Consider the following 112,300-nt stretch of genomic DNA (forward strand, 5'->3'; position numbering starts at 1 on the left):
TCGACGACGACTCCTTGCGCGCGAAGCTCGGCGAGGGCCCGCACCGAGGCGAGCCCCAGCGCGCGCATGATGCCGATCTCGTCGATCTCCTGCGAGCTCGCCCAGCCCACGGCGCTCGCCGCGACCCACGACGCGGCGCGGGCGGCGACATCGTGACGCCTCAATTCGGGCACGAGCTTGGAATCGCGCAGCCCCTGCGGGATCCGCTTGCGCGAGCGCGGCGCGTCGACCACCGCCGCGCCCACCGCGACAGGGCCGGCGAGGGCGCCGCGCCCGACCTCGTCGCACGCGATCACGAGCGTGTGCTCGCGAAGCAGGCGGCGTTCGAGCGTGAGCCGCGGCTCGGCGACGGTCATTCGTCGCCGTCGCCTCCGTCGGGCGCCGGGACACCGGCGAAGACGTCGTGGTGGAAGTCGAGCACGCCGAACCGGTCGAAGGGCCACGTGATCAGGAACGCACGCCCCACCACGTTGTCGATCGGAACGAACCCCTTGCCGGGCTGGTCCATGTGGAACCGCGAGTCGGCGGACCGGTTGCGGTTGTCGCCCAGCATCCACAGCGAGCCGTCCGGGACGGTCACGTCGAAGGACTCCTTGGACGCCGGGTCGTCCGCAGCGACGTTGATGTAGGCCCTCTCGTCGATCGGCACGCCGTTGACGCTGATCTGCCCGAGCGCGTTGCAGCACACGACGTGGTCACCGGGGATCCCGATGATGCGCTTGACCAGATGGTCGTCGCTGTCAGGTGCGGCGAGTCCCACGAGCGACAGCACCCATTCGAACGCCTCGACCACGGGCGGGCGCGCGGGGGCGGTGCTGGGCGGAAGCCAGCCGCCGGGGTCGCGGAACACGATGATGTCGCCGCGCTCGTAACCGCCGAAGCGGGGTGTGATCTCGTCGACGAGGATCCTGTCCTGGACGAGGAGGGTGTCTTCCATCGACCCGGACGGGATGTAGAACGACCGGACGAGGAACGTCTTGACCACGAGCGACACGAGCACCGCGATCAGGACGATCACGACCACGTCGCGCAGGAACACGAGCCAGCCGCGCCGCCGCGGCTGGACCGTCGCGGCCGCCGCCTCGGCCCCGTCGGCGGGCGACGGTTCGGCCGGGGCAGACTTCTCAGTCGTCATCGAGATCCTCCGCGGGCGCCGTCGGTCGGCGAGCCCGTCTTCAAGGGTGACACACTCCGGACCCGTTGCCGCACGTTGGCGTGCTCGCGCCGCAGACGACGAAGCCCCGGACCGCAGGTCCGGGGCTTCGCGCGCAAGGCGACGACGTCAGTTGTCGCGCTTCTCCTTGATCTTGGCCTTCTTGCCACGGAGGTTGCGCAGGTAGTAGAGCTTGGCGCGACGCACGTCACCGCGGGTCACGACCTCGATGTGGTCGATGACCGGGGAGTGCACCGGGAACGTGCGCTCGACGCCGACCTGGAAGCTGATCTTGCGGACCGTGAAGGTCTCGCGCACGCCGTCGCCCGAGCGGCCGATGACGACGCCCTGGAAGACCTGGATGCGCGAGCGGTTGCCTTCGGTGATGTTGACGTGCACCTTGACGGTGTCGCCGGCGTTGAAGGCGGGGATGTCGGAGCGGAGCGAAGCCGCGTCGACGGCGTCGAGGATCTGCATGATCGTCTCTCTCTGCGGCCGCCACAGGTCGACCGCGGGAAGTGTTGTGAAGGATTGAGTGTGCCGCAGGCCTCCGGCGTGACGCCGTCCAGCTGGTTCCCCTGAGGCAGAACCGGTCAGGGCACAAACAACTATTCTGCCACGGATGCCCCGTGGCTCCAAAACGCGTCAGCCGGCGGGCGGCGTCTGCTTCTCGGTGATGACGATGACCTCGCGCTCCGCTGATGCGGGGCCGTCCGCCGATCCCTGCGGCGGCGGGATGTAGGCCACTCCCTCGGTGGTGTGCAGCACGACGCGGGACGGCCGGGCCTCGCTCCACAGCTGCCACAGCGCCAGCCAGAACAGCCCGACGCCGGCGACGATCGCGATGACCATGACCGGCGCCCACCAGGACTCGACGAAGAATCCGAGCGAGATCACCAGCCCGTGCCAGACGCTGAAGCCCAGCACGTCCCACCACGAGACCGCACGCTGCGCCCGCACCGTACCGCGTGCCCGCACCAGCAGCGTCAGCAGCAGCTGCCATACGAACACACCGGGGATGGCGAGGAACAGGACCCAGAGGAACGCCCACCCGCCGGCGTTGAAGACCGCCCATCCCACGAGCAGCCACAGCGGAAGCAGGAAGGCTGCGGGAATCAGCCAGCCGAAGAATGCGCGACGCAGCCACATGCCTCTGATGGTACGCCGCCGTCGCACCGGGGTGGGGCCGCTTGTGCGCGCCGCGGAGCATCCTCCCAGCCAGGCCGCCCTGCGCCCGGCAGAATGGAGGAAGGAACGAGAGGACTACCGATGATCGAGTTGCGCACCCCTGCCGAGATCGAGGCGATGAAGCCCGCCGGGCGGTTCGTCGCAGAGACACTGGCGACCCTGCGCGACGAGACCAAGGTGGGTACGAACCTCCTCGCGATCGACCGCCGCGCGCACGACCTCATCCGCCGCGCCGGCGCCGAATCCTGTTACATCGACTACCACCCTTCCTTCGGCGCGAGCCCGTTCGGCAAGGTGATCTGCACATCGGTGAACGATGCCGTGCTGCACGGTCTGCCGTTCGACTACTCGCTGCGCGACGGCGACCTCGTCTCTCTCGACTTCGCCGTCTCGGTGAACGGCTGGGTCGCCGACTCCGCCGTCTCTTTCGTCGTCGGCACTCCCCGTGACGAGGACCTCCAGATCATCGACACCACCGAACGCGCTCTGGATGCCGCCATCCAGGCGGCGATCGTCGGCAACCGCATCGGCGACATCTCCGCCGCGATCGCCGCCGTCGCCCACGGCGACGGCTACTCGATCAACACGGACTTCGGCGGTCACGGCGTCGGTCGCATCATGCACGGAGACCCGCATGTTCCGAACGACGGCAAGGCCGGTCGCGGCTACCCGCTGCGCGACGGTCTCGTCATGGCGCTCGAGCCCTGGTTCCTGCAGACGACCGACGAGCTCATCACCGACCCGGACGGCTGGACGCTGCGTTCCGTGGACGGCTCGCGCGGCGCCCACTCCGAGCACACCGTCGCCATCACCGCCGACGGCCCCATCGTCCTGACCGATCGGTCCTGGCTGGGCGTCGACTGACACCAGGCAGTCGACCCCACCCGGCGTGCGGTTCTGACGCGCGGCTCAGGTCCGCATCTCGGCACGAGGCGCATGAGCCGGCGTCGCCGCACCGGCGAGAGCCGCGAGCGATGCCGCCACCGAATGATCGACCTCCCGCTCGACGCGGGGGTGCTCGCTCAGGACGATCAGCGACTTCGCCGCGAGACGCAGCGTGTCGCCCGGGCTGACGAGCGCCAAGTCGGCCCGCTCCCCCGCGGTGTCGATGACGATCTCCCAGTCCGGACTGTACTCGACGATCGGGATGGAGAAATCGATGATGTCGTCGCCCGCGTTGAAGAGCACGATGAAGTGGCGGTCGCGGATCGGATCGCCCCGACGGTCCTTCTCGCGGATGCCCGCGCCGTTGAGGAACACCCCCACGGCGCGACCGAAGCCCGACTCCCAGTCCTCCGGCTGCATGAGGGTTCCGTCGGGGCGCAGCCAGGCGATGTCCTGGACGGGCGCTCCGACATCCCGGTGCACCGGGCGGCCTTCGAAGAAGCGCCGACGTCTGAACGTGGGGTGATCGCGCCGGAGCCTGCTCACTGCGGCCGTGAACTCCAGCAGCGGCCGGTCGGCGGCATCCCAATCGATCCACGTGATCTCGTTGTCCTGCGCGTAGCCGTTGTTGTTGCCCTGCTGCGTGCGCCCGAGTTCGTCGCCATGCAGCAGCATGGGCACCCCCTGGCTGAGCATGAGGGTTGCGAGGAGGTTGCGCTGCTGCCGCGCCCGCATCGTCAGCACGGCCGGATCGTCCGTCGGGCCCTCGACGCCGAAGTTGTCGGAACGGTTGTCGTCGGCGCCGTCGCGACCGTCCTCGCCGTTGGCGTCGTTGTGCTTCTCTTCGTAAGAGACGAGGTCGCGCAGCGTGAACCCGTCGTGCGCCGTGACGAAGTTGACGGACGCCACCGGCCGGCGCCCGGAGTGCTCGTAGAGGTCGCTCGAGCCGGTGAGCCGTGACGCGAACTCACCGAGGGCCTGCGGCTCGCCGCGCCAGAAGTCCCGCACGGTGTCGCGGTACTTGCCGTTCCACTCGGTCCACTGCGGCGGGAAGTTGCCGACCTGGTAGCCGCCGGGACCGACGTCCCACGGCTCGGCGATGAGCTTGACCTGCGAGACGACCGGATCCTGCTGCACGAGCTCGAAGAACGTCGACAGCCGGTCGACGTCGTAGAACTCCCGTGCGAGCGCCGACGCGAGGTCGAACCGGAAGCCGTCGACGTGCATGTCGATCACCCAGTAGCGCAGGGAGTCCATGATCAGCTGCAGCGAGTGCGGATTGCGCACGTTCAGGCTGTTGCCCGTCCCGGTGTAGTCCGTGTAGTAGCGCTTGTCGTCTTCGAGCTTGTAGTAGGCGGCGTTGTCGATGCCTCGCATCGAGAGGGTGGGGCCGAGGTGATTGCCCTCGGCTGTGTGGTTGTACACGACGTCGAGGATGACCTCGATGCCGGCGGCGTGCAGCGCCCTCACCATGCCCTTGAACTCCTGCACCTGCTCGCCGCGCTGCCCGGTCGCCGCGTAGCGGTTGTGCGGCGCGAAGAACGAGATGGTGTTGTAGCCCCAGTAGTTCGAGAGTCCCTTCTGCTGGAGGATCGCGTCGTCGACGAACTGGTGGACGGGCATCAGCTCGATCGCGGTGACGCCGAGCTTCGTCAGGTGCTCGATGATCGCCGGGTGCGCGACGGCACTGTACGTCCCGCGCATCTCATCGGGAATGGCCGGATGCCGCATCGTCAGACCGCGGACATGAGCTTCGTAGATCAGCGTCTCGGCGTAGGGCGTCCCCGGTCGGCGGTCCCCCGCCCAGTCGAAGAACGGATTGACGACGACGCCCTTCATCATGTCGGGAGCGGAGTCCTCATCGTTCCGCGAATCCGGATCCCCGAACGTGTAGCCGTACACGGACTGCCCCAAGTGCACCGCGCCCTGCACGGCCTTCGCATAGGGGTCCAGCAGCAGCTTGGACGGGTTGAAGCGAAGGCCGTTCGCGGGGTCGTGGGCACCGTGGACCCTGTACCCGTAGCGCTGCCCGGGCTGCACGTTGGGCACGTACGCGTGCCACACGAAAGCGTCGACCTCGACCAGGTCCAGGCGCGTCTCCGCGCCGCGCGTGCCGAACAGGCAGAGCTCCACGCGTTCCGCACCCTCGCTGAACAGGGCGAAGTTGGTGCCGCTCCCGTCGAACGTCGCTCCGAGCGGATACGCCGATCCCGGCCACGTGTGCATCCTCGGTCCCCCATGCCTCGCTGGCCACACATTACCCGGGCGCGGCGCCACCGGCGGCGACGCGGCACGCACCGCGCCTCACATGGCGGACCTCCACCCTGTGAGCGAAACGTTCGCTCGGGGTAACGGCGGACCCCCCGGCGGCGAAACACCGCGCTCCTAACGTCGCCGGTACCGAATCCCACCGGATCAGGAGGAGCCATGGCCCACCGCGATCGTGTCGACAGCCGGAAACATGACGCTGACGCCGATGCAACATCGCCCGCGTACCGTGACGACATGAGCACCACGCCCGCCCTCGGCACGCACGTCGTGGTCGTGGGCGCGGGGATGGTCGCCCACCGGTTCGTCGAGAGCCTTCTGAGCCGCGCCGACGAGCGGTGGCACATCACGCTCATCGGCGAGGAGGACCGCCACCCCTACGACCGTGTCGGCCTGACCGGGTTCTTCGCCGGAGCGTCGGCGGACGACCTGACCCTGGACCGCGGCATCCTCGACGACGAGCGCGTCCGCTTCCTGCGCGGCGACGCCGTCTCGCGCATCGACCGCAGCGCACGGCGCGTGACCACTCGTGGCGGCACCAGCGTCGCGTACGACCGGCTCGTGCTGGCGACGGGCTCCTACGCAGCCCGCCTCGCCGTCGACGGATTCGGCCTGGACGGCTGCTTCGTGTACCGCACCCTGGATGACGTCGAGCGGCTGCGGGCGTTCGTCCGGCGCCGCTCGGCCGAGCTCGGCCGGCCGCTCACCGGCACCGTGATCGGCGGCGGCCTGCTGGGCCTCGAAGCGGCAGGGGCCCTGCAGGGGCTGGATGTCGCCTGCACCGTCGTGCAGTCCTCCGACCGGCTGATGTCGGCTCAGCTGGATCGGCCCGCCGGCGACGCACTGCGGCGGCTCATCGAGTCCCGTGGCATCGCCGTCAAGACCGAGGCCATCACCACCAGGCTCGACCCCGACCGCACCGGACAGGTCACGGGGCTGGAGTTCCGCGACGGCTCTTACGGACGCACGGACGTCGTCGTGTTCACCGTCGGCGTCCGGCCGCGGGACGACCTCGCCCGTGCCTCCGGCATCGACGTGCACCCGCGGGGCGGCGTGCTCATCGACGCGGGCTGCCAGACGTCGGACCCGCGCGTCCTGGCCATCGGCGAGGTCGCGAACTACGACGGGCAGTGCGTCGGTCTCGTCGCTCCCGGCTATGCGATGGCCGAGGTGGCCGCCACACGGCTCCTCGGCGGCGAGGCATCCTTCCCCGGCTACGACCTCTCGACCAAGCTCAAGCTCTCGGGGGTCGACGTGGCGAGCTTCGGCGATGCGTTCGCCGAGACGCCCGGCGCCCTCGACGTCGTGTACGCCGATCCGGTGGCGGGTGTCTACAAGAAGCTCGTGCTGTCGGACGACGCGAAGACGCTGCTCGGCGGCATCCTCGTCGGCGACGCGTCGGCCTACGGCTCGCTGCGGCCGCTCGTGGGCGGCGCGCTGGGCGGCGACCCCGCCGCCTATCTTATGCCCGAGGGCGGTGTGGCGGCGCCGACCGGCGACCTCCCCGACGACGCGCTGGTCTGCTCGTGCAACAGCGTCAGCGCCGGGCGCATCCGCCACGCGGTGCACGAAGAGGGATGCACCGACGTCACCGGCATCAAGGCGTGCACGAAGGCCGGCGCCGCGTGCGGCTCGTGCGTCACCATGGTCAAGAAGCTCGTCGCCACCGAGCTCGCGAAGACCGGAGCCACGGTCAGCAACGCGCTGTGCGAGCACTTCGATCTTTCGCGACGTCAGCTCTTCGATGCTGTGCGCGTGTCCGGTCTCACGACCTTCAGCGCCGTGATCGAGCGGTTCGGCGTCGGCCGCGGCTGCGACATCTGCAAGCCCGCGCTCGCGAGCATCCTCTCGACCCTCGTGGGCGGGCACGTGCTCGACGGTGAGAACGCGACGCTGCAGGACACCAACGACCACGTCATGGCGAACCTGCAGAAGGACGGCAGCTACTCCGTCGTCCCGCGGATCCCCGGCGGCGAGATCACCCCCGAAGGACTGCTGGTCATCGGCCAGGTCGCGCAGGACTTCGGGCTCTACACGAAGATCACCGGCGGTCAGCGCATCGACATGTTCGGTGCGCGCCTGGAGCAGCTGCCCGACATCTGGAAGCGGCTGGTCGACGCCGGCTTCGAGTCCGGCCACGCGTACGGGAAGTCGCTGCGCACGGTGAAGTCGTGCGTCGGCTCGACCTGGTGCCGCTACGGCGTGCAGGATTCGGTCGGCATGGCCGTGCGGCTGGAACTCCGCTACCGCGGGCTGCGGTCTCCGCACAAGCTCAAGCTCGGCGTGTCGGGCTGCGCCCGCGAGTGCGCCGAGGCGCGCGGCAAGGACGTGGGCGTCATCGCGACCGAGGCGGGCTGGAACATGTACGTCGGCGGCAACGGCGGATTCACGCCGCGCCACGCCGTGCTGCTGGCCGAGGGCCTGAGCGACGACGAGCTGCTCACGGCCATCGACCGGTTCCTGATGTACTACATCTTCACCGCTGACCGCCTGCAGCGCACGGCGCCGTGGTTCGAGGAGCTCGACGGCGGCATCGAGGGGCTGCGCGAAGTCATCTTCGACGACAGCCTGGGCATCTGCGCCGACCTCGACGCTGCCATGGCCGCGCACATCGGCTCGTACGAGGACGAGTGGGCGGCGACGCTCCACGACCCCGACAAGCTCCGGCGCTTCGCGTCGTTCGTGAACGCCCCCACCACGCCCGATCCGTCGCTCGCGTACGTCGCCGAGCGTGGTCAGCCCCGCCCCGCCACCGCCCAGGAGCGCGAGGCCGAACGCGGTGACGGTGGCGTCCTCATCGCCGGAACGACCCTGGAGGTGCGCCGATGACCCTGATCGAGCAGCAGACGACCGCAGACGCACCGACACCGGAGCGGCGCGGCTGGGTGCCGGTGTGCGACCTCGCCGACCTCGAGATCGAGCGCGGCCGGGCGGCCCTGCTCGGTGGCACCCAGATCGCCCTCTTCCTCACGCGCGGTGCGGACGGCGGCGACGGCCGCGTCTACGCGGTGTCGAATTTCGACCCCTACAGCCGCGCGAACGTCATCTCGCGCGGGATCGTGGGCACGCGGCAGGATGTGCCGACCGTCGCCTCGCCCATGTTCAAGCAGGTGTTCGACCTGCGCACCGGCATCTGCCTCGACAGCCAGGGCAAGGATCCCGTCGACCTTCACGCGTGGCCGACGGCTGTGGCCGACGGCGTCGTGCTCGTGCGGTGCGACGAGCGCATCGACATCGGCGGCGCATCATGACCGGCCGTGTCCACCTGATCGGCGGCGGCCCGGGGCCGCTCGACCTGCTGACCCTGCGCGCCTGGCGTCTGCTCACCGCGGCCGACGTCGTGGTCATGGACCGGCTGGGTCCGACCGACATCCGCGGCGAGCTGCGGCCCGACGCCGAGGTGATCGATGTCGGCAAGCGCCCTGGGCACCATCCCGTGCCGCAGGACGAGATCAACGCGCTGCTCGTCGCCCGGGCCCGCGACGGGCGAGAGGTGGTGCGTCTCAAGGGCGGCGATCCGTTCGTCTTCGGTCGCGGCGGCGAAGAGGTAGCCGCGTGTCTGGCCGCCGGCATCCCCGTCGACGTCGTTCCGGGCGTGACGAGCGCCGTCGCCGTCCCCCAGGCCGCCGGCATCCCGGTCACCCACCGCGGCGTCGCGACGGCCGTGCACATCGTCCACGGCCAGATCGCGGTCACCGAGTCGACGCTCGCCGCGCTGCGCGACCCCGACGTCACGACTGTCATCCTGATGGGAGTCAGCGCGATCCCGCGCATCGTGGCCGATGCGCTCCGCGCCGGCGTGGACGCCGATCGCCCGGTCGCGATCGTCGAGCGCGGACATCACCTCGATCAGCGCACGACGCGCACTACCCTCGGAAGAGCGGTGCTGGATGCCGGGCGCACCGGCATCCGCAATCCCGCGGTCATCGTCGTCGGCGATGTCGCCCGCGCCGAACTGCTGCTTCCCGCGCACGAGATGACAGGTGACACCGTCCGTTGAGCTCCGCCAACCGCCCCACCCTCTCGGCCGCGCTGGACGGCTGCACCGTCGTCATCGCGGTCGATCGACGATCCTCCGAGCTGGCCGCCGCGCTGGAGCGCCACGGCGCCGTGGTGCGCCATGCCCCCGCGCTCACGATCGTCCCGCACATCGACGACGAGGCCCTGATCGCGGCGACCCGGGCCTTGATCTCGGCGCCGCCGGACATCGTGGTCGCCACGACCGGTGTCGGGTTCCGCGGGTGGATGGAAGCCGCCGACGAGGCGGGCCTCGCCGACGAGCTGCACGAGGCGCTGGCGTCGGCACGGATCGTCGCGCGCGGTCCGAAGGCGCGCGGCGCCATCCAGCAGGCGGGGTTCAGCGCGGACTGGGTCGCGGAGTCCGAGACCTCGGCCGAACTCGGCGAGTACCTGCTGGCGGAGGGCGTGGCGGGGCGACGTGTGGCGGTGCAGCATCACGGGTCGGGCGCGGACGGACTCGACGAGCTGCTCGGGGATGCCGGCGGGGACGTCGTGAGCCTGACGGTCTACCGATGGGGGCCGCCGCCGGACCCTGCGGTGGTCGCACGTTCGGTGCAGGCCACCGCGCAGGGCGAGGTGGATGCGGTGCTCTTCACCTCGGCGCCGGGAGCTGCGGAGTGGATGGCCGCCGCGGCACGCGAGGGCGCGCTCGACGCGATCGTCGACCGTGCCGGACGGGGGCGACTGCTGCTCGCGGCCGTCGGCCCGATCACCGCGGGCCCGCTGCAGCAGGCGGGCGTGGAGCCGCTCATCGCAGAGCGCGGGCGTCTGGGGGCGCTCGTGCGCGCCGTCGTCTCGCACTTCGGCGGCGGTCACGTGGATTCGCTCGACACCGGGGCCGGGCGACTGGAGCTGCGCAGCTCGGGGGTCGTCCTCGACGGCCGTCACATCCCGCTGTCGCGCACCGGCGCAGATCTCATGGCGGCGCTGTTCGACGCGGGTGGAGGGGTCGTGTCGCGCCAGCGTCTGCAGGCGGTGCTGCCCCGCTCGGGCGAGAGCACCCACGCCGTCGAGATGGCGGTGGCGCGCCTGCGCGAGGCACTCGGAACACCCGATCTCGTGAAGACCGTCGTCAAACGCGGCTACCGCATCGACGTGCTCGACCCCGCCTGACAGATCCGCGCCGGGCGTCCCGGCCGCGGCGTCAGTCCGTCGCCGCGGTTCCGTCGAGCAGATCCGGGCGGTGGGTCCGCGTGCGTTCCAGGCTCTGCTCCCGCCGCCACGCGGCGATCGCGCCGTGGTTGCCGCTGAGCAGCACGGGCGGAACCTCCAGCCCGCGCCACTCGGCGGGCTTGGTGTAGCTGGGGTACTCCAGCATCCCGAGCTCGTGGGATTCCTCGACGAGGCTCTCGGGGTTGCCGACGACACCGGGGATCAGGCGCGATACGGCCTCGATGACAGCCATGGCGGCCACCTCGCCGCCGTTGAGCACGTAGTCCCCGAGGCTCACCAGACGAACGCGGCCGCGAGCGGCGTAGTAGTCGACGACGCGCTGGTCGATACCCTCGTAGCGTCCGCAGGCGAACACCAGGTGCTGCTCCTGCGCCAGCTCGCGTGCGAGCGGCTGCGAGAACAGCTCCCCCGCCGGCGAGGGCACCAGCAGCACGGCGTCGTCGCTCAGCACGGCGTCCAGCGCCTCGCCCCACGGCTCGGGCTTCATCACCATTCCCGCGCCGCCGCCGTACGGCGTGTCGTCGACGGTCCGGTGCCGGTCGTGGGTCCAGTCGCGCAGGTCGTGGACGTGCATGTCGAGGATGCCGCGATCGCGGGCCTTGCCGATCAGCGAGACGCCGAGCACGTCGAAGAACGTCGGGAAGATCGTGACGATGTCGACGCGCATGCCTTCGAGTCTAGAAGGAGCGCGTGTTACCGACGTGTGACGGCAGCCCCACCCCGTGGGAGCGGGCGGCGTGATCGAGAAGTGACCGAGAGGTAACCGGCCCGCACGACGGCCCGAAACACCCGCTTCCTAGCGTGGACGCACACTCATCCGCAGTGCCCGCTCACAGGGAGGCGCCATGACCACCACCGTGACCCCGTCGTCGACGGATGCCGCAGCTCTGCCCCTCGCCTCGCCACCGGGTGCGCTCACCCGGCGCGCGGGACGCTGGATCGACGGCTGGAACGCCGAGGACCCCGAGTTCTGGCGCAGCCAGGGCCGTGCGATCGCGCGGCGCAACCTCGGCTGGTCGATCTTCGCCGAGTTCCTCGGGTTCATCATCTGGCAGCTGTGGAGCATCGTCGTCGTGATGCTGCCCGCCGCCGGCTTCGAGCTCACCAGCTCGCAGTCCTTCTGGCTCATCTCGCTGCCGAGCCTCGTGGGTGCGACGCTGCGCTTCCCCTACACGTTCATGGTCGCGATCTTCGGCGGCCGCAACTGGACGATCATCTCGGCCGGACTCCTGCTCATCCCCGCGGTGCTGCTCGGCATCGTCGTCGGCAACCCCGACACGCCGTTCGGCGTGCTGCTGCTGGTCGCGGCGCTGGGCGGCGTCGGCGGCGGCAACTTCGCCAGCTCGATGGCGAACATCACCTACTTCTTCCCGCAGAAGGAGAAGGGCTGGGCGCTCGGCCTCAACGCCGCGGGCGGCAACCTCGGCACGTCGGTCGCGCAGTTCGCGGTGCCGATCGTGGTGACCATCGGCGCCGGTGCGACGCTCAACATCTCGCTCGCGGGCTGGATGTGGATCCCGCTCATCCTCGTCGCGATGTTCGGCGCGTGGCGCTACATGGACAACCTCTCGTCCGCCAAGGCCGACTTCGCCGGCTCGGCGGCGGCCCTGCGCGAGCCGCACCTGTGGATCATGGCCGTGCTCTACATCGGCACCTTCGGCTCGTTCATCGGCTTCGCGAGCGTCTTCCCGAAGCTCATCGCCGACCAGTTCCCCGCATTCTCCACGATCCAGGTCGGGCAGGCGGCCGTGTCTCTGGCGTTCCTCGGGGCGCTCGTCGGCTCGCTCGCCCGTCCGTACGGCGGACGACTGGCCGACCGCTTCGGCGGTGCGCGCGTGACGGTCGGCGCATTCGCGGTGATGGCCCTCGGCGCGCTCACCCTCGTGTGGACGATGCCGCTGCGCAGCTTCGCGGTCTTCCTCGCGTGCTTCCTCGTGCTCTTCGCCGCGACCGGCATGGGCAACGGCTCGACGTACCGGATGATCCCGAGCATCTTCGCCGCCCGATCGCTGGCGCGCGGCATCGAGTCCGGATCGGACGACGCGCTGCGCATGCAGCGCAAGGCGGCAGCGGCTCTCGGCCTCATCTCCGCCATCGGCGCGTACGGCGGCTTCCTCGTGCCCCAGGTGCTCAACGCGTCGCAGCTCGCCACCGGCGGCTACACGGCGGCCTTCCTCGGCTTCGTCGCGGCGTACGTCGCCCTCCTGCTCGTGACGCTGCTGGTGTACGTCATCCCGCGCGCATCGCTCGCGAAGCAGCGCATCTGACCCACGACCAAGGACGGAGTGGATGCCTCGGCCCGAGGCATCCACTCCGTCCTTCTGTCTGCACCGGCGGCCATCACAGCCCCGTTCGAATCGCGCACATTGCGCCGAATCCACCCCCGAACCCGCAAAGTGCGCGATTCGAAGCGAAGAACGGCGACCGCAGGCAGCGGTGTCAGTAGACGTCGCGCACGTAGCGGGCGTCCGAGGCGAGGGTGCGCAGGTACTCCCCCGCGGCCTCCTCGCCCAGGCCGCCGTGCTGCTGCGCGATGGTCGCGAGCGTCGCCTCGACGTCCTTCGCCATGCGGGCGGCGTCGCCGCACACGTACACGTGCGCGCCCTCCTCCAGCCAGCGCCACAGCCGCGCGCCGTGCTCGAGCATGCGATCCTGCACGTAGATCTTCTGACGCTGGTCGCGCGAGAACGCGAGATCGAGGCGCGTCAGGAAGCCGTCGTCGTGCATCGCGACGAGCTCATCGCGGTAATAGAAGTCGCTCACCGCGTGCTGCTCGCCGAAGAACAGCCAGTTGCGCCCGGTGTGGCCGTCGGCGCGGCGGTCGTGCAGGAACGCCCGGAAGGGGGCGACACCGGTGCCGGGGCCGATCATGATCATGGGGGTGTCTGCCGCTGTCGGCGGCCGAAAGGCGGGTGTCCGCTGCAGGTACACCGGCGCGGCCGGCGCCTCGCCGTCAGCGAGGAAGGTGGAGCAGACACCGCCGCGGGTGCGCCCCGACTCGGTCTCGAAGCGCACGACCGAGACGGTGAGCTCCACCGTGTCGGGGTCCACCTTGGGACTCGACGAGATGGAGTACTGGCGCGGCTGCAGACGCTTCAGCACGCTCGCCCACTCCTCGGCCGACGCACTCACCGGATAGTCCCGCACGAGGTCGATCGCCTGCTGGCTCCACAGGAACTGGTCCAGGCGGCTCTTGTTCTCACGTCGGAGCAGCGTCGACAGCCCGCTGTCCCCGCTGCGATCGGCGACGAAGCGCACCAGATCCGGCGGTGTCTTCGTGATGTCGAGCCGCGTGCGCAGGGCGTCGGCGAACGTGCGCTCCTCGCCGTCGATCTCGACGACCGCGCTCGGCGCGATCCCGGTCGCATCCAGCCACTCGGCGACGACCGCGCCGGAGTTCGCGCACACGACGCCCAGCGAATCTCCTGCCTCGTAGGCGGCACCGGTGTCGGACAGGTCGAACGCGAACCGGCGCACCTCTTTCTGCGATCCGGGTCCGCTCAGCAGGTCGTTGCGCACGAGCGTGGCGTGCACCGGGTTGGCGCGCGTGAACAGGCGCTTGGCGGGCGCCGGCGCCGAGCCGGCGACCGCGGGACCCACCGGCGCCTCGGCCCCCACGTCAGCAAGCGTCGCGAGGATCTGGCTGAGCCACGCCTCGCGCGGGGCGTCGGCGTCCGGCTCGAGGTCGACGCGATCCAGGAGCGCGGTCGCGCCCAGCTGGCCCAGGCGCTCGTCGAGACGGCGGCCGTGACCGCAGAAGTCGTCGTAGTTCGAGTCCCCCATCGCGAGCACCGCATACTGCAGGCCCGACAGCTCCGGTGCGCCCTCGGCGTTGAGGTCGTGCCACAGCGACGCGGCGTTGTCGGGCGGGCCGCCGTCGCCGAACGTCGAGGTCACCACGAGCAGTCGGCGCACCTCGGTCAGATCCGCCGCCCGCAGCTCGGCCATGCTGCGCGCCCGCGCGGGAATGCCGCGCGCGCCGAGAGCCGCGGTCGCGACGGCCGCGAACTCCTCGGCGTTGCCGGTCTGCGATCCCCACAGCACGACGACCTCTTCGGGCGTGCCGGCGGCACCGGCCGCCGGCATCCCACCCGCGGAAGGACCGCGCGAGAACGCGCCCGCGAGAACGCCGTCGAACCAGCCGCGCACGAGCGCGCCGAGCGGAGCCTCGGGCGGCAGCACGGGCACCTGCCCGGGAGCGAGGGCGACCGAGCGCACCATCGACAGGAAGCCGGCGAGGTAGGCCCCCTCGACGTCGGTCAGTGCGGGCGGCGTGATCGCGACGCCCGCGCCCACCAGTGCCGCCTCGACCTCGCCACCGTCGTCGGCCGTGGCAGAGGCGGGGCCGACGCGGCGCAGCGACACCGCGGCGTACTTGAACTCCGGCTGCGCCGACAGCGCGTCGACCGCATCGCTGGTGACGGCGTTCACCGTGACGTACTCGCCGTGCTCGTCGTTCCAGTGGAAGGGTGCGAACAGCCCGCCCTGCTGCACCCGGTCGGTCAGCACCGCAGGCACCACGATGCGCCCGCGGCGGGACGCGACCTCGACCTGGTCGCCGTCGGCGATGCCGTGCAGCTCGGCGTCGATCGGGTGCACCTCGACGAACGGGCCGGGGTGCAGCCTCGCGAGCTTGGCGACCCGGCCGGTCTTCGTCATCGTGTGCCAGTGGTGGGGCAGACGGCCGGTGTTGAGCACCCACGGATAGTCGTCGTCGGGCAGCTCTGCCGGATCCAGGTGCGGTCGGGCGAGGAACTGCGCGCGCCGCGACGGCGTCGCGAACGCCAGCCGCGGCACGGTGCCGTCGGCCTCGACGTGAAGCGTCTGGCTCACACCGTCGTTGAGATACCGGATCGGATGCCGGGCCCCGGCGTCGTCCGGCGGCGCCGGCCACTGCACCGGCGCCTGCCGCAGACGCTCGTAGGACACCCCGCGCAGATCCCAGCCGGTGCGCGGGTTCCAGAATCCGCGGATCTCGTCGAAGACCTCCTCGCTGGAGGCGAAGTCGAAGCCGTCGAAGCCCATCGCGCGGGCGATCTGGCAGATCGTCAGCCAGTCCGGCTGCGCTTCACCGGGCGCGGGCAGCACCTCCTGCACGAGGGTCATGGTGCGATCGCTGCTGACGCTGACCCCGTCGGACTCCACCCACAGCGTCGCCGGCAGCACCACGTCGGCGTATGCCGAGGTCGCCGTGTCGCCGTACACGTCCTGGACGATGACGAGCTCGGCGGCCTCAAGCGCTTCGATCACCGTGCGACGGTTCGCCACCGAGGCGACCGGGTTGCTGCAGATGATCCAGACGGCCTTGATCTCGCCGGCCGCCGCGCGGCGGAACAGGTCGATCGTGCCGGCGCCGGATTCGGCCCGGATGGACCCGGGTGCGATGCCCCAGCGCTCCTCGACGAACGCGCGGTCGTCGGCGTCGAACACGGCGCGCTGGCCGGGCAGGCCCGGACCCATGTACCCCATCTCGCGCCCGCCCATCGCATTCGGCTGGCCGGTGAGCGAGAAGGGGCCGCTGCCCGGCCGGCAGATCGCCCCGGTGGCCAGGTGCAGGTTGCAGATCGCGTTGGTCGACCACGTGCCGTGCGTGGACTGGTTGAGTCCCATGGTCCACAGGGTCATCCATTCGCCGGCCTCGCCGATCCAGCGTGCGGCGGTGCGGATGTCGTCCTCGGCGAGCCCGGTGAGCTCGGCAACGCGCTCGGGCGGATAGCCGGCGAGGAGCTCCGGCATGCGCTCCCAGCCCTCGGTGTGCGCGGCGATGAACTCCTCGTCGATGTGCCCCGCCTCGACGATCAGGTGCAGCAGCCCGTTCAGCAGTGCGAGGTCCGTCCCCGGCCGGATCTGCAGGAACAGGTCGGCGCGGTCGGCGGTGGCGGTGCGGCGCGGGTCGACGACGATGAGGCGCGCGCCCTGCTTGAGGCGGTCGGCCATCCGCAGGAACAGGATCGGGTGGCAGTCGGCGGCGTTCGAGCCGATCACGAAGAAGAGGTCGGCGCGGTCGAAGTCCTCATACGATCCGGGTGGTCCGTCGGCGCCGAGCGACTGCTTGTAGCCGGTGCCGGCCGACGCCATGCACAGGCGCGAGTTGGACTCGATGTGGATCCCCCGCAGGTACCCCTTCACGAGCTTGTTCGAGAGGTACTGCGCCTCCATGCTCATCTGCCCCGACACGTACAGCGCGACGGCATCGGGCCCGTGCTCGTCGACGATCGCGCGCAGGCGTGCGGCGGCCCTCGTCACGGCATCCGCGACGGGGGCCGGCACGGCCGGCTCTCCGCGTGCGGGGCGCAGGAGCGCCGTGGTGAGGCGGCCGGGGGCCTGCATCAGATCGGCGTGCGTGGCGCCCTTGGTGCACAGCCTGCCCGCGTTGGTAGGGTGCTCGCGGTCGCCGGCGACCTTGGTGAGGACGAATGGATGCCCCGTCCCAGGGTGGGAGGCGGTCACAGCGATGCCGCAGCCGACACCGCAGTACGAGCACACGGTTCTCACCGCAGTGCGCTCCCGGTCCACGGCATCACCCATGCCATCCAGGCTCGGGCACCGAGGTTCCAGGGCGTTTCCCGCCGTGTTTCCCGCAGATCACATCTGCTGCACGGCGGGGCGCGAGGGCGTGTGAGAGGGGATCAGTCCTCGGTCGCGGCGGGCTCCGCCGCGGCGGTCTCGCCGCCGTCGCTCTGGTCGGCGCGCTCTTCGGGCAGGTCTTCGAACAGACCAGCGGGCGGCGTCACGACGACACGACCGCCGGCGATGTCGACCTCGGGGACGATGGCCTTGACGAACGGAACCAGCACCTCGTCGTCGCCGACGCGCACGATCAGCAGATCCTGAGCGGGCAGGTGCTCGACGCGTGCCACACGGCCGACGACAGCGCCGTCACGCACGACCTCGAGGCCGACGAGCTGATGGTCGAACCAGGCGTCCTCTTCGACGGTCGCCGACTGGGCGTCCTCGTCGATCCACAGGATCGCGCGGATCAGTTCCTCCGCCGTGTCGCGATCCTCGACACCCTCGAAGAACGCGACAGGGTGGCTGTTCATCCAGCGGAAGTCGCGGACCGTCAGCGGCTTGCCGTGCCACGGAGAGGACTCCGGCACCTGCAGGGTGAAGGTCGCGCCAGGGACGAACCGGCCGTCGGGATCGTCGGTGTACAGCTCCAGCTTGATGGCGCCCTTGAGTCCGTGCGCCTTCACGAGGCGGCCGACTCGCAGCTGCGTCTTGCCGGTGGGGGGAACTGCGTTCACGGGCTTGCGGGCGTCCTCGCCCGATCCCGTGGTGTCTTCGCCTGCCACCTCAGTCGTCCGCCACGTCGACGCGCACGCGGCGGCCGTCGGCGAGGGCAGTGATGAGAGTGCGCAGGGCTTTGGCCGTGCGGCCGCCGCGCCCGATCACGCGACCCCGGTCGTCGGGGTGGACGTGCACCTCGAGCACGTCGCCGCGAGGCGACGTGGACGAGTCGATGCGGACGTCGTCGGGGTGATCGACGATCCCCTTGACGACGTGTTCGAGCGCGGCGGCGAGCAACGGATTACTCGGCGGACTCGGCGGCCTCGTCGGCCGCGTCGGTCGCCTCGTCGGCGGGAGCCTCGACGGGCTCGGCCTTCTTCTCAGCCTTGGGCTTGATGACCGACTTCTTCGAGGCGTCGGCCTCGAACGCGGCCTTGTCCTCGCGGGTCTTCACCGTCGAGACGGCGTTCTTGTCGCCCTTGAACTTGCCCCAATCGCCGGTCAGCTTGAGGATGGCGAGCACCTGCTCGGTCGGCTGCGCGCCGACACCCAGCCAGTACTGGGCACGCTCGGAGTCGACCTCGATGAACGAGGGCTCCTCGGTGGGGTGGTACTTGCCGATCTCTTCGATGACACGACCGTCGCGCTTGGTGCGCGAGTCGGCGACGACGATGCGGTAGTAAGGCGCGCGGATCTTGCCCAGGCGCTTGAGACGAATCTTGACAGCCACGATTCTCCTGAATGTGTGGAAGGGAACGAACCGGTCGCCTGGAGCGTGGGGTGCACACCCGGCGGGAGCTCAGAGGAGGAACAGCACGCTGGATAGAGGGTCGAGCGCATGTTCCGACCCTCTATTGTGCCAGATGACGCGCCGTGTGACGAACCGTCGGGCTCGCGGCATCCGCGTGCCAAACTGTGCGCATGACGGAGCCTTTCGCGACATCGGCCCGCTCCTCAGTGGGTCTCGAGTGGGAGCTCATGCTCGCCGACCGTGAGACGGGCGACCTCGTCTCGGAGGCCCCGGGGCTGCTCACCGCGCTCGAAGACGACTCCTCACTGGAGCGGTACACGGTCACGGGCGAACTCCTGACGAACACAGTCGAGGTCACGAGCGGGATCGGCGACACCGTGGCCGCCGCCGTCGACGACATCGCCGACGCGATCGCCGCCGTGCGCACCTACACCGACCCGCACGGCGTGGACCTGCTGTGCGCGGGAAGCCACCCCTTCGCGCAGTGGTACGACCAGAGCGTGACCGACAAGACGCGGTACCACAAGCTCATCGAGCGCACCCAGTGGTGGGGACGCAACATGATGATCTGGGGCATCCACGTGCACGTCGGCGTCGAGGACGTCAACAAGGTGTTCCCGATCATCAACGCCCTCGCGGTGTACCTCCCGCACCTGCAGGCGCTGTCGGCGTCGAGTCCGTTCTGGGCCGGCGAGCGCACCGGGTACGCGTCGAACCGGGCGCTGGTGTTCCAGCAGCTGCCGACCGCGGGCCTCCCGTGGCCGCTCCACGACTGGAGCGAGTTCGAGGGCTACCTCGACGACATGATCCGCACCGGCGTCATGGCAGACGCGACCGAGGTGCGCTGGGACATCCGCCCGGCCCCCCGCTGGGGCACCATCGAGGTGCGCGCGTGCGACGGCATGTCGACGCTCCCCGAGCTCGCAGCCGTCGCCGCCCTCGTGCAGGTGCTGGTCGAGCACTTCTCGCGCCGGCTCGACGAGGGACTGCCGCTGGAGACGATCCAGCCGTGGTTCATCCGCGAGAACAAGTGGCGAGCCGCCCGCTACGGGCTCGACGCCCGCGTCATCGTCGACCACCTGGGCACGCAGCGGCCGGTCACCGAGCATCTGCGCGAGACGCTGGACGAACTCGGCGACATCGCCGTCGAGCTGAAGTGCGCGCGCGAACTCGCCGGCATCCAGACGATCCTCACGGACGGCGCGAGCTACGCACGCCAGCTGGCAGTCGCCGACGCCGCCGACGGCGACCTGCGCGAGGTCGTGCGACACCTCGTGGGCGAGTTCCGCTCCGGGCCGACCCTGCGGGAACACCTCGCGACCCTCGGGCACTGAGATCGTGGATGCCGGGCGCCCGGCATCCCTTCACCTCAGCGCCGTCAGCCGCGGCCGAGCATCTTCTGCAGCTCGGCGAGGTCGGCCTCGGAGGGCGCGCCCTTCGCCCCGCCGCCGAGGCCGAAGCCCGAACCGGTCGGCGTCTGCGGCGCCTGCGCGGCGATGCCGGCGTTCTCGGCGGCGCGCTTGGCGGGGTTGCCGGATCGTGAGCCCTTGGCCTTCTGCTGCTTGCCGCGCTTGGAGGAGGCGCCCGGGCGTCCGGCGCCGGGGATCGGCCCCATGCCGGGGATGTTGGGCACGCCGCCGCGCGCGACGGTCTTCATCATCTTGGCAGCCTGGTCGAAGCGCTGCACGAGCTGGTTGACGTCGGTGACGGTCATGCCCGAACCGCGCGCGATGCGCAGGCGGCGCGAGCCGTTGAGCAGCTTGGTGTTGCGGCGCTCGGCGGGCGTCATGGAGCGGATGATGGCCTCGGTGCGGTCGATCTCGCGCTCATCGAAGTCGTCGAGCTGCTGCTTCATCGAGCCCATGCCGGGCAGCATCCCGAGCATCTTCTTCATCGAGCCCATCTTGCGCATCTGCTGCATCTGGGCGAGGAAGTCCTCGAGCGTGAACTGCTCGGTCGCGAGCTTCTCCGCGACCTTGAGCGCCTCTTCCTCGTCGAAGGCCTGCTGGGCCTGCTCGATGAGGGTGAGGATGTCGCCGAGGTCGAGGATGCGCGAGGCCATGCGGTCGGGGTGGAACGCCTCGAGGTCGTCGAGGCCCTCACCGGTGGACGCGTAGATGATCGGGCGGCCGGTGACCGACGCGACCGACAGCGCCGCACCACCGCGGGCGTCGCCGTCGAGCTTCGAGAGCACCACGCCGGTGAAGTCGACGCCGTCCTGGAAGGCCTTCGCCGTGTTGACGGCATCCTGTCCGATCATCGCGTCGATGACGAACAGGACCTCGTCGGGGTCCGTCGCCTTGCGGATGTTCGCGGCCTGCTTCATGAGCTCCGCGTCGACGCCGAGGCGGCCCGCCGTGTCGATGATGACGATGTCGTGCTGCTTCTGCTTGGCGTACTCGACGCCGTCGCGTGACACCTTGACCGGGTCGCCGACGCCGTTGCCGGGCTCGGGTGCGTAGATCGCGGCGCCTGCGCGCTCGGCGACGACCTGCAGCTGGTTGACGGCGTTCGGGCGCTGGAGGTCGGCGGCGATGAGGAGCGGGGTGTGGCCGTCCTTCGCGAGCTGACGCGACAGCTTTCCGGCGAACGTCGTCTTGCCCGAGCCCTGGAGCCCGGCGAGCATGATGACGGTCGGCGGGTTCTTGGCGAACTGCAGGCGCCGCTGCTCGCCGCCGAGGATCGCAATGAGCTCCTCGTTGACGATCTGCACGACCTGCTGGGCCGGGTTCAGCGCCCGGTTGACCTCGTCGCCCAGGGCGCGCTCGCGCACCTTGGCGGTGAACTCCTTGACGACGGGCAGCGCCACGTCGGCGTCGAGCAGCGCGCGCCGGATCTCGCGGACCGTGCCGTCGACGTCCGCGGGCGTGAGCTTGCCCTTGGTGCGGAGGTTGCGGAAGGTCTCGGTGAGCCGGTCGGAGAGAGTGCCGAAAGTCGCCATGATGCCCTGATTCTACGCGAGCGGATGCCCCACCCCGGCGTCACCCCGATACCGCAGCCCCCAACGCCGCCCGCAGCGCCTCCTTGGCCTTCGCGTACCGTCCGCGGGCGGTGGATGCCGGGATCCCCAGCACCTCGGCGGCCTCGGCGACCGTGAACCGTTCCCAGTGCACGAGCCGCACGAGCTCGGCGAGGTCCGGCTCCAGCCGGGCGATGGCGTCGCGCACCTCGGCACCCTCGTCCGCAGCGGGAGACGCGGCGTCCTTCCCGAAGTGGAGGCGGATGCGGTCGGCCAGCGCCCACCGCCGCCGCTCTCCTCGGGCGTGGTTGAGCACGGTGCCCCGCGCGATGCCGAACAGCCACATGCGCGCCCGTTCGGGGTCGCCCGGCAGTTCGCGCACCCGCCGCCAGGCGACCACCATCGTCTCGCCCAGCAGGTCGGGTGCGTCGTCGAGGCCCACGCGTCGCTGCAGGTAGGCGAGCAGATCGGTGGATGCCTCGCCCAGCGCCGCGGTGAGACGCGCGTCGTCGCGGCTCACCGATCGCCGCCTTCGCCGCCCCAGTCCTCGCCCTCGCAGTGCACCTGGCTGTGCGCAGTCGATCCCGCGAGTGCGCCAGGTTCGTAGCCGTGTGCCTGGAGCTCGTCACCCAGCGCCTCGTACAACGCCTGCTCGTGCGCCGTCCAGGCGTTCAGGTCCGCGAGGCGCGGGTCGGTGATCTCGTCCCCGGACGAGGCCTGGGAGTCTTCGATCACCGCCAGGTACTTGTCCACATACGGGTCTGCGGCTGCTTCGACGTCGGCGCTCGCGAACCACTCATCGACGACGCGATCCACGTCCGCCTGGATGAACAGGTTGTGGGTGTCGTACCCGCTGAAGCGGATCTCGCACTGCCCCCAGGTGGGCGCCGTGTAGGTGTAGCTGCGATCCGGATTCTCCAGGCCGGGACCCCACAGCCAGTCCCCTGACGCGGCGGCGACGCCGGCTCCTCCGAGCAGCAGCACTGTCAGCGCGCCCGCGGCGAGTCCGATGCGCCGGCGGCGCGGCTTCGCGGTCCGAGAAGCGTCGCCGATCATCGCGCGCAGTCCGGCAGGGTCAGCCGCGCGTGTCGCCGGGGCCGAGCGGTCCAGCAGCTCGTCGAGCAGGTCGGGGGTCATGGTGCCTCCAGTGTCGGGGGTGTTCTACCCCTTACCTGTCCGGCACGTCGCAGAACGTCCGCGCGATCCCCATCTGTTCCGCAGCCGCTTTTCGCGCCCCACAACACCGCCAGGCGCAACTTCTGACTGCGGAGCGGGTCTGTCTGGCTGCTCCGCAGTCAGAACCTGCGCATACAGCGCCCGACACCCGCGAGAAGTGACTGCGGAGCAACAGGGCACTGACACACCCGTGCTCCGCAGTCGGAAGTCGCGCCGGCGGGGAGGTTGGACGCGCAGAAGGTGACTGCGGAGCAGCAGTCAGAAACGACGCGGACTCAGGCGTCGCCGAGCTCCTGGAACAGCGTCAGCTGCAACCCGGCCGGGCCGCGCAGGCGCGCGTTGAGCGAACGCCACGGCGTTTCGCGAGGGGATGCCTCCAGCACGGCTCCCCCGTCGACAGCGCGAGACACGACCGACGCCGTGTCGTCGACCTCGAATGCCACGCGGATCGCATCGCTCGGCGCGTCGCCGTCGGTCTCGACGCGGTCGATGAACGCCACCTGTGCGGGATTGGCCAGCTCGAGCGTCGCGCGACCGGCATCGAGGATCGCCACCCGGGCACCGCCCTCCGCCTCGTATGCCTCGGCCTGCGGCATCCCGACGACGTCACGATAGAACGCGAGCGCCTCGTCGAAGTCGGCCGCTCCGGCCACCACCCGCAGCTGGCGGACCTCGCCCGCCGGCCGCGTGCGCACCGCCGACGCGGCCTCCGCCGCCCGCGCGAGGAACCGCGACAGCGACGTGCGTCCGGCGCCGTCGTGTGCCCACGCCTCGACCGCCGCCAGCACGGCGCCGCCCCACGCGGCGCCGGCGACCTCTGCGCTGACGCGGTCGGCGCCACCACGGGTGAATCGTGCGGCGGCCGCGCGAGCGATACGGGCTCGCCTGAGCGCAGCGTCGCGCTCGTACTCGGCCTCGATGCCCATGGCTGCCGCGTTGACGATCCCGAGCGCCAGGCTGTCGGGCGCGAACCCTGCGGCGATGGCCTCTGCTTCGCGCCGGACAGCGGTGGCGGCATCCATCCCGTCGTCGGAAGCCAGGCCGTCCTCGAACCCCGCGAGACGCTCGTCGAGCCCCGCCCACAGCACGTCCGATTTCGATCCGAAGTAGTTGAAGAAGCTCGACCGGCTCACACCCGCCCGGTTGGCGATGTCGACGATCGACGTCTGCTCGTACCCCTGCTCGAGGAACAGCTCGCACGCGGCCTCGGCGATGTTCTCTCGGGACGACGCCTTGGGGCGTCCGGCGCGCGGCTCGGTGGACATGAGGCCACCCTATGACCCGCGCGCGATGCGCTCCCGCTCCCACTGCGCGCAGATCGCTTCGGCGGCCGGACGATCGGCATCGGGCACCACGAGGATGAGCCGGTGGTCGTGGTCGCTGTACTGGACCAGGATGCGGATGCCGGCGTCGCCGAGGCGCCGGGCGAACGCGCCGAGCTGCCCGGGCACGTCCTGCGCGAGCCGAACGCTGACCACGGGACTGGCCACGACCGGGCCGAGGCCCGCGGCCGCGAGCGCTGCCCTCGCCCCGTCGACGTCGGTGACGAGGAAGTGGGCGAGTCCCACGCCCTCGTGCACCCACACGCCGCCGCCCTCGACACTGACGCCGGCACGGCCGAGAGCGTCGCCGAAGTCCGCGAGTGCACCCGCACGATCGGGAAGGGCCAGTGAGATGTCGGCTTCGACGCCGAGGGCGACAGTCATGGCGGAACGCTATCCCCGGCGTCCGACATGCACCCACGGATGTATTGTTGGACGCGATCCATCAATCGCCACGAGCGAACGCGTCACAGCGAAGGAGCACGATGCTCGAGATCCAGACCGTCGGCCTCTCCCCCGATTACGTCCCCTACCTGGACGGCTGGGAGATGCAGCGCCGCATCCACGCGGAAGTCGTGGAGGGCACCCGGCCCGACACCCTGCTCCTCCTCGAGCACGAACCGGTGTACACCGCCGGCGCTCGCACCGCGAAGCATGAGCGCCCCACCGATGGCACGCCCGTCGTGGACGTCGACCGCGGCGGCAAGATCACGTGGCACGGCCCGGGTCAGCTCGTCGGCTACCCGATCGTGCGCCTGCACGAGCCCGTCGACGTCGTCGCGCACGTGCGGCGCCTGGAGAGCCTGCTGATCGACGCCCTCGCCGAGCACGGCGTCACCGGCTACCGCGTCGAGGGCCGCAGCGGGGTATGGGTGCGCCGCCCCCTCGGTGAAGACAAGGTCGCGGCCATCGGCGTGCGCGTGCAGCGCGGCGTCACGATGCACGGCTTCGCCCTCAACTGCGACAACACGCTCGCCGGATTCCGCGGCATCATCCCGTGCGGGATCACGGATGCCGGCGTCACGACGATCAGCGAGATCCTCGGCGCCGACGTCGCGCCGAAGGACGTCATCGGCACCGTGAGCCGCGTGTTCGAGGCCGAGTACGCGGGCGTGACCGCGTGAGCGCCTGCAGCACCGGCGGCACCGGCGTGACGGCATCCGGTCCCTCCGCAGCTCCAGAAGGACGCAAGCTGCTCCGGCTCGAGGTGCGCAACGCGCAGACCCCGATCGAGCGCAAGCCGGAGTGGATCAAGACGAAGGCGAAGATGGGGCCGGAGTACCAGGCCCTGCACTCGCTCGTGAAGACCGAAGAGCTGCACACCGTCTGCCAGGAGGCCGGCTGCCCCAACATCTACGAGTGCTGGGAAGACCGCGAGGCGACCTTCCTCATCGGCGGCTCGCAGTGCACGCGGCGCTGCGACTTCTGTCAGATCGACACCGGCAAGCCGGCGGACTACGACACCGACGAGCCGCGGCGGGTCGCCGAGAGCGTCGTGCGCATGAACCTCCGCTACGCCACCGTCACCGGTGTCGCGCGTGACGACCTGCCCGACGGCGGGGCGTGGCTGCACGCCGAGACCGTCCGGCAGATCCACGCGATGAACCCGAACACCGGCGTCGAGATCCTCGCGACCGACTTCAACGGCGACCCGGCGCTGCTCGCCGAGGTGTTCGACAGCCGCCCCGAAGTCTTCGCGCACAACGTCGAGACCGTCCCGCGCATCTTCAAGCGCATCCGTCCCGCGTTCCGCTACGAGCGGTCGCTGGACGTGCTCACGCAGGCGCGCGACGCGGGGCTCATCACGAAGTCGAACCTCATCCTGGGCATGGGCGAGGAGCCGGAAGAGGTCGTGCAGGCGCTGCAGGACCTGCACGACGCCGGCACCGACATCATCACCATCACGCAGTACCTGCGGCCCTCGCCGCGTCACCTGCCCGTGGCGCGCTGGGTGAAGCCGCAGGAGTTCGTCGAGTTCAAAGAAGAGGCCGAGCGCATCGGCTTCCTCGGCGTGCTCGCCGGGCCGCTCGTGCGCTCGTCGTACCGTGCCGGGCGCCTCTGGGCGCAGTCGATGCTGTCGAAGGGGCGCGAGATCCCCGCGCACCTCGCACACATCGCCGAGGACGTGCACGTCGACCGCGGCTTCGCGCAGGCGGTCTGAACCCGGGTCCCCCCGACCGGATGGCGGGTCGGTTCAGTCGGCGCTCGTGACCGACTGGACCGCCCCGTCGGAGTCCAGGTTCACCAGCAGCACGTCGTCGGTGGCGTCGGGGTCGAGTGCGTACTCGAGCACCGCGAACGGGTCGGAGCCGCCGTGCTCGTCGGCGAGGATCGTCATGCTCATGAGCTGCAGCGACCGGATGACGTCCATGTGCACATCGCCCGAGATGTCGACGAGCACATCCTCCAGCGCCTCGCCGAGCGCTTCCTGCTGCTGAAGGATGTACTCCGTCACCTCGCTGGTGCGGTCGTTGAGCTCGTTCACCATCGCGTTGCGCGCGCTCAGATCGATGGCCTCCAGCGACGAGATGAGCGCGGCGGCGACGTCGAGCGCCGCCGGCGAGACGTCGTCCTGATCGGGCGCGGTCAGATCGACCGTGACCGACTGATCGCCCAGGTCGACGTTCTCGGACCAGAAGATCGATCCGTCGGGCCCCGACTCGAGGAGGCCGAAATAGTCGTGCTCGATCGCCATGCCCCCATGAAACCGCACCGACGGCGTCGGCGAAAGTCCGGACACGGTGAACACGGCCAACGATACTCGTCCGGTACTCGCCCACCGCAGCACGATTGCCCGCGGCCCCCGCCCGCGAGGATCATGTCGCTCGGGGCGTGACGCGCCCCGCCGACGACGCACGAAGGAGGGGACATGAAGCACATCGCCGCCGTCGCGATCGCAATGGCCTTGGTCCTGATGGGAGGCCCGGCAACGGCGAGTCCGCCACACACGGTGGACCCAGCGACCATGACCCCGACGCTGAATCCGAACTATGCGCCGTGGACCTGCGTGCTCACCGGCGCCCAGATCACCTGCAACGGGTACGAGGGACTCGCCTACACGAACGAGCCGATCGGGTTGCAGTGCGCCGGACAGGACGTGTACGTCACTGGAACGCAGCAATCGACGTTCATCCGATGGCACGACCTCGACGGCCGCGCCCTGAAGACGTCGATCCAGACGAACTTCACGTCGGACCGCCTGACTCTGTCGGCCACGGGTCAGGGACCCGCGGTCTACCTCTCGGGCGGCTGGCACAAGCACTACGTCTACGTCGTACCAGGAGACCTCACCCAGCGTGTCCTCACCGAGACGGGGTCGGCCCTGAAGCTCCGGGTGCCCGGCGATGGTGTCACGTTCCGCGACGCCGGCACAGTGACGTACGTGCCTGATGAAGAGTACGAGACGCCGGCGGTCGCACACGGCATCCACGACCGTTACTCCGGCGCGGACCTCGACGCGCTGATCTGCGACGGCCTCACCTGAGGCGCGTTTCGCAGATCAATCGACGAGGGATGCCGCGAACACGTGCGGCGTGAAGCCGGTGAGGTCGCCGATCCCCTCGCCCTGCCCGAGGAGCTTCACCGGGATGCCGGTGCGCTCCTGCACCGCGAGGACGAAACCGCCCTTGGCAGATCCGTCGAGCTTCGTGATCACGAGCCCGGTGACGCCCGCGTGCTCCAGGAACGCCTGCGCCTGCATGACGCCGTTCTGACCGGTCGTGGCATCCAGCACCAGCAGCACCTCGCTGATGGGCGCCTGCTTCTCGATCACGCGGCGGATCTTGCTGAGCTCGTCCATGAGCCCGCCCTTGGTGTGCAACCGGCCGGCGGTGTCGACGAGCACGATCTCGGTGCCGGTGCTCTTGGCGTACTCGATCGTCTGGAAGGCGACGGATGCCGGATCCTGGCCCTCCTGCTGCGGCCGGACGATCGCCGCGCCGCCCCGTTCGGCCCACGTGGCGAGCTGGTCGACGGCGGCCGCGCGGAACGTGTCGGCCGCTCCGACGACGACCGAGCGCCCGTAGCGCTGCAGGAACTTGGCGAACTTGCCGATGGTCGTGGTCTTGCCGACGCCGTTGACACCGACCACGAGCACGACCGCCGGACGCTCGGTGAGACGCAGCGTCGTGTCGAACTTGGCGAAATGCTCCTCGAGGGTCTCTCTCAGCATGCGCTGCAGGTCCTTCGGGTCGGTCGTGCGGAACCGCTCGACCTTTTCGCGCAGCTCGTCGACGATCCGCTCGGTGATGTCCGGCCCGAAGTCGGCGGTCAGCAGCGCCGTCTCGAGGTCCTCCCAGGTGTTCTCGTCGATCGTGGGCTTGACGAACATGCCGCGCAGCGCGCGACCGAGCGACCAGGAGCTCTCTGCCATGCCTCCAGCCTAGAGGCGCGGGAGCTGTCGGACCCGCCGCGCCGCAGCCCGCGGGAGGGCCGTCACGGGATCGGGACGACCGCCGCCGCGAGACCATCCGAGAGCAGCGTGCCGTACTGCACGGTGGCGTCCTGCCCGGACGGGCACGTGACGCCCAGGTAGATCCCTCCGCCGACGGATCCGATCATGCGCGCGGTGTCGAGCCACGTCGTGCCGTCGGCACCGGCGCTGGTGACGGTGCGTGTGTCGACGACGCCCGCAGTGCTCAGCGGCAGCACGTCGTCATGTGCCCAGCCCGCGACGTCATCGGCTGTCGCCTGCTCGCCGCTGTCGTCGGTGAGCACCAGCGCGAGCATCTCGTCCGTCAGCGCACTGTCGCCCTCTGACGCTTCGAGTCCGGTGACCGTCCCCTGATAGAAGGCAGCGACGCAGCCGGTCCGGTTGTCGACGTACGACCAGCTGCCGTTGCCGTCGTCGGCGGTGTCGACGGTGTAGTCCGCGTCGGTCATGAAGGGGTCCGTCCACTGCAGCGTCCGCGTCGCACCGTCGAACTCACCGTCGAAGGGCAGGTCCGCCGCCGTCTCGTCATCGACCGGTTCGTCGTCGACCGTGGGTCCGCCCTCCGTCGAGCCAGACGACTCGGCGGGGCCCGCGATCTGCGGCAGGGCGATCGCGCATCCCTGCAGGGTGAGCGCGCCGACGATGAGCAGCGCCGCGATGCCGGCGGGGCGGAGGAGCTGACGCATGCGTCGAACCTAGCGTGTCGCGGAACGGGGGCGTGGTCACGTCAGAGCATGGCCGGCCTGGCGTCGCCGGAGGATGCCGTCACGCCACGCGTTCGCCGACGCGCTGGCCCACCACCGCCGAGACGCCGTCCTGCCGCATCGAGACGCCGTACAGCGCGTCGGCGATCTCCATCGTGCGCTTCTGGTGCGTGATGACGATCAGCTGACTCGAGACGCGCAGTTGCTCGAAGACTCCGAGCAGGCGTCCGAGGTTGGCGTCGTCGAGCGCGGCCTCGACCTCGTCGAGGATGTAGAACGGGCTCGGCCGCGCCTTGAAGATCGCGGTGAGCAGCGCCACCGCCGCCAGCGACCGCTCTCCGCCCGACAGCAGCGAGAGCCGCTCGATCTTCTTGCCGACGGGACGGACGGCGACTTCGATGCCCGTGGTGAGCGGGGAGTCCGGATCCGTCAGCGAGATCGACCCGGTGCCGCCGGGGAACAGGATCGGGAACACCTCGCCGAAGGCGACCTGCGTGTCCTCGAATGCTGCGAGGAAGATCGTCTGCATGCGCTCGTCGAGCTCTTCGATGATCGTCAGCAGATCCTTGCGCGTCTGCGTCAGATCGGCCAGCTGCTCGGTTATGAACTTGTGGCGCTGCTCGAGCGCCGCGAACTCCTCCAGGGCCAGCGGATTGACGCGTCCGAGCTGGGCGAGCTTGCGCTCCGCCTCCTGCAGGCGTCGCCGCTGCTGCGCACGATCGTAGGGACGGGATGCCGCGTCGTCCTGCGGCTCGTCCGCCTCCGCGTCTTCGTCGGAAGCGTCGCCCGTGAGCGCATCATCGTCCGGAACCGGCTGATCCGGACCATATTCCGAAACAAGAATGTCTTCCTCTAGACCGAGTTCGGACTGCACCCGCTCGAGCAGCCCTGTCACATGGAGCCGCTTCTCGTGGATCTGCAGCTCGAGACTGTGGACGCTCTCGGTGAGCCCTGCGAGACGCTCGCGCACGGAGCTCTCCTGCGCACGCAGCTCGGCGAGTTCGGCGGTGAGTGCCGTCCGCTCGGACTCCGCGGCCGCGAGCTCGGCGCGCGCCTGCGCGAGCGAGCGATCGACCGAGTCGATCACCGCGGGAAGCTGTCCGGCGACCCCGGCGGCGATCTCGCGCTGCGCGCGGCGGACGACGGCACGCCGTGCCGCCTCGGCCGCGGCCTCCTTCTCGCGCTCGCGCTGACGCTCCAGCGCGACGACCCGGGACTCGCCCGCCCGGATGCGTTCGCGAAGAGTCTCGACGTCCAGGCGGGCGCGCATCTCGCCGTCGCGGGCCTGATCGAGTGCGGCGAGCATCCCCTCGCGCGCCGACGCGTCCAGGATCGGGCGCGGCGCCTCGAGCGCGGCGGTCAGCTGGTCGTCGGCCGAGCGTGCCGACGCCTCGGCATCCTCGACCGCGGAAGCAGCCTGCGCCAGTCCTGCGGCGAGGCGGTCGCACTCCGCGACCGCGGCCTCGTGCCGCACCGTCGCGCGATTGAGCTGCTCGGCTTGCGCCGCCAGCGCCGCGTCATGCTCTCGCAGCGTGGTGAGCGCGGTCCTGGTCCGCTGACGGGCCGACTCCAGAGCGCCCGTCGCCCCGGCGAGTTCGTCGCGCAGCGTGTCGGCGACCACCGCGACCTCGTCGCGGCGTTCGGCGGCGGCATCCCTCTCGGCAGCCAGTTCGAGCCGCGACCGCGACGCTCCCGCACCCGCGCGCAGCGAGTACTCGGTGTACACCTCGCCACGCCGCGTGACGACCGTGATCGGCCCGCCGAGCTCCGCGTGGGCGAGAGCGGGGCCGACCGCCTGTGCGGCGTCGAGGTCGTCCGCGATCACGACGTACGACAGCATCCCGAGCACGCCTGCCGGCGCCGTCACGACCTCACGCGCGGGCACCACGCCGTCCAGGACCGGGAAAGCCGGTGTCATCGCCCCCGCGTCCGAGATCACGATGTCGACCACGCCCGCATCGGCGTCGCGCACCGCCGCGGCGATGGCGAACGCACCCGCGCGGTCTTCGACCAGCACGCCCTCTGCGACGGGACCCAGCACCGCCGCGATGGCGGCCTCGTAGCCCGGACGCACCTGCACCGCGTCGCCGACGAGGCCCCGCACGCCGTCGAGGCCCTGCGCGATCAGCGACGACGCGCCGTTCTGGACGTCCAGTGCACGGCTGAGAGCCGCCGTCTGCGCGGTGAGCGCCTCGCGCTCGCGCTCGGCCGCGTGCAGCCGCTCGCGCAGCGACGCGACAGCGGCCTCGGCCTCCGTCGCATCGCGCTGGGCCGTCTCGTACGCGACGGCGTGGTCGGCGGAATCCGCCTCGGGCATCAGGTCGGGGTCCACCCCGGCGAGGATCTGCTCCGCCTCGGCGCGCCGCGCCAGCGCGGCATCGAGCGCCTTCTGCTGCCGCTCGACGGCGGCGCGCACCGCCGCGAGAGCCGATGCCGCGGCCTCCGCCGAACCGCGCAGCGCGGTGATCCGCATGTCATGCTCCGACACCAGGGCGCTCTGCGCCGCGATGTCGACATCGAGCGCATCGAGTTCGGCCCGCGCGCGCATGACCTCACGGGCGGCCTCGGCTGCGGCATCCTGAGCCGTCCCGAGTCCGTCGGACACCCCGTCGATCTCGCTGCGGGCCTCGTCGATCATCGCCTGCGAGACGGTCGTCAGCTCGATGCGGTCCTCGTCCTCGGCATCGCCGAGCAGGGCCAGCCGCTGTCCGGCGAGTGCATAGAGACCGCGGAGCCGCTCCTGCACCCGCTCCAGGCCGAAGGCGACACGGCGAGCCTGGTCGACCGCTTCGGAGCGCTGGTCGTTCTCGAGCTGCTCGATGCGCACGCGGGCGTTGTCGAGACGCTCCTGCAGAACGAGACGCTCGGCGTGCCGTTCGTGCTCGTTCCGTGTGTGCGATGCCAGCTCTTCGCGCCGCCCGACCAGCTCATCGGCGAAGAGACGCGCCTTGGCGTCGCGCACGACGGCGGCGATCGTCGCGGCCTCGCGCGCGATCTCGGCCTGGCGCCCCAGCGGCTTGAGCTGACGGCGCAACTCGCCGGCGAGGTCGCTCAGGCGTGTGAGGTTGGCCTCCATCGCGTCGAGCTTGCGCAGGGTCTTCTCTTTGCGTCGGCGGTGCTTGAGGATGCCCGCGGCCTCTTCGATGAAGCCGCGGCGATCCTCGGGTGTCGCCTGCAGCACGCTGTCGAGGCGGCCTTGCCCCACGATCACGTGCATCTCGCGGCCGAGACCCGAGTCGCTCAGGAGCTCCTGCACGTCCAGCAGCCGGCAGGACTCGCCGTTGATCGCGTACTCGCTGGTGCCGTTGCGGAACAGGGTCCGGCTGATCGTCACCTCGGAGTACTCGATCGGCAGCGCGCCGTCGCTGTTGTCGATCGTGAGCTGCACCTCCGCGCGGCCGAGCGGGCCGCGCGTGGCAGTGCCGGCGAAGATGACGTCCTCCATCTTGCCGCCGCGCAGGGTCTTGGCCCCCTGCTCGCCCATCACCCACGCGAGGGCGTCGACGACGTTGGACTTGCCGGAGCCGTTGGGGCCGACGATGCACGTCACCCCGGGTTCGAGGTCGAATCTCGTCGGCTGGGCGAACGACTTGAACCCTTTGAGCGTCACGCTCTTCAGGTGCATGGCTGCGCCCTCCGCCCCCGGTCGATTACCCGCCTACGCTACCGGAGCCCGGCGCGGATTCCGCGAGCCCGGCCGGGGTTCCGCCCAGCCCGCGACACGCCATGCGAGAAGCGAATCTGCGAAAAGGCTTGACGTGGCGGACGGATCCGCGCTAGCGTCACTCTCCGCGTCTGAAGTTGAGAAAGGAGGTCCACCGATGATGATCGACAACACCACTGGAATCGCCGCCCGTGATGGCGGAGCGATTCGTGCGTTCGCGTCGGGGACCCTCTCCTTCGGCGCTGTGCTGAGCGGCCGGTTCCCCGCCGCCATCTGATCCCCGCAGGGGACGAGTCTGCCCGTCACCGGGCCGGTACCGTCTGCTGCGCCGCATCCGGTCACGGATGCTGAGCGCGCTCCCCCTGCCGCCATCCCGCCGTGCTGCGGCACGGCATCTCCGCCTCCGGCCGCCTTGGCCCAGGCATCCCTCTCCGATCGGAAGAAGAACCATCATGAGTACACGTCTCGCGCCGCAGCGCTCTTCGGGTGAGCCCGATTCGCTGCGACTTCCGAGTCCCGACCGCGTATCGATCGTGGATCGCGTCGCCATGCACCTCGCGGTGCGCCTGCTGCTGTGGAGCACGCGCGCACCTCGGCTGGCGGACGACCGCGGGCGCCACGCCGACGCCTACCGGCGACAGGAGGACGCCGCAGAGCGCGAACGCGCGTATCTGCGCGGCATCATCCTCGCTCACGGCCTGTGATCGCCACCGGGTCCGCCGCCCGCTCCGGGCGGCGGACCCCATACCCCGCTTACTCACCTCACTCGCAAGGAAACGACATGACCACCATCACGGGGCTGGAGATCCGCCCCCTCGTCATCCCGGCATCGATCGAGGACCCCGACGCCGGCGACTTCGTCGAGATGGTCCGGGTCCGCAACGAGATCTACCGAGAGATCTCCGGCCACGGAGACGAGGCGATCTCTCCCGCAGAGCTGCTCCCCCACTACCGCCCGAACGAGTACGAGACCCGCTGCTCCTGGATCGTCCTCGACGAGGGCGAGGTGATCGGCCGTGTGGGCGTCGACATCCCGCACGACGAGGGGTCGAGCGCGGCCTTCTGGCTGATCGAGCTGCTCCGTCGCACCTGGGGCCGGGGAATCGGCTCGGCCGCGTACGAGCTCGTCGAGCGCACCGCACGCGAGAACGGACGCACGGTGCTGCAGTCCTGGGCGGAGCACCCGGCGGCGGACGGCCCGCGGCTGGCACCGCCGACCGGCTTCGGCAGCATCCCCGAAGACCACGTCGCGCGGTTCTATCTCGGCCACGGGTACACGCTCGAGCAGGTCGAGCGCAGCAGCGCCTTCGACTTGACCGGGCCGTTCGACGAGGTGCGGCGCCTGCTGGCCCTCGCCGAGGCGGCCTCGGGCGACTACCGCGTCGTGCAGTGGTTCGCACCGACACCCGCCGAGCATGTGGACGGCTACGCCTGGATGAAGTCCCGGATGTCGACCGACACTCCCACCGGCGCGATGGAGTTCGCCGAAGAGACCTGGGACGCCGCCCGGATCGCCGAGCATGACGCGAAGTACACCGACTCCGGACGCACGCTGCTCGTGACCGCCGCGCAGCACATCCAGACCGGCGAACTCTGTGCGTTCAACGAGCTGGTCGTCGGCAAGGACCGGACCGAGGCATCCCATCAGGAGGACACCCTGGTGCTCAAGGAGCACCGCGGCCACAAGCTCGGCACCCTCGTGAAGTGCGCCGGACTGCTCACCTGGCGCGACGTCGCACCCGCGTCGCCGCGCGTCATCACCTACAACGCAGAGGAGAACCGTCCCATGCTGGATATCAACGAGGCGATCGGATTCCTGCCCATCGCCTACGACGGCGCGTGGAAGAAGGTGCTCGATGTCTGAGCTCGCCATCGACGTCGTCACGATCAGTCCCGTCGTCGTCCCGAAGACCGTCGACGCACCCGATGCCAGGGTGTTCGTCGAGATGGTCCGCATCGCCAACGCCGTCTGCCTGAACGACGCCGGGCACGACTACCTCCACGAAGAGCCTGCCGAGATGCTGGGGTCCTGGCACGACCAGACCGACTGGGTGCAGCTCGGCTTCGCGGCCCAGCGGGGTGACGACGTGCTGGGCGTCGTGAAGATGCTCATCGCGAACCAGCCGGACGTCAGCTCTCTCGAGTTCGACCTGATGGTCGACCCGCCGCACCGTGGCCGGGGCACCGAGGAGCTTCTGCTCGCGGAGGTGGAGCGCGAGGCACGGGAACGCGGCATCGCCACGATCCAGACCTGGACCCTCCACCGCCCCGACGACGGCGGCGAACGTCTCCCGTCGCCGACCGGCTGGGGCTCCGTTCCGGCCGACACGGAGGCGCGGCTGCAACAGGCGAACGGCTTCACGCTCGAGCAGGTGGAGCGCAACAGCGTGTTCGACCTCACGGGCGATCTGTCGCCCGTCGAACGCATGCTCCACGATGCGGAGGCCGCCGCGGGCGACGACTACCGGTCGGTCGCGTGGACGTCCCCGACGCCGCCCGAGTACATCGACGGCTTCGCCTACGCCTTGTCGCGCATGTCGACCGACGCGCCGCAGGGCGGGCTCGTCATCGATGAGCAGCACTGGGACGCCGCGCGCGTGAGACGGCGCGACGCCCGGCTGAAGGCGCAGGGACTGACGGTCTCGGTCGCCGCGGTGCTGCACGTGCCCACCGGTCGCGTCGCCGCGTACAACGAGCTGGCGATCGCGGACGACCCCACGGGCGCCACGCAGCAGTTCGGCACGCTGGTCGTGAAGGAGCATCGCGGGCACCGCCTCGGAACCATCGTCAAGTGCGCCAACCTGCTGAGGTGGCGCACGATCGCGTCGCAGTCGCCGCGGGTGTCGACGTTCAACGCTGAGGAGAACCGCCACATGCTCGACATCAACGAGGCGATCGGCTTCGTCCCCGCCTCGTACGCGGGCGCGTGGAAGAAGGTGCTCGAGCTCTGAGCCGTGGGCAGCGTCAGCCGAGCGACCGCCGCCGCTGGCAGTGGGCGCAGAAGTGACTCGACCGGTTGGTGAACGGCACCCGCACGATCGGACGGCCGCACCGGGGACACGGCTCCCCGGTGCGGCCGTACGCGTTGAGCGAGTGCGCGAAGTAGCCCGCCTGGCCGTTCACGTTGACATACTGCGCGTCGAAACTCGTGCCGCCCTCGGCCAGCGCCTTGTCGAGCACATGGCGCACTTCGCCGAGCAGTCGGTTCACGGCGCGGGTCGACAGTGCTCGCGCCGGCGTCTCGGGATGGATGCGGGCGGCCCAGAGCGACTCGTCCGCATAGATGTTTCCGACGCCGCTGATGACGGTCTGATCCAGGAGCACGCGCTTGATCGCTGAGTCCTTGCGGACCAGCGCGGTGCGGAACCGAGCGTCCGAGAAGGCGGGGTCCAGCGGATCCCGCGCGATGTGCGCCACCTGGCGCGGGATCGATGCCTCCTCGCCGCCGCAGCCGCCCGGGGCGGCGTCGGGCGTCGGGACGAGCTCGTCGATCGCCAGCGATCCGAACGTGCGCTGGTCCGCGAAGACGACCGCGACCTCACCGTGAACGGGGTGGGCCAGATCGAGGCGGACGCGCTCGTGCCGCTCCGGCGCCGCGCCCGGCGTGCGCAGCAGCAGCTGTCCGCTCATGCCGAGATGGCCGACGACGGCATGCTCGGCGGGATCAGCCGGATCCTCGGGCTCGAGCGGGAGCCACAAGAACTTGCCCCGCCGAACCGACGCGCGGATCCGGCGCCCGGTGAGCGCTGCCTCGAAGTCCAGCGCGCTGCCGGGATGACGGGTCAGCGCACGCTCGTCGAACACCGTGACGCCCAGGACCGTCGCGCCCGTCACCGCGGGTGCGAGGCCCGCTCTGACGACCTCGACCTCGGGAAGCTCAGGCACGCCCGCTGAGTTCTCGCCACGCGGTGAGCGCGGCGGCCATCTCGGCGTGCTTCTTGCTGGTGCCCGCTCCCTCGGCGACGAGGTCGCCGACCGTCACCGTCGCGGTGAACTGGCGGTCGTGATCGGGGCCGGTCGAGGTCACCGCGTACGAGGGCGGGAGCATGCCGCCGTGGGCGGCCAGCTCCTGCAGCGCGGTCTTCGGATCCATCGCCGCCCCGTAGCGCTCGGGGTCGGCGAGCAGCGGCTCCACGAGGCGCAGCACCAGGGCTGTTGCGGCATCCGATCCCGCCGACAGGTGGGTGGCGCCGAAGATGGCCTCCATCGTGTCGGCGAGGATCGAGTCCTTGTCACGGCCGCCGGTGAGGTCTTCGCCGCGGCCCAGCAGCAGGTACTGCCCGAGACCGATGCCGCGCGCGATCTCGGCGAGGGCCACGGTCGACACGACGCTCGCCCGCCGTTTGGCGAGGGCGCCCTCTTCGAGCTCGGGATGCCCGGTGTACAGGCGCATCGTCACGGCCAGTCCGAGCACCGAATCACCCAGGAACTCCAGGCGTTCGTTGTGCGGGACCTGCCCGTTCTCATACGCCCACGAACGATGCGTGAGCGCCAGCGACAGAAGCTCGGGGTCGATGTCGACCCCGAGCTTCTGTGTGAGTTCTGCGAGCGCGAGGCGCTCGGCAGTGACGTCGGTCACGTCAGTGCGACGATCAGACGTCGGCGACCTTGCGGCCCTTGTACTCGAGGAACAGCTCGGTGCCCTGCGAGTCGGTGACGACCTTCGCCTGGTGCGGGCGGCTGTAGACCGTCTTGCCGTTCTCGACGGTCTTGACGAGCGTGGGGGCCTCGGCCTTCCACTGCGCGCGACGCGAGCGGGTGTTCGAACGGGAAACCTTGCGCTTCGGGGGGTTACCTGCCATGGCTAACTCTCTTCTGTCGGATCATCCCCGCGTGAGCGGGGAACGTCTGGGGTGAAGTCCTGGAGCGCGGCCCATCGTGGATCGGCCGGCTGGCTCAGCTCTGCACCGGCATTCTCGGTCAGTCGCTCACCCGTGACCGGATCAAGGCCGGGGCAATCCGGCTGACATACCGGCTGAAATGGAAGCGACAGGACGACCGCTTCCCTGACCAGAGTTTCAAGATCCACGTGGTCGTCTTGAACCTCGAAGTCAGCTTCGTCCTCTCCAGGATACGCGAAAAGCTCCTGGAACTCGACTTGGAGCCCCTGGGTGATGTCGGTGAGGCAGCGACCGCACACTCCGGTGTACTCCGTGTCGACCTCGCCCGACACGAGGATGCCCTCGTGCACGGACTCCAGTCGCACGTCGACAGCGACCTGCTCGCCCTCGGCGACCGAGACGAGACCCTCGCCCCATTTCTCGGGCGCCGGTACCTCGAAGGAGTGCTCGCGCATCTCGCCGGCACGATGCACGAGATCGCGGACCGGGATCGCGAACGGACCCGTCACATGCTTTCTGACCACGGAACAAGCCTAGCCGCGGGCGGGCGATCAGATGCCGCGCGCCCCCGTGTCGAGGAACCGTGCGACGGCCGCCGGCACGTACGGCGACACGTCTCCACCGAGGGAGGCGACCTGGCGCACCAGCGAGCTGGAGACCAGCGCGTGGGCGGGATCCGGCAGCAGGAAAACCGTCTCGACGTGCGCGAGATGACGGTTCACGATCGCCATCGGAGTCTCATAGGCCACGTCGACCTGCGATCGGATGCCCTTCACGAGCACGCCGGCGCCCACGTCGGTCGCGTAGTCGACGAGCAGACCCATGCTCCACGACGCCACCACCACATCGCCTTCGATGGCGCTCTCGGCGATCGACTGCTCCAGCAGCGACTGCCGCTGTGCGATCGGGAGCATCGCCTCTTTGCCCGGGTTGTGCACCACCAGCACGTGCAGCTGGTCGTACAGCGACGCCGCCCGGCGGATGACATCGAGATGACCGAGGGTCGGCGGATCGAACGATCCCGGGACGACGGCGATCCGGCTGCTCATACCGACCAGCCTACTGGCCGCGCTGGTGTGCTCCGACGCGTCAGTTCTTCGCGAGGGCGGCGCGTTCGGCCATGCCCACGCTGTGCTCCAGCGCGGCGGCGAGACCCGGGTGACGGTCCAGCGCAGGATCGTCGGCAAGCACGTGCTCGGCCGCGATACGCGCCTCTGCGATGATGTCGGCGTCCTTCACGACGCGCAGCAGGCGCAGCGACGAACGGGCTCCGGACTGCGCGTCACCCAGCACATCGCCCTCACCGCGCAGCTCGAGATCGACCTCGGCCAGAGCGAAGCCGTCGAGTGTCGAGGCGACGGCATCGACGCGGTCGCGCGCCGGCGAGCCCTGCGGCGCCTCGGTGACGAGCAGGCACAGCCCCGGGAGGCCCCCGCGACCGACACGTCCGCGCAGCTGATGCAGCTGCGAGACGCCGAACCGGTCGGCTTCGAGGATCGCCATCGTCGACGCGTTGGGAACATCCACGCCCACCTCGACGACCGTGGTGGCCACCAGCACGTCGACGTCGCCGCGGGCGAACGCCTGCATGACGGCATCCTTCTCATCCGACGGCATCTTGCCGTGCAGGATCTGCACGCGGATGTCTGAGAAAGAGGGATGTCGCGACAGCAGGTCGGCGACCTGCACGACACCCCAGCGGGTGCGAGGGGCCTCTCCTGCCGTATCGCCCGCGGGCTCGTCGGCGGTGTCGTCCTTGGTGAGCGCTTCGGCGTCGATGGCAGCGCAGACCACGAACGCCTGCCGGCCCTGCGCCACCTCTTCGGCGATGCGCTCCCAGACGCGGCCGAACCACCCGGGCTTCTCGGCGAGCGGCGCGACGAACGTCTCGATCGCGGCACGGCCCGCCGGCATGGTGCGGATCGTCGACACATCGAGATCACCGAACACCGTCATCGCGACGGTGCGCGGGATCGGCGTCGCGGTGAGCACGAGAGCGTGCGGCGCAGACCCTTTCGCGCGCAGCGACTCGCGCTGCTCGACCCCGAAGCGGTGCTGCTCGTCGACCACCACCAGCCCGAGGTCGGCGAACGTCGTGCTCTCGCTCAACAGCGCGTGGGTGCCCACCACGATGCGCGCCTGGCCCGACGCCGCGCGCAGCGCCGCTTTGCGTCGCTCCGCGGCCGGCAGCTGGCCGGTGAGCAGGGTCGGCATGAGCTCCGGCGCGAGCTGCGGGCCGAGCATGCGGTCGATGGAGCGCACGTGCTGCGCCGCGAGCACCTCGGTCGGCGCGATCAGCGCGGACTGCCCGCCGTCCTGCGCGACCTGCAGCATGGCGCGCAGCGCGACGAGCGTCTTGCCCGAACCGACCTCGCCCTGCACCAGCCGGTTCATGGGCCAGTCGCCCTGCAGGTCCCGCCGGATCTGGTCGCCGACGTCCACCTGGTCCGGAGTGAGCGGAAAGGGCAGCGCGGCGTCGAACCGCTCCAGGAGCGTGCCCGGGATGCGACGGGTGGCCGACATCGCGCGGACGAAGGCGCGCTGCTGCAGCAGCGCGACCTGCAGCACGAAGGCCTCTTGCATGCGCAGCGTCGCCCGCGCCTGGTCGATCTCTTCGAAGTGCTGGGGGCGGTGGATCCGCTCCAGCGCGGTCCGGGCATCGAGAAGGTCGTGCCGTGCCCGCACCTCCGGCGGGAGGGGCTCGGGGATCTCTCCCAGACCGTCCAGCACGAGCTCGACCGTCTTCTGCAGCTGCCAGCTCGCGACGGTGCTCGTGGCAGGATAGATCGGGATCGGCAGATGCACGTTCTCGGCCGCTTTGAGCCGTGCCGCGTCTTCGTCCTCGAACAGCTCGTAGTCGGGATGCGTGAGCTGCTGGGCACCGCGATACACCCCGACCTTGCCCGCGAAGATGCCCTGCCGGCCGGGTCTCAGATCGCGCACGCGCCAGGACTGGTTGAAGAACGTCAGGGACATCTCGCCGTTGCCGTCGCTGATGACGACTTCGAGCAGCGAGCCGTTGCGGTTCTTCATGCGTCGCTCGTTGACCCGACGGACCTCGGCGACGATCGTGACGGGCTCGCCGATCGGCAGCGTCGAGATCGGTGTCAGCTCGCCGCGGCGCGCGTACCGGCGAGGGTAGTGGACGAGCAGGTCGCCCACCGTGGTCATGCCGAAAGCCCGCTCCAGTGCGGCCGCCGTCTTGCCGCCGATCGCGCCGCCCAGACGCGTATCGAGGCTGAAGGACGTCATTCCCCGAGGCTATCGCGGGGTTCCGACCTGCGGCGACGCGGACCCCGCCCGCGTCGCCCGCGAACGCGGTGCCCGGCTATCGTGAGGGGGTGACGCGCATCATCGCGGGCCGCGCCGGCTCGCTCGGCCTCGACGTTCCCGATGCGGGCACGCGCCCCACCAGCGACCGGGTGCGGGAGTCACTGTTCGGTGCGCTGGAGTCGGCCGATGCGATACGGGGAGCAGCGGTCCTGGACCTGTACGCCGGCTCGGGTGCGCTCGGTCTGGAGGCCGCCAGCCGCGGTGCGGCATCCGTCGACCTGGTCGAGAAGGCGCCGCGCGCGGCGACCGTCGCCCAGCGCAACGCGGGCCGGGTCGCCAAGGCGATCGGCGCCGGCGTCGTCGTCCGCGTGCACCGATCGAGCGCCGACGCGTATCTGCGCACGGCGCCCGGACCGTTCGACCTGGTGTTCCTGGACCCGCCGTACGACGTGGGCGAGACCGAGCTCGCGGCGACGCTCGCCCTGGTCGCGCCGCTCGTCGCCGACGGCGGCCACGTCGTCATCGAGCGCGCCTCGCGCTCGCCCCAGCCTGTCCTGCCCGACGGGCTCGTGGCCTCACGGTCGAAGCGCTACGGAGACACCACGCTCTGGTGGGCGACCACGGCCTGAGTCGCGTCGCCTGCCCACACGTCGGTGCCATCGAAGCCGACATCCTGCGTGATCGTGAGCCGCCCGGTGCTCTCCAGCACCAGCCGGAGCGTGGCGGCGTCGCCCAGCAGACGCAGCTCGGCTGCGAACTCGTCGCCGTTCCAGCCCCCGCCGACGGCGACGCGGTCGCCGTACCAGAACCGGTCTGCCGACGGGTCGGCCGGGAACACCGCGACCGTCCACTCCCCCGGCACGAAGGGCAGCTCGTGATCGTCGACCTCGAGCACTCCGCCCGAGATGCGCAGCCGCCGCAGCGGACCGCCCTCGTACGCGTACTCGACCGCCTCGTCGCGGATCTCGCCGCCGGGTGCAGCGATCGGCACGGTCGGGACGATGAGCGCGGTTCCGCCACCGACGGCGTCCGCCGGCGCCACACCTGACGACGACACCGCGTCGAAGGCCGGGAGCAGCTCGGCCCAGAGCGCGTCCAGCGGCAGCTGCATGTCGGGCAGGCCCCCGGTGATCGCCACGACGGCGTCGTGCTCGGGCATCACCACGACGTACTGCCCGAATGCGCCGTCGCCACGGTAGGCCCCGTGCCGGCACTGCCAGAACTGGAAGCCGTAGCCCTGGTTCCAGTCCGATTCGCCAGGATCGTTGGCGACCTGCCACGCCGTCGCCTCGTCGATCCATCCCGCGGGCACCAGCTGCCGGCCCTTCCAGCTGCCGCGCTGCAGCAGCAGCTGGCCGAACGCCGCCAGCTCCTCGGGCCTGATCGACAGGCCGAAGCCGCCGGCATCCACTCCCGACGGGCTCTGCAGCCACGCCGGATCGACGAAGCCGAGCGGTTCGAACAGCCGCGGACGCAGGTAGTCGAGCAGCCGCTCGCCGGTGCGCGTCTGGACGATGAGCGACAGCAGATAGGTCGCGGGCGTGTTGTACATCCAGTGCGTGCCGGGTGCGTGGACGAGCTCGGCGGCGAGCGTGTCGCGCGCCCAGTCCCCCTGCCACAGCTCGACCTCGGAGGTATGACCCGTGGTCATCGTGAGCAGGTGCCGCACGCGCAGCTGCGCGAGATGCTCCGACGGCTCTGTCGGGGCGGCATCGGGCACCAGATCGATCACCCTGTCGTCGAGCCCGAACCGCCCCTCGTCGATCGCGAGCCCCACCGCCAGCGAGGTGAAGCTCTTGCTGACCGAGTACATCGCCGTCGGCTCGTCGCGCTCGTACGGTGCCCACGTCGCCTCGGCGACGACGTGCCCGTGCCGCACGACGGTCAGGGTGTGGAGGTGAGAGATGCCGCCGAGCGCGGCCACGAGGCGCTCGATCGCCGCCGTCGGGATGCCCTGCTGCTCCGGCGCGGATCGAGGAAGAAGTTCGGTCACTCCGTCACCGTAGCGGGCGAGGGCGACATCGGTGGCGCAGCCGATCCTCCGGCGCCGGGACTCAGCCGGTGCGCGCGTCCCAATCGCGGTAGGGGTCCCAGCCGGCGCGGCCCTCGTAGCGCGCGCCGTCGACGAGCACCGGGTCGGGGCCTTGCGCCCGCACACGGCCGATCCGGCGGAATCCCGCAGGCAGCGGCCGGTCGTGCGGGAAGGTCGCCAGCAGAGCGTGGTCCTCGCCGCCCGTCAGCGCAGAGCGCGGGTCGTCGCCGAGCGCAGCGGTCTCCAGCGCGATGCAGACGCCGGATGCCGCAGCCATCCGCGACGCGTCCAGCAGAAGCCCGTCCGACACGTCCATCATCGCCGTCGCGCCCTCGTCGCACGCGACCGGGCCGAGCGCCACCGGGGGCGCCGGACGCAGCTGCGCGGCGAGGTCGTCGCGCTCGGCCGGGGCCAGGACGCTCTCGTCGACGGGGACCGGCAAGTGGGCGGCATCCGTGAACCGTTCGAACAGCACACGCAGACCGCGCGCCGCCCGTCCCAGCTCTCCCGCGACCGCGACGACGTCGCCGGGGCGCGCACCCGAGCGCAGCACGGGCGTGCGACCGGCGAGCGCACCCAGCGCCGTCACCGCCACGGTGAGCGTGTCCGAGACGGTGAGGTCGCCGCCCTCCACCCGACAGCCGGGTGCGAGCTCGCGGCACGCGGCGCGCAGGCCGTCGGCGATGCCGGTCACGAACGAGAGCCGTGTGGAGTCGGGCATCGCCAGCGCGACGAGCAGCGCCGTGGGCGTGGCACCCATGGCGGCGACGTCGGCGAGGTTCACAGCCGCGGCCTTGTAGCCGAGGTCGTACGCGCTCGTCCACGCGAGGCGGAAGTCCGGTCCGTGCACGAGCGTGTCCACGGTGGCGACCACGCGCCCGTCGGCGGCGGCGATGACGGCTGCGTCGTCTCCGGGGCCGACCAGTGCGTTCGACGCGCCCAGCCTGTCGAGGATGCTCCGAAGAATCGCCCCCTCGCTGAGCTCCCCCACCGTCGGATCCGCGTGCTCGTCGACCATCCGTCCACGGTACCGTCGTGGGTCCGGGATGCCGTCACGCCGGGGTTAGCCTGGAACAGTGCGTCTGATCCCCTCCCTGGCCGCCGCCGGACTCGTCGTCGTCGCGACGGTCGGCCTCGCGGGCTGCTCGACGACCGTCGACATGGTTCCGGCGGAGGACGCCAACGACCCGGCGTGCGCCGAAGTGAGCGTGCGACTGCCCGGCTCGGTCGACGGGCAGTCCCGGATCTGGACCGACGCCCAGGCGACTGGCGCGTGGGGCAACGACGGGTCGGCCATCCTGCTGCGCTGCGGTGTCGCGGCACCCGGGCCGACCGAGGCGAAGTGCATCACCCTCGGCGGCGTCGACTGGGTCGTCGACGAGACGCAGGCGCCGAAGTATCTCGTCACCACGTACGGGCGTGAACCCGCCGTCGAGGTGTTCATCGACAACGAGGCGGTCTCGCCCAACGAGGCACTCACCCAGCTGGGCGAACGAGTCGTGCAGAACGCCACGACCAGCGTCTCGGCCTGCACCAACACCGAGACGCTGCTCGAGGACGCGACCGCCGACAACGGCTGACGCGTCCCCCGCGGCCGTCAGGCGGCGCGCTCCAGCGCCGTGTCGATGAGCTCCGTGATCAGCTCGGGGTAGGTCATGCCCGACGCGAGCCAGCACTTCGGGAACATCGAGATCGGCGTGAAGCCGGGCATCGTGTTCAGCTCGTTGACGTACAGGCCGTCGGCCGTGAGGAAGAAGTCGACGCGCGCGAGCCCGCGGCCGTCCACCGCGTCGAACGCGCGGACGCCGAGGTCCTGGATCGCCGCGATCTCGGCGGCCGTCAGATCGGCCGGGCACACGACGTCCGCCCCGTCGCCCCCGAGGTACTTGCCCTCGAAGTCGTAGAACTCCCGCGTCGTGAGCACGATCTCACCGGGGAGCGATGCCCGTGCGCCGGCGCCGCCGCGCCCTTCGAGCACGGCCACCTCGACCTCGCGGCCGACGATGGCGGACTCGATGAGCACCTTGTCGTCCTCGGCGAACGCCAGCGCGAGTGCGCCGTCCAGCTCGGACGCCTCGTGGACCTTCGAGACGCCCACGCTCGACCCCGCGCGCGCGGGCTTGACGAACGTCGGCTCACCCAGGGCCGCGGCATCCACCCGCACTCCCTCGGGATCGCTCTCCCAGCGGGCGCGCGTGACCGTCACCCACGGCGACACCGGCACGCCGGCGGCCGCGAGGACGATCTTCATGAAGTGCTTGTCCATGCACAGCGCCGAGTCGAGCACCCCGCCGCCCGCGTACGGGATGCCCAGCGTGTCGAAGAAGCCCTGGACGGTGCCGTCCTCGCCGTGCAGGCCGTGCAGGATCGGCAGCACGACGTCGAGACGGCCGAGGTCGTCGACCGTGCCGTCGGCGCGGCGCACGCGCAGCGTGCGATCCGCGCCGCCCTCGGGCCACACGACCCGCGAGCCGTTGTCGATCACCTCGGGAAGGCGGTCGGCGTCGAGCGCGAACTTGTCGGGATCGTCGTCCTCGAGGACGAACACGCCGTCGCGGGTGATGCCGATCGGGATCACCCGGTAGCGGTCACGGTCGATCGCCCGCAGCACCCCGCCCGCCGTTGCGGAACTGATCGAGTGCTCGCTGGATCGACCGCCAAAGAGCACCGCCACCGCCGGCTTGTCCATTCTGCGTCCTCTCCCCCTGAGGGGTGTCGTCGTCTGTCGTCAGGTGGGGCGCGATGTCCCGAGGGTTCATGGTGCCGTCGAGCACCATCTTGACCTGCTCGACGATCGGCATCTGCACGCCGACCTCGCGCGCCAGCTGCAGGATGGGCGCGACCGATGCGAGCCCCTCCGCCGTCTGGTTCATCTGCTTGACCACGTCGTCGAAGCGGTAGCCCTGGCCGAGCAGGCGCCCGGCGGTGTTGTTGCGGCTGAGGGGCGACTGGCACGTCGCGATGAGGTCGCCCAGGCCCGCGAGGCCCTGCAGCGTCTCGGGCTGCGCGCCGAACGCGACGGCGAAGTCGGTCATCTCGACGAGGCCGCGGGTGATGATCGACGCCTTGGTGTTCTCGCCGTAGCCCACGCCGTCGACGATGCCGATCGCGACGGCGATGAGATTCTTGAGCACGCCGCCGAACTCCGTGCCGATGACATCGGTGTTGACGAACGTGCGGAAGTAGCCGTTGCGCGCGCGGCGGGCGACCGCATCAGCCGTCTCTTGACTCGTCGAGGCGATCACCGCAGCGGTCGGCTGTTCGCGGGCGATCTCGAGCGCGAGGTTGGGGCCGGAGGCCACCGCGATGCGCGCCGGGTCGCAGCCGAGCTCCTGTTCGATGACCTGACTCATGCGCAGGCCCGTCCGCCGCTCGACGCCCTTCATGAGCGACACGATCGGCACGTCCGTCTTGGCGATCAGGGGGCGCACGGCCTTGAGGTTCTGCCGCACCGCCTGGCTCGGGATCGACAGGTAGACCTGCTCCGCACCCTCGAGAGCTTCGGACAGGTGGTGCGTCGCGTGCATGTCGCGGGGCAGGTTGATGCCGGGAAGGTACTCGCTGTTGCGCTTGCCCTCCTGGATCTCGGTCGCGAGCTCCGGACGGCGCGCCCACATGGTGACATGCGCGCCACCGTCGGCAAGGATCTTGCCGAACGTCGTGCCCCAGCTTCCGGCGCCGACGACGGCGACCCGCGGGCGCGTGGAATCCTGCCTACGACTCAAGGCGACCCGTCTCCTTCTGCCCGTGGTCGGCGGGATTCCAGCGGGTCGCGGGCGCAGGCTCGCCACGCAGCCGTGACAGCAGCCCTGCGATGTCGGCCATGACGACGTCGGTGGCTGCGACGAGCGCCGTCTGCGACGCGGCCGCATCGGTGTACGCCGACAGATCGACGGGATCGCCCACGATCACACGCACCCGGCGGCGCAACGGCCACAGCTTGAGCTTGCCGTAGCGCGGCAGGACCTGCTGCGCGCCCCACTGCGCCATCGGGATGACGGGGATGCCGCCGGCCAGCGCGAGGCGGACCGCACCGGTCTTGCCGCGCATGGGCCACAGCTCAGGCTCGCGCGTGAGCGAGCCTTCGGGGTACACGATGACGCCGCGCCCGTGGCGCACCAGCGTCTCGGACGACTCGAGCGTGGCACGGGCGGCCGCAGTGGAGGTCGCCCGCGACACGGGCACCATCCCCGTGCGACGCAGCACCCAGCCGAGGACGGGGACGCGGAAGAGGCTCTCCTTCGCCATGAACCGGGGAGCGCGGCCCAGGCGCCACACGGCGACGGCGACCACGAGCGGGTCGATCTCGCTCACGTGGTTGGGCGCCAGCACGAAGGCGCCGTCGCGGGGCAGCTTCTCGCCGCCCTCGATCTCGATCTTGAAGATCAGACCCACGAGCGGCACGACGATGGCGGCAAGCGGCCAGAAGATGCTCGGACGCGTCTTCTCGCGGGAAGCGCGCGGTCGACGGGGGCTCAACGCGTCACCCGATGACGTCGAAGTCGGCACCGAGCATCTCGAGCTTGGTGAGGAACTTCTCGTACCCGCGGCGGATGATGCCGATGTTGCGCACCACCGACTCGCCTTCGGCGGCAAGGGCCGCGATCACGTAGCTGTACCCGCCCCGCAGGTCGGGCACGACGACGTCCGCACCGTGCAGCGGCGTCGGGCCGTTGATGACGGCAGCCTGCTCGAGCGCGCGGCGCGGCACGCGGCGGCCCGGTGCGTCGATGCCGTCAGGGTGCACGACGATGTCGGCGCCCATGAGGTTCAGCGCCTCGGTGAAGCCGAGGCGGTTCTCATAGACCGTCTCGTGGACGGTGGACTGGCCCTCGGCCTGCGTGAGGGCGACGATGAGCGGCTGCTGCCAGTCGGTCATGAACCCCGGGTGCACGTCGGTCTCGACCACGACCGGCTTGAGCGCGCCGCCGCGGCGGAACTGGATGCCGTCCTCGCGCACGTCGAACCAGCCGCCGGCCTTGCGGAACACGTTGAGGAACGTCAGCATCTCCTGCTGCCGGGCGCCGCCCACGAAGATGTCGCCGTCCGTCGCCAGCGCCGCGCACGCCCACGAGGCCGCCTCGTTGCGATCGAAGATCGCGCGGTGGTCGTAGCCCCGCAGCGAGTCGACGCCCTCGATGAAGATGACGCGGTTGGGCTCGTACGAGATGATCGCGCCCATCTTCTGCAGCACCGCGATGAGATCCATGATCTCGGGCTCGATGGCGGCGTTGCGCAGCTCGGTGACGCCCTTGGCGCGCACCGCGGTGAGCAGCACCTGCTCGGTCGCGCCGACGCTCGGGTAGGGCAGCTCGATGTTGGCGCCGTGCAGGCCGTTCGGGGCCGTGATGCGGATGCCCTCGTAGCTCTTGTCGACGACCGCGCCGAACGCGCGCAGCGCGTCCATGTGGAAGTTGATGGGGCGGTCGCCGATGCGGCAGCCGCCGAGGTCGGGGATGAGCGCCTCGCCGAGCAGGTGCAGGAGCGGACCGCAGAACAGGATCGGGATGCGGGAGGCACCCGCGTGCGCGTCGATCTCTTCGAAGTGGGCCGCAACCGCGCCGCTCGGGTCGAGGTGGATCGTCCCCTCTTCTTCACCGTCCCAGACGCGGACGCCGTGGACCTCGAGCAGAGAGCGCACGACCTGGACGTCGCTGATGTCGGGGACGTCGCGGAGGACGCTCGTGGTCTCGCCGAGAAGGGCCGCGACCATCGCCTTCGTGACGAGGTTCTTGGCACCCTTCACCTCGACCCGACCGGTCAGGGGGCGTCCGCCGCGGATGGCGAGGACTTCACCGTTCACGTGCTTCTCTCCCGACTTCGCGACCGTCTCTGCGCCCGCGGCGACATTCAGAAGCGACTTCATCCGGTGGACCTCACTGTATCGGTCGGGGGCTGTCGCCCGAGGGTTGCTCGGGGTTCTGCCCGACGGCGGCTTGCGGCGGAGCGGGCGCCCGGTTGGGGCGCCCGACCCGGCTCACGGAACAGGAAGCGTCCGCGGCCGCCACGCCTCTCGGCGAGCCTCGAACTGCGCGATCCTGTCTGCCTCGCGCAGCGTGAGCCCGATGTCGTCGAGCCCTTCGAGAAGCCGCCACCTAGTGTAATCATCGATGTCGAAACCGAGCTCCAGCTCGCCGATCGAGGCCGTCCGGGCCTGCAGATCGACGGTCATCCGGGCGCCCGGATCGGCGTCGATGGCCGCCCACGCCGCGTCGAGATCCTGCTCCGAGATCACGCCCGTGACCAGGCCCTGCTTGCCCGCGTTCCCGCGGAAGATGTCGGCGAACCGAGGGCTGAGCACGACCTTGAAGCCGAAGTCGCGCAGCGCCCACACGGCGTGCTCACGACTCGATCCGGTGCCGAAGTCGGGACCTGCGACGAGGATGCTGGCACCCTGGTAGGCGGGCTGGTTCAGGACGAACTCCGGGTCCTGGCGCCAGCTGGCGAACAGCGCGTCGTCGAAGCCCGTCTTGGTGACGCGCTTGAGGTAGACCGCGGGGATGATCTGGTCGGTGTCGACGGCCGAGCGCTTCAGCGGTGCGGCGATGCCGGTGTGGGTGGTGAACTTCTCCATGTCAGGCTCCCTGTCCGTCCGCAGCCGATCCGACGAGCTCGCCCAGGTCGCTCGGGCTCGAGAGCGTGCCGCGCACCGCGGTGGCGGCCGCGACGAGCGGCGAGACCAGGTGGGTGCGGCCGCCCTTGCCCTGGCGTCCTTCGAAGTTGCGGTTGCTCGTGGAGGCGCAGCGCTCCCCCGGCGCGAGCTGGTCGGGGTTCATGCCGAGGCACATCGAGCAGCCCGCGAAGCGCCACTCGGCACCGAACTCCTCGAAGATCTTGTCGAGGCCCTCGGCCTCGGCCTCCAGGCGCACGCGCGCCGAACCGGGGACGACCATGACGCGCACGCCGTCGGCCTTCTTGCGTCCCTTCACCACGGATGCGAAGGCCCGCAGGTCCTCGATGCGGCTGTTGGTGCACGAGCCCATGAAGACCGCGTCGACCGGGACCTCTTTCAGCGCCGTTCCCGGCTTCAGGTCCATGTACTCCAGCGCGCGCTCCGCGGCAGCGCGCTCGTTGGGGTCGGCGATGTCGGACGGCGTGGGCACCACGCCGGACAGCGACACGCCCTGGCCGGGGTTCGTGCCCCACGTGACGAACGGCTCCAGCTCGCCGGCGTCGAGGAAGACCTCGGCGTCGTACACCGCGCCCTCGTCGCTGGGGAGCGTCCGCCAGTAGGCGACCGCGTCCTCCCAATCCTGCCCCTGCGGCGCGTGTGGACGCCCCTGCACGTAGTCGAAGGTGGTCTGGTCCGGGGCGACCATGCCCGCGCGCGCACCGGCCTCGATCGACATGTTGCAGATCGTCATCCGGCCCTCCATCGAGAGCGACCGGATCGCACTGCCGCGGAACTCGAGCACGTAGCCCTGTCCGCCGTTGGCGCCGATCTTCGCGATGATCGCGAGCACGATATCCTTCGCGGTCACGCCCGGCTTCAGCTCGCCCTCGACGGTGATGGCCATCGTCTTGAAGGGCTTCAGCGGCAGTGTCTGGGTCGCCAGCACGTGCTCGACCTCGCTCGTGCCGATGCCGAACGCCATCGCGCCGAAGGCGCCGTGGGTCGACGTGTGCGAATCGCCGCAGACGACCGTGATGCCCGGCATCGTGAGGCCGAGCTGCGGGCCCACGACGTGGACGATGCCCTGCTCCTTGTCGCCCAGGGAGTGCAGTCGCACCCCGAACTCGTCGGCGTTGCGACGCAGCGTCTCGATCTGCGTGCGGCTGGTGAGGTCGGCGATCGGCTTGTCGATGTCGAGAGTGGGGGTGTTGTGGTCCTCGGTCGCGATGGTCAGGTCCAGACGCCGCACGGGGCGGCCCTCGGCGCGCAGTCCGTCGAACGCCTGCGGGCTCGTGACCTCGTGCACCAGGTGCAGGTCGATGTAGATCAGGTCGGGCTGGCCGTCCTCGCCTCGGACGACGACGTGGTCGTCCCAGACCTTCTCGGCCAGCGTGCGGGGGCGGTCCGGGATGCCGGATGCGTCGATCGTGCTCATTGCTCTGTCGTTCTCCTCGGATGGGACGGCGCCCGCGACAAACCGGGGCCGTGAGGGGGGTGGGGGCCCGCGACGAACTCCGCGACGAGGGAGGCCTGGGAACTAGGACTCGTCGCGGCCGCTAAGGAGAAGGCGAGCGATCCGCACGAGCCCAGGTTACCACCGGCACGGGTGGGCTCGACTCGCGCGGATCGCGTTCAGTGCGCGTCGTGCCCGGCCGATCCGTCCGCGGCGGATGCGGCATCCACACCGTTCCGCCTGTCGCGAGCCGACGCGACGAGGCTCGCGATCGTCGCCACCGCCATCGACACGACGATGACGCCGAGCGACATCCAGGTCGAGATCTCGGGCGCCCAGTCGATCGGCTCGCCGCCGTTGATGAAGGGCAGCTCGTTGACGTGCATGGCGTGGAACACGAGCTTCAGACCGATGAAGGCGAGGATGAACGCGATGCCGTAGTGGAGGTAGCGCAGGCGGTCGAGCAGATCGCCGAGCAGGAAGTACAGCTGGCGCAGGCCCATCAGCGCGAAGATGTTCGCGGTGAACACGATGAACGGGCTCTGCGTGATGCCGAAGATCGCGGGGATCGAGTCGATCGCGAACAGCAGGTCTGTCACGCCGATCGCGACGAACACGATGATCATCGGCGTCCACATCTTCTTGCCGTCCACGACGGTGCGGATCCTCGCGCCGTCGTAGTGGTCGCTGATGTCGATGGTGCGGCGGAGGACACGCACGATGAAGTTCTCGCGCTGCACGTCCTCGTCGTGGTCGCCGCCGGGGAACGCCTGCCGCCACGCGGTCCACACCAGGAACGCCCCGAAGATGTAGAACACCCAGCTGAACTGCTCGATGATCGCCGAGCCCAGCATGATGAAGATCCCGCGCAGCACGAGCGCGATGATGATGCCGACCATCAGGACCTCCTGCTGGTACCGGCGCGGTACCGCGAACTGGGTCATGATCAGCACGAAGACGAAGAGGTTGTCGATCGACAGGCTGTACTCGGTGAGCCAGCCGGCGACGAACTGCCCGGCGTACTCGCCGCCGGCGAAGATCCACATGAGCCCCGCGAAGATGAGGGCGAGCACGACGTAGAAGATGACCCACAGGGTCGACTCCTTGGTCGACGGGATGTGCGGGCGCTTGAGGATGAGCAGCAGATCGGCGAGGAGGATCAGCGTCAGGATCACCAGGGATCCGATTTCGAACCACAGCGGGAGATCGAGGTCCATTGAGGGCCTTTCGAGAATGCGGAGAGGGGTCGGTCGAATCCGAAAGTCTCTCCCCCGCAGGCCTGCGGCCTGCGTCGCACACCCGGGGTCGCACTGTCGGGACCCGTGATGACGGATGCGCGGTTGCGGGATACTCCCTCTCGCTCGCAACAGACTACAGGCTCGGGATGCCGCACCTCGCGTGTCGCGACGGATCCGTCTGAGACGATCCGCCCTGTGCCGACACCGGCTGAGTGAGAGATGATTCGAGGGTTCGGAGGACAGCGATGGCAGAGGACGGTCCGCACGACGCCCCGCAGGGCGACGCCGCGCTGGCGGCGCTGGCCGCTGGCGGAAGCGAACGCGCCTTCCGCGCCATCTACCGCGCCTACGTGCGGCCGGTGTACTGGCTCGCGCACGGGCTGGTCGGCAATCCGGCGGATGCGGAGGAGGTCGCACAGGAGACCTTCCTGGTCGCGTGGCGCAAGCTCCCCGGGTTTGAGCTCGCCGGCGACTCGCTTCTGCCTTGGCTGGCGACGATCTGCCGCTACCAGTCCGCGAACCGCATCCGCCGGCAGCGTCGCGACCGCGATCACACGGCGGCCCCGGCCGACGAGAGCCTGCCCGACACGGTGGACGTCGAGCAGCAGGTCGTGGACGCCGAGCTCGCCGAGGCGATCCTGCGCGAGGTGGCCGGGCTCGGCGAGCTCGACCGCGAGATCTTCCGGCTGTGCGCGACCGAGGGGTACGCCTATCAGGCGGCCGCCGAGCAGCTGGGCGTCGCGCACGGCGTCGTCCGCAATCGTCTCTCCCGCATCCGCACCCGCCTGCGGACCGTCGTGAAGGAGAGCACATGAACACGCAGCCACGGGATCCGCAGGGTGCGGCATCCCTTCCCGAACTGAGCCCGCAGCGCATCGACGAGATCGAGGACGCGCTGTTCGCCGACATCGCCCGGGAACGCGTGCGCGACACCGCACGGCGGCGCCGTCGCGGGCGCCTGTGGATCGCGGGCGGCGCGGCCGCCGCGGTGATCGTGGTCGCCGCCGTGATCGCGCCGACCGTGGGCGCCCTGGTGACGCCGACCGGCGCGGGCGACAGCGCTGCGGTCGCGCCGGCCGACAGCGGTGCCTTCGAGTCCAACAGCGGCTCCCGCGACGGCTCCGCTCCGCCGGCGGAGGCATCCGACCAGGCGAGTGGGATCGCAGCCGACACCGGCGGGGCGACGGCGGGCCGAGACATCGTCACGACGGCGTCCGCATCCGTCACCGTGGAGGATGTGGATGCCGCGGCCCGCACCATCGCCGACACCGCCGCTCAGCACGGCGGCTATGTCGAGTCGATGAGCGTCGGCACAGACGGCTCCCCCGTCGACCCCGCGCAGAGCGGCGTCACCGACGGCGTCATCGCACCCGATGCCATGCCGTACCCCTCACCGACCGACGGCGGCTGGATCACCGTGCGCGTGCCGGCCGACGAACTGACGGCGGTGCTCGGCACGCTCGACGACCTCGGCACCGTCACGGCGACGAACGTCGATCGGCAGGACGTCACATCGCAGACGGTCGATCTGCAGGCGCGCATCGATGCCGCGCAGGCATCGATGGACCGGCTGACCGCCTTGATGGGGCAGGCCGGGAGCGTATCCGACCTCATCGCCGCCGAGTCGGCGCTGTCGGAACGACAGGCGCTGCTGGAGTCGTATCAGCAGCAGCTCAAGCTGATCGACGACCAGGTGGCGATGTCGACGCTGTCGGTCACGCTGACGCCCGAGTCGGCTCCCGTCTCGGCCGACCCCGCAGGCTTCACTGACGGACTCGCCGCCGGATGGAACGGCCTCGTGGCGACGCTCAACGGCATCGTCGTCGCCCTCGGGTTCCTGATCCCCTGGATCGCCGTGGCTGCCGTGGCCGCACTCATCGTCTGGCTCATCGTGCGCGGCCGGCGCCGGCGCCGGCGCGCCTCGGACGCCGCGACGGCGGAGGGCACGGCATCCCGCGACGACGCGGCCTGAGTCCCGGCGTCGGGGACGCCGATCCCGGACAAGCGAAGAGCCCCGGTCCGCAGTGGACCGGGGCTCTTCGTCGTGGTGACCCCAGCGGGATTCGAACCCGCGTTACCGCCGTGAGAGGGCGGCGTACTAGGCCGCTATACGATGGGGCCGTACAGCGCGCCGCAGCCGGAGCTGCGACGTTGTTGCCTGACTGGTGACCCCAGCGGGATTCGAACCCGCGTTACCGCCGTGAGAGGGCGGCGTACTAGGCCGCTATACGATGGGGCCGTTCAGGCAACCGTTCGATTATGCCACGCCCCGCATCGTCGCTCCAAATCGAGGCGGCGGCGCGCCGCCCGGCTTGCCGCCCGTCGCGCGGAGCGCTTGACTCATCGTCATGCGAGTCACCAAGTTCGAGCACGCGACGCTCACCCTCACCGACAGCGGCCGGACCATCGTCATCGACCCGGGCTCGTTCACGGCCCCCCTCGACCTCGAAGGCGTCGTGGCGATCGTCGTCACCCACGAGCACGCAGACCACTGGACGGCCGACCACCTCCAGCGCATCCTCGATCAGTTCCCCGGCACCCCGATCTACGCTCCCGAGGGAGTCGCGAAGGCCGCCGCGGACTTCGACATCACCGTCGTCCACCCGGGCGATGTCGTCGAGGTCGAGCCGTTCCGCCTGGAGTTCTTCGGCGGCACGCACGCCGTGATCCACCGGTCGATCCCGGTGGTGGACAACGTCGGCGTGCTCGTCAACGACGAGTTCTACTACCCCGGCGACTCGTATGCCGAGCCCGGACGGCCCGTGAAGCTGCTTGCGGCGCCGGTCGGCGCTCCGTGGCTGAAGATCGGCGAGGCCATGGACTTCGTGCTCGCCGTCGCGCCCCGCCAGGTGTTCGGCACGCACGACCTGACGCTGTCGGTCGCCGGACGAGACATGGGCCGAGGTCGCCTCGGGTGGGCAGCCCAGCAGGACGGCGGCGAACTCGTGCTGCTCGATCCGGGCGACTCGGTCGACATCTGACACCCCTCCTCACACGCACGAGACGACGGATGCTGCGGCGGCTTCGACCCGCGGCATCCGTCGTCTCGTCTTCTCTCACCCGTGCCGGAGCAGGGTGAAGACCCTCACTGTGCGTCGAGATCGGTCTCCAGGAGCGCGACCAGCTCGTCCAGAGCCTGGTCGGCACCCTCTCCTTCGGCCTTGAGCGTCACGACCGTCCCCTGCGACGCGCCGAGTCCCATGAGCGACAGGATGCTGCCGGCATTCAGGTCGGCACCGCCCTCGACGGCGATCGTCACCGGGACTGGCTGGGCCTGCACGGCCTGCACGAACAGCTTCGCGGGACGCGCGTGCAGACCCGAGCTGCTCGCGATGGTGGCCTGACGTTCTGCCATGGTTCTCTCCTGTCTGGTCCGATCCGCCGTCGGAACGGTGGTGGGCGGATCGACGATTCCGATTCTGTCTGACGATCAGGTCACGCCGCCACGGGTACGCCCGATTCGGCCTGCTCGAGTTCCTTGCGCCCGACCCAGCGCTTGAGGGCGACCACCGCGAAGGCCGAGACGACGGTGCCCGCCGCGATCGCCACCAGGAACCCCCACCACGGGTCGATGGCGAAGAGCACGAACACGCCGCCGTGGGGCGCGAGGGACTGCACGCCGAACGCCATCGACAGGGCACCGGTCACCGCGCCGCCGATCATCGAGGCGGGGATGACCCGCAGCGGGTCGGCCGCGGCGAACGGGATCGCGCCCTCGCTGATGAACGAGGCGCCCAGCAGCCACGCGGCCTTGCCGTTCTCGCGCTCGACGGGCGGGAACAGGTTGCGCGCCAGCACGGTCGAGGCCAGCGCCATCGCCAGCGGCGGCACCATGCCCGCCGCCATCACGGCCGCCATGATCAGGTACGGGGTGGGGTTCTCGGCCGACCCCGCGCCGAGGCCCGCGACCGCGAAGGCGTACGCGACCTTGTTGACGGGGCCGCCCAGGTCGAAGCACATCATGAGGCCGAGGATGACGCCGACGAGGATGATCGCGTCGGTCGCCGCCAGGTCGGTCAGCCACGAGTTGAGGCCCTCCATGAGCGTGGCGATGGGTCGTCCCAGGAAGAGGATCATGAGACCCGACGCGACGATCGAGGCCAGCAGCGGGATGATCACGACGGGCATGAGACCGCGCAGCCAGCGGGGCGCGCGCCACGTGCCGATCCACCACGCGACGACACCGGCGAGCAGCCCGCCGATGAAGCCGGCGTTCATGAGCACCGCGACCGCACCCGCCACGAATCCGGGGGCGATCCCGGGACGGTCGGCGATCGCGAACGCGATGTAGCCGGCGAGGGCGGACACCAGGAACCCCATGGAGGTCACGCCGATCATGAAGGCGACCGAACCGAGGTACTGCCCCAGGCCGCCTGCCGGCAGATCCCACAGCGCGTTGTCGATGATCACGGTCGCGGCGTCCTTGTTGACGTCGTAGCCGCCCAGCAGGAACCCGAGCGCGATCAGCAGGCCGCCGCCGGCGACGAACGGGATCATGTAGCTCACGCCGGTGAGCAGGATCCGCTGGATCCGCGCACCCCAGCCGATGCTCTCGGCGGGCGCGGCGGCGACCGCCGCGGTCTCGCCGCCGACGCGTGCGGCCGACGGGTCGTGCGCCGCCGCCACCGCCTCGGCGATGAGCTGCGCGGGCTGCTCGATGCCGCGCTTGACGCCCGAGCGCACCACAGGCTTGCCCGCGAAGCGCTGCGGCTCGCGCACGTCGACGTCGGTCGCGAAGATCACCGCGTCGGCGCCGTCGATGACCTCGCGGGGCAGCGCCTGGTAGCCGCTGGAGCCCTGCGGCTCGACGACCAGATCGATGCCGGCCTTCTTGCCGGCCGCTGTCAGGGCATCGGCCGCCATGAAGGTGTGCGCGATTCCGGTGGCGCACGCCGTCACCGCGACCACGCGTGCGGGGCGCCCGTCGATGGTCAGGGCATCCGCGGCCGGACCGGCCGGTGGAGCGGCTGCGGTCGACGAAGGCGCCGCGGGCGCCGCATCCCCCTCACCGATCGCGGCGCGCACGAGGGCGACCACGTCGTCGTCGGAGCCTGCGGCGCGCAGGCCCGCCGTGAAGTCCTCCTGCATGAGACTGCGGGCGAGCTTCGACAGCACCGCGAGGTGAGCCTCGGCCGCGTCGGCCGGCGCCGCGATCAGGAACACCAGGTCTGCGGCGCCGTCCGGGGCGCCGAAGTCGACGCCCGGCTTCAGGCGCGCGAAGGCGAGCGACGGCGTCGTGACGGCGGCGCTCTTCGCATGCGGAATGGCGATCCCGCCGGGAAGCCCCGTCTCGTCCTTCTGCTCGCGCGCCCATGCGTCGGCGTACAGCGCTTCGGCGTCGGTCGCGCGACCCTGCGCGACGACGCGCTGGGCGAGCGAGCGGATGACGGCGGACTTGTCGACGCCGAGATCGGCGTCCAGGCTCACGAGGCCCGGAGTGATGGTGTCGGCCACGATGACCTCCAATGGTCGTTTGGGTCGTGCGGGTGGGTGGGTTCAGGACAGGCGGGTGACGCGCACGTCGCCGTCGGGAAGGTCACCGAGTGCCGGCGCCTGGGTTCCGGGGAGGGATGCCGCGGCCGCCCCGTAGCGGATGGCCAGGCGCAGCCTCTCGTCGGGCTCGTCGCCCCGCGTCTGCGCGAGGACGTATCCGGCGAGCGAGCTGTCTCCGGCGCCGACGGTGCTGACGACGCGGATCGGCGGCGGCACGGCGGCCCAGGCGCCGTCCGGCTCGACCAGAAGCGCCCCCCGGGCGCCCAGGGTGACCAGCGCCGCTCCGACGCGTTCGGGCACCAGGGCACGCGCGACATCGAGCGCCGTCTGCGCATCGGCACCGTCGAGCGAGGTGCCGACCAGCTCGCCGAGCTCTTCGTCGTTCGGCTTGATGAGGTCGGGACGGCCGTGGGCGACGACCGCGGCCAGCGCGGGACCCGCGGCATCGACCGCGATGCGCGGCGCCTCCGCGCCGTACACCGCGCGGACCGCCCCGATCACGCGGACGTAGAAGTCGTCGGGCACGCCGGGAGGCAGGGAGCCGGCGAGCACCAGCCAGTCCGCACCGGCCGACGCGGTGACAGTGGCATCGACGACGGCCGAGATCTCATCGGGCGAGAGCCGGGCGCCCGGAAGATTCAGCTTCGTCGTGATCCCGGCCGGGTCGGTGATCGCGAGGTTGGCGCGCACATGACCGGCGACCGGCACGCGGTGAGCGTCCAGGCCGCTCCCCCGCAGCGCCGTGTCGAAGGGGTCATCGGCTGCCAGCGGCAGCACGGCCGTGCACGCCGCTCCGGCCGCGACGATCGCGCGGGCGACGTTGATGCCCTTGCCGCCGGCATCCTCCCGCGCCGACTGCGCAGCCTGCACCTCGCCGGGCTGCAAGGGTGCGGGCAGCGTCACGGTGCGATCGAGCGACGGATTGGCGGTGAGTGTCACGATCATGAGAGCCAGACCTCCACATCGGCATCTGAGAGCGCAGCGGCCAGCTCGGCGTCGGGTGCGGCGTCGGTCACGAGCACGTCGATCTCGTGCAGCGGCGCGAAGCCGACGAGCAGCTCGGAGCCGAACTTCTCGGCGTCGGCGACGACCACGACACGGCGGGCGGCCGCGACGATCGCACGCTTGACCGCCGCCTCGTCGGGATCGGGCGTGCTGAGTCCGAAGGCGGAGAGCCCGTTCGTGCCGACGAAGGCGATGTCGGGCCGCAGGGCGCCGATCGCACGAACGGTGTCGGCGCCCACCGCCGCGGCGGTGAGCCCACGCACGCGACCGCCGATGAGTGACAGCGACGCTCCGGGAACGGCCGCCAGCGCGTGGCCGAGAGTGAGCGAGTGCGTCACGACCTCGATGCGCTCGGTCGACAGCCGCGGCGCGAGTGCGGACGCCACGGCGGCCGTCGTCGTGCCGGCATCGAGGAACACCGACCCCGTGAAGTCACCGCCCAGCGCGTCGAGCGCGCGAAGGCCGATGGCGGCCTTCGCGCCGCCATGGCGTTCCCGCCGTTCGGCGAGCGACGGTTCGCGAGTGCTCGCACGTTCGCGGCCCACTGCGCCGCCGTGCACGCGTCGCAGCGCACCGATCGACTCGAGGTGGTCGAGGTCACGGCGGATCGTCTCGGTCGTGACGGCGAATCGGTCGGCGAGCTCGACCACGCTGACGCGCCCCTGCGCGGCCAGCAGGAGCTCGATCTGCTCATGGCGCTCCGTTGCGTACATCTGCGGGTCCTTCCGTGGATTCCCACACATTACAACAGATTCCCACATAAACACAAGTGTCAACAGATTCTGGACCCGAGTAGGTTCGAACGATGCCCGACAAGCCCGCCGCCGAGGTCGACATCGATGCCGCGCTCGTGCGCCGACTGGTGACGGAGCAGGCTCAGACGATCGCCGACGTCGACACGCTCACCCTCGGCAAGTTCTCCGAAGGATGGGACAGCGAGGTCTGGCGACTCGGCGAGGCGCACGCCGTGCGCCTCCCCCGCCGCGCACTCGCGGCGCCGCTCGTCCTCAACGAGCAGCGCGTGCTCCCGCTGATCCGCGACCGGCTCGCCCCGCTCGGGGTCCTCGTTCCGGCGCCGCTGGTCTGCGGTGTGCCCTCCGCCGGCTATCCGTGGGCGTGGTCTGTCGTGCCGTGGATCGACGGGGAGCGAGGACTGGATGTTCCGCGCGCCGCCCGCCGAGACTGGGCCGAGCCGCTCGCGGCGGCGCTCGGCGCCCTGCACGTCGAGGCGCCCGCGGACTTCCCCGTCAACCCCGTGCGCGGACGCCCCCTGGCGACCCGCGACCAGGCGTTCCAGGATCGTCTCGCGACCGTGCAGGCGGCCGGAGCGCTCGACGCCGCCGCGACGGATTCCCTCACGACGGTCTGGCACCGCGGACTGCACTCCAGCGACTGGGGTGCACCCCCGGTGTGGATCCATGGCGATCTGCACCCCGGCAATCTCGTCTCATCCGATGGCGCCCTCGCCGGCATCATCGACTTCGGCGACGTGACGGCCGGTGATCCCGCCTACGACCTCGCTGTCGCATGGCTCGCCTTCGACACGGGGGGCCGCGCGCGCTTCATCGCCGCGACCGGCGACCGTTACGACGTCGCCACCTGGCGACGCGCGCACGCATGGGCGGCAGCCGTTGCACTGATGCTGGTCGTGCACAGCGACGACAACCCCGACTACTTCACGCTCGGGACGGATGCCGTCACGCAGGTGCTCGCCGACGCGCCGGCGTGACGGCATCCATCCGTCGACGTCGACAGCCCGACGTAGCCCTTGCCCCGACGAGGAACGCTTGACGTACTACGTCAGGCGTACTACGTTTCGTGAAGAGCAGGGAGAGGAGGCGCCCATGATCAGTGCCGACGCCATCCGCGGCTACATCGATCTGATGGTGCTGTCGCTGCTGCGCGAGCGATCGTCGTACGCGTACGAGCTCGCTCAGCAGATCAGCACCACGAGCGGGGCGGAGTACACCATCAAGCAGACGACGCTGTACTCCGCGGTCAAGCGCCTCGAGGCCACGGGTCTGGTCACGTCGTACGCAGGGGCCTCCGATTCCGGCAAGCCCCGCACCTACTACCGGATCACGCCCAGCGGGTCCGCACATCTCATGCAGAAGGTCGCCGAGTGGCGCGACACCAAGTCCGTCGTCGACCGTTTCGTGGAAGGGATCGAATCATGAACGTCATCACCGCCTATCTCGACACGATGTTCGCCGCCTATCCGGCGTCACCGCGCCTGGCCGAGGCGAAGGCCGAGCTGCAGGCCATGATGGAGGACGCGTACACCTCGTATCGCGAGCAGGGCATGTCCGAGAACGAGGCGGTGGGCCGCGTGATCACCGAGTTCGGCAACCTCGACGAGCTCGCGCCGCAGCTCGGCATCTCGGCCGAGATCGCGCCCGTGCCCGCCGCGCAGATCGCCTCCGCGCCCGTCGCTGGGCGAGAACCGCTCGCGCCCGCGCCGATCACCCTCGACGAGGCCGAGGCCTACACGGCCGCACGACGGCGGACGCAGACCCGGTTCGCCACGGCACAGGCGCTGTTCGTGCTGTCGCCCGCGGTGCTCATCGTGCTGTCGACTCTCGCTGCCGCGGGAGTGATCGGACTCGGCGCCAACGAGAGCGCGCTGATCGGCGTGCTCGTGCTGCTGGGGTGCGTGGCCGCCGCCGTGCTCATCCTCGTGCAGCGCCGGCAGCTGCTCACCCCGTTCGCCCGCATCACCGCCGGCGACTTCACTCGCAGCGGCGAGGTGGACCGCTGGGCCGGCGCGCTCGCCTCGCAATCGGCGCACCGACGGACGACGGCGTTGCAGGTCGCGGTCGGGCTGTGGATCCTCGCGATCGTTCCCGTCCTCACTCTCAGCATGCTGACTCCGCCCGAGGTGTCGCGGACGTGGATCGGCGTCGCGCTCGCCGCGATGCTGCTGATGATCGCCGGCGGCCTCTTCCTCCTGCTGAAGAACAGCGGGGATGCCGCCACCGCCGCCACCCTGATGCAGAGCCGTCGTGCGGTCGGCCCCGGTGCGCGCGAAGACCGGCGGAGCCTCGTGGGCGTCGTGGCCTCGATCTACGGCCCGCTGCTGCTCGTCGTCTATCTCGCCTGGAGCCTCATCGGCGGGTGGGAGAGGTCCTGGATCGTCTGGCCCGTCGGCGCGGTCCTGTTCGGCGCCATCGTCGCCGGCATCCGCTCCTGGGAGCGGTATCGCGCGCAGGCGTGAGCCGAAACGACAAAACCCCCGGTTCACCGGGGGTTTTCGTCTTGCTGGGGTACCTGGACTCGAACCAAGAACAACTGAACCAGAATCAGCCGTGTTGCCAATTACACCATACCCCAAGGCGTTTCCGCCGAAGCGGTGCCGAGGATAGAGTCTACGTCACCCCGGCACCTGCTCCAAACCGGGGCGCTACCCGCGCGCGTCGGACCGGTGCTCGACCAGTGCGCCGAGGCGTCTGATCGTCTCGGTCTTGCCGAGCAGCTCCATCGACTCGAACAGCGGCGGCGACACGCGTCGGCCGCTGAGCGCGACGCGCAGCGGACCGTAGGCGACGCGGGGCTTGAGGCCCAGGCCGCCCTCGTCGACCGGTGTGATCAAGGCGCCGGCGAGCGCGTCCTGCACAGCGGCGGCCGAGAAATCCGTCTCGGGCACGAGCTCGAGTGCACCGACCGATGCGACCAGCACCTCATCCGCGTTCGCGGGGAGCGAGGCGAGCGCGTCCTCCTGGTAGGCGAGCTCATCGCTGAACAGGAAGCCCAGCAGGCCCGGCGCGTCCCCGAGCAGTTGCATGCGCTCCTGCACGAGCGGCGCCGACGCCGCGAGCATCGCCTGCTGCGCCGGGGTGGGGGTCTCGTCGATGACGCCGGCAGCAGCCAGGTACGGCACCAGGCGCGCCGCGAAGTCCTCGGGCGCGAGCATCCGGATGTGGTCGCCGTTGATCGACTCGGCCTTCTTCTGGTCGAAGCGGGCCGGGTTGGGGTTGACGTCCACGATGTCGAACGCGGCGACGAGCTCTTCGAGCGAGAAGACGTCGCGGTCGGGCCCGATCGACCAGCCGAGCAGCGCCAGGTAGTTGAGCAGCCCCTCGTGGATGAAGCCCTTGTCGCGCTGCAGGAACAGGTCGGCCTTGGGGTCGCGCTTGGAGAGCTTCTTGTTGCCCTCTTCGCCGAGCACCAGCGGCATGTGCGCGAAGCGCGGGATGAACGTCGTGACGCCGGCATCCACCAGCGCGCCGTACAGCGCGAGCTGACGCGCCGTCGACGGCATGAGGTCCTCGCCGCGGATGACGTGAGTGATGCCCATCAGCGCGTCGTCGACAGGGTTCACGAACGGGTACAGCGGAACGCCGCCGGCACGCACGAGCACGAAGTCCGGGAACGAGCCCGCCGGGAAGGTGACCTCGCCGCGGATCAGGTCGACGTACGTGAGGTCCTCATCGGGCACGCGCAGACGCCACGCGGGCTCGCGGCCCTCGGCACGGAACGCGGCCTTCTGCTCGTCGGTGAGGTGGCGGTCGAAGTTGTCGTAGCCGAGCTGCTTGGCGCGCCCGTTGGCCTCGTTGCGGGCGTCGATCTCTTCTGTCGTCGAGTAGCTCTCGTACACGGCGCCGGCCGCGATGAGCTTGTCGAGCACCTCACGGTAGATGTCGTGACGCTGCGACTGGCGGTACGGCGCGTGCGGGCCGCCGACTTCGACGCCCTCGTCCCAGTCGATCTTGAGCCACCGCAGCGCGTCGAGCAGCTGCAGGTAGCTCTCTTCGCTGTCGCGCGCCGCGTCGGTGTCTTCGATGCGGAACACGAGCTTGCCGCCGTTATGGCGGGCGTACGCCCAGTTGAACAGCACGGTGCGGATGAGTCCGACGTGCGGAAGGCCGGTCGGCGACGGGCAGAACCGGACGCGGACGTCGGCCCCGGTGGCGGTCGTGGTGCGAGGATCAGGCGAAGAAGACATCACCATGGATTCTAGTTCGCGGATGCCGTCACGCCGGGGCCGCGGCCGGCTCCGCCACGAGCCGTGTCAGCGCCGCGAGGGTCGCCCGCACCGCCGGCACGCGGTCGGCGCCGCGCGCGGTGACGGTGTGGAGCGTGCGCTGCTCCCCCGCCGGCAGCGGCACGATGTGCAGGCCCGGCAGCTGCGGGAACGACTCCACCGCCATGCGCGGCAGCGTGGCCACACCGATCCCCTGCGCCACGAGCCCTTCGACCGCGACGAAGTTGTCGGTCTCGAACGCGATGCGCGGCGCGAAGCCGGCCCTGCCGCACAGCTCCAGCAGGTGCCCGCGGCAGCGCGGGCAGCCGGCGATCCAGGCGTCGCCGGCGAGGCTCGCGACGTCGACCACGGGTCCGCCGGCGCCGGCGTGCCCGGCCGGCAGCACCGCGAGCATCTCGTCGACGCCGATCGAGCGCACGTCGAGCCCGCGCGCACTCGTGCCGTGCGGGTCGTCGCGGTCGCCCGGATAGCTGAAGGTGAGCGCGATGTCGGTGCGGTCCTCGCGAACCGCATCCACGGCCTCGGGCGGTTCGGCTTCGACGTAGGTGAGCGAGATGCCGGGATGCCGCACCGCCAGCTCTGCCAGCAGCCGCGGCACGACCGTGGGCGAGGCCGACGGGAACGCCATGAGCCGCACGCGTGCGGCCCGCAGGCCCTGCAGCTCGGCGAGCTCGCCGGCCGCCGCATCCAGCGCGGTCGTGACAGCGGGCGCGTGACGGGCGAGGATGCGTCCGGCATCGGTGAGGCGCACGCTGCGCCCGACGCGCTCCACGATCGCGACGCCGAGGCGCTGCTCGAGGCGCTTGAGCTGCTGGCTCACCGCGGGCTGGCTGTAGCCGAGTTCGAGCGCGGCCCCGGTGATCGAGCCCGCGTCCGCCACAGCCTTCACCAGGCGCAGCTCGCGCGCGTCGAACCCGGGATCGTCGTCGAGCACGTCCGTCATGAGGCGAGCATAAGCGTTCGTTATGAGTTTCATGGAATACCTGTCCTAGACGTGAGCAATGGTCGGACCCCAGGCTGGAGGCATGTCCGCACTGGTCGACTCCTCCCCCGCGATCCGCGCCGCGCAGCGCGAGTTCCCGGGCGCACGCGACTACCTCGCGGCGTGCACGACAGGCCTTCCCGCGCGCGCCACCCGCGCTGCCGTCATCGCCGATCTCGACGCGGCCTCGGCCGGGCGCGTGGACCTCGCGTCGTACTGCGCCGCCGTCGAACGCTCACGGGCGCTGTTCGGAACGCTCGTCGGCGTCGGCGCGGAGCGCGTCGCGATCGGATCCCAGACCTCCGTCGCCGCCGGGCTCATCGCCGCGTCGCTGCCCGACGGCGCCGAAGTGCTCGCACCCGAAGGCGAGTTCTCGTCGGTCGTCCTGCCGTTCGTCCACGCCGGGCGCGGCATCCGCGTCCGCACAGCGGCACTCGCCGACCTCGCCGCGGCAGTGCGTCCCGAGACCGCGCTGGTCGCCTTCTCGATCGTGCAGTCCGCGACGGGAGAGGTGGCGGATGCCGCAGCCGTCGTCTCTGCGGCCGCCCGCCATGATGCGCTCACACTGTGCGATGCCACCCAGGCCGTCGGGTGGCTGCCGGTCGCGGCCTCCGACTTCGACGCCGTGGTGTGTCACGCGTACAAATGGCTGTGCGCGCCGCGCGGTGTCGCGTTCCTCGCACTGTCGGAGCGCCTCACCGCCGCGCTGACTCCCGTGCATGCGGGATGGTACGCCGGCGACGACCCGTGGTCGTCCTGCTACGGCGTCGGGGTCGAGCTCGCCGACGACGCCCGCAGGTTCGACGTCTCGCCCGCGTGGCAGGCCTTCGTCGGCGCCGCGCCCGCCCTCGAGCTGTTCGCCTCGATCGACCCGGGCGAGCTGTACCGGCACGCCACGGGTCTCGCCGCCGCGTTCCGCGCCGGACTCGGTCTGCCCGAGCCCGCCCGCGCCTCCGCGATCGTGACCTGGGACGACCCGGACGGGTGCGATCTCGCCCGTCTGAGCGCGGCGGGCATCACCGCCTCCGGTCGCGCCGGACGCGCCCGCGTCGCGTTCCACGTCTTCAACGACGGCGAGGACGTCGACCTCGCCCTGGCCGCCCTCGGCCGCTGAGGCCCCCGAGCCCGAACCCCGGCATCCACGCGCACCCGACTGCGTAGACTGCTGACGCGGGTCAGCCGGCCCTCGCAGCGACGGAGGCCCGATGACCCCCCACCCCGACCGCGCGGTGCTGCGAGGCGGCGTCGTGATCGACGGGACGGGCAGACCTCGTCGCACCGCCGATGTCGGGATCGTCGACGGTCGCATCGCCACGATCGGTGAGGTCGAGGAGCGTCCGGGCGACGCCGTCGTGGACTGTCGCGGCCGGTTCGTGCTGCCGGGGTTCATCGACGCCCACGCGCACGCGGACGGCCGGATCTTCGACCCCCAGGTGCAGCTGGCCCTGCTGCGGCAGGGTGTGACCACGGTCATCGGCGGGCAGGACGGCGTGTCGTACGCCCCCGGTGACGGGGTGTGGGCGAGCCGGTACTTCGCCGCGATCAACGGCCCGCACCCGAGCTACGCCGGCGGCGGTGTGGCTGCGCTGCTGGCGTCGTACGACGGCGCGACCCCGCTCAACGCCGGCTATCTGGTGCCGGCGGGGACGGTCCGTCACGAGGTGATGGGCATGCGGCGCGGGCGAGCGGACGCCGTCGAACTGGCCGAGATGCGACGGCTCGTCGCCGAAGGGCTCGAGGCCGGCGCACTCGGGCTGTCGACCGGACTGGACTACGTGCCGGGCCTCTTCGCGGATGCCGACGAGCTCGCGCAGCTGTGCGCGCCGGTCGCCGAGGCCGGCGCCCTGTACGTCACTCACATGCGCGGCGGTTACGAGGCGAACACCGCCGCCGGCCTCGCCGAGGTCATCGCGATCTGCGCCGCCGGTTCGGCGCACGACGGCCTGCGCGGTCACGTCTCGCACCTGCACGTCGATGCGGACGACGCCGAACGGCTGCTGGCCGCGGCCGCCGCTGCGGGCGCCGACCTGTCCTTCGACATGTACCCGTACACACGCGGCTGCACCCTCGTCGCGATGGCCGTGCTTCCGCCGGAATACAGCGCGCTGGAGGTCGGCGACGCCGTCGCGCGCCTCATCGACCCCGACGAACGCGCGCGCCTGCGGGACGAGTGGTTTCCGGCCGTCGCCGACAAGCCGAGCCTCGGCCCGGACTGGCCGTCGATGATCCGCATCGGGCACACCCCGTCGGCGGAATGGGCGTGGGCACCCGGGCTCACGCTCGCCGAGATCGCGCACCGGCGCGGCGCCTCGGTCGTCGACGCCACGCTCGACCTGCTCGTGGCCGGACGCCTCGAAGTGAACGCGGTGATGGCCGTGCGCGACGAGCGTCCGGTCGAGAACCTGGCCCGCCTGTTCGCGCTCGACGGGCACACCGGAGGCTCCGACGGCATCTTCGTCGGCGCCGTCCCGCACCCCCGCGCTGCCGGAGCCTTCGCGCGGCTTCTCCGCACCTACGTCGGCCGGTCGTTCGAATGGGAGGGCGCGGCCGTACACCTCGCCGCCCGCACCGCGGAGCGCTTCGGCCTCGAGGGTCGCGGCATCCTTCGGCCCGGTGCCGCTGCCGACGTCGCGATCGTCGACCCGCTTCTCGTCACCGACTCCGCCACCTACGACGACCCTCGCGCGCTCGCCCGCGGCATCGACGATGTGTTCGTGAACGGCGCGCACGTGCTGCGCAACGGTGCGCTCACCGGTGCCCTCGCCGGGCAGGGGCTGCGCCGCGCGGGCTCGGCCGCCGGCATCCACTCCTCCGCACAGTCCTCCACGAAAGGAACGCCATGACCAAAGAAGCCGTCATGATCCAGAACGCCCCCAAGCCCGCGGGGCCGTACAGTCACGGCGTCGCCGCCAACGGGCTGCTCTTCACCGCCGGCTTCGGCCCGCAGGACCCCGCCACCGGTGAGGTCGTGACCGGGGGCGTGTACGAGCAGACGCAGCAGGTGCTGCGCAACGTGCGCAGCGTGCTCGAGGCCAAAGGCGCGTCGTTCGACGACGTCGTGAAGGTAACCGCCCACCTGCAGCACCTCAAGCGCGACTTCGCCGAGTACAACCGCGCGTACGGCGAGTTCTTCACCGAGCCCTACCCGGTGCGCACCACCGTCGGCTCCGATCTCTACGACATCCTCGTCGAGATCGACGTCGTCGCGGTCCTGCCGGGGGCGTGATGCCGAGCGAGCGCGTCCTCGGCCCGGACGACCTGCTGATCGGGAACCACAAGGGACTGCCCGCGGCTGCCGCCGGGCTGACCGTCGCGGAGTTCCTGGCCCGCGAACCTCGCCTCGCGGAGCTGTGGACCCCGCTGCTCGTCCTCGACCGGGGCGCGCTCGACGACAACATCGCGTTCCTCGCCGGCTGGGTCGCCGCGCGAGGCCTCGAGCTCATGCCCCACGGCAAGACCACGATGGCCCCGGCGCTCTGGCAGCGGCAGCTGGACGCCGGCGCCACCGGGATCACGGTGGCCACACCGTGGCAGCTGCGGGTGGCGGTGGATGCCGGCGTCCCGGCCGTCATGCTGGCGAACCAGTTCGCGCAGACCGAGGCGATCCGCTGGGCGGCCGAGGCCGCCGCATCGGGCACCCGGATCTGGAGCTGGGTCGACGGCCCGGCGACGATCGATCTCATCGAGCATGCGCTCGGCGACGCCCCCGCGCGGCCCCTCGAGGTCCTCGTCGACCTCGGGCGTCCCGGCGGACGCACCGGCGTGCGGTCCCTCGGGGCTGCGGTCGCCCTCGCCGAGCGGATCGCCGCCTCGCCCGCGGTGCGGCTCGCCGGTGTGGCCGGCTACGAGGGTGCGATCGCGCACGGCCGGGGACCGGAGGGTCTTGCGGCGGCCCGGGCGTTCGTCGACGAGATCCTCGCCGCCCACGACGCGTTCCGTCCGCTCTACGACGACGGCGATGTGCTGGTGACCGCGGGCGGCAGCGCCTACCCCGATGTCGTCGGTGCGGCCTTCGCCGCTGCTGTCGCGGGCGGCGACTCCGCCCGGTTCGTGCTGCGCTCGGGCGCCTACATCGTGCACGATCACGGGTACTACCGGCAGAACTCCCCGTTCGAGGGGGCGGGTCTGCGCCCCGCGGCGCGCGGGATCGCGCGCGTGATCTCGCGCCCAGAGTCGGGCCTCGTGCTGATCGACGCCGGCAAGCGCGACTTCCCCTACGACGAAGGGCTGCCCGTCCCGCTGTATGCGATCGCCTCGGACGGAGGACGGATGCCGCTCCCCGGCGCCGAACTCACGAAGCTCAACGACCAGCACGGCTTTCTGCGTGTCACGCCGGCCTCTCCTCTCGCCCTCGGCGACCTGGTGGTGTTCGGCCTCTCGCACCCCTGCACGATGTTCGACAAGTGGCGGCTCGTGCCCGTCGTCGACACCCTCGATGACGAGTCGTTCGACCCTGCCGGCGCCACGCTCGTCGATCTCGTCGAGACCCGGTTCTGAGTTCCGGAGCACCGGTCACGGGGTGAGAAGGTGCCGGTGAGGGGACGGATCAGGAGGGGCGGCCCGAGACCAGCACAGCCCGGTGCGGCACGGTCACCCGTCCGCCGGAACCGGCCAGCTCGTCTGTGACCCGGCGGTAGGCGGCAGCCATCCGACCCCGCGTGGCGGCATCCTGCGCGCGATAGATGCCGCCCACGGTGGCGACCCCGCCCTCGACTCCGATCCACAGCTCGTCGGGGGTGAACGCGAAGTCCCACGCGACGATCCGAGCCCGCACGTCGGCGAGACCCGCGTCGCGGAACATCGCCGCGACGCCGTCGGCGTCGCGCCCGAAGTCCTTGTCGGGCGGCAAGGTCTTGTCGGCGGGGCGGTCGAGCCCGGCGGCGTCCAGCACGGCGTCCCATATCGGCCGGAGCGGACTCACGACCCCGTGCCAGATCGTGGCCACGACCACGCCGCCCGGCTTCGCCACGCGGGCGAGCTCGCCGGCCGACTCTCGGGCATCCGGAACATGGTTCAGGACGAAGTTCGCCGTGACGGCATCCGCGGTCTCGTCCTCGAGGCCCAGACGCGGCAGCGCACGGACGAAGAAGGGCAGGCCGGGATGGCGGCTGCGCGCGGTGGCGATCATGGACTCGGCAGCGTCCACGCCGGCGGCATCCCATCCTCGCGCGACAGCGGCCGCCACAACGGTGCCGGGTCCCGTGCCGACGTCCAGCAGCACCCGCCCGCCGGTGCGCGCCGCGGCCTCGTCGAGCACGGCGTCGACCGACCCGGCGCACAGCACCGCGAACGAGGCCGCGTAGGCCTCGCCGACGTCCGACCAGTCAGCCATCGGTCCCCACCTTCTCCGCCGACGCGGACGCGGACCGCCGCGACGCCCGCCACCCCAGCGGGGCCATCACGACCGAGGCCGCGACCAGCACCATCACGACCAGCGCGAGGCCGCCGTAGCCGATCCCGCCCAGCACCGCGCCCGCGGCGATGGCCCCGACGCCGCCGACGACGCTCATGGTGAAGTCGCTGATGCCCTGACGCCGGGTGCGCTGCTCTTCGGATGAGGACTCGACGAGGAGCGTCGCCCCGGCGACCGTCGAGGCGCTCCACCCGAGGCCGAGGAGCACGAGCGCGACGGTGACGGCGACCGTGGAGCTCTGCCCGAATGACGCCGTGAGCAGCGCCGCGGCGAGCAGCACCTGGCCGACGAGGATGGTGGGCACCCGCCCGACCCTGTCGGACAGGATGCCGAACACGGGCGACAGCGCGTACATGCCCGCGATGTGCAGGCTTATCGTCAGGCCGATGATCGACAGGGTCGCCGCATCGGAATCGCCGTGGGTGAGGTGCGTGAGATGCACCGGCGTCATCGCCATGATCGACACCATCGTGCCGTGCGCGGCCGAGACCGCGAAGATCGCGTAACGCGCGGCCACGGGTCGGTCTGCGCGGGCGATCCCCCGAGCCGCGGCCGGCGTGCTCGCTGTGACGCGCTGTGCGAGCAGCAGGGGGTCTGGCCGCATCGACGTCGCGTAGAGCACGATGGCCAGCAGCTGCGCCACCACCGTGAACAGGTACGGACCGGTCATCGCGGGCATGCCGATCGCGTCGCCGAGCACCTCGCCCGGACCGACCAGGTTGGGCCCCAGCACCGCGCCCACGGTGGTCGCCCACACCACGATCGACAGATCCCGTCCGCGGGAGGCATCCGTCGCCAGGTCCGCCGCCGCGAAGCGCGACTGCAGGTTGGCGGCCTGACCCGCGCCGATGATCGCGAAGCCGATCAGCAGCAGCGGGAACGCCTGCACGGCGACCGCCAGGATCACCAGTCCGACGCCGACGAGTGCGACGGCCATGCCCGCCGTGAGCGACAGTCGCCGGCCCCGGCGGCGGGCGATCGCGGCGAGCGGGACGGCCGTCAGCGCCGTCCCGAGGGTGATGGATGCCGCGGCCAGCCCCGACAGGGAGTCGCTGCCCGACAGCTCGGCAGCGAGCACCGCGCCCAGCGACAGCGTCGCACCGAACGCGAGGCCGCCGAGCACCTGTCCGAGCGAGAGCACCCAGACGGTGCGCCGCTGGATGCGCGCGACCTCGTCGGCCGACGGGACCGCGGCGGCTGCTGCAGCGTCAGGCATCACGCGCGCTGTTGCGCAGCGTCCCGAGGCCGGTGATCTCGACCTCGACGGTGTCACCCGCGACGATCTGGCCGACACCGGCCGGGGTGCCCGTCAGGATGACGTCGCCCGGCAGCAGCGTGAACGCCGCGGACGCGTACGCGATGACGTCGGCCAGCGAGAAGATCATGTCGCTGATCGGACCCTGCTGGCGCACCTCGCCGTTGAGCCGGGTGGTGATGACGGCGTCGCCGGCGGGATCGAACTCGGTCTCGATGGCCGGGCCGAGCGGGCAGGAGGTGTCGAACCCCTTGGCGCGGGCCCACTGGCCGTCGCTCTTCTGCCAGTCGCGCGCCGTCAGGTCGTTCGCGATCGTGTACCCGAAGACGTACTCGAGCGCACGGTCGGCGGGCACGTTCTTGGCGATGCGGCCGATGACCGCCGCCAGCTCGCCCTCGAAGCTGACGAAGTCCGAGCCCGCCGGCAGCGCCACGACGTCACCCGGCCCGATGACCGAGGTGTTGGGCTTGAAGAACAGCATCGGCGCCGTCGGGACGTCGTTGCCGAGCTCCGCCGCGTGATCGCGGTAGTTGCGGCCCACAGCGACGACCTTCGAGCGGGGGATCACGGGAGCCAGCAGTGCCACGTCGGCCAGCGGCACGCGCTCGCCCGTCGTGTCGTAGCCCGCGAACATCGGGTCGCCCTCGAGGACGACCAGCTCACCCTCGTCGACGATCCCGTATCTGATGGCGTCGTTGTGGCTGAAGCGCGCGATCCTCACGCAATCACCCTAGCCTGGAGCGCGCTCCCGCGCGCCTCGGGCCCGACGCCGCACTCGTGCACGGCCCGCCGCGCTTCGTCGACCGCGGTGCGGCGTCTCACTCCGGAGTACGGCGCCTCGCCTACAGTGACCGCGACGGATGCCGGCGGCCGAGGATGCACGAAGCCCCCGCGGGTGCGACCCGCGGGGGCTTCGTGCGATCCGGCGTTCAGCCGTCGAGGCGCACCATCCAGCCGTGGCGGTCCTCGACGCGGCCGTACTGGATCCCGGTCAGCTCCTCGCGCAGCGAGAGCGCCAGTTCCGAGGACGCGTCGCCCTCGTGCACGATCTCGTAGTCGTCGGCGATCAGCTTGCCGATCGGCACGACCACCGCGGCCGTGCCGCACGCGAACGCGCCGACGATGGTGCCGGCGGCTGCGCCCTCGCGCCATTCGTCGATCGTGACCTTGCGCTGCTCGACCGTGAGGCCGCGGTCCTCGGCGAGCTGCAGGATCGACGCGAGCGTGATGCCCTCGAGGATCGAGTCGGACTCGGGGGTGATCAGCCGGCCGTCGTTCGTCACCAGCACGAGATTCATGCCGCCGAGCTCTTCGATGTAGCCGTCATCGAGGAAGAGCACCTGCTGGCAGCCCTTCTCGTACGCCTCGGCCTGCGGCAGCAGGCTCGACGCGTAGTTGCCGCCGGTCTTCGCCGCACCGGTGCCGCCGTGCCCGGCGCGCGAGTAGCGGGTCGACAGCGCGATGTTCACCGGCTGCACGCCGCCGGTGAAATACGCGCCCGCGGGTGAGGCGATCAGGTAGTACGCGACCTTCTTGGCAGCGCGGACACCGAGGAACGCCTCCTTGGCGAACATGAACGGACGCAGGTACAGGCTCGTCTCGGGAGCGGTCGGCACCCACGCGCCGTCCACCGCGATGAGCTCGCGCAGCGACTCGAGGAAGTACTCCGCCGGCAGCTCCGGCAGGGCGAGTCGGCGTGCCGAGCGCTGCAGGCGGGCGGCATTGCGGTCGGGGCGGAAGGTCCAGATCGAGCCGTCGGCGTGACGGTAGGCCTTCAGACCCTCGAAGATCTCCTGCGAGTAGTGCAGCACAGCGGCTGCCGGGTCGAGCGGGATGGGACCGTAGGGCTGCACGCGCGGACGGTGCCAGCCGCCCTTCTCCGACCAGCAGATGTCGACCATGTGGTCGGTGAAGTGCTGACCGAAGCCGGGGTCGGCCAGGATCGCCTCGCGCTCGGCGTCGGGTGTGGGCTCGGCGTCGGGGACGACGTTCCAGACGAGGCCCGAGGCCGAGGGCGCCTGAAGGTGGAGTTCGGTGGTCATGGGTGCATCCTCCGTCGGTGCGGCGACGTATACAGGTTAAGCCGAGACGCGGGCGGCGATGGCGTCGCCGATCTCGGTCGTCGTTCGGGGTGCAGTGCCGCGGTTCGCGATGTCGTCCTCGACGGCGGCGGTGACGCGCTGAGCCTCGTCGTGCAGCCCGAGGTGGTCGAGCAGCAGCGAGACCGAGAGGATCGCGGCCGTGGGATCGGCCTTCTGCTGGCCCGCGATGTCAGGCGCCGAACCGTGCACGGGCTCGAACATCGAGGGGAACGCGCCGTCGGGGTTGATGTTGCCCGAAGCGGCGAGGCCGATGCCACCGGTGACGGCGCCGGCCAGGTCCGTGAGGATGTCGCCGAAGAGGTTGTCGGTGACGATCACATCGAAGCGGCCCGGGTTCGTGACCAGGAAGATGGTTGCCGCGTCGACGTGCAGATAGTCTACGGCGACGTCGGGGTGCTCCAGTGCCACCTCGTCGACCAGACGCTTCCAGATCCCGCCGGCATGGACGAGGACGTTCGTCTTGTGCACGAGGGTGAGCTTCTTGCTGCGGCGCTCGGCGAGCTCGAACGCGTAGCGCACCACGCGCTCGACTCCGAACGCCGTGTTGACCGATGTCTCGTTGGCGACCTCATGCGGCGTGCCGGTGCGGATCGATCCGCCGTTGCCGACGTACGGGCCCTCGGTGCCCTCGCGCACCACGACGAAGTCGATGTCGCCGGGTGCCGCAAGCGGTCCGGGCACGCCGGGGTACAGCTTCGAGGGTCGCAGGTTCACGTAGTGGTCGAGCTCGAACCGCAGCTTGAGCAGGAGCCCGCGCTCGATGTTCGCGTCCTTCAGTCGCGGGTCGCCGGGCACTCCCCCGACGGCGCCGAGCAGGATCGCGTCGTGTGAGCGGATCGCGTCGAGGTCGGTGTCGGTCAGCGTCTCGCCCGTCTCGAGGAAGCGCGCCGCCCCCAGCGAGAACCGCGTCCGCTCGAACCGGACGTCGCCGCCGGAGGTGGCGGCATCCAGCACCTTCTCGGCTTCCGTGATGACCTCGGGACCGATGCCGTCACCCGGGATGACGGCAAGCTTCACGACACGCGACATGGTGCTCCTACGACTTCTGGCGGGACTCTCCCAGGGTAGTGGCCGCGATGACCCCCGCGATCACGACGAGCGCCGCTCCGATGAGCGCCGTCACGGTGACCCCGGCGTCGAACGCGCTCGCCGCCGCGTCGAACAGTGCGGTGCCCGTCGACCCGCCGATCGCCTCCGAAGCGTGCACGGCGCCTGCGAGGGTCTCTGAGGCGGCATCGGCCGCGGCATCCGGGACTCCGGCCGGGATCACGAGGTTGGTGCGGTACAGCGCGGTGAGGATGCCGCCGAGCACGGTCGTGCCGAGCACGGCGCCCAGCTCGTACGCGGTCTCGGAGACCGCGCTGGCGGCACCGGCCTTCGCCGGCGGAGCGCTGGCGAGCACGAGCTCGTTCGACACGGTCTCGGCGGCGCCGATGCCGATGCCGAGCGACACGAACGCCGCCACGAGCGCCGCGATGCTGTCGGGCCCCGTCGCGAACGCGACGGTGACGTAGCCGGCGACCGAGAAGATCAGCGCCACCGGGATCACCGCACGGGCAGGCCACTTCTTCGAAATCGGCACGACCGCCAGGCCCGACACGATCATCATCACAAGGCCAGGCACGAGCGCGAGACCGGCCTGCAGCGGCGTGAGCCCCACGATGAGCTGCAGGTGCTGCGCGACGAAGAACAGGAAGCCTACGAGCGCGATCACGCTCAGCAGGTTCACCAGCAGCGCGCCGGTGAACGTGCCGAGCCCGAACAGACGCATGTCGAGCATGGGACTCTGCGCCCGCAGCTGACGGCGCACGAACAGCACGCCGAATCCGAAGCCGACCAGCACCGGGAGCCAGGCGCTCACCCCGAAGCCGTGCGCGGCGAGCTCCTTGATGCCGTAGACGATCGGGATCATCGTCGCCATCGACAGCACGATGCTGAGCGGGTCGATCCGGCCGGGTCGCGGGTCGCGGCTCTCGGGCACGAGCAGCGGCGCGAGGATCAGCAGCGGGATGAGCACGGGCACCGACAGCAGGAACACCGAGCCCCACGAGAAGTGCTCGAGCAGCAGCCCGCCGACGATCGGGCCGAGCGCGGCGCCGGCCGAGAACATGGCGGCCCACACCGCGATCGCGAGACGCCGCTGGTCGCGGTCGGTGAAGATGCTGCGCAGCAGCGACAGCGTGGACGGCATCAGCATGGCTCCGAACACGCCCATGCCGGCGCGCGCCGCGATGAGCAGCGCCGCGGTGGGTGCGAACGCGGCGAGCACGGACACCGCCGCGAAGCCGGTCGCGCCGATGAGCAGCATCCGGCGGCGTCCGAACCGGTCGCCGAGCGTCCCCATCGTCACGAGCAGACCTGCGAGCACGAGCGGATAGGCATCGATGATCCACAGCTGCTGCGTGCTCGACGGCTCGAGGTCGAGTGCGATCTCGGGCAGCGCGAAGCTCAGCACCGTGTTGTCGACCGAGACGAGCAGCACCGGCAGCATGAGCACGATCAGCGCCGCCCAGCCGCGCCAGCCGACCTTCCGCCCCTGGGCGTCGGCGAGCGAGAGTTCCTGAGTGAGAGTCATCATTTCTATACCGTCCAGCCGGTATAGTAACAGGATGCCGCACCGCCTGTCGATACCATCGAGGCCATGAGCCGCCCTCCCCTCGCCCGCGAGAAGGTGCTCGACGCCTTCGAGCGCATCCTCATCGAGGACGGCGAACGTGCGGCGACGATGGATGCCGCGGCCCGCGCCGCCGGCGTCTCGAAAGGCGGTCTGCTGTATCACTTCGGCACGAAGGAGGCCATGGAGGCAGCGCTCATCGCCCGTCTGTCGGATCTCGTCGACGCCGACCTCGCGGCGATCGCCGCAGCCCCCGAGGGCCCCGTCGCCTACTTCCTGCGGTCGTCGGTGATGGACGACGAGCCGCTCGATCGCGCGATCATCGCGGCATCACGGCTGGCGCAGTCCGGCAACGCCCCGGCGATCGCGGCCCTGCATGACATGCGCTCCCGCTGGGAGGACGCGCTGCGACCCCACACGCGCGATGCAGCGGCGCTCGACCTCGTCATGCTCGTGAGCGACGGGCTCTACTTCAACAACGCCCTGGGCGGCGACGCGCCGCTCACCGTCGTGCCGAACGGCGCGGCGCTCGACGCGCTCGTCGCCCTGGTCGAACGCACCGTGCGCGACTGATCCGATCCGATACGACGGATGCCTCGTCCCTCGGCCTTGCGAAGGCGGAAGGACGAGGCATCCACTCGGATCAGGACTCGGTGATCTCGATCTGACGGAACAGGTCGGCGTCGATCGCCGCGCGGACCTCGTCGAGCAGACCATCCGGCACGGGAGAGTCGACCGTGAGCACGGACAGCGCCTGGCCGCCTGCGGCCTGACGCGCGATCTGCATGCCGGCGATGTTGATGCCCGCGTCGCCGAAGCGCTGACCGTAGACCGCGACGATGCCGGGACGGTCGGTGTACAGCATGACGATGTGGTTCGTCTCGATCGGCAGCTCGATCGCGTAGCCGTTGATGGCGACCAGCTTCTCGACCTGCTTGGTGCCGGTGAGCGTGCCCGAGACCGACAGCTGCGAGCCGTCCGACAGCGCCCCGCTCAGCGTGATGACGTTGCGGTACTCGGGGCTGTCGTCGTCGACGAGCAGGCGCACGTCCACGCCTCGCTGCTCGGCCAGCAGCGGAGCGTTCACGTACGAGACCGTCTCACTGACGATGTTCGTGAAGACGCCCTTGAGCGCTGCGAGCTTGAGGACACTCACGTCGTAGGCCTGCAGTTCGCCGTGCACCTCGACGTCCAGGCTCGTCAGGGGCGAGTGCGCGAGCGCGGCGAAGATCTGGCCGAGCTTCTCGACCAGCGGGATGCCGGGCCGCACGTACGGGTCGATGACGCCGCCGGCGACGTTCACCGCGTCGGGCACGAGTTCGCCGCCGAGCGCGAGGCGCACCGACTTGGCGACCGAGACGCCCGCCTTCTCCTGCGCTTCTTCGGTGGAGGCGCCCAGGTGCGGGGTGACGACGACGTTCGGCAGGCTCAGCAGCGCCGCAGCGGTGCCGCCCTCGGCCGGCGGCTCCGAGGTGAAGACGTCGAGGCCTGCGCCGGCGATCTCGCCCGTCGTGAGCGCGGTGTGCAGCGCCGCCTCGTCGATGAGGCCGCCGCGCGCGACGTTCACGACATAGGCGGTCGGCTTCATGATCTTGAACTGCGCGGCGCCGATCATGCCCGTCGTCTCGGGCGTCTTGGGCATGTGGATCGTGACGAAGTCGCTCTGCTCGAGCAGCTCTTCGAGCGAGAGCAGCTGCACGCCGAGCTGCTGCGCCCGCGCGCTCGTGACGTACGGATCGTAGGCGACCACGCGCATGTCGAACGCCTGCAGGCGCGCCGCGATGAGGGCGCCGATGCGGCCGAGGCCGATGATGCCGACCGTCTTCTCGAACAGCTCGGTGCCGGTGTAGGAGCTGCGCTTCCATGCGCCGCCCGACAGCGACGCGTGCGCGGCGGGGATGCGGCGCGCGAGGCTCAGGATGTGGCCGACCGTGAGCTCGGCGGCCGAGATGATGTTCGACGTCGGAGCGTTGACGACCATGACGCCGGCGGTCGTCGCGGTCTTGATGTCGACGTTGTCGAGACCGACGCCGGCGCGGGCCACGACCTTCAGCACGGGGGCCGCGGCGATCGCCTCGGCGTCGATCTTCGTCGCCGAGCGGATCAGCACGGCGTTCGCCTCGGCGAGAGCCGACAGCAGCGCCGGCCGGTCGGTGCCGTCGACGTTGCGCACGTCGAAGTCCGGACCCAGGGCGTCGATCGTGGCGGGAGAGAGTTCTTCGGCGATCAGAACGACAGGCTTCGTCACGGTGTTCCTTCGGTGACAGCGCGCGAGCACGCGGCATTGCTCGGATGGGATCGTTGCCGCGCCGCACGCCGTCGGGGGCGAGGCCTCACCGGCCAGCCTATCGCGGGTGTCTGTGCACCTCTGACCGTGTGACGGCCGTCAGCCCGCGTCAGCCGACGAGCGATGTGCTGTAACCCACCGTGTACGCGATGACGTTCAGCCAGAACACTGCGACGAGAGCGAGCCCCGTGAGCATGATGAGCAGCAATTCGTGCGCCGGTCGCCGATATCCGAGTGCGAACGCGGCCGCCCAAACGAGCAGCGGAAACAGTGCCGCGAAGATCCACACGAACCAGCCGAGGAGATTCAGCGATACCCCAAGTCGACCGAAGTCCGCAAGAGTAAGCACCAGGTTGCCGATCGCGTTCCACACCGCGTACGCGTAGAAGAGGCCGATGAGGCCCGAGATCGTGGCCACGAGCCAGGTCGGCGCCGAACGACGCGCGGTCGCGGGCGTGACGGCATCCACGTGTTCGTCGGTCATTGCCCCACCGCCCCGATCAGCACGAACGGCCACGGCACCAGCAGCACCACGCCCGCCGCGAGCCAGGCGAACCGCACCCACGCGCGCGACGCACGTGTGAGCAGGAACACCGTCGCGAACCACAGCACCGGCGCCAGCACGGCCAGCCACAGGCTCCCCTGGTACATCGCGTCGGTGACGAGGAACGGGCGCCAGTCCTGCACGCGCAGTCCGCCGATGATCCAGCCGATCGCGAAGAGCGCGTACACCCCGCCGAGGATGCCGACGCCGATGAGCTCGCCGTTGCCCATGGGCCCCCGGCCTGCACGGGCGACCGCCGGCGCCGCTTCGGCACCGACCGTCTCGCTGCCCTTGCCGACGGCCGTGAAGCCCTCCGGAAGCTCGGGCGCCGTCGCGGGCTCGGAAGCCGGTTCGGTCTCGTCGGCCTCGACGTCGTGGGACGCGCCGACGTCGAGCGTGGGGTCGTCGTCGCCGTCCCAGGACAGGGCGTCGTCGTCGCGGCCGTTCGTCACCTCCCCAGCGTACTGCCGGGGGACGGATGGATGCCGCAGCCGGGCCGCGGGGAACGCCCGGGGCCCGGCATCCCTTCGTCAGTCGAACAGCCGCACCATGAGACCGTGCCAGGTCTGCGGTCCGGCGATGCCGTCCGGAGGCGGGAAGAACACCTGCTGGAACGACCGGACGGCGGCGTCGGTCAGCGGTCCGAAGTCCCCGTCGACGACGAGGCCCCCGGGGAGCAGCGTCTGCAGAGCCCGGACGGCGTCGCCGTGGTCGCCCTGTCGCACGGTCACGATGAGGTGCGGCCAGTCGAGCTGCCCGAGCGTCGTGGACACCTCCACGGCACGCAGGGTCTGCTGGTAGGTGCGGACCGCCTCGCCGCTGAGCGGGCCGAACACGCCGTCGGCGGCGATGGTCGCGCCGTGCGCGCGCAGCAGGTGCTGCGCCGCGAGGACGCGCCAGTTGGTGTCCTGCGTGGCTCCGACTTTGACGAGCGCCCACGGCTGCGGCCCGGGAGTGAAGGTGCTGAAGAACGACCAGGTCTCGCGACCCGCGACACCGTCCTGCGTGAGCCCCCACGACTCCTGGAAGAAGCGCACGTACTCGGCGGTGACGGGCCCGTACGAGCCGTCCACGACGAGGGGCGCATCGCCGGGCCACCTGACGAGCCCGAACTGCTGTACGGCGCGCACGGCGTCGCCCGACGACCCCTGCTGGACCGTCACCACCAGTCGCGGCCAGGTCACCGGCCCCACGACACCGTCGGCGGGGACGCCCTGCGCGGTCTGGAACGCCGTCACGGCGGCGGCGGTCAGCGGACCATAGTCCCCGTCCGCGGCGACGGCGTGGCCGTGCGCGCGCAGCAGGTACTGGATCCCTGGCACGATGGGCGCGGTCGACCCGACGCCGATCGTGCTCCACGGTTCGATGTTCATGGCGGCTCCTCACGTCACCTTCTCGGCGGGAGCGAGCGCCCCTGAGTGCGGAGGCGCCGCGGCGTGCGCCTGATACCTCGTCAGCCCGCGGCGGCCACCGCGTCGGCGACCGTCGCCGCATCGGTGACGTCGTGGCCCGCCGATCCGCCGCCGGGGCCGGACGGGGCGTCGTGGCCGGCGCGGGAACGGGCCGAGAGGTGCACGGCGTCGACGCCGGCCGCGAACAGGGCCGCGATGTCGGCGGGCTGCACGCCGCCGCCCGCCATCACCTCGACGTCGCCCGACCGTGCGGCGAACGCCGCGAGCATGTCAAGTCCGTCGATCGAGCGGGGGGCTCCGCCCGACGTCAGCACCCGGTCCACGCCCTCGGCGACGAGCGCGTCGAACACAGCCGACGGATCGGCGGACGCGTCGATCGCCCGGTGGAAGACGAGTGTCGCCGGGCCGGCGGCATCCCGCCACCGACGCAGCGTGTCGACGTCGAGTCCTCCGGACGCGTCGAGCGTGCCGACCACGACACCGCCCGCTCCGCGGTCGACGCACGCGCGGATGTCGGCGGACACGATCGCGACCTCGTCGGCGTCGTAGACGAAGCCGCCGCCGCGCGGGCGCACCAGCACGTTCACGGCCGCGGGATCGACGGCGGTCAGCACGGCTTCCAGCAGGCCGAGGGAGGGCGTCAGCCCACCCGCCTCGAGTGCCTGGCACAGCTCCAGGCGGGTCGCGCCGCCCGCCATCGCGATGCGGGCGCCTGCGGGGTCCTGGACGGCGATCTCGACGGGGTGGAGTGCAGACATGCGGTGAAGCCTACCGGCCGGGACCGCGCGGCGGTCGTCCGTCGGCGGGCATGGCGAGGCCCGCCGCTCCCCGTGTGCGGCGGGCCTCGAATCAGGCGTAGCGCGGGCGCTGCGGTGTCGCGAAGTGCTCCCGCAGCCAGAGTCCGATGCCGGTGTGCGCGGGTGCGCCGGGGCGCTCGGGCGTGAGCTGCGGGCCGCGGTCGGCGATGCTGCGCCGGATCTGTTGTTCTCGGATCAGGGCCGCCGTGCGCTCGCGGTGCAGTCGGTCGGCCAGGATCGGTGTGGTGGCGTCCATGGCCTTTCCTCTCCTTCGGGGTTCGCCGGGTTCGGCGTTGTGCTTATTGGTGAGCGGGGACAGGCCCGCGCTGATACGTGCGGGTCGCCCGTCACCGGGTGGCACTCCCCCGGCCGTTCTCCGGACGCGCGACGGCCCGGCCCCTTCACCAGGACCGGGCCGCGCGAGCTGGATCAGAACACCGGCGTGCCTGCGCGCACCAGCTGCCAGTTGACGACGTGGAAGTCGGCCGGATCGATCTCGCCCGCGGTCGAGGCGAACGCGACGATCGCCTCGCGGATCGCGACCTGGGCGTTGTAGACGACGGGAGCGGTGGCGATGTGCGGGAAGCCGCCGCCGCCGGACTGGCGGTAGTTGTTGACCGCCACGACGAACCGCTGGTCGGCCGCGACCGGCAGTCCGTCGTACGCGAGGTTCAGGATGCGCGCACCCTGGTCCTGCGAGATGTCGATGTCGTAGGTCACACCTGAGAACTGGTCGTAGTTGTAGTCGGGCGTGCCGGACGCGTTCGTCCATGCCTCGGGGGTCACCGGTGCGTCCGGAGCCACCGTGGCGAAGTACTTCGCGGAGTACTCGAGGTAGTCCTTGATCTGCGCGCCCGTAAACACCGAGGCCATGAGCGTGTTGTCGTAGATGTAGAGCCCCGCGACGTCCTTGATGGTCACCTGCCCCGCGGGGAAGGTCGCCGCGCGGTTGAACGGCGCCGCGATCGACACGATCGGGAGGGATGCCTCAGCCGTGCCCGCGATCGCCTTCGTGACGGTCTCGACCTGGACATGGTTCACGTAATCGAGGATCGCCGTGTCCTTCCAGCACGACTCCGCCGCCGACAGCACGTCGGTCGACGTCGCCACCGCCGTGTTGACGTACGCGACGACCGCGTCGTGCTGCGCCTTCACGACCGCGACGAGCGCCGGATCGTCCTCGACGGTGTTGGAGTTGAGCGTCTTCGCGGACGCCCTCACGATGCTCCACCTGCCGGCGGTGAGCGCCAGGTCCAGGTCGAAGCGGCTCACGCGCTGTCCCCACTTGCCCGGCTCGCTCATGACGACCTTGTCGCCCGTCGTGCTGTTCGCGACGATCCGCTGCGGGACGTCGTTGTGAGCGTGGCCGAACAGGATCACGTCGATGCCGGGCACCTGCTCTGCCAGCAGCGCCGACGCGTTCTCCACCGGCAGATCCGAGCCGTACGAAGACAGGCCGCTGTCGCCCGCGTGCACGCTCACGACGACCACATCCACGCCGCGGCGCCGCATCACGGGCACCCACCGAGCCGCCGATTCGATGACGTCGAGAACGTCGACACGCCCGCTCACGTTGGCCTTGTCCCAGATCACGACACCCGGGTTCGTGAGCCCGAGCACACCGACCCGGATGGCGGGCAGCCCCCGGCCCGCGTGCATGTTCTTGATGACGAAGGGCTCGAATCGCGGCACCGCGGTCCCCGCATGGACCGCGTTGGCCGCAAGAGCCGGGGCGTCGAGCTGCGAGATCCAGTTGTCGAGGTAGCCCAGACCGTAGTTGAACTCGTGATTGCCCAGCGCGACGGCGTCGTAGCCGATCGCGTTGAACTGAGCGGCCATCGGGTGGATCGCACCCGACGTCGTCACCGGGTCGACCGTGGCGTAGTAGAACCCGAGCGGCGTGCCCTGGATCGTGTCACCGGCGTCGAACAGCAGCGTGCGGTCCGCGCCGACCTCGGCACGGACCTGGTTCACCAGCGTCGACACGCGCGCCAGACCGATCGCATTCTTGGCGCTGTCCGCGTAGGCCGCGTCCTTGTAGTAGTCCCAGTTCAGCGCGTTCGAGTGGAGGTCGGAGGTGCCGAGGATGGCGATCCTGACGGACTTCGCGGGCGGCGCGGCTGTCGCCTTGGGGGCGCCTGCCCACCCCGCCGCCAGCAGCACGCTCGCGGCGGACGCGCTGGTGAGGAGCGTGCGACGGCTGAAGCCCGACCGCGGCGGATCCTCCGTTCCGGGGGTGAGATCGTCGGACGCGTGGTCAGGCATGTGTTCTCCCATGGCGAGGATCACACCACGCGCGCGAGCCCCGCGACAAGAGCCGGATGATGAGGAAACTCTCAGCAACCGGAGAACGGCAGGTGACACGCAGAAGACCCGGCCCCCGCGAACGGGAGCCGGGCCTTCAGCGGAGCGGATCGGGTCAGCGCGCGGCCGAGCCCTCGACGTAGTCCTCGTCCTGCTGCTTCCACGCGAACAGGGCGCGCAGGTCCTTGCCGGTCTTCTCGATCGGGTGCTGCGCCTCCTTCTCGCGCAGCGCGAGGAACTCCGGCGCACCGGCGTCCTGGTCGTCGATGAAGCGCTTGGCGAACGCGCCCGACTGGATGTCGGCGAGCACGGCCTTCATGTTCTCCTTCACCGAGGGGTCGATGACGCGGGGGCCGGACACGTAGTCGCCGTACTCGGCCGTGTCGGAGATCGACCAGCGCTGCTTGGCGATGCCGCCCTCCCACATGAGGTCGACGATCAGCTTCAGCTCGTGGAGCACCTCGAAGTAGGCGATCTCGGGCTGGTAGCCCGCCTCGGTCAGGGTCTCGAAGCCGTACTCGACGAGGTGCGACATGCCGCCGCAGAGCACGGACTGCTCACCGAACAGGTCGGTCTCGGTCTCTTCGGTGAACGTCGTCTTGATGACGCCGGCGCGGGTGCCGCCGATCGCCTTCGCATACGACAGCGCGGTCGCCCACGCGGTGCCCGAGGCGTCCTGCTCGACGGCGATGATGTCGGGGATGCCGCGACCGGCGACGTACTCGCGACGAACCGTGTGTCCGGGGGCCTTCGGCGCGACGAGGATCACGTCGACGCCCTCGGGCACCTGGATGTAGCCGAAGCGGATGTTGAAGCCGTGCGCGAACGCGAGCGTCTTGCCGGGCGTCAGCTTGTCTTTGATCGACTCGGCGTAGATCGCGCGCTGGTGCTGGTCGGGTGCCAGGATCATGATGAGGTCGGCCCACTCGGCCGCATCGGCGACCGACTTGACCTCGAAGCCCTCGTCCTGGGCCTTCTCGGTGGACTTCGAGCCCTCCTTGAGGGCGATGACGACCTCGACACCCGAGTCGCGAAGGTTCTGGGCGTGCGCGTGGCCCTGCGAGCCGTAGCCCACGATCGCCACCTTCTTGCCCTGGATGATGCTCAGGTCGGCATCGGCGTCGTAGAAGATCTCAGCCATCTTCGTTGTTTCTCCTTGATTGATTTCGGTCTTTGTCGGTGGTCGGTCAGCCGCGCAGCACGCGCTCGGTGATGCTCTTGCCGCCGCGACCGATCGCGACGAGGCCGGACTGGGCGAGCTCCTTGATGCCGAACGGCTCGAGGGCGCGCAGGAAGGCCTCGACCTTGCCCTTGTCGCCGGTCACCTCGACGACGACGGCATCGGGCGCGTAGTCGACGATCTGCGCACGGAAGAGGTTGACGACCTCCAGCACGTTGGAGCGTGTCTGGTTGTCGGCGCGCACCTTGATGAGCATGTGCTCGCGCTGGACCGACGCGGCGGGGTCGAGCTCGACGATCTTGATCACGTTGATCAGCTTGTTCAGCTGCTTCGTGACCTGCTCCAGCGGCAGCTCGTCGACGTCCACGACCACCGTGATGCGCGAGAGTCCCGGCACCTCGGTGACGCCCACGGCGAGAGACTCGATGTTGAACCCGCGACGGGCGAACAGTCCGGCGACGCGCGTCAGCAGACCCGGCTTGTCCTCGACGAGGAGGCTCAGCACGTGACTCGTCATGTCTCAGTCCTCCATCTCGGCAAAGGCGGGCGAGTGGTCCAGCGCGTACTGGACGTAGCTGTTGCTCACACCCTGCGGCACCATCGGCCAGACCATGGCGTCCGCGCTCACGACGAAGTCGATCACGACGGGACGGTCGTTCGTCTCCAGCGCGGTCTTGATCGCGGCATCCACGTCCTCCTCCTTCTCGACGCGCAGCGCGAGGCACCCGTACGCCTCGGCCAGCTTCACGAAGTCGGGGATGCGGACCGTGCCGTGGCCGGTGTTGAGGTCGGTGTTGGAGTGGCGACCGTCGTAGAAGAGGGTCTGCCACTGGCGCACCATGCCCAGCGACGAGTTGTTGATGATCGCGACCTTGATCGGGATGTTGTTGATCGCGCAGGTCGCGAGCTCCTGATTGGTCATCTGGAAGCATCCGTCGCCGTCGATCGCCCACACCACGCGATCGGGCTCGGCGACCTTCGCACCCATCGCCGCGGGAACGGCGTACCCCATCGTGCCGGCGCCTCCCGAGTTGAGCCAGGCGTTGGGGCGCTCGTACTTGATGAACTGCGCCGCCCACATCTGGTGCTGCCCGACGCCGGCGGCGTAGATGCCCTCGGGTCCGGTCAGCTCGCCGATGCGCTGGATCACGTACTGCGGCGCCATCAATCCGTCGGTGGGCTGCGCGTACCCCAGCGGAAACTCGTCACGCAGCCCGTCGAGGAACGACCACCACTCGGAGATGTCGGCGGACTCCCCCGCTGCCGCGGTGCGGTACGCCGCTTCCAAGTCCACCAGCACGTCCTTCAGGTCGCCCACGATCGGCACATCGGCGGTGCGGATCTTCGAGATCTCGGCCGGGTCGATGTCGACGTGGACGATCTGCGCGTGCGGCGCGAACTGCGACGCCTTGCCGGTGACGCGGTCGTCGAAGCGGGCGCCGAGCGCGACGATGAGGTCGGACTCCTGCAGGGCGAGCACCGCCGGCACCGTGCCGTGCATGCCCGGCATGCCGAGGTGCTGCGCATGCGAGTCCGGGAACGCGCCGCGCGCCATGAGCGTCGTCACGACGGGCGCTCCGGTCGCCTCGGCGAGCGTGCGCAGCTCGTCCGACGCCTGCGCGCGGATGACGCCGCCGCCGACGTACAGCACCGGCTTCTTGGCCTCGGCGATCAGCTGCGCCGCCGCCTGGATCTGCTTGCCGTGCGCCTTCGTCACCGGCCGGTAGCCCGGCAGGTCGATCTTCGGCGGCCACACGAACGGCACCTCGGTCTGCTGCGCGTCCTTCGTGATGTCGACGAGCACCGGCCCGGGGCGGCCCGTCGACGCGATCTCGAAGGCGGCGGCGATCGCGCCGGGGATGTCCTCTGCGCGCTTCACCAAGAACGAGTGCTTGGTGATCGGCATGGTGATGCCGACGATGTCGGCCTCTTGGAAGGCATCCGTCCCCATGAGGGTCGAGAAGACCTGACCGGTGATGCACACGATCGGCACCGAGTCCATGTACGCGTCGGCGATGGCGGTCACGAGGTTGGTCGCACCGGGACCGGACGTCGCGATCGCCACGCCGGTCTTGTTGGACGACGACGCGTAGCCCTGGGCGGCGTGGCCCGCGCCCTGCTCGTGGCGCACCAGGATGTGGCGCACGGCCTCGGCGTCCATGAGCGGGTCGTACACGGGCATGATGGCGCCGCCCGGCAGCCCGAAGACGTCAGTGACGCCCAGGAGCTCGAGCGAGCGGACGACCGCTTCTGCGCCCGTGAGCACGGGCGCAGAAGCGGTGCGGGCTGGCGGCCGGGGAACGGCGGCGGTGTCGGCTGACATGAAGGGATCCTCTGATTCCTGTCGGAGGGATGTCGGACGCCAGGAGCTCAACCGGTCGTCGCGCCCTCCGCAGCGGAGCGCACGAGACGGGAGTACTTGGCAAGGACGCCACGGGTATAGCGCGGGGGAAGCGGCTCCCAGCCAGAGTGGCGGGAGCTCAGCTCGGTCTCATCGACGAGTAGGTCGAGAGTGCGAGCCGCGATATCGACCCGTATCAGATCACCATCGCGCACGAAGGCGATGGGACCAGCGTCCACCGCTTCGGGTGCTATGTGGCCGATGCACAGGCCGGTTGTGCCGCCTGAGAATCGTCCGTCCGTCAAGAGTAGTACATCTTTTCCGAGCCCTGCGCCCTTGATGGCCGCGGTGATCGCGAGCATCTCGCGCATGCCGGGGCCGCCCTTGGGGCCCTCGTAACGGATGACCACGACGTCGCCCGCGGTGATCTCGCCGGCTTCGAGTGCGTCCATCGCGGCGCGCTCGCGCTCGAACACGCGGGCGGGTCCTTCGAACACGGTGGCGTCGAAGCCGGCCGTCTTGACCACCGCGCCCTCGGGGGCGAGCGAGCCGTGGAGGATCGTCAGGCCGCCGGTGGCGTGGATCGGGTCGTCGAAGCGGTGGATGACCTTGCCGTCGACCGGCTGCGGGTCGAGCTCGGCGAGGTTCTCGGCGAGCGTCTTGCCGGTCACGGTGAGGGCATCCCCGTGCAGCAGGCCCTCGTCGAGCATCGCCTTCATGATGACCGGGATGCCGCCGTGGCGGTCGACGTCGTTCATGACGTACTTGCCGAACGGCTTCATGTCGGCCACGTGGGGCACCTTGTCGCCGATGCGGTTGAAGTCGTGCAGGCTCAGCTCGACCTCGGCCTCGCGCGCGATCGCGAGCAGGTGGAGCACGACGTTCGTCGAGCCGCCGAGCGCCATCGCGAGGGCGATCGCGTTCTCGAACGCCTCCTTCGTGAGGATGTCGCGCGTCGTGATGCCCTGACGCAGCAGGTTCACGACCGCCTCGCCCGAGCGGTGGGCGAAGTAGTCGCGGCGGCGGTCCGCCGAGGGCGGCGCTGCCGAGCCCGGCAGGCTGAGACCGAGCGCCTCGGCCACCGACGCCATGGTGTTGGCGGTGTACATGCCGCCGCACGCGCCCTCACCCGGGGCGATGGCGCACTCGATGCGCTTGAGGTCGGCCTCGCTCATCTTGCCCGCGAGACACGCGCCGACGGCCTCGAACGAGTCGATGATCGTGACGTCCTTCTCGGTGCCGTCCGAGAGCTTGACCCAGCCCGGTGCGATCGAACCGGCATAGAGGAACACGCTCGACAGGTCGAGGCGGGCCGACGCCATGAGCATGCCGGGGATCGACTTGTCGCAGCCGGCGAGCAGCACCGAGCCGTCGAGGCGCTCGGCCATGATGACGGTCTCGACCGAGTCGGCGATGACCTCGCGCGAGACGAGCGAGAAGTGCATGCCCTCGTGACCCATCGAGATGCCGTCCGATACCGAGATGGTGCCGAACTGCAGCGGGTAGCCGCCGCCGGCGTGCACGCCCTCTTTGGCGCCCTGCGCGAGGCGGTCCAGGCTCAGGTTGCACGGGGTGATCTCGTTCCAGCTGGACGCGATGCCGATCTGGGGCTTGTCCCAGTCCTCGTCGCCCATCCCGACGGCGCGGAGCATTCCGCGCGAGGTCGTCGCTTCGATGCCGTCGGTGACGACGCGACTGCGAGGCTTGATGTCGATGGAGTTATCAGCTGCGGGTGAATCGGGCTGGGCCATTGTTGAAGTCTATTCCCGGTCAGACACCCGCTCGTCCGGCATGACGACTCAGTCGAGGGCGCGCGTTCGGTCCTCGGCGAGTCGGTTCAGAAGCGCCGCGAGCGCCGCGATGTCGGGCACCCGTACCGCGGCCGCGGACGGCCCGTCGCCCACGCGCACGCCGAGGTCGTCGGGGCCGAGGCTCGCGATCGCGTCCTCGTCGGTGACGTCGTCGCCCGCGAACAGCACGGCCGTCGCCCCGACGCGTTCCCGCAGCTCGGCGACGGCGGAGTCCTTGCCCTCGTGGCGGAACGCGAACTCGACGATGTTGTGGCCGGTGCGGCGGCGCCAGTGCGGCGCCTCGGACGCCACCAGCTCGTCGACGACCCGGTTCGCCTCGGCCGCGTCGGCGGCGTTCGCCCGTCGCGTGTGGACGCCGAAGCCGAAGGTCTTCGGCTCGATCCAGACGCCGTCCAGATGCGAGGTGGCGCGCTCGGCGTGCGCGCGCAGCGTGTCGCGCACGCGCACGTCCGCCTCGGCCTCGCCGTGGCTGACCAGCCCTTCCCCGGGGGTCCAGAACTCCGCCCCGTGCGAGCCCGCCAGCAGCACGCGGGCATCGTCACCGTGCTCGGCGATGACTCGCAGGTCGACCAGGCTCCTCCCCGACACGAACGCGACCACCGTCTCGGGGGCCGCGACCAGGGCGTCGACGGCGACGCGCGCGGCCGGCAGCATCCGCGCGTCCATCGGCTCGTCCTCCAAAGGCGAGAGCGTGCCGTCGAAGTCCAGCGCGACGAGCAGGCGATCGGATGCCGCCAGCCGGCCGATCGCGTCCTCCGGCGCCGTCACGCGCGGCCGCTGTTCTTCTTCGCCCGGCGCGCTTCGTCGAGCGCGTCGAGGAACGAGCGGGACCATCGGTCGACGTCGTGCTCGAGCACCTTCTTGCGCAGCGCCCGCATGCGGCGGCCCTGCTCGCCGGCCGGCATCTCGATCGCCCGCATGATGGCCTCCTTCATGCCGCCGATGTCGTGCGGATTGATGCGGATCGCGCTGGAGAGCTCGTCGGCGGCGCCGGCGAACTCGCTCAGCACGAGCACGCCGCGGTTGTCGGTGCGGGTGGCGACGTACTCCTTCGCCACGAGGTTCATGCCGTCGCGCAGCGCGGTGACGAGCATCACGTCTGCGGCGAGGAAGAGGGCGACCATCTCTTCGCGCGGGTACGCCTGGTGCAGATAGCGGATCGCGGTGTGGCCCATGGTGTCGTAGTCGCCGTTGATGCGCCCCACCGTGAGCTCGATCTCGTCGCGCAGCTGCATGTACGCGTCGACGCGCTCCCGGCTGGGGCTCGCGACCTGCACGAGGGTCACGTCCTCGACGTTCACGCGGCCGTCCTCGAGCAGCTCGCCGAAGGCCTTGAGCCGGTGCCGGATGCCCTTCGTGTAGTCGAGGCGGTCGACCCCGAGCAGGATCTTCTTCGGGTTGCCGAGGCTCTCGCGGATCTCGGCCGCGCGCGCCTTGATGTCGGGGCGTCCGGCGAGTTCGATGTACGACGACGTGTCGATCGAGATCGGGAACGCCTTGGCGAGCGCGTTGCGCGTGGTGCCGTCGGCCTGCGGGACGGTGATGCCCGTGGCCTTCGTCTGGTACCGCAGCTGGCGCCGGACGGCGCGTGCGAAGTTGCCGGCATCCGCCACCCGCTGAAAGCCGATGACGTCGGCGCCGAGCAGTCCCTCGAGCACCTGGCGCCGCCACGGCAGCTGGGAGTACAAGCCGTATGCCGGGAAGGGAATGTGGTGGAAGTACCCGATCGTCAGGTCGGGTCGAGCCTCGCGGAGCATGGCGGGGACGAGCTGCAGCTGATAGTCCTGCACCCAGACCGTCGCGCCCTCTGCCGCCACCGACGCGGCCGCCTCGGCGAATCGGCGGTTGACGCGGACGTAGGCGTCCCACCACACGCGGCGATACCGGGGCGGCGAGATGACGTCGTGGTACAGCGGCCAGAACGTGTCGTTCGACATGCCCTCGTAGTAGTTCTCGATCTCGTCGGCGGTGAGCGAGACCGGCACGAGGTACGTGCCCTCGAACTCGAAGGGGTCCACCTCGATGTCGGGCTGACCGGGCCACCCCACCCAGGCCCCGTCGGCGCGACGCATGACCGGCTCGAGCGCGGTGACCAGCCCGCCCGGCGAACGCCGCCACTCCGAGTCGCTGTCCGGCTCGACCACGCGGTCCACCGGCAGGCGGTTGGCCACGACCACGAGATCCGCCCGGCGATCGCTCTCGGAGGCCTCGCCCTCGGGGGTGGAGCCGGCGCGCGGCCCGTTCGATCCGGACGGGTTCGGCTCGGCTGCTCTGGGCGGTGTCACGGCACTCCTGACGGTTCGTGGACGGCATGCTCAGGCTAACAGCGAGGCTCCGCGGCCCATCGTCCCTTGACGCGCGGGGTCTCACGTGTCAAGGGCAGACCGGCCACCGTGGCTCGCGCTAACGTTGCGGCATGCGCAAGTACCTCTTCGGCACCGGCATCATCACGGCGTTCACGGGAGGCCTCACGCTGCTGCGCGCGCTGCGCGAGAACGAGCCGTTCACGTGGCGCACCGCACTGGCGTGGGCGAGCTGGGGCATCTCGCTGGCGCTCGCGATCGGGGCGATCGTCGACGTCCGCCGCGCGTCGCGCGGGTACCTCGTCGCGGGCGACTCCCCCGTTCACGGCCACGAGAAGAAGCTGCTGAAGCGGCGCCTCGACGGCTGAGGTCGTCACACAGCGAGAGAGTGGATGCCGTGGCGTGACGGCATCCACTCTCCCTGTCTCTGTGCCCCGCGTCAGCGCGTGAGGATGAGCGCGTCGCCCTGACCGCCGCCGCCGCACAGCGCGATCGCCGCGATGCCGCCGCCGCGGCGGACGAGCTCATGGACCGCGTGGACCACCAGCCGGTTGCCCGACGCCCCGATCGGGTGCCCGATGGCGATGCCGCCGCCGTGCGGGTTGACGACATCGTCGGCCAGTCCCAGCTCGCGCTGCGATCGCGCGACGACAGCGCCGAACGCCTCGTTGATCTCGACGAGGTCGAGGTCGGCCGGGCTGATCCCCTGCTTCGCGCACGCCTTCTCGATCGCGCGCGCCGGCTGGGCGTGCAGCGAGTTGTCGGGGCCGGCGACCTGACCCGACGCGCCGACGACGGCCAGCACGGGCCAGCCGTTCGCGTCGGCGTGCGAGCGCGTCGTGAGCACGACCGCCGAGGCGCCGTCCGAGATCTGCGACGAGTTGCCCGCGGTGATCGAGCCGCCGGAGGCGAACGCGGGGCGCAGTCCCGCCAGGGTGTCGACGGTGGTCTCGGGGCGGATGCCCTCGTCTTTCGTGACGATCACCGGGTCCCCCTTGCGCTGCGGGATCTCGACCGCCACGATCTCGGCGTCGAAGATCCCCGCCTGCTGCGCGGCGGCCGCGCGCTGGTGCGAGCGGGCGGCGACGGCGTCCTGATCCTCACGCGTGACCTCGAACCGCTCGTTGTGCCGCTCGGTCGAGGCACCCATGCTCTCGGCGTCGTACGCGTCGGTGAGCCCGTCGTACGCCATGTGGTCGAGCACCTCGACCGACCCGTACGCCCAGCCCTCGCGTGAGCCCATCAGCAGGTGCGGTGAGCGGGTCATCGACTCCATGCCGGCCGCCACGACGACGGTCGCGTCGCCGACGGCGATCATGCGGGCACCGTCGATGATGGCGGTCAGGCCGGAGAGGCACACCTTGTTCACCGAACCGGAATGGACGTCCCACGGGATGCCGGCGCCCACGGCCGCCTGACGGGCGGGGTTCTGGCCGGCCCCGGCGGCGAGCACCTGGCCGACCAGCACGGCGTCCACGGCGTCGGCGGGGATCCCGCCCTGCTCGAGCGCGCCGCGGATGGCGGCGCTGCCGAGCTGCACGGCGGTGAGCGGCGCGAGCTGGCCCTTGAGCCGCCCCTGTGGGGTGCGGGCGGCGGCGACGATGACGATGTCGTCGTGGTTCATGATTCCTCCTTGACGGTCGCAGTGAGCGCCTCCGCGACGCGCAGCTCGGGTTCGGTCGCGGCGATGACCTCTTCCACCGTGACCCCGGGGGCGGTCTCGACCAGCACGAGTCCGTCATCCGTCACGTCGATGACCGCGAGGTCGGTGATGATGCGGTCCACGACGCCACGGCCGGTGAGCGGCAGCGAGCACTCGTTCACGATCTTCGCCGAGCCGTCCTTGGCGACGTGCTCCATGAGCACGATGACCTTCGCGGCGCCGTGGACGAGGTCCATCGCGCCGCCCGGGCCCTTGACCATCTTGCCGGGGATCATCCAGTTCGCGAGGTCGCCGTTCGCAGACACCTGCATGGCGCCGAGGATCGCCGCGTCGATCTTGCCGCCGCGGATCATGCCGAAGCTCGTCGCCGAGTCGAAGAACGCCGCACCCGGCAGCGTCGTGACCGTCTCTTTGCCGGCGTTGATGAGGTCGGGGTCGACGTTCTGCTCGGTCGGGTACGGGCCGACCCCCAGGATGCCGTTCTCGGACTGCAGCACAACGGTGACGCCGTCCGGCACGTAGTTCGGCACGAGCGTCGGCAGACCGATGCCGAGGTTGACATAGGCGCCGTCGGCGAGCTCACGGGCCGCACGGGCGGCCATCTCTGTGCGGGTGAGTGCCATCTCAGGCTCCTTCCGTGGTCGCGGGGGCCGCGATGGTGCGTCGCTCGATGCGCTTCTCGATGCCCGTGCCGACCTCGACGATGCGGTGCACGTAGATGCCGGGAAGGTGGATGCTGTCAGGGTCGAGTTCGCCGGGCTCCACGAGCTCCTCCACCTGCGCGATGCACACGCGCCCCGCCATCGCCGCGAGCGGGTTGAAGTTGCGCGCGGCCTTGTTGAAGACGAGATTGCCGTGCCGATCCCCACGCAGCGCGTGGACGAGAGAGAAGTCGGTGACGATCGCCTCTTCGAGCACGAAGTCCCGCGGCGTGCCGCCGACCTCGAACGTGCGCACGTCCTTGACCGGCGACGCGACGGCGATGCTGCCGTCCGCCGCGTACTTGCGCGGCAGACCGCCCTCGGCGACCTGCGTGCCGACCCCCGTCTGCGTGTAGAACGCGGCGATGCCCGAGCCGCCGGCGCGGAGCTTCTCGGCGAGGGTGCCCTGCGGAGTCAGCTCGAGCTCCAGCTCGCCCGACAGGAACTGCCGCTCGAACTCCTTGTTCTCGCCCACGTACGACGACGTCATCTTGCTGATGCGCTTGGCGTTCAGCAGCACGCCGAGCCCCCAGTCGTCCACGCCGCAGTTGTTGCTGACGATGCGCAGCTCGCCGGTGCCCTGCGCGAGCAGCGCCTCGATGAGGGCGATGGGGTTGCCCGACAGACCGAACCCTCCCACCGCAAGAGACGCCCCGTCGGGGATGTCGGCGACGGCCTCGGCCGCCGAGCCCCACGTCTTGTCGATCACATGCACTCCTTCGTTCCGGATCCCCCTCATCCTCATCCCGGGGCCCCGCCGGACGCGAGTCACCGCTTGCCATATGGATGAGCCATCGCCTACCGTCCATATCGTGGACACGACGAAGCGCAGCATTCCCGGGGCGCAGTCCGTCGCGCGCGCAGCGCAGCTGCTGCGACTGGTGACATCCGCCGGTGACGACGGGATGCCGGTCGCCGAGCTCGCGCGGCGCGCCGAGCTGACGCGCCCCACGGCGCATCGGCTGCTCGCCGCGCTCCGTCACGAGGGGCTCGTCGACCAGGACGACCGGACGGGGCGGTGGATGCCGGGGCCCGAGCTCTTCCTGATGGGCACGGTCGCGGCATCCCGCTACGACATCACGGCCATCGCGCGCGACATCGTCCGCTCGCTCGCCGTGCGCACCGAAGAGAGCGCATTCCTCTCGGTGCGCCGTGGCGACGAGACCGTCTGCCTGCTGCGCGAGGAGGGCAGCTTTCCGATCCGCTCGTTCGTGCTGTCGGAGGGAGTGCGGTTCCCGCTCGGCGTGGCCTCGGCGGGCCTCGCGATCCTGGCGTTCCTGCCTCCTCACGATGTGGACGCCTACTTCGAGCGGCACCCGGACCTCGCCGATGACTGGGGCGTCGCGCACGGCGAACCGCGGCTGCGCACCCGCCTGCGCGACACGCAGGAGCGCGGCTACGCCGTGAACCCCGGGCTGATCGTGGAGGGGTCGTACGGCCTGGGCGCCGCGGTGTTCACGAAGGAGGGCCACCCCCAGTGGGCGCTGAGCCTCACGGGCGTCGAGTTCCGGTTCGGAGCCGACCGCCTGCCCGAGCTCGGCCGCACGCTCCTCGCGCACGCGCACCAGCTCACCACGCGTATCGCGAGCGCCGGTCGCTGATCGTCGGCGCGGTGAGGGGTCCGTCGCCCCGCGGCGTCCTCATCCTCCCTGCCGTTCCTCTCAGCTCGCCCCTCCCTCCGTTCATCCGTCACAGATGTACGCGCAGCATCCGTTGACGTGTACATCTGTGACGGATGAACCTCTGGGGTGGCGCGAGGTCAGGAGGACGCCGCAAGCTCCTCGCGCACCACGCCGGCCACGATCTCGGCCCCGGCAGGCGACATCACGATCGTGTAGTGGTTGAAGCCGTCGATGCGCTCGTGGCGCACGTCGGGGTACTCCCTCAGCATCCGCTCGAGGTGCTCAGGCGCGTACAGTCCCGGCGGCTCGTCCTGCAGGCCGCGCGGCACGGTCAGCAGGCGAGCGGGATGCCGCAGACCGGCCAGCGCGGACGGCAGCGCTGTCCCGGTGTTCATGTCGACGGTGTCGTCGGCGGTCGTCGCGTAGCTCGTCGCGGGGCGGAAGGCGCCCTCGCCGTCGGGCACGAGGTCGTAGGCGAGATAGCGCTCGAGCTCGGGGGTCCACGCCTGCGCGAATGCGGGGTGCGCACGCCAGAAGTCGAGGTACGCGGCGGGGCCGTCGAACCTCATCGACAGGCGCGCGGCGGTCGGCCCGAGGATGCCCGCGACGAGCTCGTCGGTGCTGAGCCCGGCGGGCACGTCGAGGGGAAGTCCGCCGTCGACCAGCACCAGACGCGTGACCCGCTCCGGGTACAGGTGCGCGAACACCACCGAGACGAACCCGCCCATGGAGTGCCCGACGACGATCGTGCGCTCGATGCCGAGCGCGTCCAGGAGCGCCGCCAGGTCGGCCGCGTGCGCCGCCATCCCCGCAGAGCCTTCGATGCCGTTGCTGCGACCGCGGCCGCGCAGATCCGGGGCGACCAGCCGCACGCCGGGCAGCCGGTCGACCACGAACGGCCATGCCAGGTGCGAGGCCGTGACCCCGTGCACCAGCAGCACGGTCGGCGCCGCGGGACCGGCATCCACATCCCACACCCCGACATGCAGCGCTCCCCCGTCGACCGGCACGTCGAGTTCCGAGTACTCGTGCGTCACCGGGCGGTCCATCCACCGTCGATCGTGTACGACGCGCCGGTGGCCATTCCGGCCTTGTCCGAGACCAGCCAGCCGGCGAGCGAGGCGACCTCGTCGGCCTCGACCAGGCGCTTCACGGCGCTCTCGGTGAGCATGATCTTCTCGACGACCTCGCTCTCGGGGATGCCGTGCACCTTCGCCTGGTCGGCGATCTGCTTCTCGACGAGAGGCGTGCGCACGTACGCGGGGTTGATGCAGTTGCTGGTCACCCCGTGCGGCGCGCCTTCGAGGGCTGTGACCTTCGAAAGCCCTTCGAGCCCGTGCTTGGCAGACACGTAGGCCGACTTGAACGCGCTCGCACGCAGCCCGTGCGCGCTGGAGATGTTGATGACACGGCCCCAGCCGCGCTCGTACATCGCGGGAAGCGCCGCGCGGATCAGCAGGAACGGCGACTCGAGCATCAGTCTCAGCAGCAGCCGGAACGTCTCTGGGTCGAACTCGGTGATGGGCGACACCCGCTGGATGCCGGCGTTGTTGACCAGGATGTCGACGTCCAGTGTCAGCTCGTCGAGCTCGCGCGTGTCGGAGAGGTCGACGACCCAGGGCTCGCCGCCGACGGCGGCGGCGGCCTCCGCCGCGGCGTCGGCATTCAGATCCGCGATGATGACGTGCGCGCCTCGCCCGGCGAACTCGTGAGCGCACGCGAGGCCGATGCCGCTCGCGCCGCCCGTCACAAGGGCGCGTCTGCCGGCCAGGTCCTGGACTGTCATCGGTCTTGCTCCTTGGGTCGTGAGGGCGTCGAGGGGCGCGGTGCGAGCGCGTTGTCGATGAACCGCGTCATGCCCGCGAACACGCGGGGATCGAGCTCGGCGGGCGGCTTGCCATCGGCGTCGCGCTCCCACAGCAGGAACCGCATGCCGATGAGCTCGCCCATGCCCATGAGCGCCCAGGCGGTCGTCTCGGGGTCGAGGGCGCGATCGACGTCGCCGGTCGCCTGCGCGGCCCGCAGCCCTGCCTCATAGCCCTCGACGATGCGGGTGTAGTGCAGGCGCAGCACCTCGGGCGAGACGAACTCCGCCTCGCGCACCACCCGGTACAGCGCCGGGTGCTCGGCGGTGAAGCGGAAGAACCCCGCGAACCCGGCGCGCTCTGCCTCCAGACGCCCCGAGGCTCCCGACATCGCCTCCGACATCGAGTGCCGCACCCGACGGTTGAGGTCGAGCACGAGCGCCTCGAAGATTGCCTGCTTGCTGTCGAAGTACAGGTAGAACGTGCCCAGCCCGATGCCCGCGCGCTCGGTGATCTTGACGATGGATGCCTCGTGATAGCCCTGCTCGGCGAACACGAGCTCTGCCGCCTCGAGCAGGCGATGGCGGGTCGCCTCGCCCCGCTTGGTCAGCGGGCGGCCGGTCGCCGACGACACCAGCTCCTCGTGGTGGTCGACGAGTTCGTCGGACATGCTCATCAGGATTCCCCCCTGCTCGGCGAACGGGTCTCGACCGGTTCGCGTCCGTCGGCGTGTGCGCGCAGCGCCTGCGCACGTTCGCGCAGCCGTGAGCGCGCGAGCTTCTCGATCGTCGATCGCGGCAGTTCGTCGACGAACTCGACGTGCACCGGGATCTTGAACGCCGCGAGATTGCGGCGCGCGTGGGCCAGCACCTCATCGGCAGACAGCGCGGCTCCCGCGACGGGGACCACGAACGCGACTCCCCGTTCGCCCCACACGTCGTCAGGCACCCCCACGACGGCGGCCGCCTCCACCAGCGGGTGCAGGCACAGCGCGTACTCGACCTCGGCCGGTGCGACGTTCTCGCCGCCCGAGATGTAGATGTCCTTGAGGCGATCGACCACGCGGAACACGCCCCGGGCGTCGCGAAAGACGAGATCGCCGCTGCGCAGCCAGTGGCCGCTCATCGCGCGTGCGGTGGCGGCGTCGTCGCCGAGGAATCCTGCGAACACGCTGGGCCCGCGCACCCACAGCTCTCCTGTCGCCTCTCCGTCGAGGGTCAGCCCCGTCGCCGGATCGACGACGCGCACCGACACGTGGGGGTACGGACGCCCGACCGCGCCGGGCGCGTCGGTGGCCTCGTCGGCCGGGAGGTGCAGCACATTCGGCCCCGCCTCGGTCAGGCCGTAGCCCTGCGTGAGCGGCAGGCCCCGGGTCGCCCACGTCTGCTGCAGCTCGACCGGCATCGTCGCCCCGCCGACGAGCGCGAGGCGCAGCGACGAGGTGTCGGCCGACGCCGCGTCGCGCTCGGCCGCGAGCATGGCGTACTGCGTCGGGACGCCCATCATCGCGGTGACACCGCGGTCGGCGATCAGCTGCAGCACGCGTGCCGGCTGGAACGACCGCTCCAGTACGACGGTCGCGCCGACCCACCACGCCAGCAGCGGCTGGCAGTTCCACGCGGCGACGTGGAACTGCGGCAGCATCGCCAGCACGACGTCGTCCTGCGTGAGGGGCAGCGCCTGCGCGAGCGCCAGGTTGTTCCAGAAGCAGTTCGCGTGGGTGAGCACCACGCCCTTGGGCGCCGCCTCGCTCCCCGACGTGAAGATGATCAGCAGCGGGTCGTCGTCGCGCACCGGGCGGCGCATGCGGGGCCTCGGGCTGCGGGGCAGGGTTCCCGCCTCCACCCCGGTGGTCCCGAGCACCGCGGTCGGCGGCATCCGGTCGGCGATCCGCAGTGCGGCACCCGCGAGCGACTCGTACTCGTCCTCGACGAGCACGAGTGCCGGGTCGGAGCGCGAGAGCACGTCCGCCAGCTCGCGCGGCGTGAGCCGCCACGAGAGCGGCACGAACGCGATGCCCGCGACCGCGCACGCGAAGAACGCGACGACGTGGTCGGTCGAGTTGCCCGAGACCGTCGCGATGCGGTCGCCCGGGCCGTACCCGGCGTCGCGCAGCGCGCCAGCGAACGCCGCGGACCGCGCGGCCAGCGTGGCGTAGTCGGTCGTGACGCCGCGGTCGTCGATCGCGATGCGCTCGGGCGAGTGCGCGGCACGATCGATCAGCCACCGGCCGATCGTGTGCGGGCCGTCGTCGAGCTCGGGGTCGGCGGTCCAGGTCATGTCCGCACCTCGATCGGCACCTCGGCGGCGTCGTCCGCGTCGTCGAGCTGCCGCAGCGCACCGCGGCTCCTCTCGCCGCGCCGACGGCGCACGGCGGCGTCGATGGTGCCGGCGATGCCACCGGGCAGGAACATCACGACGACGATGAACAGCACGCCGAGCAGGAACAGCGGCTCCGACAGCGGCACGCGCAGCCAGTCCGGAAGGCCCGCGATCGCGTCCGATCCGGCGAGGACGGTGAGTCGCTGATCGAGCAGCGTGTAGAGCACACCGCCAACGATGGCACCCCAGCGGAATCCGACGCCACCCAGCACCACCATGACGAGCACGGTGATCGTGAGGTCGGCCGACACCGACCGCGGCACGGTTCCGGACTGCAGCAGCATGTAGGCCACCCCCGCGAGGCTCGCGAGCCCCGCGGCGATCACGAACACGATGAGCTTCACGCGGTACGGCGAGAGACCCAGGACGCGCACGCGCTGCTCGTTCTCGCGCGTCGCGCGGGCGAGGTGGCCCAGGCGCGAGGTGTCGACCCACAGCGTCACGAGATAGACGATCACGAGCACCGCGAGGGTGAACCAGTACAGGTTGCGCGTGTTGATCACGCCGATGAGGAAGTCGGGCACCTGCTCGGTGTTCAGGCTCAGCCCTTCCTCGCCCCCAGTGACCTGCGAATTGCGTCGAACGAGCACCGAGCCGGCCTGCGCGAACGCGAGGGTCACCATCGCGAACGGGATGCCTGACACGCGCATCGACACCGCCCCGGTGGCCAGGGCGATGACCATGCCTCCGACGAGCGCGATGAACACGCCCGGCCACAGCGGCACGCCGAAGTGCTCGAGGGCGATGCCGAGCCCGTACGCGCCGGCCCCGAAGTACAGGGCGTGGCCGAACGACAGCATCCCGCCCGATCCGAGCAGCAGGTTGTACGACAGCGCGAGTGCGGCGAACACCATGCACAGCGACAGCAGGGCGAGCGTGCCCGGCATGTAGGTGGGAGTGGGGAGGATGCCGGGAAGCGACAGGTTCAGCAGCGGCAGCACCGCCATGAACACGACGAGCACGGCGCCCACGACGGCGGGGACGTACCTGCGCATCACGCCTTCTTTCCGAGGAGTCCGGTCGGCCGCACCAGCAGCACGAGGGCGAGCAGGATCACGACGATGAAGTCGCCGGTGCCGCCGAGGTAGAAGTTCGCGAACTGCTGCAGCACCGCCACGAGGACCGATGCCACGGCCGCACCGGTGAGCGAGCCGAGACCGCCGACGACGGTGACGATGAACGCGAAGATGAGGAGCGTCTGCCCGAGGTGAGCCGACACGAACGTCGAGTAGTGCATCGCGAGCACTCCCCCGATGCCGGCCGCCGCCCCGCCGATCGCGAAGACCAGCGTGAACGACCGGCGCACATCGATCCCGAGCGCCGTGACCATCGAGCGGTTCTCCACGCCGGCCCGGATGATCATGCCGTACCGCGTCTTCTGCAGGAACAGCACGAGTGCCGCGAGCACCAGCACCGCCGCGATCATGAGCACCCAGTAGGTGTTGGGGATCCGGGCGCCGAGCACCTCGGTCGTCTGCTTGAGCCACGACGGTCCCGAGATGTGCACGGGGTCGGTGCCCCAGATGCCTTCGAACAGTGCCACCGCCGCGAACGAGAGACCGACCGTGACGAGCACCTGTTCGATGTGCCGCTCGTAGAGCGGGCGGATGAGCACGAGCTCGGTCAGCGTCGCGAACACGGCACCGACGGCCGCGCCGACAAGGATCGACAGCAGGAACGATCCCCACGAATCGGTGCCCAGCGCCTGCGCGACCATCCAGCCGATGAAGGCGCTCAGGGTGAGGAACGCACCGTGCGCGAAGTTCAGCACGTGCATGAGCCCGTAGATGAGGCTCAGCCCGCTCGCGACGAGGAAGTACAGGGCGCCGAGTCCGACGCCGGTGATGAGGGTGAGGACGAGGGTGCTCACGATGCGTGCTCCACGTGGACGCCCAGCAGGCGCCGGGTCAGGTCTTCGTCGTCGAGGATCTCGCGCGCCTTGCCGACGTGCGCGACGCGGCCGCCGGCGATGACGACGGCATCCTCGGCGAGGCGGCGGACGACCTCGAGGTTCTGCTCGACGAGGAGGATGGGAACGGTCTTCGACGCCTCCTCGAGCGCGTCGGCGACCTCGGTGACGATCTTGGGCGCCAGACCCTTCGTGGGCTCGTCGACCAGGAGCAGCCGGTTGTCGTTGAGCAACGCGCGTGCGACGGAGACCATCTGCTGCTGGCCGCCCGACAAGGTGCCCGCAGCCTGGTCGCGCCGGGCGACGAGGTCGGGGAACAGCTCGGCGACGAACTCCCGGCGCGGTTCGCGCTGCCGCTCGGCGAGCGCGAGGTTCTCGGCCACCGTCAGCTTCGAGAAGACCTCGCGGTCCTCCGGCACGTACCCGACGCCTCGGCGGACGATGCGGTGGGTCGGCAGCCCGTCGATGCGCTCGCCGGCGAGCCGCACCTCGCCGCGGCGCGCGATCAGCCCGAGGATCCCGCGGAGCGTCGAGGTCTTGCCGACGCCGTTGCGGCCGAGCACCGCGGTGATTCCCGTCGCAGGCACGTCGAACGAGACGTCCTCGACGACCTGCTGGCCGCCGATCGTGCAGCGCAGGCCGCGGACGGTCAGGATCGGATCGGTGACGCTCATGCCGCCTCCGTCCCGGAGCCGGTCCCGAGGTAGGCGCTCTGCACGAGCGGGTTCTCCATGATCCGCTGCGGCGTGTCGTAGGCGATGATCGTGCCGAAGTACATCACCGCGACCTTGTCGACCAGTCCCATGAGCACGTCGATGTGGTGCTCGACCATCAGCAGTGTGCAGCCCTTCGCGCGCTGCATGTCGCGGATGTTCTCGACGAGTCCGGCGACATCGCCCGACCCCACCCCGGCCATCGGCTCGTCCAGCAGCACGATGCTCGCCTCGGTGGCCAGCAGCACGGCGATCTCGAGCTTGCGCTTGTCGCCGTGCGAGATGTCGCCCGCCAGGGCGTCGAGCTCGTGGCCGAGCCCGACGGCGTCGAGCTTGGCGAGCGCGAGCTCTGTCGCCGCATCCGTCCGCTTCGGGAAGTGCAGCAGCGAGCCGGAGCCGCCGAGCGAGACCTGCGCGGCCAGGCGCACGTTCTCGAGCACCGACAGCTTCGGGAACAGGCTCGACGTCTGGAAGGTGCGCCCCAGCCCCGCCCGCGCCCTGGCGGGCACCGACGCCGTCGTGATGTCGCGGTCGTCCAGCACGACGCGGCCGGCGGTGGGCTTCATGAGCCCGGAGATCACGTTGAACAGCGTGGTCTTGCCGGCGCCGTTGGGACCGATGACGCCCACGAGGGAGCCGGCCGAGACGTCGAGTTCGACGTCCTTGAGGATCGTCGCGCCGCCGATCTTCAGGCCGAGGCCCTCGATCTTCAGCGGAGAGCCGCGGCGCGCGGTCTCCGCGGCAGGCGCGGACGGGGCTGAGGTGCTCATCGCGTTGCGGGTCTCCGGACTACTTCGAGGCCTCGGCGGGCGCGACGTCGTCGGCCGACACCGTGTCGACGAGCTCGGGCACGAACGTGCCGTCCTTCGCGACGAGCTTCGCCTGGTACATCTCCTGCAGCAGGGCGTGGTCGCTCGCACGCACGGTCATCGCGCCCTTGGGGCCGTCGAACTCGAAGCCCTCGAGCGCCGAGACCATGGCGTCGACGTCGCCCTTGCCCTCTTCGATGGCGTGCACGATCATGATGGCCGCGTTGAAGCCGTCGGGGCTGAACAGGTCGGGCGTGCCGCCCGCGTCCTCGATGCCCTTGACCATCGCGGCGTTCACGTCGTTGTCGGGAGCGCCTGGGAAGTAGTGGTTCAGGAAGCTGATCTTCTCGGAGGCCTCACCGTACGCTCCGAAGGTCGCCGAGTCGCCGAGACCGGTCACCACCGGGATCTCGTCGAGCACGCCCTGCTGGCTCATGGCCTGCCACATCGCACCCGAGGTCGCACCGGCCCACGCGACGAACACGAGGTCGGGCTCGCCCGCGAGCACCTGCTGTGCGAAGGGGGTGAACTCGGTGGCGTCCTCGGCGACGAGCACCGAGTCGACCGTCGCGCCCTTGCCGCCGAGGATCGCCTGCACGGCGGCGACGTTGCCCTGGCCGAACGCGTTGTCCTGCGCGAACACCGTCACGGTCTTGCCCTCGATGTCGTCGAGGAACGTGCCGGCCGTCGCGACGTCCTGCGCGCTCTGGCGCCCCGAGCGGAACGTGTAGTCGTTGATCCCGGTGATCGCGTCGGCTGCGGCCGGACCGGAGATGTAGAGCACCTTGTTCTGCGCCGCCTGCTCGGCGACCGCGAGCGCGACACCGGACGCGGCGGTGCCGGCGATGATGTTGACGCCCTCGCCGATGAGCTCCTTGACGGCGGTGACCGCCTTGTCGGGATCGCCGGCGTCGTCGCGGTACTCGACCGTGATCTTCGTGCCGGCGATCTCGCCCTTACCGTCGGTCGCGTAGTCGAGGCCGACCTTGAACGCGTCGAGGTACTGCTTGCCGTAGCCGGCGAGCGGACCGGACTCGCTCGTGACGATGCCGACGGTGACCTCGGCGGGCCCGCCGCCGTCGGTCGCCTCGCCGGAGGGCGTCTCGGCCGTCGGTGCGCACGCCGCCATGGCGAGCGCTGCCGTGACGACCACGGAGCTCAGGAGCAACTTCTTCGTAACCCGCATGTGCGTGCCTTTCCCCATTGGAAGGATCTGGTGCATCGGATACCAAACCTGACATCCGATTCAGGTATTTGCAATCTAGGAAACAACGCGCCGCGGGGTCAAGTCGAACACCCTGGCGTTACCGAATCGCGATCCGCCGACCGCCGGCATCCGAATTTAGATACCGCTGTTATATATCGCTGGTATGGTTGATCGATGTGACACACGATCAGGACATCGAGACCCTCATCGTCGCCGCGCACACGCTCACGCGACTCGCGGCGCTCGAGACAGCCAACGAGACACCCTCCGCCCAGTGGCGGACCCTCACGATCCTGCGCGACCACGGTCCGCTGCGCATCGGCGAACTCGCACGCCTCAGTCGCGTGACCCAGCCGGGAATGACCCGTCTGGTCGGCCAGATGGTCGACCAGGGACTGCTGACGAGGGCGACGGATGCCGCCGATTCTCGCGCGACGGTGGTCGAGGTGACGCCGCTCGGCGTCGAGGCGCTGCACACGTGGCTGCTGCACCTGACATCGGCGCTCGCGCCGCACTTCGACGATCTGACCGAGGCGGAGTGGGATGCACTGCGCACCACCGCTCAGGTGCTCACCCGCAATCTCGATCGTGCCGCCACCACTGCGGAGGTCGCCCGATGAGCGCCCACGCCTCCGCGAAGGTCTCGGTCTGGCGTCAGCCCGCGCAGGTGTGGGCCGTCGCCTTCGCCTGCGTCGTCGCATTCATGGGCATCGGCCTGGTCGACCCGATCCTCCCGGCGATCGCCGAGTCGCTGAAGGCGACGCCGGTGCAGACCGAGCTGCTGTTCACGAGCTACCTGCTCGTCACCGGCCTCGCGATGCTCATCACGAGCTGGATCTCCAGCCGCATCGGCGCGAAGGCGACACTGCTGATCGGTCTCGCCCTCATCGTCGTGTTCGCCCTCGCGTGCTCGCTGTCGGGCAGCGTGGACGCGATCATCGGCTTCCGTGCGGGCTGGGGCCTCGGCAACGCGCTGTTCATCTCGACCGCGCTCGCGACCATCGTGGGCGCCGCCTCGGGCGGCAGCGGAGCGGCCATCGTGCTGTACGAAGCCGCACTCGGCCTCGGCATCGCAGTCGGTCCGCTGCTGGGGGGCCTGCTGGGCGAACTGAGCTGGCGCGGTCCGTTCTTCGGCGTGGTCGTGCTCATGGCGATCGCCTTCGTCGCGGTCCTGGCCCTGCTGCGGGGCTCGGGCGAGAAGCCCGTGCCGGTGCCGCTGTCGGCGCCGTTCCGGGCCTTGCGCATCCCCTCGCTCGCGGTGCTCGCGGTCGCCGCACTGTTCTACAACGTCGGCTTCTTCGTGCTGCTCGCCTTCTCTCCGTTCCCCCTCGGGTTCGGCGCCATGGGCATCGGCTTCACGTTCTTCGGCTGGGGCGTCGCCCTCGCGATCACGAGCGTGTGGGTCGCGCCGTTCCTGCTGCGCTTCTTCGCCCGCACCACGGTCATGCTGTTCACGCTGCCGCTGCTGGCGATCGACCTCGTGATCGCCGGCATCCTGGTCGAGAACGCGGCCGCACTCGTGGTGTGCATCATCGTCGGCGGCCTGCTCCTGGGCGTGATGAACACGGTGCTGACCGAATCGGTCATGGAGGCCACCGACCTGCCGCGCTCGGTCGCGTCATCGTCGTACTCCGCGGTGCGCTTCCTCGGCGGCGCCGCCGCTCCGCCGCTGGCCGCGTGGCTGTGGCACGCATACGGCGCAACCGTCCCGTATGTGTTCGCCGCGGCATCCATCCTCATCGCGACCGCCACCATAGCGATCGGCCGACGCGCCCTCGCCCGTATCGACGTGCGCGAGGCGGATGCCGCCGAAGAGGCCGCAGCCGTCCTCGTCGGCGACGCCGCCTGACCCGTACGCCAAGAACCCCGGATCCCTGCGGATCCGGGGTTCTTCGCGTACGCGGAACGCAAGAGAGGGCAGTCCTTCCGGACCGCCCTCTCAGGTGGTGCGCCCCCAGGGACTTGAACCCTGAACCCATTGATTAAGAGTCAGATGAGAGGCGTGCTCAGTGCGTGCCTCATCGTGTATCGAGCGTGTCTGTTTGTTTCTGTGACCGGGTGATTACTGGCGCGAGTGTGTATGCATCGTGATGCATGGTGTCGCCCCCGTTTGCTAGCAATTAGCTAGCGGCTAGCTAGCGCGTGCCCGATCCGGCATGCACCCCCACACCCTCGCCGATTCGTTCGAGCGCCGTTCGGCATACCCGGACCCTGGCGCAACAGGCATGACCTGGTTCGAAAGATCGGGGGAAGCTCCCCGCCTGTGCACTACGTTTTGCCTAGCCGTCGCGTGGATGGCAATTCGACGAAGGAGACCGATTGTGACCATGCCGGCGAACCCGCAGCCGATCAGCCCTGAGGCACGCGAGGCAGCTCTCGCGCAGGCCGTTGTGCGCGAGGTCGCTGCGCGTGGTCGCGTCGAGTCACAGACCGCGCACAACGCGATCATCGTGACTGGCAAGCGCCCGAACCACGTGCTGCATCTCATCCTCACGATCGTGACTGGTGGGCTGTGGGGCATCGTCTGGATCATCGTGGCGCTGAGCACCCGCGAGCACCGCCTCGCGCTCTCCGTGGACGCTTACGGCAACATCGTGCGCCAGCAGCTGACCTGAATTGCCCCGCGATTAACCGCAGGCGCCAATCTCGAGCCCGATCTGCGCTCGCACGACCGATGAGCCGTCCGAGCGATCCTGAGGCCGCAGAGAGGCGCACAGCGTCACGCTGTACCCCGCGGGGGTATCCTCGCGACATGGGGACTGACACACCACAGACACCCGCCCCCGCAAAGGTGTACGCCGGGTCGCTGCAGAAAGTCGCTGACGCCTACGCGATGCGCATCCGGGGCGCTGAATGGGCGACGATCGCGGCGGCGGTCGGGTACGCGAACCCGCAGAACGCAATGCGCGCGGTCCGGAACTACGTTGGCCGGCTGCCGCAGCCGCAGATGCCCGAGCTGCGGTCGATGTGGCGGGATCGGCTGGAATGGCTGTGGCCGATCGCGGCCCGTGACGTCGAGGCGGGCAAGCCGGGTGCGATGCGCGCGGCGGTCGCGGTGGCGCAGCGGGCGGCGCAGCTCGACGGTATCGACGCTCCGCAGACGGTCCGGGTCGAGTCGGCGGATGCTGCAGAGCTGGCTGCGATGGTCGCGGCTCTGCTCGCTGCGAACGGCGGCGATGTGGGCGAGCTGGAGGCGTCGATGTGGGGCGGCGACGACATCGAAGACGCCGAGGTCGTAGACGACTGAGCCCCGGTCACCCGCTCGGGGTGCCGGGGCTCAGCGGACCGGGAACGCAGCTATTCGACCGGCCATCCCGCCGCGACCAGCTCGGCGCGGTGGCGGGCGGGAGCTTCGTGGACGTTGCGCGCAATCGCCGCGTCACGCTCGGCACGCTGGAGCGCGAGATAGTGCGCTCGCAGCGGCTCAGGCAGCGACGACGGCAGCGCACGGCGCGCCGCCTCGCGGACCTCGCCCCACGCGTCGGCGGCGTGCGCCCACGGTTCGGCGGTGCCGGGGTGCCCGGGAGCGACCAGCTCGGCGAACAGGCGCATATCGTCGCCGAACGCGTCTGCGAGCCCCATCCCGGTCGCGCCCGAGAGCGCTTCGACGGCGAGCGTCCGCAGGCCGAGCAGTTCCCGTGTCCGCGGCCGGCGCGCCATGACCTTGTAGCAGTCGCCACACAGGGGCGCCGCGGTGCCGTCGCGCCAGGTGACGGGCGAGGCATGCCAGCCCGTCGAGCGCGCGACACCGCAGAACCCGCAGGCACCGGACGTGCAGCCGTGGGGCGCCTGCAGCCGGATCTGCCGCTGTGCGTCGTCGATCGCTTCGGCGAGGGCGGCGCGGCGCTCGGGCGTGATGTGCGCCCACGGCGTGCCGTCGAGGTCGCGGGCGAGGCGCATCCGGTCAAGCTCCGACGCGTGCACGCTGATCGTCGGCACTATCGCGTACCCATCATCGACGGCGGTTCGCGGCCGGACGCGCGCAGCTCGCAGCGCGAGGCGGGCGACGTCGTCGGAGACCTTACGGCCGGTCAGGCTGCGCACGATTACCCGGGGGTCATCGCACGCGGTGTGTCGGCGCGTCCAGCCTCGCAGCGGCGGCAGCCCGGACTCTGCGCGCAGCGCGTCGAGGCGGTCGTCTTCGGCGTCCGGCGCGTCTTCGACCTCGCCCCGGCCCGCGGGCACGATGCCGGCGCAGACGCTGCAGAGCGCGGCCGGTCGCTGCGCCCTGGCGGACGTGTGCCCGGCGAGGGTCGCGCGGACCGCTGCCGTGAGGTCGGCCGCGGTGGGCGTCGAGTCGGTCATGTCGTTCATGGTGTTGGTTCCTTTCGTGGTTGCTGATGGTTGGGCCCGCCGCGCCGACACACCCATTCGAAGCCGGCGCGACGGGCGGTCTAGGGGCGCGGCCAGCGGTTCAACCGGTAGCGGTCGGCTTGCGGCTGCCCGGACGGCGAGACGCGGCGGGCGTGGAAGCTCCCCCGCCATTCGGCCCACGCAATGCCGTGCCCGATCTGCCGCTCGGGGATGCCGACGACGGCGGCCAGCTCGCGACGCGTCGCCGTAGCGATGCCTCGCCCGTCTGCGCGTCGGGCGAGCTCGACCAGCAGGCGGCGCTCGGCATCGGTCGGGGCGTCGTCTCCGGCGAACGCCTGCAGCCGGTGCAGCTCGCCCGTCAGCCAGCGCCGCGACGCGGGCTGCTCGGCCACGGCTGCGCGCTCGTCTTCCGTGAGCAGGTCGGTTTCGGTCCCGGTCATCGCGCGCCCCTCTCGCCGGATGCCAGGGCGGCGACGAGCCGCACGCCGTCCGCATGCACAAGCCACATGGCATCGGTGAGCTGCCCGGCGCCGTAGACGATGGAGACGCCGAGCACGACGCGCCACGGGTCGACGCCGAGCAGGGCGGCGAGGTCGTCGCATTCGATCGCGACGCGCCCCAGCTCGTTGGCGCGCTCGACGAGCACGCGCAGCAGCTCGGCCGTCCGGTCGCTGATTGTCGTCGCGCTCATCGCCGCCGCGCCCGGGCTCGCTGGGGCAGCGCCCGCAGCCGACGCCGCGCAGCCCACAGGTCGACGGCGAGGGCGTCGAGCGAGCCGAATGCGGATGCCGTGACGGCGCCCGGCCGCATGCCGCGGAACCGGCATGCCGGGTGCAGCCCGCCAGAGGCGAGCACGGCCGGCGTCGGGTTCGCAACGTCGTGACAGGTCGGGCATCGGTGGATGAGAATCTCGCTCATCGTGTCCCCTCTCGGGTCGTGGTCTGGTGTGTGTGGCCATGCGAGCAGCCGCGCGCCCGACGCTCTGCCGCCTCACGCTCGATCCGAGCGATCGCGGGGCAGCCGTCGTCGTGTTCGAGCTGCAGGATCGGGCCGCCGCGGGGGTGCTGCCCCAGGTAGCGAATGCCCGCGGAGCAGTCCGGGCACCAATCGCTGCGCACCGCGACGAGCGTGCCGGGCTCGGGTCGAGGGAACACGCCGGCCATCACCGCACCCCCGCAGCGTCGGATGCGGACAGCGGCTCGACCTGATCGGGCATTCCGACCCGGCGCACGTGCCGCGGCTCGCGGTCTGGGCATTCGTCGCGCTGTACGCGATTCAGATCGAGCACACTCTGCACCGCGGGTGCCAGCGTCTCGTACACGTCGGGGCAGATTCCGTCGCGCATCGCCCGGTCGATCGCGTCCCGCTGCAGTTCATCGCCGAGCCAGTCGCCCAGCTCGTCGACGTCGTCGATCTCGTCAGGCACGAGCTGCAGCAGATCGCCGAGCCCCGGACATGGCGCGTTCAGCAGCACGGCCGTCCACTGGATCGCGGCCGTGGTGAGGGGCGAGCGCCGCAGCATGGCAGCGACGCGAGCCGCACGCTCGGGGTCCGGATCGGCGGGCGCTGGGTCCCTGACCTCCGAGCGCTCGCGTGACTGCGGGAGCGCCGAAGCGCCAGCGAGAGGCGCGGGAGCGGTCGCGCGTGCGCGTTCCGTAACGAACGTCCCGTCAGAGCCTTTAGGCTCTGACGTTCCGTTCGGTTCTGTTCCTTCTACCGTGGGGATCCCCGCGCACTCCCCCGCGCTTTCCCCCGCGCACTCCCCCGCGCACTCCCCCGCGCACTCATCGTCGCTCGCATGCGCGGGCATCCCCGCGCTTTCGACAGTCGTTGACTGCGCGGGGATCCCCGCGCTTTGGGCGTGGACGGGACGCGGGGTGTAACCGGCCCAGTTCAGCCGCCAGCGTGTCGCACGTCCCCGCTTCGGTGGCGCCACGGGCGAGATGATCCCCGCGGCCGTGAGGGCGTCGAGCGCGTTTCGCACGTCACGATCAACGATGCCCGAGACGTCGTCGGCGAGCGTCCGATATCCCGGCCATGCGATCCCGTCACGGTCGGCGTACTGTGCGAGCGCCACGAGAATGCAGCGCGTCCGGTCGGCGCCGATTGCGCGTGTGCTTTCGATCGGGACGGACAGCGCCCAGCGGGTCGGGTCGCCGGTCATCGGCCCGTTCCTCGCGTCGTGACGGGCGCAGAGCGCGAGGCATCCGCGACAGATCGCAGTCGCGATGTCGGCGGCTCGTAGGTCACGCCCTCAGGGCTGCCGAAATGCAGGATCCGGCGGGCTGGATCGAAGCGCACGATGCCCGATCCCAGTTCGGTCGGTCGTGCCATCGCTCAGCCCTCGCTCAGCTCGGCGTCGTCCGCGGGTGCCGGCGTCGCCGTGCGCGAGCCCAGTAGAACGGCCTCAGGGTCGAAGCCGAGCGCACGGAGCACGTCAGCCCCGCGGACGTAGAAGCGAGCGCCGATGCGCTGGACGGGTGCCGGGAACTCGCCGCGCTGGTGCAGCTCGTACGACTTTGCGCGGCTCAGGCCCGCGATGAGGCGGCCGGCGACGGGGATCGACATGCGGGCGGGGATGTCGCGCAGGTTGCCGAGAGGTATATCCCGGGGCGGGGCGGTTGTGATCTGGCTCATGCGTTCAGCGTGCTGTTGCGTTCGTAAATATACAAGCTATATATTTACATCATGCCCGAATTTCGAGAGGCTCCCGAGCACGACGAAACCCCGCCGCGCTACGTCGCGACGTCATACGTGAACCGCAAGGGCGGCACGAGCGTGACGATGCGTGAGCGGGTCACGATGCGCCGCGAGCGGTTCGTCGTGGGCGATCGCGAGGTGTACGGCGTCAGCATCCGCTACGGCGAAACCGAGTACGCCGTCATTCCTGTCGAGACGGAGGGCCGCGCCGCCCTGCACTACTACGCCGAGACTGCGCGCGCAGGGGGCGTACTCGGGGGCGAGGCCGCGCCGCTCGGCCGCGATCGCGACTACCTCGCGCGCGTGGCGCTCGCGTTTCTCGACCGCGAGGTAGATGTCGCGATCGGCCAGCGGATCCGCCGCCCGTACCCGGAGAGCCGCCGCCCCAGCGACGAGACGCTACTAGCCGCGGTCCGGCGTGCGATCGAAGCCGGCGGCTCAGCTCGCGGCGAGCTGGCTGAGGCCTACGGCGTCAGCGTGAACACAGCCGATGAATGGATCAAGCATGCGCGCCGAATCCCCGGCGCGAACCTCCCGCCCGCGCGACGCGGACGGCCCCGGAAGACACGACCCGACGGAGGGGAAGAACGATGAGCACCACGACCAACCGCACAGGCGGCGGCGTCTCGCAGCGGCACACCGCGTGCGACTGCGAGCAGGCGCACACCCCCGGATGCGCGGGCGGGCGCTGCCGCTGCCCTCGCGAGCACGGGCCCCGCTGCGCGCACCGCGTGCGACCCGACGGCAAGACGGCGTGCGGCTGCCCGTGGGCGTTCGCTGCGAGCGCCGTTCGTGCGGGAAAGCGGGTTCAGACGACCGGCTCGGGGTACAGCTCGCGCTCGGCAGCGCTGCGCGCCCGTGCTGAGGCGGTCGAGACGCTGCGCAAAGCGCCCGCGGCAGCTCGACGCGGCGACACGCTCAGCGACTGGCTGACGAGCTGGCTTGACCGCCGGTCGACTGGATCGAACGTGCTGCGGCCGTCGACGCTGCAGGCGTACCGGTCATGGGCCGCGATCATCCGCGAGGCGATCGGCGGCGAGCGGCTGCGCGACGTGACCGCCGAGACGCTGGATGACCTCGAGCGGCACCTGCACAAGACGCTGCCCGGCCGCGCCACGACGCACGCCCGCGTGTTCGCCGTGCTGCAGTCGGCGCTGCGCGACGCGTACCGCCGCGGGATGATCGCGGACGATCCGACGCGCCGCCGCGAGACGGTACGCGCGCCGAAGACGCGCCGCACGATGATGCAGCCCGAGCAGTTCGGCCGTCTCATCGA

Annotated in this window: 111 protein-coding genes and 3 tRNA genes (2 of these 114 cut by a window edge); 34 read left to right on the forward strand and 80 right to left on the reverse strand. The window is 70.6% G+C overall.

The genetic code is table 11. The features are described 5' to 3' along the window. From IF188_RS07510 to IF188_RS07525, 4 genes are all read right to left on the reverse strand, one after another. Positions 1-356 carry the 5' portion of a ribonuclease HII gene (locus IF188_RS07510; protein ID WP_191171164.1) on the reverse strand. It extends 304 nt beyond the left edge of the window, so 356 of the gene's 660 nt are visible here — the first part of the coding sequence; the start codon lies at positions 354-356; its stop codon lies beyond the left edge, outside the window. Beyond that, positions 353-1,135: a signal peptidase I gene (lepB, locus tag IF188_RS07515; RefSeq protein WP_191171165.1), complete on the reverse strand. Its 783-nt coding sequence runs from the start codon at positions 1,133-1,135 to the stop codon at positions 353-355. The genes IF188_RS07510 and lepB overlap by 4 nt, the downstream gene beginning before the upstream one ends. Positions 1,136-1,282: 147 nt before the next feature. Then, positions 1,283-1,630, reverse strand: a complete 348-nt coding sequence (rplS, locus tag IF188_RS07520) for a 50S ribosomal protein L19 (protein ID WP_179432961.1) — start codon at positions 1,628-1,630, stop codon at positions 1,283-1,285. 168 nt (positions 1,631-1,798) lie between these two features. After that, positions 1,799-2,302 carry an MFS transporter permease gene (locus IF188_RS07525; RefSeq protein ID WP_191171166.1) on the reverse strand — a complete coding sequence of 168 codons (504 nt, stop codon included), beginning with the start codon at positions 2,300-2,302 and terminating at the stop codon, positions 1,799-1,801. Positions 2,303-2,422: 120 nt separating this feature from the next. Between IF188_RS07525 and map the strand changes: the two genes are divergently transcribed. Beyond that, a complete protein-coding gene (map, locus tag IF188_RS07530; RefSeq protein WP_191171167.1) occupies positions 2,423-3,205 on the forward strand; it encodes a type I methionyl aminopeptidase in 783 nt (260 codons plus the stop codon). Between the two features lie 45 nt (positions 3,206-3,250). On the opposite strand, the gene glgX is transcribed toward map, so the two are convergent. Continuing rightward, positions 3,251-5,452 (reverse strand): glycogen debranching protein GlgX, encoded by a 2,202-nt coding sequence (gene glgX, locus IF188_RS07535; RefSeq protein ID WP_191171168.1) that lies wholly within the window; start codon positions 5,450-5,452, stop codon positions 3,251-3,253. 279 nt (positions 5,453-5,731) lie between these two features. Here glgX and nirB point away from each other — a divergent pair, with 279 nt between their 5' ends. Genes nirB through IF188_RS07555 form a run of 4 tightly spaced genes read left to right on the forward strand, consistent with a single transcriptional unit; the run spans position 5,732 to position 10,627 of the window. Next, the gene (gene nirB, locus IF188_RS07540; RefSeq protein ID WP_191171169.1) at positions 5,732-8,323 is read left to right on the forward strand and encodes a nitrite reductase large subunit NirB; all 2,592 of its coding nucleotides are present in this window, start codon (positions 5,732-5,734) and stop codon (positions 8,321-8,323) included. After that, entirely contained in the window at positions 8,320-8,745 is a 426-nt protein-coding gene (gene nirD / locus IF188_RS07545) for a nitrite reductase small subunit NirD (protein ID WP_191171170.1), read from the forward strand. Before nirB ends, nirD begins: the two co-directional genes overlap by 4 nt. Continuing rightward, positions 8,742-9,494: a uroporphyrinogen-III C-methyltransferase gene (gene cobA / locus IF188_RS07550; protein WP_191171171.1), complete on the forward strand. Its 753-nt coding sequence runs from the start codon at positions 8,742-8,744 to the stop codon at positions 9,492-9,494. Before nirD ends, cobA begins: the two co-directional genes overlap by 4 nt. Then, on the forward strand, positions 9,491-10,627 hold the full coding sequence (locus IF188_RS07555) for a uroporphyrinogen-III synthase (RefSeq protein ID WP_191171172.1): 1,137 nt from the start codon (positions 9,491-9,493) through the stop codon (positions 10,625-10,627). The genes cobA and IF188_RS07555 overlap by 4 nt, the downstream gene beginning before the upstream one ends. Positions 10,628-10,658: 31 nt before the next feature. Here the strand turns inward: IF188_RS07555 and trmD are convergent, their stop codons facing one another. After that, positions 10,659-11,354, reverse strand: coding sequence for a tRNA (guanosine(37)-N1)-methyltransferase TrmD (gene trmD / locus IF188_RS07560; protein WP_191171173.1), 696 nt, complete (start codon positions 11,352-11,354; stop codon positions 10,659-10,661). Positions 11,355-11,532: 178 nt separating this feature from the next. On the opposite strand from trmD, the gene IF188_RS07565 reads away from it, so the two are divergent. After that, positions 11,533-12,954 carry an MFS transporter gene (locus IF188_RS07565; RefSeq protein WP_191171174.1) on the forward strand — a complete coding sequence of 474 codons (1,422 nt, stop codon included), beginning with the start codon at positions 11,533-11,535 and terminating at the stop codon, positions 12,952-12,954. A 172-nt stretch (positions 12,955-13,126) separates the two neighbouring features. Here the strand turns inward: IF188_RS07565 and IF188_RS07570 are convergent, their stop codons facing one another. The 4 genes from IF188_RS07570 to rpsP all read right to left on the reverse strand — a co-directional run bounded on the left by IF188_RS07570 (position 13,127) and on the right by rpsP (position 18,647). Beyond that, positions 13,127-17,215, reverse strand: coding sequence for a bifunctional nitrate reductase/sulfite reductase flavoprotein subunit alpha (locus IF188_RS07570; protein ID WP_191171175.1), 4,089 nt, complete (start codon positions 17,213-17,215; stop codon positions 13,127-13,129). Positions 17,216-17,316: 101 nt separating this feature from the next. Then, a complete protein-coding gene (rimM, locus tag IF188_RS07575; RefSeq protein ID WP_191171380.1) occupies positions 17,317-17,934 on the reverse strand; it encodes a ribosome maturation factor RimM in 618 nt (205 codons plus the stop codon). Positions 17,935-17,983: 49 nt separating this feature from the next. Continuing rightward, on the reverse strand, positions 17,984-18,214 hold the full coding sequence (locus IF188_RS07580) for an RNA-binding protein (protein WP_018171095.1): 231 nt from the start codon (positions 18,212-18,214) through the stop codon (positions 17,984-17,986). Between the two features lie 4 nt (positions 18,215-18,218). After that, positions 18,219-18,647, reverse strand: a complete 429-nt coding sequence (gene rpsP / locus IF188_RS07585) for a 30S ribosomal protein S16 (protein ID WP_191171176.1) — start codon at positions 18,645-18,647, stop codon at positions 18,219-18,221. A 191-nt stretch (positions 18,648-18,838) separates the two neighbouring features. Between rpsP and IF188_RS07590 the strand changes: the two genes are divergently transcribed. Continuing rightward, a complete protein-coding gene (locus IF188_RS07590; protein ID WP_191171177.1) occupies positions 18,839-20,002 on the forward strand; it encodes a glutamate--cysteine ligase in 1,164 nt (387 codons plus the stop codon). Between the two features lie 44 nt (positions 20,003-20,046). Here IF188_RS07590 and ffh read toward each other — a convergent pair whose 3' ends face one another. From ffh to IF188_RS07615, 5 genes are all read right to left on the reverse strand, one after another. Beyond that, positions 20,047-21,609 carry a signal recognition particle protein gene (gene ffh, locus IF188_RS07595; protein ID WP_191171178.1) on the reverse strand — a complete coding sequence of 521 codons (1,563 nt, stop codon included), beginning with the start codon at positions 21,607-21,609 and terminating at the stop codon, positions 20,047-20,049. A 40-nt stretch (positions 21,610-21,649) separates the two neighbouring features. After that, positions 21,650-22,147, reverse strand: a complete 498-nt coding sequence (locus IF188_RS07600; RefSeq protein WP_191171179.1) for an RNA polymerase sigma factor — start codon at positions 22,145-22,147, stop codon at positions 21,650-21,652. After that, positions 22,144-22,764, reverse strand: a complete 621-nt coding sequence (locus IF188_RS07605) for a hypothetical protein (RefSeq protein ID WP_191171180.1) — start codon at positions 22,762-22,764, stop codon at positions 22,144-22,146. The genes IF188_RS07600 and IF188_RS07605 overlap by 4 nt, the downstream gene beginning before the upstream one ends. Before the next feature lie 314 nt (positions 22,765-23,078). Then, positions 23,079-24,068, reverse strand: a complete 990-nt coding sequence (locus IF188_RS07610) for a TetR family transcriptional regulator (protein WP_191171181.1) — start codon at positions 24,066-24,068, stop codon at positions 23,079-23,081. A gap of 9 nt (positions 24,069-24,077) precedes the next feature. Continuing rightward, positions 24,078-24,509: a hypothetical protein gene (locus IF188_RS07615; RefSeq protein WP_191171182.1), complete on the reverse strand. Its 432-nt coding sequence runs from the start codon at positions 24,507-24,509 to the stop codon at positions 24,078-24,080. A gap of 56 nt (positions 24,510-24,565) precedes the next feature. Between IF188_RS07615 and lipB the strand changes: the two genes are divergently transcribed. Continuing rightward, positions 24,566-25,249 (forward strand): lipoyl(octanoyl) transferase LipB, encoded by a 684-nt coding sequence (gene lipB, locus IF188_RS07620; protein ID WP_318152839.1) that lies wholly within the window; start codon positions 24,566-24,568, stop codon positions 25,247-25,249. Beyond that, positions 25,246-26,286 (forward strand): lipoyl synthase, encoded by a 1,041-nt coding sequence (gene lipA / locus IF188_RS07625; protein WP_396652746.1) that lies wholly within the window; start codon positions 25,246-25,248, stop codon positions 26,284-26,286. Before lipB ends, lipA begins: the two co-directional genes overlap by 4 nt. Before the next feature lie 33 nt (positions 26,287-26,319). Here the strand turns inward: lipA and IF188_RS07630 are convergent, their stop codons facing one another. Then, on the reverse strand, positions 26,320-26,820 hold the full coding sequence (locus IF188_RS07630; protein WP_191171184.1) for a DUF2004 domain-containing protein: 501 nt from the start codon (positions 26,818-26,820) through the stop codon (positions 26,320-26,322). A gap of 270 nt (positions 26,821-27,090) precedes the next feature. Here IF188_RS07630 and IF188_RS07635 point away from each other — a divergent pair, with 270 nt between their 5' ends. Then, positions 27,091-27,609: a hypothetical protein gene (locus IF188_RS07635; RefSeq protein WP_191171185.1), complete on the forward strand. Its 519-nt coding sequence runs from the start codon at positions 27,091-27,093 to the stop codon at positions 27,607-27,609. Between the two features lie 15 nt (positions 27,610-27,624). On the opposite strand, the gene ftsY is transcribed toward IF188_RS07635, so the two are convergent. From ftsY to smc, 3 genes are all read right to left on the reverse strand, one after another. Further along, complete coding sequence (gene ftsY, locus IF188_RS07640; RefSeq protein WP_191171186.1) at positions 27,625-28,497, reverse strand: signal recognition particle-docking protein FtsY; 873 nt, start codon at positions 28,495-28,497, stop codon at positions 27,625-27,627. Positions 28,498-28,559: 62 nt separating this feature from the next. Beyond that, positions 28,560-29,243: a hypothetical protein gene (locus IF188_RS07645; protein WP_191171187.1), complete on the reverse strand. Its 684-nt coding sequence runs from the start codon at positions 29,241-29,243 to the stop codon at positions 28,560-28,562. A 79-nt stretch (positions 29,244-29,322) separates the two neighbouring features. Continuing rightward, on the reverse strand, positions 29,323-32,886 hold the full coding sequence (gene smc / locus IF188_RS07650; RefSeq protein ID WP_191171188.1) for a chromosome segregation protein SMC: 3,564 nt from the start codon (positions 32,884-32,886) through the stop codon (positions 29,323-29,325). A gap of 491 nt (positions 32,887-33,377) precedes the next feature. Between smc and IF188_RS07655 the strand changes: the two genes are divergently transcribed. From IF188_RS07655 to IF188_RS07665, 3 genes are all read left to right on the forward strand, one after another. After that, positions 33,378-33,629: a hypothetical protein gene (locus tag IF188_RS07655; protein WP_191171189.1), complete on the forward strand. Its 252-nt coding sequence runs from the start codon at positions 33,378-33,380 to the stop codon at positions 33,627-33,629. 77 nt (positions 33,630-33,706) lie between these two features. Further along, positions 33,707-34,789 carry a GNAT family N-acetyltransferase gene (locus tag IF188_RS07660; RefSeq protein WP_191171190.1) on the forward strand — a complete coding sequence of 361 codons (1,083 nt, stop codon included), beginning with the start codon at positions 33,707-33,709 and terminating at the stop codon, positions 34,787-34,789. Then, a complete protein-coding gene (locus tag IF188_RS07665) occupies positions 34,782-35,876 on the forward strand; it encodes a GNAT family N-acetyltransferase (protein ID WP_191171191.1) in 1,095 nt (364 codons plus the stop codon). Before IF188_RS07660 ends, IF188_RS07665 begins: the two co-directional genes overlap by 8 nt. 13 nt (positions 35,877-35,889) lie before the next feature. Here the strand turns inward: IF188_RS07665 and mutM are convergent, their stop codons facing one another. Genes mutM through IF188_RS07695 form a run of 6 tightly spaced genes read right to left on the reverse strand, consistent with a single transcriptional unit; the run spans position 35,890 to position 41,018 of the window. Beyond that, positions 35,890-36,810 (reverse strand): bifunctional DNA-formamidopyrimidine glycosylase/DNA-(apurinic or apyrimidinic site) lyase, encoded by a 921-nt coding sequence (gene mutM / locus IF188_RS07670; RefSeq protein ID WP_191171192.1) that lies wholly within the window; start codon positions 36,808-36,810, stop codon positions 35,890-35,892. Beyond that, positions 36,803-37,504 (reverse strand): ribonuclease III, encoded by a 702-nt coding sequence (gene rnc / locus IF188_RS07675; RefSeq protein ID WP_191171193.1) that lies wholly within the window; start codon positions 37,502-37,504, stop codon positions 36,803-36,805. Before rnc ends, mutM begins: the two co-directional genes overlap by 8 nt. A 13-nt stretch (positions 37,505-37,517) precedes the next feature. Next, on the reverse strand, positions 37,518-37,727 hold the full coding sequence (gene rpmF, locus IF188_RS07680) for a 50S ribosomal protein L32 (protein ID WP_045297913.1): 210 nt from the start codon (positions 37,725-37,727) through the stop codon (positions 37,518-37,520). A 2-nt stretch (positions 37,728-37,729) separates the two neighbouring features. Beyond that, complete coding sequence (locus IF188_RS07685) at positions 37,730-38,275, reverse strand: YceD family protein (RefSeq protein WP_191171194.1); 546 nt, start codon at positions 38,273-38,275, stop codon at positions 37,730-37,732. Positions 38,276-38,317: 42 nt separating this feature from the next. After that, positions 38,318-38,815 (reverse strand): pantetheine-phosphate adenylyltransferase, encoded by a 498-nt coding sequence (gene coaD, locus IF188_RS07690; RefSeq protein ID WP_191171195.1) that lies wholly within the window; start codon positions 38,813-38,815, stop codon positions 38,318-38,320. Positions 38,816-38,855: 40 nt separating this feature from the next. After that, a complete protein-coding gene (locus IF188_RS07695) occupies positions 38,856-41,018 on the reverse strand; it encodes an ATP-dependent DNA helicase RecG (protein WP_191171196.1) in 2,163 nt (720 codons plus the stop codon). 89 nt (positions 41,019-41,107) lie between these two features. On the opposite strand from IF188_RS07695, the gene rsmD reads away from it, so the two are divergent. Continuing rightward, positions 41,108-41,668 (forward strand): 16S rRNA (guanine(966)-N(2))-methyltransferase RsmD, encoded by a 561-nt coding sequence (rsmD, locus tag IF188_RS07700; protein ID WP_191171197.1) that lies wholly within the window; start codon positions 41,108-41,110, stop codon positions 41,666-41,668. Here the strand turns inward: rsmD and IF188_RS07705 are convergent. Both IF188_RS07705 and thiL read right to left on the reverse strand, forming a co-directional pair. Then, positions 41,629-43,032, reverse strand: coding sequence for a serine hydrolase domain-containing protein (locus IF188_RS07705; RefSeq protein WP_191171198.1), 1,404 nt, complete (start codon positions 43,030-43,032; stop codon positions 41,629-41,631). The two genes, rsmD and IF188_RS07705, sit on opposite strands and share 40 nt — an antisense overlap. 61 nt (positions 43,033-43,093) lie before the next feature. Continuing rightward, a complete protein-coding gene (gene thiL / locus IF188_RS07710) occupies positions 43,094-44,089 on the reverse strand; it encodes a thiamine-phosphate kinase (protein WP_191171199.1) in 996 nt (331 codons plus the stop codon). A 58-nt stretch (positions 44,090-44,147) separates the two neighbouring features. On the opposite strand from thiL, the gene IF188_RS07715 reads away from it, so the two are divergent. Then, on the forward strand, positions 44,148-44,651 hold the full coding sequence (locus IF188_RS07715) for a DUF3515 family protein (RefSeq protein ID WP_318152832.1): 504 nt from the start codon (positions 44,148-44,150) through the stop codon (positions 44,649-44,651). 17 nt (positions 44,652-44,668) lie between these two features. Here IF188_RS07715 and IF188_RS07720 read toward each other — a convergent pair whose 3' ends face one another. The 7 genes from IF188_RS07720 to IF188_RS07750 all read right to left on the reverse strand — a co-directional run bounded on the left by IF188_RS07720 (position 44,669) and on the right by IF188_RS07750 (position 52,354). Then, on the reverse strand, positions 44,669-45,760 hold the full coding sequence (locus IF188_RS07720; protein ID WP_191171200.1) for a D-alanine--D-alanine ligase family protein: 1,092 nt from the start codon (positions 45,758-45,760) through the stop codon (positions 44,669-44,671). Continuing rightward, the gene (locus IF188_RS07725) at positions 45,660-46,796 is read right to left on the reverse strand and encodes an NAD(P)H-dependent glycerol-3-phosphate dehydrogenase (protein ID WP_191171201.1); all 1,137 of its coding nucleotides are present in this window, start codon (positions 46,794-46,796) and stop codon (positions 45,660-45,662) included. The genes IF188_RS07720 and IF188_RS07725 overlap by 101 nt, the downstream gene beginning before the upstream one ends. Beyond that, entirely contained in the window at positions 46,786-47,550 is a 765-nt protein-coding gene (locus IF188_RS07730) for a lysophospholipid acyltransferase family protein (protein ID WP_224751600.1), read from the reverse strand. Before IF188_RS07730 ends, IF188_RS07725 begins: the two co-directional genes overlap by 11 nt. Before the next feature lie 4 nt (positions 47,551-47,554). Then, positions 47,555-48,937 (reverse strand): UDP-N-acetylglucosamine 1-carboxyvinyltransferase, encoded by a 1,383-nt coding sequence (murA, locus tag IF188_RS07735; RefSeq protein ID WP_191171203.1) that lies wholly within the window; start codon positions 48,935-48,937, stop codon positions 47,555-47,557. A gap of 111 nt (positions 48,938-49,048) precedes the next feature. Beyond that, positions 49,049-49,645, reverse strand: a complete 597-nt coding sequence (gene leuD, locus IF188_RS07740; protein ID WP_191171204.1) for a 3-isopropylmalate dehydratase small subunit — start codon at positions 49,643-49,645, stop codon at positions 49,049-49,051. 1 nt (position 49,646) lies between these two features. Continuing rightward, the gene (gene leuC, locus IF188_RS07745) at positions 49,647-51,119 is read right to left on the reverse strand and encodes a 3-isopropylmalate dehydratase large subunit (RefSeq protein WP_191171205.1); all 1,473 of its coding nucleotides are present in this window, start codon (positions 51,117-51,119) and stop codon (positions 49,647-49,649) included. A 197-nt stretch (positions 51,120-51,316) separates the two neighbouring features. Next, a complete protein-coding gene (locus IF188_RS07750; protein ID WP_191171206.1) occupies positions 51,317-52,354 on the reverse strand; it encodes a TerC family protein in 1,038 nt (345 codons plus the stop codon). A 266-nt stretch (positions 52,355-52,620) separates the two neighbouring features. On the opposite strand from IF188_RS07750, the gene IF188_RS07755 reads away from it, so the two are divergent. Beyond that, positions 52,621-53,190 carry an RNA polymerase sigma factor gene (locus tag IF188_RS07755; protein ID WP_191171207.1) on the forward strand — a complete coding sequence of 190 codons (570 nt, stop codon included), beginning with the start codon at positions 52,621-52,623 and terminating at the stop codon, positions 53,188-53,190. Beyond that, entirely contained in the window at positions 53,187-54,347 is a 1,161-nt protein-coding gene (locus tag IF188_RS07760; RefSeq protein WP_191171208.1) for a DUF4349 domain-containing protein, read from the forward strand. The genes IF188_RS07755 and IF188_RS07760 overlap by 4 nt, the downstream gene beginning before the upstream one ends. A gap of 73 nt (positions 54,348-54,420) precedes the next feature. Here IF188_RS07760 and IF188_RS07765 read toward each other — a convergent pair. Further along, positions 54,421-54,496 (reverse strand) — tRNA-Glu (locus IF188_RS07765). Positions 54,497-54,538: 42 nt separating this feature from the next. After that, positions 54,539-54,614: transfer RNA gene (locus tag IF188_RS07770), tRNA-Glu, on the reverse strand. Between the two features lie 109 nt (positions 54,615-54,723). Here IF188_RS07770 and IF188_RS07775 point away from each other — a divergent pair. Next, on the forward strand, positions 54,724-55,356 hold the full coding sequence (locus tag IF188_RS07775; protein WP_191171209.1) for an MBL fold metallo-hydrolase: 633 nt from the start codon (positions 54,724-54,726) through the stop codon (positions 55,354-55,356). Positions 55,357-55,460: 104 nt separating this feature from the next. Here IF188_RS07775 and IF188_RS07780 read toward each other — a convergent pair whose 3' ends face one another. The 4 genes from IF188_RS07780 to IF188_RS07795 all read right to left on the reverse strand — a co-directional run bounded on the left by IF188_RS07780 (position 55,461) and on the right by IF188_RS07795 (position 59,586). Beyond that, entirely contained in the window at positions 55,461-55,730 is a 270-nt protein-coding gene (locus IF188_RS07780) for an HPr family phosphocarrier protein (RefSeq protein WP_191171210.1), read from the reverse strand. 80 nt (positions 55,731-55,810) lie between these two features. Continuing rightward, complete coding sequence (locus tag IF188_RS07785) at positions 55,811-57,829, reverse strand: PTS fructose transporter subunit IIABC (RefSeq protein WP_191171211.1); 2,019 nt, start codon at positions 57,827-57,829, stop codon at positions 55,811-55,813. 42 nt (positions 57,830-57,871) lie between these two features. Then, positions 57,872-58,813 carry a 1-phosphofructokinase gene (gene pfkB, locus IF188_RS07790; RefSeq protein ID WP_191171212.1) on the reverse strand — a complete coding sequence of 314 codons (942 nt, stop codon included), beginning with the start codon at positions 58,811-58,813 and terminating at the stop codon, positions 57,872-57,874. Continuing rightward, positions 58,810-59,586, reverse strand: a complete 777-nt coding sequence (locus IF188_RS07795) for a DeoR/GlpR family DNA-binding transcription regulator (protein ID WP_191171213.1) — start codon at positions 59,584-59,586, stop codon at positions 58,810-58,812. Before IF188_RS07795 ends, pfkB begins: the two co-directional genes overlap by 4 nt. Before the next feature lie 92 nt (positions 59,587-59,678). Between IF188_RS07795 and IF188_RS07800 the strand changes: the two genes are divergently transcribed. The 3 genes from IF188_RS07800 (at position 59,679) to IF188_RS07810 (ending at position 62,087) form a co-directional block, all read left to right on the forward strand. Next, positions 59,679-60,602 (forward strand): aminoglycoside phosphotransferase family protein, encoded by a 924-nt coding sequence (locus IF188_RS07800; RefSeq protein WP_191171214.1) that lies wholly within the window; start codon positions 59,679-59,681, stop codon positions 60,600-60,602. Positions 60,603-60,717: 115 nt separating this feature from the next. Then, on the forward strand, positions 60,718-61,050 hold the full coding sequence (locus IF188_RS07805) for a PadR family transcriptional regulator (protein ID WP_191171215.1): 333 nt from the start codon (positions 60,718-60,720) through the stop codon (positions 61,048-61,050). Further along, on the forward strand, positions 61,047-62,087 hold the full coding sequence (locus tag IF188_RS07810) for a permease prefix domain 1-containing protein (RefSeq protein ID WP_191171216.1): 1,041 nt from the start codon (positions 61,047-61,049) through the stop codon (positions 62,085-62,087). The genes IF188_RS07805 and IF188_RS07810 overlap by 4 nt, the downstream gene beginning before the upstream one ends. 44 nt (positions 62,088-62,131) lie before the next feature. Here the strand turns inward: IF188_RS07810 and IF188_RS07815 are convergent. From IF188_RS07815 to IF188_RS07825, 3 genes are all read right to left on the reverse strand, one after another. Continuing rightward, positions 62,132-62,203 (reverse strand) — tRNA-Gln (locus IF188_RS07815). Between the two features lie 70 nt (positions 62,204-62,273). Then, positions 62,274-63,815: a glutamate--tRNA ligase gene (gltX, locus tag IF188_RS07820; RefSeq protein ID WP_191171217.1), complete on the reverse strand. Its 1,542-nt coding sequence runs from the start codon at positions 63,813-63,815 to the stop codon at positions 62,274-62,276. Between the two features lie 28 nt (positions 63,816-63,843). Further along, on the reverse strand, positions 63,844-64,797 hold the full coding sequence (locus IF188_RS07825) for a LysR family transcriptional regulator (protein ID WP_191171218.1): 954 nt from the start codon (positions 64,795-64,797) through the stop codon (positions 63,844-63,846). Between the two features lie 82 nt (positions 64,798-64,879). Here IF188_RS07825 and IF188_RS07830 point away from each other — a divergent pair, with 82 nt between their 5' ends. The 4 genes from IF188_RS07830 (at position 64,880) to IF188_RS07845 (ending at position 69,333) form a co-directional block, all read left to right on the forward strand. Then, positions 64,880-65,950, forward strand: coding sequence for an aminotransferase class V-fold PLP-dependent enzyme (locus IF188_RS07830; protein ID WP_191171219.1), 1,071 nt, complete (start codon positions 64,880-64,882; stop codon positions 65,948-65,950). 91 nt (positions 65,951-66,041) lie between these two features. Then, on the forward strand, positions 66,042-67,679 hold the full coding sequence (locus IF188_RS07835; RefSeq protein ID WP_191171220.1) for an N-acyl-D-amino-acid deacylase family protein: 1,638 nt from the start codon (positions 66,042-66,044) through the stop codon (positions 67,677-67,679). Then, positions 67,676-68,062, forward strand: a complete 387-nt coding sequence (locus tag IF188_RS07840; RefSeq protein ID WP_191171221.1) for a RidA family protein — start codon at positions 67,676-67,678, stop codon at positions 68,060-68,062. Before IF188_RS07835 ends, IF188_RS07840 begins: the two co-directional genes overlap by 4 nt. Then, positions 68,062-69,333: a type III PLP-dependent enzyme domain-containing protein gene (locus IF188_RS07845; protein ID WP_191171222.1), complete on the forward strand. Its 1,272-nt coding sequence runs from the start codon at positions 68,062-68,064 to the stop codon at positions 69,331-69,333. The genes IF188_RS07840 and IF188_RS07845 overlap by 1 nt, the downstream gene beginning before the upstream one ends. Before the next feature lie 49 nt (positions 69,334-69,382). On the opposite strand, the gene IF188_RS07850 is transcribed toward IF188_RS07845, so the two are convergent. From IF188_RS07850 to IF188_RS07875, 6 genes are all read right to left on the reverse strand, one after another. After that, positions 69,383-70,168 (reverse strand): class I SAM-dependent methyltransferase, encoded by a 786-nt coding sequence (locus tag IF188_RS07850; RefSeq protein ID WP_191171223.1) that lies wholly within the window; start codon positions 70,166-70,168, stop codon positions 69,383-69,385. After that, positions 70,161-71,465, reverse strand: a complete 1,305-nt coding sequence (locus tag IF188_RS07855) for an MFS transporter (protein ID WP_191171224.1) — start codon at positions 71,463-71,465, stop codon at positions 70,161-70,163. Before IF188_RS07855 ends, IF188_RS07850 begins: the two co-directional genes overlap by 8 nt. Beyond that, positions 71,458-72,225 carry a fumarylacetoacetate hydrolase family protein gene (locus tag IF188_RS07860; protein WP_191171225.1) on the reverse strand — a complete coding sequence of 256 codons (768 nt, stop codon included), beginning with the start codon at positions 72,223-72,225 and terminating at the stop codon, positions 71,458-71,460. Before IF188_RS07860 ends, IF188_RS07855 begins: the two co-directional genes overlap by 8 nt. Positions 72,226-72,433: 208 nt before the next feature. Beyond that, entirely contained in the window at positions 72,434-73,546 is a 1,113-nt protein-coding gene (locus IF188_RS07865; protein WP_191171226.1) for a branched-chain amino acid aminotransferase, read from the reverse strand. A gap of 36 nt (positions 73,547-73,582) precedes the next feature. Next, complete coding sequence (locus IF188_RS07870; RefSeq protein ID WP_191171227.1) at positions 73,583-74,635, reverse strand: 3-isopropylmalate dehydrogenase; 1,053 nt, start codon at positions 74,633-74,635, stop codon at positions 73,583-73,585. Positions 74,636-74,642: 7 nt separating this feature from the next. Then, positions 74,643-76,184 (reverse strand): MFS transporter, encoded by a 1,542-nt coding sequence (locus tag IF188_RS07875; protein ID WP_396652747.1) that lies wholly within the window; start codon positions 76,182-76,184, stop codon positions 74,643-74,645. Positions 76,185-76,247: 63 nt separating this feature from the next. On the opposite strand from IF188_RS07875, the gene IF188_RS07880 reads away from it, so the two are divergent. After that, a complete protein-coding gene (locus IF188_RS07880) occupies positions 76,248-76,793 on the forward strand; it encodes a TetR/AcrR family transcriptional regulator (RefSeq protein ID WP_191171228.1) in 546 nt (181 codons plus the stop codon). A gap of 70 nt (positions 76,794-76,863) precedes the next feature. Here IF188_RS07880 and serA read toward each other — a convergent pair whose 3' ends face one another. The 13 genes from serA to IF188_RS07945 all read right to left on the reverse strand — a co-directional run bounded on the left by serA (position 76,864) and on the right by IF188_RS07945 (position 91,181). Further along, the gene (serA, locus tag IF188_RS07885; RefSeq protein ID WP_191171229.1) at positions 76,864-78,468 is read right to left on the reverse strand and encodes a phosphoglycerate dehydrogenase; all 1,605 of its coding nucleotides are present in this window, start codon (positions 78,466-78,468) and stop codon (positions 76,864-76,866) included. A 148-nt stretch (positions 78,469-78,616) separates the two neighbouring features. Further along, complete coding sequence (locus tag IF188_RS07890; protein WP_191171230.1) at positions 78,617-78,991, reverse strand: bacitracin resistance protein; 375 nt, start codon at positions 78,989-78,991, stop codon at positions 78,617-78,619. Continuing rightward, entirely contained in the window at positions 78,988-79,503 is a 516-nt protein-coding gene (locus tag IF188_RS07895) for a DNA polymerase III subunit gamma/tau (protein WP_191171231.1), read from the reverse strand. Before IF188_RS07895 ends, IF188_RS07890 begins: the two co-directional genes overlap by 4 nt. A gap of 78 nt (positions 79,504-79,581) precedes the next feature. Next, complete coding sequence (locus tag IF188_RS07900) at positions 79,582-80,424, reverse strand: peptidoglycan-binding domain-containing protein (RefSeq protein WP_191171232.1); 843 nt, start codon at positions 80,422-80,424, stop codon at positions 79,582-79,584. An 80-nt stretch (positions 80,425-80,504) separates the two neighbouring features. After that, complete coding sequence (locus IF188_RS07905; protein WP_191171233.1) at positions 80,505-81,221, reverse strand: copper homeostasis protein CutC; 717 nt, start codon at positions 81,219-81,221, stop codon at positions 80,505-80,507. A 91-nt stretch (positions 81,222-81,312) separates the two neighbouring features. Beyond that, positions 81,313-81,516, reverse strand: coding sequence for a hypothetical protein (locus IF188_RS07910; RefSeq protein ID WP_191171234.1), 204 nt, complete (start codon positions 81,514-81,516; stop codon positions 81,313-81,315). A gap of 173 nt (positions 81,517-81,689) precedes the next feature. Next, a complete protein-coding gene (locus IF188_RS07915; RefSeq protein WP_191171235.1) occupies positions 81,690-83,525 on the reverse strand; it encodes a bifunctional metallophosphatase/5'-nucleotidase in 1,836 nt (611 codons plus the stop codon). A gap of 154 nt (positions 83,526-83,679) precedes the next feature. Next, positions 83,680-84,705, reverse strand: a complete 1,026-nt coding sequence (gene ilvC / locus IF188_RS07920) for a ketol-acid reductoisomerase (protein WP_191171236.1) — start codon at positions 84,703-84,705, stop codon at positions 83,680-83,682. Between the two features lie 46 nt (positions 84,706-84,751). Continuing rightward, complete coding sequence (gene ilvN, locus IF188_RS07925; protein WP_191171237.1) at positions 84,752-85,261, reverse strand: acetolactate synthase small subunit; 510 nt, start codon at positions 85,259-85,261, stop codon at positions 84,752-84,754. Positions 85,262-85,264: 3 nt separating this feature from the next. Continuing rightward, complete coding sequence (locus IF188_RS07930; RefSeq protein ID WP_191171238.1) at positions 85,265-87,067, reverse strand: acetolactate synthase large subunit; 1,803 nt, start codon at positions 87,065-87,067, stop codon at positions 85,265-85,267. 47 nt (positions 87,068-87,114) lie between these two features. Next, a complete protein-coding gene (gene ilvD, locus IF188_RS07935) occupies positions 87,115-88,836 on the reverse strand; it encodes a dihydroxy-acid dehydratase (RefSeq protein WP_191171239.1) in 1,722 nt (573 codons plus the stop codon). Positions 88,837-88,884: 48 nt separating this feature from the next. After that, a complete protein-coding gene (gene otsB, locus IF188_RS07940) occupies positions 88,885-89,664 on the reverse strand; it encodes a trehalose-phosphatase (RefSeq protein ID WP_191171240.1) in 780 nt (259 codons plus the stop codon). After that, on the reverse strand, positions 89,661-91,181 hold the full coding sequence (locus IF188_RS07945) for a trehalose-6-phosphate synthase (RefSeq protein ID WP_396652748.1): 1,521 nt from the start codon (positions 91,179-91,181) through the stop codon (positions 89,661-89,663). The genes otsB and IF188_RS07945 overlap by 4 nt, the downstream gene beginning before the upstream one ends. A 131-nt stretch (positions 91,182-91,312) precedes the next feature. Here IF188_RS07945 and IF188_RS07950 point away from each other — a divergent pair, with 131 nt between their 5' ends. Beyond that, positions 91,313-91,567 carry a hypothetical protein gene (locus tag IF188_RS07950; RefSeq protein WP_191171241.1) on the forward strand — a complete coding sequence of 85 codons (255 nt, stop codon included), beginning with the start codon at positions 91,313-91,315 and terminating at the stop codon, positions 91,565-91,567. Positions 91,568-91,638: 71 nt separating this feature from the next. On the opposite strand, the gene IF188_RS07955 is transcribed toward IF188_RS07950, so the two are convergent. From IF188_RS07955 to IF188_RS07965, 3 genes are read right to left on the reverse strand one after another with little or no spacing between them, the layout of a single operon-like run. Continuing rightward, positions 91,639-92,823: an acetyl-CoA C-acetyltransferase gene (locus IF188_RS07955; RefSeq protein WP_191171242.1), complete on the reverse strand. Its 1,185-nt coding sequence runs from the start codon at positions 92,821-92,823 to the stop codon at positions 91,639-91,641. Then, positions 92,820-93,485, reverse strand: coding sequence for a CoA transferase subunit B (locus IF188_RS07960; RefSeq protein WP_191171243.1), 666 nt, complete (start codon positions 93,483-93,485; stop codon positions 92,820-92,822). The genes IF188_RS07955 and IF188_RS07960 overlap by 4 nt, the downstream gene beginning before the upstream one ends. A 1-nt stretch (position 93,486) precedes the next feature. Next, positions 93,487-94,272 carry a CoA transferase subunit A gene (locus IF188_RS07965; protein ID WP_191171244.1) on the reverse strand — a complete coding sequence of 262 codons (786 nt, stop codon included), beginning with the start codon at positions 94,270-94,272 and terminating at the stop codon, positions 93,487-93,489. A 73-nt stretch (positions 94,273-94,345) separates the two neighbouring features. Between IF188_RS07965 and IF188_RS07970 the strand changes: the two genes are divergently transcribed. Further along, the gene (locus tag IF188_RS07970) at positions 94,346-95,164 is read left to right on the forward strand and encodes an IclR family transcriptional regulator (RefSeq protein ID WP_191171245.1); all 819 of its coding nucleotides are present in this window, start codon (positions 94,346-94,348) and stop codon (positions 95,162-95,164) included. Positions 95,165-95,322: 158 nt separating this feature from the next. Here IF188_RS07970 and IF188_RS07975 read toward each other — a convergent pair whose 3' ends face one another. From IF188_RS07975 to IF188_RS08015, 9 genes are read right to left on the reverse strand one after another with little or no spacing between them, the layout of a single operon-like run. After that, positions 95,323-96,234: an alpha/beta fold hydrolase gene (locus IF188_RS07975; protein WP_191171246.1), complete on the reverse strand. Its 912-nt coding sequence runs from the start codon at positions 96,232-96,234 to the stop codon at positions 95,323-95,325. Beyond that, positions 96,219-96,971 carry a 3-hydroxybutyrate dehydrogenase gene (locus IF188_RS07980; RefSeq protein WP_191171247.1) on the reverse strand — a complete coding sequence of 251 codons (753 nt, stop codon included), beginning with the start codon at positions 96,969-96,971 and terminating at the stop codon, positions 96,219-96,221. The genes IF188_RS07975 and IF188_RS07980 overlap by 16 nt, the downstream gene beginning before the upstream one ends. Then, positions 96,968-97,666, reverse strand: coding sequence for a TetR/AcrR family transcriptional regulator (locus IF188_RS07985; RefSeq protein WP_191171248.1), 699 nt, complete (start codon positions 97,664-97,666; stop codon positions 96,968-96,970). Before IF188_RS07985 ends, IF188_RS07980 begins: the two co-directional genes overlap by 4 nt. After that, the gene (locus IF188_RS07990) at positions 97,666-99,270 is read right to left on the reverse strand and encodes a class I adenylate-forming enzyme family protein (protein WP_191171249.1); all 1,605 of its coding nucleotides are present in this window, start codon (positions 99,268-99,270) and stop codon (positions 97,666-97,668) included. Before IF188_RS07990 ends, IF188_RS07985 begins: the two co-directional genes overlap by 1 nt. Then, entirely contained in the window at positions 99,267-100,367 is a 1,101-nt protein-coding gene (locus tag IF188_RS07995) for a branched-chain amino acid ABC transporter permease (protein ID WP_191171250.1), read from the reverse strand. The genes IF188_RS07990 and IF188_RS07995 overlap by 4 nt, the downstream gene beginning before the upstream one ends. After that, the gene (locus IF188_RS08000) at positions 100,367-101,242 is read right to left on the reverse strand and encodes a branched-chain amino acid ABC transporter permease (RefSeq protein ID WP_191171251.1); all 876 of its coding nucleotides are present in this window, start codon (positions 101,240-101,242) and stop codon (positions 100,367-100,369) included. The genes IF188_RS07995 and IF188_RS08000 overlap by 1 nt, the downstream gene beginning before the upstream one ends. Further along, complete coding sequence (locus IF188_RS08005; protein ID WP_191171252.1) at positions 101,239-101,955, reverse strand: ABC transporter ATP-binding protein; 717 nt, start codon at positions 101,953-101,955, stop codon at positions 101,239-101,241. Before IF188_RS08005 ends, IF188_RS08000 begins: the two co-directional genes overlap by 4 nt. Continuing rightward, on the reverse strand, positions 101,952-102,764 hold the full coding sequence (locus tag IF188_RS08010) for an ABC transporter ATP-binding protein (protein WP_191171253.1): 813 nt from the start codon (positions 102,762-102,764) through the stop codon (positions 101,952-101,954). Before IF188_RS08010 ends, IF188_RS08005 begins: the two co-directional genes overlap by 4 nt. Positions 102,765-102,783: 19 nt before the next feature. Next, positions 102,784-103,989, reverse strand: a complete 1,206-nt coding sequence (locus IF188_RS08015; protein WP_191171254.1) for a substrate-binding domain-containing protein — start codon at positions 103,987-103,989, stop codon at positions 102,784-102,786. Positions 103,990-104,186: 197 nt separating this feature from the next. Here IF188_RS08015 and IF188_RS08020 point away from each other — a divergent pair, with 197 nt between their 5' ends. The 4 genes from IF188_RS08020 to IF188_RS08035 all read left to right on the forward strand — a co-directional run bounded on the left by IF188_RS08020 (position 104,187) and on the right by IF188_RS08035 (position 107,257). Beyond that, positions 104,187-104,630, forward strand: coding sequence for a MarR family winged helix-turn-helix transcriptional regulator (locus tag IF188_RS08020; RefSeq protein ID WP_191171255.1), 444 nt, complete (start codon positions 104,187-104,189; stop codon positions 104,628-104,630). Beyond that, positions 104,627-105,859, forward strand: a complete 1,233-nt coding sequence (locus IF188_RS08025; RefSeq protein WP_191171256.1) for an MFS transporter — start codon at positions 104,627-104,629, stop codon at positions 105,857-105,859. The genes IF188_RS08020 and IF188_RS08025 overlap by 4 nt, the downstream gene beginning before the upstream one ends. A 472-nt stretch (positions 105,860-106,331) precedes the next feature. Next, the gene (locus IF188_RS08030) at positions 106,332-106,625 is read left to right on the forward strand and encodes a DUF4234 domain-containing protein (protein ID WP_191171257.1); all 294 of its coding nucleotides are present in this window, start codon (positions 106,332-106,334) and stop codon (positions 106,623-106,625) included. A 137-nt stretch (positions 106,626-106,762) separates the two neighbouring features. Next, positions 106,763-107,257 carry a hypothetical protein gene (locus tag IF188_RS08035; RefSeq protein ID WP_191171258.1) on the forward strand — a complete coding sequence of 165 codons (495 nt, stop codon included), beginning with the start codon at positions 106,763-106,765 and terminating at the stop codon, positions 107,255-107,257. Between the two features lie 50 nt (positions 107,258-107,307). On the opposite strand, the gene IF188_RS08040 is transcribed toward IF188_RS08035, so the two are convergent. The 6 genes from IF188_RS08040 to IF188_RS08065 form a co-directional block, all read right to left on the reverse strand. After that, positions 107,308-108,324 carry a 2Fe-2S iron-sulfur cluster-binding protein gene (locus IF188_RS08040; RefSeq protein WP_191171259.1) on the reverse strand — a complete coding sequence of 339 codons (1,017 nt, stop codon included), beginning with the start codon at positions 108,322-108,324 and terminating at the stop codon, positions 107,308-107,310. Positions 108,325-108,404: 80 nt separating this feature from the next. Beyond that, positions 108,405-108,764: a hypothetical protein gene (locus tag IF188_RS08045; RefSeq protein WP_191171260.1), complete on the reverse strand. Its 360-nt coding sequence runs from the start codon at positions 108,762-108,764 to the stop codon at positions 108,405-108,407. After that, the gene (locus IF188_RS08050; protein ID WP_191171261.1) at positions 108,761-109,015 is read right to left on the reverse strand and encodes a hypothetical protein; all 255 of its coding nucleotides are present in this window, start codon (positions 109,013-109,015) and stop codon (positions 108,761-108,763) included. Before IF188_RS08050 ends, IF188_RS08045 begins: the two co-directional genes overlap by 4 nt. Next, positions 109,012-109,242 carry a hypothetical protein gene (locus tag IF188_RS08055; protein ID WP_191171262.1) on the reverse strand — a complete coding sequence of 77 codons (231 nt, stop codon included), beginning with the start codon at positions 109,240-109,242 and terminating at the stop codon, positions 109,012-109,014. The genes IF188_RS08050 and IF188_RS08055 overlap by 4 nt, the downstream gene beginning before the upstream one ends. A gap of 244 nt (positions 109,243-109,486) precedes the next feature. Continuing rightward, the gene (locus tag IF188_RS08060) at positions 109,487-110,488 is read right to left on the reverse strand and encodes a helix-turn-helix domain-containing protein (RefSeq protein ID WP_191171263.1); all 1,002 of its coding nucleotides are present in this window, start codon (positions 110,486-110,488) and stop codon (positions 109,487-109,489) included. A 173-nt stretch (positions 110,489-110,661) separates the two neighbouring features. Next, positions 110,662-110,961 carry a hypothetical protein gene (locus IF188_RS08065; RefSeq protein ID WP_191171264.1) on the reverse strand — a complete coding sequence of 100 codons (300 nt, stop codon included), beginning with the start codon at positions 110,959-110,961 and terminating at the stop codon, positions 110,662-110,664. 117 nt (positions 110,962-111,078) lie between these two features. Between IF188_RS08065 and IF188_RS08070 the strand changes: the two genes are divergently transcribed. Both IF188_RS08070 and IF188_RS08075 read left to right on the forward strand, forming a co-directional pair. Next, positions 111,079-111,618 carry a hypothetical protein gene (locus IF188_RS08070; protein WP_191171265.1) on the forward strand — a complete coding sequence of 180 codons (540 nt, stop codon included), beginning with the start codon at positions 111,079-111,081 and terminating at the stop codon, positions 111,616-111,618. Further along, positions 111,615-112,300: the 5' end (the start) of a tyrosine-type recombinase/integrase gene (locus IF188_RS08075; protein ID WP_191171266.1), read on the forward strand. Its footprint extends 739 nt past the window's final position; 686 of the gene's 1,425 nt are visible here — the first part of the coding sequence; the start codon lies at positions 111,615-111,617; its stop codon lies beyond the right edge, outside the window. Before IF188_RS08070 ends, IF188_RS08075 begins: the two co-directional genes overlap by 4 nt.

Origin of the sequence: Microbacterium helvum, from assembly GCF_014779795.1 — a bacterium.
Lineage (GTDB): Bacteria > Actinomycetota > Actinomycetes > Actinomycetales > Microbacteriaceae > Microbacterium > Microbacterium helvum.

Bases quoted from the DNA above. Each gene is read 5' to 3' on its own strand.
- lepB (WP_191171165.1), bottom strand. From the start codon at position 1,135: ATGACGACTGAGAAGTCTGCCCCGGCCGAACCGTCGCCCGCCGACGGG.
- rplS (WP_179432961.1), bottom strand. From the start codon at position 1,630: ATGCAGATCCTCGACGCCGTCGACGCGGCTTCGCTCCGCTCCGACATC.
- IF188_RS07525 (WP_191171166.1), bottom strand. From the start codon at position 2,302: ATGTGGCTGCGTCGCGCATTCTTCGGCTGGCTGATTCCCGCAGCCTTC.
- map (WP_191171167.1), top strand. From the start codon at position 2,423: ATGATCGAGTTGCGCACCCCTGCCGAGATCGAGGCGATGAAGCCCGCC.
- glgX (WP_191171168.1), bottom strand. From the start codon at position 5,452: ATGCACACGTGGCCGGGATCGGCGTATCCGCTCGGAGCGACGTTCGAC.
- nirB (WP_191171169.1), top strand. From the start codon at position 5,732: ATGAGCACCACGCCCGCCCTCGGCACGCACGTCGTGGTCGTGGGCGCG.
- nirD (WP_191171170.1), top strand. From the start codon at position 8,320: ATGACCCTGATCGAGCAGCAGACGACCGCAGACGCACCGACACCGGAG.
- cobA (WP_191171171.1), top strand. From the start codon at position 8,742: ATGACCGGCCGTGTCCACCTGATCGGCGGCGGCCCGGGGCCGCTCGAC.
- trmD (WP_191171173.1), bottom strand. From the start codon at position 11,354: ATGCGCGTCGACATCGTCACGATCTTCCCGACGTTCTTCGACGTGCTC.
- IF188_RS07565 (WP_191171174.1), top strand. From the start codon at position 11,533: ATGACCACCACCGTGACCCCGTCGTCGACGGATGCCGCAGCTCTGCCC.
- IF188_RS07570 (WP_191171175.1), bottom strand. From the start codon at position 17,215: ATGGGTGATGCCGTGGACCGGGAGCGCACTGCGGTGAGAACCGTGTGC.
- IF188_RS07590 (WP_191171177.1), top strand. From the start codon at position 18,839: ATGACGGAGCCTTTCGCGACATCGGCCCGCTCCTCAGTGGGTCTCGAG.
- ffh (WP_191171178.1), bottom strand. From the start codon at position 21,609: ATGGCGACTTTCGGCACTCTCTCCGACCGGCTCACCGAGACCTTCCGC.
- IF188_RS07605 (WP_191171180.1), bottom strand. From the start codon at position 22,764: ATGACCCCCGACCTGCTCGACGAGCTGCTGGACCGCTCGGCCCCGGCG.
- IF188_RS07610 (WP_191171181.1), bottom strand. From the start codon at position 24,068: ATGTCCACCGAGCCGCGCGCCGGACGCCCCAAGGCGTCGTCCCGAGAG.
- IF188_RS07615 (WP_191171182.1), bottom strand. From the start codon at position 24,509: ATGACTGTCGCCCTCGGCGTCGAAGCCGACATCTCACTGGCCCTTCCC.
- IF188_RS07630 (WP_191171184.1), bottom strand. From the start codon at position 26,820: ATGGCGATCGAGCACGACTATTTCGGCCTCCTCGAGTCGGGGCCCGAC.
- IF188_RS07635 (WP_191171185.1), top strand. From the start codon at position 27,091: ATGACCCCGACGCTGAATCCGAACTATGCGCCGTGGACCTGCGTGCTC.
- ftsY (WP_191171186.1), bottom strand. From the start codon at position 28,497: ATGGCAGAGAGCTCCTGGTCGCTCGGTCGCGCGCTGCGCGGCATGTTC.
- IF188_RS07645 (WP_191171187.1), bottom strand. From the start codon at position 29,243: ATGCGTCAGCTCCTCCGCCCCGCCGGCATCGCGGCGCTGCTCATCGTC.
- smc (WP_191171188.1), bottom strand. From the start codon at position 32,886: ATGCACCTGAAGAGCGTGACGCTCAAAGGGTTCAAGTCGTTCGCCCAG.
- IF188_RS07655 (WP_191171189.1), top strand. From the start codon at position 33,378: ATGAGTACACGTCTCGCGCCGCAGCGCTCTTCGGGTGAGCCCGATTCG.
- IF188_RS07660 (WP_191171190.1), top strand. From the start codon at position 33,707: ATGACCACCATCACGGGGCTGGAGATCCGCCCCCTCGTCATCCCGGCA.
- IF188_RS07665 (WP_191171191.1), top strand. From the start codon at position 34,782: ATGTCTGAGCTCGCCATCGACGTCGTCACGATCAGTCCCGTCGTCGTC.
- rpmF (WP_045297913.1), bottom strand. From the start codon at position 37,727: ATGGCAGGTAACCCCCCGAAGCGCAAGGTTTCCCGTTCGAACACCCGC.
- coaD (WP_191171195.1), bottom strand. From the start codon at position 38,815: ATGAGCAGCCGGATCGCCGTCGTCCCGGGATCGTTCGATCCGCCGACC.
- IF188_RS07695 (WP_191171196.1), bottom strand. From the start codon at position 41,018: ATGACGTCCTTCAGCCTCGATACGCGTCTGGGCGGCGCGATCGGCGGC.
- thiL (WP_191171199.1), bottom strand. From the start codon at position 44,089: ATGGTCGACGAGCACGCGGATCCGACGGTGGGGGAGCTCAGCGAGGGG.
- IF188_RS07720 (WP_191171200.1), bottom strand. From the start codon at position 45,760: ATGGACAAGCCGGCGGTGGCGGTGCTCTTTGGCGGTCGATCCAGCGAG.
- murA (WP_191171203.1), bottom strand. From the start codon at position 48,937: ATGAAGTCGCTTCTGAATGTCGCCGCGGGCGCAGAGACGGTCGCGAAG.
- leuD (WP_191171204.1), bottom strand. From the start codon at position 49,645: ATGGAGAAGTTCACCACCCACACCGGCATCGCCGCACCGCTGAAGCGC.
- leuC (WP_191171205.1), bottom strand. From the start codon at position 51,119: ATGAGCACGATCGACGCATCCGGCATCCCGGACCGCCCCCGCACGCTG.
- IF188_RS07750 (WP_191171206.1), bottom strand. From the start codon at position 52,354: ATGGACCTCGATCTCCCGCTGTGGTTCGAAATCGGATCCCTGGTGATC.
- IF188_RS07755 (WP_191171207.1), top strand. From the start codon at position 52,621: ATGGCAGAGGACGGTCCGCACGACGCCCCGCAGGGCGACGCCGCGCTG.
- IF188_RS07760 (WP_191171208.1), top strand. From the start codon at position 53,187: ATGAACACGCAGCCACGGGATCCGCAGGGTGCGGCATCCCTTCCCGAA.
- IF188_RS07775 (WP_191171209.1), top strand. From the start codon at position 54,724: ATGCGAGTCACCAAGTTCGAGCACGCGACGCTCACCCTCACCGACAGC.
- IF188_RS07780 (WP_191171210.1), bottom strand. From the start codon at position 55,730: ATGGCAGAACGTCAGGCCACCATCGCGAGCAGCTCGGGTCTGCACGCG.
- pfkB (WP_191171212.1), bottom strand. From the start codon at position 58,813: ATGATCGTGACACTCACCGCCAATCCGTCGCTCGATCGCACCGTGACG.
- IF188_RS07795 (WP_191171213.1), bottom strand. From the start codon at position 59,586: ATGTACGCAACGGAGCGCCATGAGCAGATCGAGCTCCTGCTGGCCGCG.
- IF188_RS07800 (WP_191171214.1), top strand. From the start codon at position 59,679: ATGCCCGACAAGCCCGCCGCCGAGGTCGACATCGATGCCGCGCTCGTG.
- IF188_RS07805 (WP_191171215.1), top strand. From the start codon at position 60,718: ATGATCAGTGCCGACGCCATCCGCGGCTACATCGATCTGATGGTGCTG.
- IF188_RS07810 (WP_191171216.1), top strand. From the start codon at position 61,047: ATGAACGTCATCACCGCCTATCTCGACACGATGTTCGCCGCCTATCCG.
- gltX (WP_191171217.1), bottom strand. From the start codon at position 63,815: ATGTCTTCTTCGCCTGATCCTCGCACCACGACCGCCACCGGGGCCGAC.
- IF188_RS07825 (WP_191171218.1), bottom strand. From the start codon at position 64,797: ATGACGGACGTGCTCGACGACGATCCCGGGTTCGACGCGCGCGAGCTG.
- IF188_RS07830 (WP_191171219.1), top strand. From the start codon at position 64,880: ATGTCCGCACTGGTCGACTCCTCCCCCGCGATCCGCGCCGCGCAGCGC.
- IF188_RS07835 (WP_191171220.1), top strand. From the start codon at position 66,042: ATGACCCCCCACCCCGACCGCGCGGTGCTGCGAGGCGGCGTCGTGATC.
- IF188_RS07840 (WP_191171221.1), top strand. From the start codon at position 67,676: ATGACCAAAGAAGCCGTCATGATCCAGAACGCCCCCAAGCCCGCGGGG.
- IF188_RS07845 (WP_191171222.1), top strand. From the start codon at position 68,062: ATGCCGAGCGAGCGCGTCCTCGGCCCGGACGACCTGCTGATCGGGAAC.
- IF188_RS07850 (WP_191171223.1), bottom strand. From the start codon at position 70,168: ATGGCTGACTGGTCGGACGTCGGCGAGGCCTACGCGGCCTCGTTCGCG.
- IF188_RS07855 (WP_191171224.1), bottom strand. From the start codon at position 71,465: ATGCCTGACGCTGCAGCAGCCGCCGCGGTCCCGTCGGCCGACGAGGTC.
- IF188_RS07865 (WP_191171226.1), bottom strand. From the start codon at position 73,546: ATGACCACCGAACTCCACCTTCAGGCGCCCTCGGCCTCGGGCCTCGTC.
- IF188_RS07870 (WP_191171227.1), bottom strand. From the start codon at position 74,635: ATGTCGCGTGTCGTGAAGCTTGCCGTCATCCCGGGTGACGGCATCGGT.
- IF188_RS07875 (WP_396652747.1), bottom strand. From the start codon at position 76,184: ATGATGACTCTCACTCAGGAACTCTCGCTCGCCGACGCCCAGGGGCGG.
- IF188_RS07880 (WP_191171228.1), top strand. From the start codon at position 76,248: ATGAGCCGCCCTCCCCTCGCCCGCGAGAAGGTGCTCGACGCCTTCGAG.
- IF188_RS07890 (WP_191171230.1), bottom strand. From the start codon at position 78,991: ATGACCGACGAACACGTGGATGCCGTCACGCCCGCGACCGCGCGTCGT.
- IF188_RS07900 (WP_191171232.1), bottom strand. From the start codon at position 80,424: ATGAACATCGAACCGTGGAGCACGATCGGCGTCGGGTCGACCGCGCCC.
- IF188_RS07905 (WP_191171233.1), bottom strand. From the start codon at position 81,221: ATGTCTGCACTCCACCCCGTCGAGATCGCCGTCCAGGACCCCGCAGGC.
- IF188_RS07910 (WP_191171234.1), bottom strand. From the start codon at position 81,516: ATGGACGCCACCACACCGATCCTGGCCGACCGACTGCACCGCGAGCGC.
- IF188_RS07915 (WP_191171235.1), bottom strand. From the start codon at position 83,525: ATGCCTGACCACGCGTCCGACGATCTCACCCCCGGAACGGAGGATCCG.
- ilvC (WP_191171236.1), bottom strand. From the start codon at position 84,705: ATGGCTGAGATCTTCTACGACGCCGATGCCGACCTGAGCATCATCCAG.
- ilvN (WP_191171237.1), bottom strand. From the start codon at position 85,261: ATGACGAGTCACGTGCTGAGCCTCCTCGTCGAGGACAAGCCGGGTCTG.
- IF188_RS07930 (WP_191171238.1), bottom strand. From the start codon at position 87,067: ATGTCAGCCGACACCGCCGCCGTTCCCCGGCCGCCAGCCCGCACCGCT.
- ilvD (WP_191171239.1), bottom strand. From the start codon at position 88,836: ATGGCCCAGCCCGATTCACCCGCAGCTGATAACTCCATCGACATCAAG.
- IF188_RS07950 (WP_191171241.1), top strand. From the start codon at position 91,313: ATGCGCAAGTACCTCTTCGGCACCGGCATCATCACGGCGTTCACGGGA.
- IF188_RS07955 (WP_191171242.1), bottom strand. From the start codon at position 92,823: ATGAACCACGACGACATCGTCATCGTCGCCGCCGCCCGCACCCCACAG.
- IF188_RS07960 (WP_191171243.1), bottom strand. From the start codon at position 93,485: ATGGCACTCACCCGCACAGAGATGGCCGCCCGTGCGGCCCGTGAGCTC.
- IF188_RS07970 (WP_191171245.1), top strand. From the start codon at position 94,346: ATGGATGAGCCATCGCCTACCGTCCATATCGTGGACACGACGAAGCGC.
- IF188_RS07975 (WP_191171246.1), bottom strand. From the start codon at position 96,234: ATGGACCGCCCGGTGACGCACGAGTACTCGGAACTCGACGTGCCGGTC.
- IF188_RS07980 (WP_191171247.1), bottom strand. From the start codon at position 96,971: ATGACAGTCCAGGACCTGGCCGGCAGACGCGCCCTTGTGACGGGCGGC.
- IF188_RS07985 (WP_191171248.1), bottom strand. From the start codon at position 97,666: ATGAGCATGTCCGACGAACTCGTCGACCACCACGAGGAGCTGGTGTCG.
- IF188_RS07990 (WP_191171249.1), bottom strand. From the start codon at position 99,270: ATGACCTGGACCGCCGACCCCGAGCTCGACGACGGCCCGCACACGATC.
- IF188_RS07995 (WP_191171250.1), bottom strand. From the start codon at position 100,367: ATGCGCAGGTACGTCCCCGCCGTCGTGGGCGCCGTGCTCGTCGTGTTC.
- IF188_RS08005 (WP_191171252.1), bottom strand. From the start codon at position 101,955: ATGAGCGTCACCGATCCGATCCTGACCGTCCGCGGCCTGCGCTGCACG.
- IF188_RS08010 (WP_191171253.1), bottom strand. From the start codon at position 102,764: ATGAGCACCTCAGCCCCGTCCGCGCCTGCCGCGGAGACCGCGCGCCGC.
- IF188_RS08015 (WP_191171254.1), bottom strand. From the start codon at position 103,989: ATGCGGGTTACGAAGAAGTTGCTCCTGAGCTCCGTGGTCGTCACGGCA.
- IF188_RS08025 (WP_191171256.1), top strand. From the start codon at position 104,627: ATGAGCGCCCACGCCTCCGCGAAGGTCTCGGTCTGGCGTCAGCCCGCG.
- IF188_RS08035 (WP_191171258.1), top strand. From the start codon at position 106,763: ATGGGGACTGACACACCACAGACACCCGCCCCCGCAAAGGTGTACGCC.
- IF188_RS08040 (WP_191171259.1), bottom strand. From the start codon at position 108,324: ATGAACGACATGACCGACTCGACGCCCACCGCGGCCGACCTCACGGCA.
- IF188_RS08045 (WP_191171260.1), bottom strand. From the start codon at position 108,764: ATGACCGGGACCGAAACCGACCTGCTCACGGAAGACGAGCGCGCAGCC.
- IF188_RS08050 (WP_191171261.1), bottom strand. From the start codon at position 109,015: ATGAGCGCGACGACAATCAGCGACCGGACGGCCGAGCTGCTGCGCGTG.
- IF188_RS08055 (WP_191171262.1), bottom strand. From the start codon at position 109,242: ATGAGCGAGATTCTCATCCACCGATGCCCGACCTGTCACGACGTTGCG.
- IF188_RS08060 (WP_191171263.1), bottom strand. From the start codon at position 110,488: ATGACCGGCGACCCGACCCGCTGGGCGCTGTCCGTCCCGATCGAAAGC.
- IF188_RS08065 (WP_191171264.1), bottom strand. From the start codon at position 110,961: ATGAGCCAGATCACAACCGCCCCGCCCCGGGATATACCTCTCGGCAAC.